The organism is Actinomadura macra NBRC 14102 (genome assembly GCF_001552215.1).
In the GTDB taxonomy this organism is placed as follows: Bacteria; Actinomycetota; Actinomycetes; order Streptosporangiales; family Streptosporangiaceae; genus Spirillospora; species Spirillospora macra.
In genome coordinates, this window is the sequence record NZ_BCQT01000018.1 from 344,788 (window position 1) to 447,182 (window position 102,395).

Genomic DNA, 102,395 nt, shown 5'->3' on the forward strand with positions numbered 1-102,395 from the left:
CTTCGACATCCTGCGGGACCGGCTGTCCAGGGACGTGCTGTTCAGGCTCGCCGCGGACCACTACCGCTGGTACAGCCGTAGCCATCACCTGGTCGTCGACGGTTTCGGCGGTGCGCTCTACCACCGCCGGATGGCCGCGCTGTACACCGCGGCGGTCCTCGGCGCCGAACCGTCCGCGGGCACCCGGCTCGGCGGGCTCACCGACCTCCTCCGGGCGGAGGCGGACTACCGGGCCTCCGACCAGTTCGAGCGGGACCGCGACTACTGGACCCGGCGCTTTGCGGACCTGCCGGAGGCCGTCAGCCTGGGCGGTCACGTGGCGAGTCCGCCGCACGCCCCGCCGTTCTGGCGGGAGACCGCCGGCCTGTCCGCCGACGCATTCGGCGCGTTGACCCGGGCGGCGCGCGCCGAGCGGACGACCTGGACCGTGCTCGTCATCGCCGCCGTGGGCGCCTACCTGCACCGGATGACCGGGGCCACCGACCTGGCCGTCGGGATCCCGGTGACCGCGCGGCGCGGCGACATGCTGGCCAGCCCTGGAATGGTCTCCAACGAACTGCCGCTACGCCTGTCGATCCGTCCGGAGACGACGAAGGGCGACCTACTCCGCCAGGTCTCGGCGAACCTGACGGATCTGCTGCGGCACCAGCGCTTCCCGTACGACGACCTGCGCCGCGAGCTGCGGCTGACGGGGGACGGCGGGCACCTGTTCGGAGTCTCGGTCAACATCATGCCGCTCGACGGCGGCCTGGAGTTCGCCGGTCACCGCGCGACGGTCCGCACCGTCCACAACGGGCCCGTCAGAGACCTCGCCCTCACGATCACGGCGGACGGCGCGTCCGCGGGGCTGGTCATCGACTTCGACGCGCCCTCCGGCGGGTACGATCCCGCGGACCTCGCGGGGCACCGCGCCCGCTTCCTCGACCTGCTCGACGGCCTCGCGGCGGCCGACCCGGAAGAGCGGATCGGCCGGTTCGCGATGGTGACCGCCGCGGACCGGGACGTGATCGTCGAGGAGTGGGGCCGAGGCGCCCGCCCGGCCGGTGACACGGCGCCGTCGATCCACGAGCAGTTCGCCCGCCAGGCCGTCCGGACGCCCGATGCCGTGGCGGTGATCTCCGGCGACCGGGAGCTGACGTATGCGGAACTGGACGCCCGCTCCGACGAACTCGCCCACCGCCTGCGCCGGCTCGGCGTGGGGCCGGAGGACGTCGTGGCCGTGCTCCAGGAGCGGACGGCCGATCTGGTCGTGACCCTGCTCGCGGTGCTGAAGGCGGGCGCCGCCTACCTGCCGCTGGAGCGCCGCTTCCCCGCGGCCCGGGTGCGGGGCATTATGCGCGACGCGGCGGTCGCCGTGCTGCTGACCGACCGGCCCTCGGGCGGCGAGGAGTTCGCGGACGTCGCCGTCGTGGTCGACGTTCAGGATGACGAGCCGACATACATCGACGGCCCCCTGGTGACCGCGAATGGCCGTGACGCCCTCGCGTATGTGATGTGGACGTCGGGGTCGAGTGGTGGACCGAAGGGCGTGGGGGTGTCGCATGGTGCGGTGTTGGAGTTGGTGGGGGATGGGTGTTGGTCTGGTGGGGATTTTGGTCGGGTGTTGTTGCATTCGGCGCAGGCGTTTGATGCGACGGTTTTTGAGTTGTGGGTGCCGTTGTTGAGTGGTGGTGCGGTGGTGGTGTGTCCGGGGGATGTGGATGTGGTCTCACTCAGGCGTCTGGTCGAGGAGTTCGGTGTGACGGCGGTGTGGTTGACGGCGGGTTTGTTTAATTTGGTGGCTGCGGAGGATCCGGGGTGTGTGGCGGGGTTGCGTCAGGTGTGGACGGGTGGGGATGTGGTGTCGTCGGTGGCGGTTCGTCGGGTGTTGGAGGCGTGTCCGGGTTTGGTGGTGGTGGATGGTTATGGTCCGACGGAGACGACGGTGTTCGCGTCCCGTCATGTGATGGCATCGGTGGCGGAGGTTGGGGATGTGGTGCCGATTGGTGTTCCGATGGATGGGGCGCATCTGTATGTGTTGGATTCGGGGTTGTGTGTTGTTCCGGCGGGTGTGGTGGGTGAGTTGTACATCGCTGGCGGTGGTGTGGCTCGTGGGTATGTGGGTCGTCCGGGTTTGTCGTCGGGGCGTTTTGTGGCTGATCCGTTCGGGGTTGCGGGGGCTCGGATGTATCGGACGGGTGATCTGGTGCGGTGGGATGCGGGGGGCCGGTTGGTGTTCGCTGGCCGCGCTGATGATCAGGTAAAGGTCCGCGGTTTTCGGATCGAGCCGGCCGAGATCGAGGCCGCGTTGGCTGTACATGGTTCGGTGGGGCAGGCCGCGGTGATCGTCCGTCAGGATCAGCCCGGAACCAAACGACTGGTCGCCTACATCGTCCCGGCCGACGGTACGGAGGGCATGGACGCGAACGTCCTACGCGAACACCTCGTCCCGCTCCTGCCCGACTACATGCTGCCCGTGGCATTCGTGCAGATCGAGGCACTGCCGACGACCGCGAACGGCAAGGTGGACCGGCGTGCCCTGCCCGCTCCGGAGTACACCGGCGCCGCGGACCACCGTGCACCGCGCGGCCCTCGCGAGACCGTGCTGTGCCGCCTGTTCGCCGACGTCCTCGGAACGGAGCGAGTCGGTGCCGATGACGGCTTCTTCGAGTTGGGCGGAGACTCCATCACCGCGATCCAACTCGTCGCCCGCGTGCGACGCAGCGGATGGGAGATCACTCCCCGCGACGTGTACGCCCACCGTACGGCCGCGGCGCTCGCCGAGGTCGCCCGGCAGGTCACCGACGCCGAGCCCGTCGAACCGCCGCCGCTGGACCTCGACGAGGACGAACTCGCGTACCTGGCCGCCTCCGCCATCGGCAGGGCTGAGGAGTACCTCCCGCTGTCGCCGTTGCAGGAAGGACTGCTGTTCCACGCCCTGTACGACGCCAACGGCGTCGACTTCTACAACGTGCAGGTCGCCTGCGAACTGACGGGACGGCTGGACGCGGAACTCCTGCGGACCTCATGCCGACGCCTGGCCGACCGGCACCCCGCCCTGCGCGCCGGGTTCGTGCAGCGGCGGTCGGGGCAGACCGTCCAGGCGATCAGCGGCAGCGCCGACGTGCCGTGGACCGAAGTGGATCTCGCCGACCTGGACGAGGCGGCCCGCGCCGTCCGGGCGGCGGAGGTGATGGCGGCCGAACGGACCCGCCGGTTCGCGATGGACCGGCCACCGCTGGTCCGCTTCGTCCTGATACGGCTGGCCGCGGACCGCCACGTACTGGCCTTCACGCACCATCACATCCTCTTGGACGGCTGGTCGCTCGTTCAGGTGCTCCAGGACCTGTTCGACCTGTACGCGCAGGCCACGGGTGGCGCGGAGCTCGCCGAGCCGGTGCCCTACCGCCGTTACCTCGCCTGGCTCGCGGCACGGGACGTCGCTCTCGCCGAGGCGGCCTGGCTCGACGCGCTCGCCGGCGTCGAGGAGCCCACCGTCCTCGGCGCGCCGGCGTCGGACCCCGTCGCCATGCCGGAACTTCTGGTGGCGGAGCTGACGGAGGAATCCACCGCCGCACTGGTCGCGTCGGCCCGCGCCATGGGAGTCACGGTGAACACCCTGGTCCAGGTCGCGTGGGCCTTCTTCCTCGCCATGCTGACCGGGCGGCGGGACGTGCTCTTCGGCACGACGGTGAGCGGGCGCCCACCGGAACTGCCCGGGATCGAGTCCATGGTCGGCCTGCTCATGAACACGGTGCCGATCCGCGTCCGCATGACCCAGGCCGAAACGCTCCGCGAACTGCTGACACGCGTCCAGGACGAGCAGATGGCGCTGTTGCCCCACCAGCACCTCGGACTGGCCGACATCCAGCGCGCGGCCGGTGTCGGCGAGCTGTTCGACACCACGATCGTTTACGAGAACGTCCCCGTAGGCGACGCCCTCGCCCGGACCACCGTCACCGACGACCTACAGGTCACGGTCGGCCGCTCCAAAGCCGTCGTGGCAGCCACCCACTACCCCCTCAGCCTGACGGTGTTCCCGGGCGAGCGGCTCCGGCTCGAACTGAACCATCGGGCGGGCCTGCTGACTCAGGCGACCGTCGAGATGATCCCGGCGAGACTCCGGCACCTGCTGGAGTCCTTCGCCGGGAATGAGGACATGCCCGTGTCCCGGTTCGGGACCGTCTCTGAGAACGAGCGCGACCTCTTGCTGCGGGACTGGGGACGCGGAGCACCGTGCACCGCGTCCGGGTCGTCGATACCGGAGCAGTTCGCCCGGCAGGCGGCCTCCTCACCGGACGCGGTGGCCGTCATATGCGAGGACACGTCACTGACGTTCGCCGAACTGGACTCCAGATCGGAGCGGCTGGCCGAGCAGCTGGTCGGGCTAGGCGTCCGGCCCGAGGACAGGGTCGCGATCCTCCAGTCCCGCTCGGCGGACGAGGTGGTCTCGCTCCTGGCCGTGCTCAAGGCCGGCGGCGCCTACATGCCCTTGGACGCACGGTTCCCAGAAGCGATGCTGCGCGAGGTGATGCGCGACACCGGAGCGCGGATCGTCCTGACCGACGCAACCTTCGCAGGCATCACCCTCGGACCGGACATCGCGGTGGTGCCGATCGGCGCCCTCGACCTCACCGGCCGGCCCGTCCCCTCCCGTCTCCCGACGGTGACAGGTGGCGATGCTCTCGCGTATGTGATGTGGACGTCGGGGTCGAGTGGTGGGCCGAAGGGTGTGGGGGTTTCGCATGGTGCGGTGTTGGAGTTGGTGGGGGATGGGTGTTGGTCTGGTGGGGATTTTGGTCGGGTGTTGTTGCATTCGGCGCAGGCGTTTGATGCGACGGTTTTTGAGTTGTGGGTGCCGTTGTTGAGTGGTGGTGCGGTGGTGGTGTGTCCGGGTGATGTCGATGTGGTTTTGCTGAGGCGGCTGGTGGAGGAGTTCGGTGTGACGGCGGTGTGGTTGACGGCGGGTTTGTTTAATTTGGTGGCTGCGGAGGATCCGGGGTGTGTGGCGGGGTTGCGTCAGGTGTGGACGGGTGGGGATGTGGTGTCGTCGGTGGCGGTTCGTCGGGTGTTGGAGGCGTGTCCGGGTTTGGTGGTGGTGGATGGTTATGGTCCGACGGAGACGACGGTGTTCGCCTCTCGTCATGTGATGGCATCGGTGGCAGAGGTTGCGGATGTGGTGCCGATTGGTGGCCCGATGAATGGGACGCATCTCTACGTATTGGATTCGGGGTTGTGTGTTGTTCCGCCGGGTGTGGTGGGTGAGTTGTACATCGCTGGCCGTGGTGTGGCTCGTGGGTATGTGGGTCGTCCGGGTTTGTCGTCGGGGCGTTTTGTGGCTGATCCGTTCGGGGTTGCGGGGGCTCGGATGTATCGGACGGGTGATCTGGTGCGGTGGGATGCGGGGGGCCGGTTGGTGTTCGCTGGCCGCGCTGATGATCAGGTAAAGGTCCGCGGTTTCCGGATCGAGCCGGCCGAGATCGAGGCCGCGTTGGCTGTACATGGTTCGGTGGGGCAGGCGGCGGTGATCGTTCGTCAGGATCAGCCGGGCACCAAACGACTGGTCGCCTACATCGTCCCGGCCCACGACGGCTTGGACGTCTCCGAGGTTCGCGACCACGTCGCCGCCGTCCTGCCGGACTTCATGGTCCCCTCGGCGTTCGTCCTGCTGGACGCGATTCCAGTGACCGCCAACGGAAAAGTGGACCGCAGCGCTCTCCCGGTGCCCGAAACGGCCCTCTCCGCGGAGTTCCGCGCGCCAAGAAGCGCGGCCGAAGAAATCTTCTGCCGCCTCTATGAGGAAACCCTGGCACGAGACCATGTCGGGATCGACGACGACTTCTTCGAAGCCGGCGGGGACTCCATCATCGCGATCCAGCTCGTCGCCCGCGCACGGGCGCAAGGTCTGGCGATCACACCACGCGACATCTTCGAACAACGCACCGTGTCGCGCCTGGCCGCCGAAGCCCAACCCGTCGCCCCCGATACCCCGCCGGAGCCGGCGCCGACACTGCTCACCCTGACCCCGGACGAACTCGACGACCTAGAACGCGCCCTGCGCCCCCACAACGAGAAGGCGTGACGATCACCGATCCCCATTCCATCGCGGCGGCCATACCGTCTCGTCGCTAGCCTCGCCCCGAAGCAGGGGTGACAACCCGGACACGTCGACGCCCCACCGGTCGCGATGATCGGCGGGGCGTCGACGTGTCAAGGGTCAGACCCCGGCTGTAAGCGCATGCAACTCCCGGACGGCTGGTCGGTCCCGCTGCTCGACCGGGACCGCACCCAGGACGTGCTTCGCCGTCTCGGTGATCATGTGACTCTTCTGGGCCGACGGTAGCGCGGCGAGGATCTCCGTCGCCTGCTGGGCGCCGCGGTCGATCCCACCGTTGACCACGGTGCACAGTGCCTCGTGAAGTCGGACGTTCACCGGGTACTGATAGCCACCACCAGCATTGGCCAGCATCCACTCACGTTCTTCGTCGGCCTTCTCCTCCCGTCCGGCGCCTGCATGAACCCAGCTCGCCGAGAAGTGCACTCGCCTCGCGCTCCACAGAGTCGGAAGGAGGCCCGGCTCGGTTCTGCCGCCGGGAAAGTCGGTGAGGACGTGCAGTGCTTCCTCGGCCTCGTTGTGCCTGCCTTGTAATGTGAGCGCCGTGGCTCGCGTCCCGGCAAGGTTGGCCTTCCAGTAGGCCGGCGTCATCCCGGGGAGCCGCTCGGCGGCGTCGGTCAGGTGTATAACGGTCGCCGGGTCGCGTTGCCCATAGAGCCCGAACTGTGCTTCGTCGCAGCGGATCATCAGGCGCAGATCCAGATCGCCCGTAGCGTCGGCGACCGTCTTGGCAGTCCGCCACCAATGGATGGCCCAGTGATCGCCGAGCCGGGAAAGTGCAGCGGCGAACAGCATGGAAAGCGCGGCCGCGATCCGATTCAGCTCCGTCCCTTCGCCGGGTACGGCGTTCTGTAGCTGACGCTGAACTGCGACCAGATCCACCATCAAACCGTCGCGGACCTGCGCAGGCGGGCGGGTCAGGAGTGCGTGCTGGTGGTCTGAGAGTGTCAGGTGCCAGCCATCGAGGTCACGGGGTTCGGTGTTGAAGGCGAGGGCGAGTAGCTGACGGACCGGTTCCCCTGTCACGCCGAACGCGTTAGCGCTGATCCCCAGCGCGGCGAGTTGCAGTAATACGCGACGCTCCATGTTGTCCTCCCACAGGAGTGGAGGTGCCTGGATGTCCACGCTAGCGCCCGGTATGACCGATGCGTTCTCGGTGCCGAACAGTTCCTCGCGGGGGATGCCGTAGACGATGGCGTAAGCCCTGGCCCACGCGACAGGAAACGTGTGCCCCTTTTCGTGTCGGGTGATCTGTGCGGCGAGGCTCTTGACCTTGTCGCCGGGGTGCTCGTTGATGTTGATCGCCTCGCGTAACCGGCGGGCGGCCTCGAAGGGACCCCACCCGCGCGCCTCACGCTCGGCCTGGAGACGAACCGCCCATGCCGGACGCTGCTGGTCGGTCATGACGCACCCTTCGTCGCGAAGACGGGGATATCGGTGAGGCAACACCCCATGGCTACAAGCCATTGTGGGCGTTCCGTGACGCACTGTGCAGGGGTTTCACTCAGTGATGCGGGGCCACGCGCCAACCGCTGAAAGTTCCCGGGTGGTCCGACGCAGCCACCATCGGCGCGTGGTCCCGCCCAGAGACAAGGCGACCCCGGACGCGGTGTTAGGAGCACCGGCCGAGGTCTAACCGGAAACGGAGTCCGGCTATGGAGAAGGGTAACGAACTACGCGGAACGGCCGCCGGTGACCGGTTCGATGGCACCGAACATCGGCACGCGTACCCGAAGCTCTACGACCTGATGACCACCTTGCAGGGGCGCGGCTTCGCCGTGGAACTGCGGGCAAGCCCGCTGGCCATCATCGTGACGCGCCCGGACGATCCCACGGGCGCGGTTCAGACGATCACGTGCAAGCCGCGCGTCATCGACCAGGAGCGGATGTGGTTCCTCGATGAGGCCAACGGGGAGCCGATCGCCGAGGCAGAGGACATTATCGGCGCCGCCGTCATCGTCAGCGGCAACCTGTTCCCGGCGCCATGAGCGCGGGAGACGCCGTGTCCTATCTCGGCTTGCTCGCACGGGCCCTGATCAGCGAGGGATGGACGGTGCATCCCCGCTACGACCGGGACCCGGCACTGTTGCACGTGCGGTGTCCCAGCCTTCCCATGGTCGGGGAGAGCGTCCTCGTCGAGGCGGGCGAGGGTGGGGTGCCCTGGTTCGTCGGCTCGACCGGTGACCGGCTCACCCCCTGCCATGACCTCCCCGGGGCGGTCGCGACGATCGGCGCGCGGCTCACACCGCACGCCCTGGCGGAGGCCATCGAACGACTGGCCTGCCCCGCACGGCGGGACGCACCCCCGCGCTTTCCCGTCCGGTGTCTCCAGACCCGGCAGACCCGGCTCAGGCGGCATGATGGCTGAACTCGACGTTCTCAAGGTCGAGCCGTTCGGGCCGTTGGACGCGCTGTATGCCGCCGTCCGACGATGCGCTCCGCAGGTGGCCGTAACGCGCGCTCGCGTCTCGGAGGAGTACGGCATCCCCAAGCTCGGGACGGTCGGTGTGCTGGAACTGCGGTTGCACGTGTCCTATCGGGGCCGTCAGGCGCGGCGGATCCGCTGGGATGGCGAGGCCGATGCCTATGTGTGGGCGTCCGGTCCGGACTACCGGGTGCAGTTGCCCGCCGATCCGGAGCAGGCCGCGATGTGGGTGGGCAGGGCACTTGGCGCGCCGGTGGCCCCGGCCCCTTCCGGGGGGTAGAGCGGGGGTGGCGCCGCTGGGACCGACCGCTGCGGACAGCCGCGCCACTCCTTCCAACGCCACGACCCCTGGGAGTCCCTTGCGCGGGGCGCCGGGGGTCGTGGCCCTACTGGTCCGGTTCTTCGACCCGCAGCCGGTACCGGGCGGACGTGCCGCGCGGAGCAGGCAGCACACGCGTCGGATCGGCTTCGCGCAGCGCACGAAACGAACACGCACTTCGTAGCCATGTGAACGGACCTTAGGTTGGCGATATAGGTCGTTTCACATCTCCAGAATCTCTCTGCGGGTGTCGGGTGCATCACCGAACCGCACGGGCTGCGCCTGTGGCCCGGTGCCGTGATCGGCTAACTCTGTGGAGCTGATGGTCAATTCGTAGTGGGCCCAGATCATCGCGGCGCCGACCAGCCGACGGGCCGTGGCGTGAATGAGGTAGACGTCCGGCGGGGCGGTGGCGATGAGCAGAGTGAGGGCGCCGCGCTCCAGGTTGACCGCGGTGGGGCTCGTCGGCCAGAGGGCCACGCGGATGTGCCGATCGTCGACCACGCGGAGGTCTTCGTCGGCCGGCCGGCAGGCTCGGGGGCGGCCGTCGGCATCACAGGTGATCATGGCGAGGGGGTGTCGGCGTCCCGGGGCGTTCATGATCGCTCTGACGGGAGCCGGGAGGACATCGGGAGAGGGGGTCATCGCATGCTCGCCTTCCTCGGGTGGAGCTGCCCGTGGGAACATGTGTTCGATACTATCGAACGGAGAGCGCGTTCGCATCACCGGGCTCCGAGGTCGTCGTAGCCTCGCGTGCCCTGTAGATCAACTGATCCAGGGCACGTTCATCAGGACGCAATTAGCCTGTGGGCATGGGGGAGTATCGCTTCCCGCATGGCCGTCGGGCCGATGCGGCTGTCGCTGCCATGGCGTTCGCCGTGGATCTGGCCGACCTGCTGGTTCGTGCGGTCGGCCCTGTGCCTTCGTACCGGATTCTTGTGGCGGCGGGCGCGCTGACCGTCGCGGCCGCGACGTTGATGGTGCGGCGGCGGCGGCCGATGGTGACGCTTGTCGTCGTGGTCGTCGCCGACGTGGTGCTGGGGTTGCTCGCCGGGCCGCAGAGCGGCTTCATCGGCACGGTGTCACTCGTCGCCCTCTACAACGCCGGGCGGTACCTGCCGGCCGCGCAGGGGTGGGTGGCCGGCGGCGCTGCGGTCCTGCTGCTGGCTGTTCCGGTCGCCGTTCGGGCGGGTGTGGAGGATCTGGGGCCGGACGCCCTCACGAACTTCCTGGTGGTCGTTGTGGGGCAGTTGGCGGGGGCACGGGAGGAGTTGACGCGTCGCCATCGTGCGCAGGCGGTCGAGGGGGCGGTGCATACCGAACGGCGCCGGATCGCACGTGAGCTGCACGATGTCGTGGCGCACCACATCAGCGTCATGAACGCGCTGGTCGGCGCCGCCCGCACGACGATGACACACGATCCGGGGAGTTCCCGGGAGGCGTTGGAGGCGGCGGAGCGGACGGCTCGGGAGGCGATGTTCGAGATGCGGCAGATGCTGGCGGTGCTGCGGGCCGAAGACGTCGGCATCGTCGACGTCGGCGAGTCGGCGACGGCCGAGGGGGTGGACGAGTTGGTGCGGCGGGCCGGGGAGACGGGGATGCGGGCCGGACTGGAGGTGTTCGGCGACTCGCGTCCGTTGCCGTCGGCGGTCGATCGTGCCATCTACCGCGTGACGCAAGAGGCCCTGACCAACGTTCGCAAGTACGCGGACGGGGCCACCACGACGGTTCACCTGCGATACGCGCCGGACGCGGTGAGCGTGGAAATCGTCGATGACGGTCCACCGCGGGGTTCGCCCGCCGCTGAGCCAGGGCCGTCCGATGGGGGATACGGGCTGGTGGGAATGGCCGAACGGGTGGCTCTCTGCGGCGGGACGATGCAGGCCGCGCCTCGTCCGGAGGGAGGGTTCCGCGTGGCGGCGCACATTCCGCTGCTGGTGCCGACGGCGAATCGTGGGTTCGGCCTCGATGCGGTAGACCACCTGCCATGATTCGGGTCCTGATCGCGGACGACCAAGCCCTGATACGGGTGGCGTTCCGGATGATCGTGGGTGCGCAGCCGGATATGGAGGTCGCCGGCGAGGCCGCCGACGGAGCGGTCGCGGTCGCGCTGGCTCGGCGGCTGCGGCCCGATGTGGTGCTCATGGACGTTCGGATGCCGGAGCTGGACGGTATCCAGGCGACCCGGCGGATCGTCGAGGTTCTGCCGCACGTCCGTGTGCTCGCCCTGAGCACCTTCGATCTGGACGAGCATGTCGTGGCCGCACTCCGAGCCGGCGCGTCGGGGTTTCTGCCGTTGGACGTCTCCCCTGAGGAACTCACCGAGGCGATCCGGATCGTCCATCGGGGGGACTCGGCGGTGGCACCGCGCCTGCTGACCTATCTGATCGGGACCTTCATCCAGACGTCACGGCCTCGGCATGCCATCGTGCCGCCCAGTCTCGCGGGCCTGAGCGCGCGTGAACTGGACATTCTCGTCCTCATTGCCCGCGGAATGTCCAATACCGGCATCGCCGGGACGCTGAGCATCGCCGAGTCCACGGTGAAGAACCACGTGACGAGTTTGTTCGGCAAGCTGAAAATCAGGGATCGCGCGCAGGCAGTCATTGCCGCCTACGAGGCGGGATTGGTCACGCCGGGCGCAGCCGCGGCCGAAGGCACAGGAACGGCACCGGCTGCTCTACCCGAGGACTAGGAGCCAGGTCCTACCCCGGCGCGTGGAGGTCGTCGGGCGGGGCGAGGCGATGCCGAAATCGCGAGGTTACGGTCTTTTTCATGGACATCGCGATGACTACGCCGGACCCGTCAATCAGCGCCGCGCCGCGCCGCATCGCCATCCTGGACGTGCTCCGCGGCTTCGCGCTCTTCGGCATCCTGATCGCCAATGTCATGGTCGTTTCGACGTTATTGACATTGGTGGGCGACGGTGATGATCTCCTGCTTTTCGACAGCGCGACCGACAGGGCCGTGCTGGCGGCGACGGATGTGCTGTTTCTGGGAAAGTTCTTTCTGCTCTTCTCCTTCCTCTTCGGTTACTCGTTCACGCTTCAGATCGAGGCGGCCGGTCGGGCCGGGGTCGCGGCCGTTCCGCGTCTGTTGCGCAGGTGCGGTGTGCTGTTCGCCATCGGCCTCGTCCATGCCTTTTTCCTGTGGTTCGGCGACATTCTCACCTTGTACGCGGTCTTGTGTTTGCTTCTGATCCTGCTGCGGAGGTTGCGACCGCTCACCGCCGCGGTCCTCGGCTGCGGGCTTCTCGTCGCGACCTCCCTGCTGGCCCTGGTGCCGAGCGACGGCAGCGGCCCGGACCTGGAGTTCCTCGACTTCGCCTGGGCCCATGAGGCCTACACCGGCAATCCGCTGGACACCCTCGGAGCACAGCTCACGCTTGCCCCGAAGTTCATGGGCGTCATCTGGACGGGGCAGGGGCCGCAGGCGTTCGGCATGTTCCTGCTCGGGCTGGCCGCGGGCAAGGTGCGTCTGCTGGAGAGCGGGCCGCGCCTGTCGCCGTGGCTCGTCCGCCTGCAGTGGATCGGCCTGCTGGCGGGTGGCTCGATGGCGATCTGGATGTTCGTCGGCACGGACGATGGTGAGCTGCCCGCCATCGGCGGCGCGCTCCAGACTCTCACCAACCCGCTGGTCACCTTCGCCTACGCCGTCACGATCGTGCGGCTCGCCGGCCGCGGCGGCACGTCTCGGCTGGCCGCCGCGCTGGCGCCCGCGGGACGGATGGCGGCGACGAACTACATCGCCCAGTCAGTGGTGTTCGCCGTCGTCTACACGGGCTACGGGTTCGCCCTCGTCGACCGCGTGCCGCCCCTCGGGGTCGTCGCCATCGCGGTGGTGACCTACATCCTCCAACTCGTCGCGAGTGCCTGGTGGCTGAAGCGGCACCCCTACGGACCCGTGGAGTGGGTCATGCGCGCCGTCACGAACGCGAAGATCCCGGTCTGGCGCTTGCCCCGTGATGGGTGAGCCGCGCTGGACGCACACCTTTGACGACTTTGGCTCGACTGTGAGGAGACGGCAGATGACCACCGACCGGACCGCCGCCGGCCTGGATCGACGCAAGTTCCTCGGTGGCTTCGGAGCACTCGGCGCGGCCCTGGCGCTGCCCGCCGGTGATGCGCTCGCCCTGACCAGCACCAGCGCGCCCGCGCCCGCGTCGCCCTCCGTAGGTCTGGCGGAGGCGTTCCGAGATCCCGGCCCGCGGCTCCGGCCTCGGTTCACCTGGTGGTGGCCCGGCCCGGCGGTGAAGGACGCCGAACTCCGCGCCGAGGTCAGGGAGATGGTGGAGGCAGGCTTCGGCGGGGCGCAGTTCTTCGAGGCCCCCGGCCTTGCCCACCCGCCGCACGACCGGCGGCCTCCCGAGCGGTTCCAGTGGGGCACCCCCCACTGGAACCGCCGAGTGGAGACGGCCCTGCGGGAGGCGCGGCACCACGACTTCCGCATCGACTTCCAGGTGAGCTCGGGCTGGCCGTGGAGCAGCCCTGCCGTGTCCGGCGAGCACGCCGCCCTTGCACAACAGCAACTCGTGTTCGGTCATCAGGAGGTGGCCGGACCGTCCAGGTTCAACGGTGTTCCGCCCCGTCCCGCTGACATGGACCGGCGAGACGCGCGGCTGGTCGCCGCCGTCGCCGCCCGGCTTCAGACCAAGGCGATCCTGGACCCGAAGCACATCACCGACCTGACACCGTTCCTGGACGGGCAGGGCAGGGTGCACTGGACGGTGCCCGAGGGGAGATGGGCCGTGTTCGGGTTCTGGCAAGTGCCCACCGGCCAGAAGTCGAACGACAGCACGAGCCCGAACGACCCGTTGGTCCTGGACCAGCTCAACGCCGAGGCCACCAGGGCGGCGACCGCCGACCTCGACCGGCGTCTCCTCGACCGCCTCGGGCCACTGGCCGCCGAGGTGGCCGATCGCTTCCACGAGGACTCGCTGGAGTTCCAGTTCACCGGCCTGCTGTGGACGGGCCGATTCCTAGAGGAGTTCCGCGCGCGCAGAGGCTATGACCTGACCGTCCACCTCCCGGCGCTGGCCGTGGTCAGCTGGCACTCCGACGATTTCGAAGCCAGCAGGCAGGTCTACGACTTCGCCGGCAGCGCCGGACAGCGCGTCCGGCACGACTACAACGAGACGCTGACGGAGCTGTGGATAGAGAACCATGTGCGCCCGGCGCGCACGTGGGCCCAAGGCCACGGCCTTGACTTCCAGGGGCGCGCGCACAACCTGAGCATGGACATCGTCGCGGTCAACAAGGCGTACGCGGCTCCGGACGCCGACCCGTTCGACGGCCCGATCGGCATCACGCGAATGATCACCTCGGGTGGCCGCCTGGCCGGGAACGAGATCGCCTCCCTGGAGATCGGGGACATCACCTACGGCGACTACATGATCACCCTTGAGGCGTTGAAGTACATGGCCGACAAGGGCTTCGTCGGCGGGGCGAACGAGCAGGTCTTCCACGGATTCCCCTACAGGTTCGCGAACGGCGCGGGCTGGCCGTCGTGGTGGCCGTGGTCTTCCGAGTACGACCTGGGTGGACGGGACTACGGGTTCGGTGAAGGCTTCACGCCGGCACTCCCACTGTGGCGGCACCTCCGGCCGTTCGCCGACTACCTCGCCAGGGCACAGACGGTGCTCCGGGCGGGCCGTCCGGTCACCGACATCGCCATCTACCGTGACATCCACGGATACGGCCGCGTCGAGGACCCGCGTACGGACGAGCGCGGCGATCCACTGCTGAACGCGGCCCTGGCCGCCTCCGGGTACAGCTTCGACATCGTCGATCCGGGCACCCTCGCCCAGGAGGAGACGGTGGTGCGGGACCAACGGCTGGTGGTCCAGGCACCGGGATACAGCGCGCTGGTCGTGGAGTTGGACGCGTCCAAGAATCAGGGTGTGGTCGACAACAGCGACGCCATGTCCGTGTCCGTGGCGCAGCGGCTGGTGTCGTTCGCGCGTGACGGCCTGCCGATCGTGTTCGTCGGCCGTTTCCCCGACCGGGGCGTGAGCCACCGCGACCCCGCGCGGGAGGACACGGCGGTGCGTGCGGCCGTGGCGGATCTCCGGCGCTCGCCACGGGTCCGGCTGGTGGACGGGGAGGCCGCCGTCCCGGCCGCGCTCGCGCAACTCGGTGTCCGGCCTGACCTGTCGTTCGACCGTCCACAGCAGGTGTACGGCGTGCACCGGCGGACCGCCACGGGCGACTACTGGTTCCTGTGCAACACCTCGGGCGCCTTGGACGAGAGCATCCGCCTTGTCGGCGGCACGACTGCGCGTTTCACGGCCTCGTTCGCGGTGGGGGACCGGGCTCCCGACCTCTGGGACCTGTGGACCGGCGAGATTCGCGGGTTGGGCTGCTTCCGGGTCGCCGACGGGCGGGTCGCGGTGCCGGTCGAGCTGGCCCCGGGGGAGACCGTGGTGATCGGCTTCGAGCGCCCGATCGGGTCACACGTCGAGCTCACCACGGCCGAGGCGGTCATCGTCCGCGGGGACGGTCTGCGCCTGCGCTCGACCCGGGCGGGTGCCGCGTCCGCCCGGCTGGCCGACGGGCGAACGGCGATGGTGGACTTCGGGCGGCTCCCGACGCCGCTGGAGCCGGCGGGCTGGACGTTGCGCGTGGAGGGCGCGGTCCCGAGCGGGAAGGACCGCCACGAGCTCCGGCTCGGACGGCTGGCGGACTGGCGGGCCATCCCCCGGCTGCGGGAGACGTCGGGAACGGGCACCTACCGGACGACGGTCAGGCTCGACGGAAGCTGGACCGGGGAGGGCCGTGGCGCCTACCTCGAACTCGGCCGGGTCGAGGGCGGCGTCCAGGTCCGGGTCAACGGGCGGCGCGTCCACCCGGCGAGCGTGGCCCCGCCCCGGATCGATGTCGGGCCCTTCCTGCGACCGGGCCGGAACACGATCGAGGTCGAGGTCACCACCACGCTCAGGAACCGGCTCACCGCGCTCGCCGAGCAAGGGAAGCCCGGCTACTCCCGCTTTCTGAAGCGTCCCGTCAAGACGCAGCCCTACGGGCTGATCGGTCCGGTGCGGCTCGTCCCCTACGCCGAGCGCGGTGTGGAGGCGTGAACCGCCGGCCAGGTCAGGTGCAGAGAGCCTGGTTGAGCAGGGCGTTCAGCGAACGGATGGTGATGAGGTCGGCCTCCCGATCGCCGCCCGAGCAGGTGAGGTTGATCGAGACGGCGACGCTGCGCTTTCCGACGGCCGTGACGCCGTCCGGGTCGTCTTCAGCGCCGGCTCAGAACTGTGCGCAGCGGGACGACGAACCGGTTCGGTTCCTCGGCGAAACCGGTGTGGTCGCCGGGGAACATCGTGGGCTCGATGCCCAGCGCCGCGGCGAGCGCCCTGGAGGTGCGGTCGCACTCCTGCCCGGTCGAGTCCTCGCCGATACCGATCACGAGGCGGATCGTGGTCGAGCGAAGAGCGTCCAGGTCGGGGCGCCAATGGGTGGTCGCGCGAAGTTCGTGGGCGAACCAGCGGCGTTCGTCGGCGACCTGCTGCGGATCGCGTTCGCCGCCGAACATGTGCTCCAGCGCGCCTTCGGGCACCTCGATGTCGGCATGCGCCATGAACTTGGTCCAGGCGCCGACGACGTCGCCGGACAGGTAGGTGGCGATGACGTCGTCGGTCTGCGCGTAGATCTGGTCGCGGTCGTCGAGCAGGTCGACCACCGGCGGCTCGTGAGCGATGACGGTGTGGACCAGGTCGGGACGGGTCTGGGCAAGAGCCAGCGCTGTCACGGCGCCGCCGCTGGACCCCAGGACCGCGGCCGGTCCCGCGTCCAGATGGGTCAGCAGCCGGGAGAGATCGTCGGCGCGTAGCTGGGGCGTCGAGTCCTGGCCGGGGTCGTCGAGGGTGCTGCGTTTGATTCCGCGGGGGTCGGTGGTGAGCACCGTATGGTCGTCGGCGAGCAGGTCGGCCAACGGTGCGAAGGAGTCGGCGTCCATGGGCGCGCCGACGAGCGCCACCAGCGGTCCCTGGCCGCGCAGCTCATAGTGCAGGCGTGCGCCGGGGACCCGGAGGGTCTGGACTGCCGCGGGGGTGGTTGAGGCGGAGGACATCGGTTTCTCCTCGAAGAGTGCTGTATCTCCTGTGAACTGAACTGAACTGTACAGGACAGTTGCTTCTGTACTCAAGAGTTCAGTTGTAGGTAGTGCATCACAGAGAAGGAGCCGGGCCGGCCGGTTGATCGACCAAACGGGCGAGCGGTTGCGTGCCCGTCGCCCCCGCCGACCTGGGGATTTCACGTCTGCGTCAGGCCAGGGACCTAGTTGGTGTCGAGTCGGCTAGGTCCTGCTGGAGGAAGAAGCCATGGAGCCTGCGATGCCCTACACCCCGGAGCCGTCGGATCCTGACGACCAGGGCTCGCCCACGCCGGAGCCGCGGGAGGAGCATCACCCCGGTGGTGGCCCGCCACGCGGCACTCCGCAGGGCGGCCGCGGCTTCGAACCCCAGCATGTGTTCATCAGCGTCATGCTGGCCGTCGTGGGTGCCTACACCACGACGAAGTCGATCACGGTGGTGGTGATCGCCGCGGTGATCGCCCTTCTGGTGACGGCGGTGATGAAACGGCGGTGAGGCAGGCGTAGCGCCGTGACGAGCCCGGTGCCGACCCCGACAGGTTCGGCGCCGGGCATCCTTGCGCCGGCCCGGGTACCCGACCCGCCAGACCTCCGACTCAAAGAATCTTCAGATCGGTTTTCACGTCCGGGCCCTCCCAACCCCCTAGTCCATGAGACCAGGGAAGGAGGGCTCCCATGAGCCCGACGGACGGGAGGGACGTACGTGCACAACGGCGAGGCCACTTCCCCGGCCACGTCCTCCGGTGTGAAGGCACGTCCGACCACACTTCCGGACTGGTTCGAGCAGTTCGGTCACGGGGAGCTACGAAGGTTGATCAAGGCAGCGATGGCAGCCGGCGCTTCCAGCCATGACGCGCAGGACGCTGTTTCCCAGGTCCTTGCCGACATGGTCGCCCGCGCCCGGCGAGGAGAAAGGATAGATCACCCCACAGCCTATGCGCGTCGCGCCGTGATCAACGCGGTCAAGTATCAGGCGCAGCGCGAGAGAAACCTGATTCAGAGATTGGTCAGCAACGGTTACTGCCTCCGCGAGGGCGCCGATGACGACACCCTGTCGCGCCTGGAGAACGCGCAGACGATCGAAGAAGCCCTGCGCCGGCTACCACCGGCTCAGCGTGAGGTTCTCGGATGGGTGATAAAGGGCCTGTCCCCGGTAGAGATCGCAGAGCGAACGAACAAGACACCTGATACGGTCCGGCAGAATTTAAGGCACGCGCGCAGAACGCTCCGCTCCCAATTGCAGAAAGTTCCTTCCAACCCGCCAAGCCCCTTGCCTGACCAGCCCAGCACCTCGGCTACAGACGACAGGGGGGAGGAGTCCCGGTGAATGATGACGTGAACGAGTACTGGAACGACGAGGTCGGCACTTCCCATCAACTGCACGACCCCGTCTCGGCAGATGACCCCGCGGCCGAGCTGGCACGGGAACTGGCCGGCTACATGGATGAGATCGATCGGGTCGTCGACGAGCAGATAAGCGACACGGATCTCGACGCGATGCTGGCGCAGATCATCCAGGCGGCCACCCCGTTCCCCGAGACATCGCCCCCGGAATCGTCCTCGACCGCGAAGACAAAGTCCACCGTTCCAAGAGACGACGCGTACACCGACTGCGCCGAAGGGGTTTATGTCGCCCTGTCCCAGCCGGCGGCCCCTTCGCCCGTCGACCTGACGAAGCGCGTGGGCGTCGGCCCACTCCAGGCTCACGAAATCGACTCGGCCGTCACCGAGGCGGTGGAGGAGTACGTGAGCCTTGCGCTGGCCGGAGCATCTGACAGGGTCGGCACGGTCCTCCAGGAGACCGAAAGGCTGTACAGGGACGCGCTCGGCAAGGCCGAGGAAATGCGGTCCGACTTCCAGCGACAGCTGACAGAAGCCGGCCGGGCCTGCGCGGCGGCTGAAGAGAGGGCTCGTCAGGCGGAGCAGGCCACGGATCGTCTCGGAGCGCTCATCACCTCCTTGAGCGAACAGGTCCGAACGTTGACGCATCAGGTTCAGGTGATGCGTGTCCAAGCGGAGTCCAGTGCCGCGGCCCGCCCATCACCCGAGGAACCCAGGGAATCGGTCTGGGGCGAATGGAATGCTCCATCGACGAGATCTCCCTATGTGCGACCGGTCGGCAATTCCCCGAAGAACCCGTCCGATGCCGCGCAGAGGTCGATAGGGATGATCTTCGACGGGACGTACACCTACGGCGAGGGAGCCCTGACGGGTCCGTCGCTTCCAGGTGCCGTCGGCCGGCACCGACGCGGCATCAACCGTTCGAGAGGCAGGCGCTCCTCCTCCTCGGCGGTGCAGGGGGAGCCGGTATTCGGGGAGCCCAGCGAAACCGACGTGTTCCTGGGAGAACGCCGGCATCGCAGGGCGAAGGGTGCCAGAACCAGGCTGCTCACCACCGGGCCGGTCGCAGGCGAGGTGGACTTCAACCGTTTCCCCCCGGGAAACTGCAGCATCCTCACCGCCGACATCGCCGATTTCTCCCGAAGGGGTACATCCGAGCAAGAAGGAGCACGTCGGGCGCTGTACCTGTGCCTGCGCAAGGCACTGGAAATGGCTCTGATCTCCTGGGATGCGTGCTACCACGAGGACCGAGGCGACGGCCTGCTGTTGGCTATCCCGCCTTCGATCCCGGGACGTCGTATCCTTGACCAGGTATTCCCGGGCCTCGGCAGCGAAGTACGCCGATACAACCTGACGGTTCGCGAACATTCCCGCATCCGGGTGCGCCTGGGTGGCCATCTCGGCCCCGAGTGGGACGCGATGAGCGACATACCAGACGAGGCGATCGCGCTGGTGAGCGTCCTCATGAAATCGGCCGAACCCAGCCAGGGCGCCGCCACCGGCTCGTCTCCCGTCAGCTTCATGGCCTCCGATCTCTTCTTCCATCACATCGTGCCCTGGGAACTCCAGGCGGAGTTCAAGCACATAGAACTCGGAACCGGTGACAATGGTCCACTCATCGGATGGAGGTATGCTCCGACATCGCAAGGCGAGAACGCCGTATCCCCCAGAGAAGTAGGTCCTGCCCGGCATTCACCGACCTCTCTCACGGCCGCCCAGATCCGGATACTCGACGCCATCGCCTCAGGTGTGCCCGTCCCCCAGGCCGCGGCACAGTTGGAACTCACCCCCGGCGGTCTTCGCCGGGAGGTGCGTTCGATCTGCGATCATCTCCAGGTGAGAACACCGATAGAGGCTGTCGTGTGGGCGGTACGCCGCAACCTCTTGGGAACGAACGCCGGCCTGGGGACCAGCGAATTGGAGAGGGATTTGCTCGATCAAACGCAAACCCGCTGCGACATCGCTTGACACCTTGTCCGGCTTCGTTCGTGCGGTTCCACCAGGTGAGTGCGGTCACCGAGTCGTGGGCTTCCTTGGTGTCACCGAGCGGAATGAGGCGACGCCGCTGCCGCGTAGCCTCGTGAGGGAGACTGACGGTGGGCGATTGGCGGATCGCTGGCTTCACGGAAGTCCGCGAACTGGGCTCGGGATCTCAGGGACGGGTCGTCCTGGCCCGCCGCGAGGACACCGGCACACCGGTGGCGATCAAATACCTGACTCGCCAGGCGGAAGACGAAAGGGCTCGCCTGCGTGATGAGGCGGTCATGCTGGGCCGGATCCGTGACCCCCATGTCGCCCGGCTCTACAGCCTGGTGGAAGGCGAGCACGGCACGGCGATCGTCATGGAGGCGGTCGAGGGCGTCTCGCTGAAGCGGATCCTGGCCGAGCACGGCGCGCTGGCCCCCGAGGCCGCGCTGACCGTGCTCAAAGGATCGTTGCTCGGGCTTGCCGCGGCGCATGCCGTCGGCGTGATCCATCGCGACTACAAACCCGCCAACATCGTCGTCCGGGCGGACGGGCTCAGCAAGCTGATCGACTTCGGGGTGGCGACGCCGGTGGGGCGGCGGTCCCGATCCGGCACGCCGTTCTACATGGCACCCGAACAGTGGCGGGGGGAGCCGGCCACCCCGGCCACCGACGTCTACGCCGCCGCCTGCGTGTTCTTCGAGTGCATCACCGGTCGCCGTCCCTACCCGGTGTCCGCCTCATCAGCGCTGATGGGGCAGCACCTCACCGCGCCCGTCCCGCTGGAGGGAGTGCCCGAGCCACTCCACCCCCTTCTCACGCGCGGAATGGCCAAGAACGCCGCCCACCGTCCGGCAGGTGCCCGAGACCTGGTCGCCGAGCTGGAGGAGGTCGCCGCCGCGGCCTACGGTGCGGATTGGGAGCGGCGCGGCGTCCACGCGCTGGCCGGCGGGGCCGTCGCGCTCGCCGCGGTCTTCCCGCTGGTCGCCTCCGGGCTCTCCGCCGGGACGGCCGCGGTGGGTGTGACGAGCGTTCTGGGGGCCAAAGCCACCGCGGTCGCTGTAGGCGCAGCCGTGGCCATCACCGCGGGTGGCGCCTACGTGGCCGCCAATCGCGATGAGGCACCCGGGAGCACCGGTGACGCGGTGACCTTCAAACTGACCTCCGCGACCTACAAGACCCGCCTGACGGAGGCGACGACGCAGTACGTCACCGTGGACGGGATTCGCGACTCCGCCAAGGAGACCAGGATCAACACGATCCTGAGGAACTCGGCCGACGGCCTGGTCCGCCGATGGTCGGACGAGAGCTCGAAGTACGGCCTGCATCCCAGCGGCCAGCGCTGGCTGGCCGCCGCGACCGCGACCCTCGGCGCGCGAGGGCCCAGCCTCCTGTCCGTTTACGACGAACTGACCAGCCCCCAGACGACCAGCGGCTACATCAGTGGCCTGGTCGTCGCCGTGGACCTGACCGAGGGACGGCGGCTCGGGCCCCGGGACCTCCTGCTGCCCTCCGCCTTCACCACGGCCGGGCTCCGCGCTCTGGCCAGGGAGATCACTCGGGGCGATCCCGACGGGAAGATCCCCGACGGCTCCATCTGCTTCGGGGCCCGGCCTCTCGCGGCCACGGACCTGACCCGCGAGTGGCTGGGCCTGCTGCCGACGGCCCGCGGCATGACCTTCGTCATCACCGAGATCTCCGGATTGGACTGCGACGGAACCGAGCGGGGAAGGCAGTTCACGGTGCCCTACGCACGCCTGCGATCGTTTGTGCGGCCCGACGTCATCGAACGCGCCACGACCACTCGTCCCTGACGTGGGCCGAGCGTGTTCAGCACAGGTCGGAGGGCACGACGTCCGGCGTATTCGGCGGGATCTGTTCCGTTGGTGCCGCATCGGCAGACGGCTGACAGCGCGCTGGGAGTGGTTTGTGAGCGGCGGGGTGGAGGGTGAGGACGTTCCCGTCGTCAATCACTAGGGGGTATGGGTTGATGCCCAGACGTGTTCTCTCGTCGGATCGTGCGGTGCGGCCACGGTGGACACGCACGGTCGTGGCCTCGGCGCTGGCGGTGGCCGCGGCGTTCCCGGTCGCCGCGGCGGCCGCACCGTCCGCGTCTCAGAGCGGTGCCGGCGAGCAGCGCGCTCAGCTGCGGCAGCTGGCGCGGACGCTGGTGGACGCCGGTGCACCCGGCGTGCTCGTGCGAGTGGACGACGGCCGCGGCCGGCCGGTCGAGATCGCCGAACAGGCCGCCTGGAGCCGACGTGATCACCTGCTCGGGGTGGGGGACGAGTTCCGGGTGGCGTCCAACACCAAGACCATGATGGCCACGCTCGTCCTGCAACTGGTCGCCGAGGGCAAGCTCGACCTGACCGACCCGGTGGAGAAATGGCTGCCGGGGAAGGTGCCCAACGGCGAGGCGATCACGCTGCGCATGCTGCTGAACCACACCAGCGGACTGTTCGACTACACCGAGGACCCCGTGCTTCGGCCGTCGCTCCTCGGCAGGAGTCAGCGACGGTGGACCTCGGCCGACCTGCTCGCCGTGGGGGTGAAGCACGATCCGCTGTTCGCGCCGGGCGCGAAATGGTCGTACAGCAACACCAACTACGCCGCGATCGGCGCCGTCGTGGAGCAGGTCACCGGGACGAGTCTGGACGTGGTGCTCCGGGATCGGATCGCCCGGCCGCTCGACCTCAGGCATACCTACTTCGCCACCGACTCCACCTGGCGCGGCCCTCACGCCCACGGCTACGAACCCGATGCCGCGCACCTGCCACCGGGCGTGCCGCCCGAGTTCCGGGATATCGCCGGTGTGCACCGCCATGGTCATGTGGACGTCTCCGACAACGACCCCGGATGGGGCGGGGCGGCCGGGGCGGTGGTATCCACCACGCGGGACTGGTCCCGGTTCTACACCGCGTTGATGTCCGGCAAGCTGCTGCCGCCCGCGCAACTCGCCCAGATGCGCACGACCGTGCCGGTGGATCCGCACCAGCCGGACGGGCCCGGCTACGGCCTGGGCATCCAGACCGGTCCCAGCGCGTGCGGCACTTTCTGGGGTCACGACGGCGGTATGCCCGGTTACCTCAGCGTCAACATCACCGACCGCACCGGCGGCCGCACGGCGACCATGCTCGTCTCGACGGAGTCCTGGGCCGAGTTCGGTGCCGACCCGAAGATGACCGAGGCTGCCCAGTCACTCCAGAAGGCTCTGATCTGCTCGATGTTCGGCAAACCCGTGCCGGCCGCGGCTCACGCGGGCTGACCGTCACGGCCGTCCCCGGGTGCGGTGATGATCGCGGACACCAGGTCTTCGGCCTCGGTCCGTGACATCGCCGCACCCGCGGCGTGCGCGGCCGCGAACGCCGCGCCGCCCAGGGCGGACGTGGCCCGCCGCGTGATCATCGGGACGTCGGTGTCCCCGAAGTCGTCCCACCCCCGCAGGACGGTGGCGGCCCCGAGCAGCCGTCCCGCCCGCTCCGGACGATCGCGGGACACCTCGATCGCCGCGACCACGACCGTGATCGCGGCCGCGACCGGTGTGTGCCAGGTCAGCGTCAGGTGCACCGCCGGGTGGTCGAGCCGGCGTACCGCCTCGTCCGGACGACCTTCCGCGACGTCCACCTGGGCGAGCACGGCCAGCAGCAGCGCGGCCAGATACGGGGGCGACCGGTAGGTCACCGCCTCGGCCAGGCCGGCGCGCGCGTGGTCACGGGCCGGCCCCGGCCGCCCGGCTCGCCATTCCAACCGCGCCAGGCCCAGGTACACCTGGGCCTGGGATTCCGCCGATCCGGTTCGCTTGACCTGGTCGAGGAGGTCCATCAGCTGCCGCCGTCCGGCGTCGGCGTCGCCGTCCTGAGCCCGGTGCAGCGCGGCGGCCACCTCGTTCTCCATCGAGTGCTCGGGCATGCCGAGTTCCCGGAAGTACTGGGTGGCCCGCTCGGCCAGCGCGGGCGCACCGGCCGGTTCGCCGGCCCGCCGCGTCGCCGCATGGAGGGTGCTCAGCGTGATCGCCAGGCCCCAGCGTTCCCCGACCTCCTCAAAGCCGGTCAGCGCGCGCGACAGCAGGCGCGTCGCCTCGGTGGCGTGTCCGGTGTTCATGGCCAGCACGCCTCGAACCAGCAGGACCAACGACCGGCTCCAAGGATCCGCCCGCTCGTCCGGGACACCGAGCATGTCCGGCGCGATTCGATCGCCCGAACCTATGGCGAGCACCAACCAGGCCATTTCCAGAATGGGGTGGGTGCCGGGGGCGGCGTTCTCCAGCGCCTTCCTGATCTGATCTAGCGTTGCCTGCGCTTCGTCCGGTCGGCTGATGGTCTCGGTCGTCGCGAGCGCATGCGCGACCGCCACCAGCGCGCGCGCCCGCGGCTCGGTCGAGCCGCGGGTCTGGAGCACCCGGCCGAGCAGGTCCAGCGACTCCGGCGGGTGGTCACGCAGGAACCAGAACCAGCACAGTGCGGTACCGAACCGGACCGCCAGGTCGCCGTGACCGGACTCGACCGCCCAGCGGATCGCCGCCGACAGGTTGTCCCGTTCCGTGGACAGGCGGACCAGCCAGCGGAGTTGTCCGGACGTGCGCAGGTACGGGTCAGCGGTCTCGGCCAGGTGGAGGAAGAACTCGGCGTGCCGTGCGCGGACGAGGTCGACCTCGCCTCGCCCGGCCAGTTGATCGAGCCCGTACTCCCGGACGGTCTCCAGCACGCGGTAGCGCGGCTCGATCGGGTCGGCAGGCTCCACCGGGTGCAACAGGGACTTGTCGACCAACGCCATGAGTAGTTCCCGGACGTCGCTCGACCGGCCGATCGCCTCCGCCGCGTCCTCGGTGAAGGAGCCGGGCACGACCGACAGCCGCTCCAGCAGCGTCCGCTCGTCGGTGTCGAGCAGATCCCAGCTCCAGCCCACCGCGGCGCTCAAGGTCCGGTGGCGGGGCAGGGCGGTGCGGCTGCCGCCGGTGAGCAGCCGGAACCGGTCGTCCAGGCGTGCCGCGACCACCTCGACCGGCAGGGCGCGCAACCGTGCCGCGGCCAGCTCGATAGCCAGCGGCAGCCCGTCCAGGCGGTGGCAGATCTCGATCGCCGCCGTCAGCGCGTCACCTTCCAGAGCGAAGCCCGGCCGCACCGCGGCAGCCCGGTCGTGGAACAGCCGGACCGCCGCGCAGTCGCGGGACCGCTCCGCCGGCGCCCCCGGCTCGGGCAGTTCCAGCGGGAGCACCGGGTGCAGCGTCTCGCCATCGATCCGCAACGGTTCCCGGCTGGTGGCGAGCACCCGCAGCCCCGGGCACCGGCCGAGCAGGGCACCGGCGAGCGTGGCGGCGGCCTCGATCACGTGTTCGCAATTGTCCAGCACCAGCACCAGGTCGTCGTCCGCGAGCGTCTCGGCCAGGTGGTCCAGGACTCCCGCCGGGGTGACGGGCACGCTCTCCTTGCGTGCCCGCACCAGGTCGAGCACCACGCGGGGCACGTCGTCCGCGCCGACCGGGGCCAGCGAGACGAACCACACCCCATCGGACGGCGAGAGCTGCCGGCCGATGGTGCTGGCCAGCCGGGTCTTGCCCGCTCCTCCGGGACCGACCAGGGTGACCAGCCGAACGCGGTCGAACAGCCCGACCACACGGCGGACTTCGTCGTCGCGTCCCACGAAGCTGGTGAGCGGAACCTCCAGATTGCCGTGTGATCGGCGGGTTCGGGGGAGCTCACCACGTAGCACCGCGAGGTGGGCCTGCTGGAGTTGCGGTCCGGGATCGCTGCCGAAGTCGTCCGCCAACAGAACGCGGATCCGCTGGTAGGCGGCCAGTGCCTCGGCGCCGCGGCCGTTCAGCGCCAGGGCTCGGATCAGCTGGGCGTGCAGCCGTTCGCGGAGCGGATGCGCGGCGGCCAGCGACTCCAGCTCGGCGACCAGATCGAGATCGGCGCCCAGCGCGAGTTCGGCCTCGACCCGGTCCTCCAGGGCGGCCAACCGGGCCCGGTCGAGTCGTTCGGCCTCGGCGGCGGCGAACGGCGCCTCGCGCACGTCCGCCAGAGCGGGCCCGCGCCACAGGTTCAGCGCCTCGCGCAAGGTGGCGGAGGCCTCGGCGGATCGGGACTGCTCGAGCATGCGCCGCCCCGCGCGGGCCAGCCGCTCGAACCGGACGGCGTCGACCGCTTCCGGCTCGACGGCCAGCCGGTACCCGTCGGGACCCGAGGTCAGCAGCCCGGGGTCGTTCAGGACGCGCCGCAACCGGGACACCAGGGAGTGCAGCGCGTGCAGATGCTCGTCCGGTGTCTCGCCCCACAGCGCCTCGACCAAGGTCCCCGGCTGGACGGCATGTCCGGCGTCCAGCGCGAGCCGGGCCAGCAACGCGCGCAGCCGTGCGCCCCCGACCCGTGCCGGGCCGGTGGCGGTGTCCAGGACCAAGGAACCGAGAATGCCGACGCGCACCGTATGCCCCCGTTACACGCCGACCATGACGCCGCTCCGTCCGATTCTATGAGCGAGTTCTCCGCACTAGCGCGGGGTCGAGCGTGTCGAGACCAGCTCTTGGGGCGTGTTCCGCATGAGGGTGTAGTTGCGGCCGATCTCGCTCGCCGCGAGCAGGACGAGCGGAAGGTATTCCTCTGTCATCTTCTGGTGCGTGACCTCTGCCGCGATGGCGCTCAGGTTCACCGCCGCGATCACCTCGCCGTCACCGTCCCGGATCGGCGCGGCGATCGAACACACTCCCGGGGACATCTCCTCATTGGTCGCGGCCCACCCTCGTGACCTGATCTCGCGCAGATCGTCCTCCAGGAGCTCGATCGGCTGCTCCCGAAACGCCGGAACCGAGGACGTGGACGGTGTCGCCAGGGCGTGCGCGAGGTCGTCCGGTGCCAGCGAGGAGAGCAGCATCTTCCCCAGTGCGGTGCTTCGGGCGGGGAATCGTGTTCCGACGGTGATGGTCGTGGCGACGACCTTCGGGACCGCGGCGCGTGCCACGTAGATGATGTCCGCTCCGTCGAGCTGCGCGACCGACGCCGCCTGGTTGGTGGCGATGACCAGCTCCCGGAGATGGGGCTGGGCGATCTCCCAGAGGCCGGCCGAGAGCGTGTAGGCGACGCCGAGTTCGAGGACGCGCGGGGTGAGCAGGAAACCGGCCGGCGTCGATCGTACGTACCCGAGTTGCTCAAGGGTCAGCAGGATCCTGCGCGCCGTCGCGCGGGCCAGTCCGGTCTCGCCCGCGACCTCCGTCAGCGACATCGCGCGCTGATGAGAGCCGAACGCCTTGATGACATCGAGGCCGCGGGCCAGCGCTTCCACGAAGTCGGGGCTGGTCTTGTCGCGCGACATAGGAACCTCTCCAGTACGTCTGAACACACCCGATGGCAACCGTATAGCGCACAACTGTACGGCAGAAGCAGATCGGGGTTGAGGTGCAGGTAGAACGCTCGAATCCCTTGACAGTGGTGACGGGAGCCACATAGCTTCGACCGCACTGCGCACAGAACGCCGCTGTGCGAACAAGAGATCAACGATGGGGAGTGGCGACGGCGACGGGCGCGCCGCCGCCGACGGCGGCTGCCCGCTGGCTCGACCTGCTTCGCGATGACGACCTCGTCCTTGGTGGAGACTCCTTCAGCGCGGTGACCCCGCGCCCCTGAGAGCCTCCTCCGATCTCATTCACCCCGAGTCCGGCATGTCCGGGTTTCACCTGCGACCGACCTCGCGGTCAGCGAGCCGACCGGGCCGACCGGGCCCCTCGGGCACAGCCTCGGCTGGCCGGATCAGTCGGCGAACCAGCGAACGAGAACCCGCGCACCGCGCAGGTCAGATTGAGGAGACACGACAGTGGCAGGCTCACACCGCATCCAGGCGATGGCGGCGATAGGCGTTCTCATGCTCGCGCTCGGCGCCTGTGGATCGTCGGGCACATCGTCGTCCGGAAGCACCGCGGACACCACGAGTACGGCGCTCAAGGCGCTGACCGGAACCGAGACCTATGGGCAGCCACCGACGAAGGCGCCGGCGGTGGCGGCCGGCAAGAAGGTCTGGATCGTCTCCTGTGGCCAGAGCGCCATCGGCTGCCAGACCGGGGCCGAAGGCGCGAAGCAGGCGGCCGAGGCGCTCGGCTGGACCGCCCAGATCTGTGACGGCAAGCTCAACGCGGGCGGCGCGTTCGCCGGCTGCGTCCGCCAGGGGACCGCGGCGAAGGTCGACGCGATCATCACCGAGGCGATCGACTGCGTGGCCGTCAAGGAGCCGCTGAGCGAGGCGAAGGCCGCCAAGATCACCACGATCAACTTCTGGGGCTTCGACTGCGATACCGGTCAGAGCGCCACCGGCGAGCGGATGTTCACCGCGTCGGTCGTTCCCTCCAAGAGCCACGCGACCAACGAGGCGTATCAGGAGGCGATCGGGGAGGCTCGTGCCGAGTGGATCAAAGCGCGCTCCGGCGGCAAGGCGACCGTGATCGAGCTGGACTTCGTGGGGACCAACATCGGTGCCGCCCTGCACAAGGGATTCCAGCGGGGAATGAAGGGGTGCGCGGACTGCACCGTCAAGACCGTCGAGGTGACGCACCAGACCTTCGGCAACGCCCGGCAGATCATTGAATCGGCGCTGCTCAAGAACCCGCAGGCGAACTGGGTCGCGGTGCCGCTGGACTCGCTCGTGCTCGCGGGCGCCGGCCAGGCCGTCGCCGGCTCGCCGCGCCGGGCGGACCTGAAGCTGATCGGCGGCGAGGGGCTGCCGCCGAACCTCAACCTGATCCGCCAGAACCAGGGCCAGAGCGCGGCCGTCGGGCAGCCGATCGACTGGTACGGCTGGGCCTCGATCGACACGCTCGTCCGGGCCTTCGCCAAGGAGGCCCCGGCGCCGGCGGGCATGGGCTTCCAGATCATCGACGACAAGAACCTGCCGGGCGCCGGCGCGTACCAGGCCCCGGTCGACTTCAGGTCGGCCTATCGACGGGCGTGGGGACTGTGACCTCCCCGGACACCGGTGCGGCCACCGGCGCCGGCTCGGCGCCGGTGGCCGCACCACCGGCATCGCTCGCGGTGGCGCGGGTGAACAAGTCGTACGGGCCGGCGTCGGTGCTGCGTGGAGTGTCCTTCGAGCTCACTCGGGGGCACATCCACGCGCTCGCCGGCGGCAACGGCTCGGGTAAGTCGACCCTGATCAAGGTCCTCGCCGGGATCGAACGGGCCGACAGCGGCGTGCTCAGCCGTCCTGGCCGCTCCGAGGTCGAGTTGTCCGGGTTCACTCCGGTCCAGGCCCGGGAGGCCGGGCTGCGGTTCGTGCACCAGGACCTCGGACTCCTGCCCGACATGACCGTCGCCGAGAACGTCGCCTTCGCCCGAGGCTTTCCGAAGCGCGGTGGTCGCCGGATCGCGTGGCGGAGGCTGCACGACAGCACGCGGGCACTGCTCGCGCGCTTCGAGGTCGACGTCGATCCCGGCGCGACCGTGCGCACCCTCCGTCCCGCGGATCGCGCGATGGTCGCGATCGCGCGTGCGCTGGCCGATGACGACCCGGACCAGGTTCTGGTCCTGGACGAACCGACGGCCAGCCTCCCCCACCACGAGGTCGACATCCTCCTGGACGGGCTGTCCCGGCGTGCGAAGCAGGGACAGACCATCCTGTATGTCAGCCACCGGCTCGACGAGGTGCTGTCGGTGGCCGACTCGGTGACCGTCCTCCGCGACGGTGTGGTCGCGGCCACCCGCGGCACCCAAGGGCTGGACCAGCTCCAACTCGCCGAACTCATGGCCGGCCGTTCCCTGGGGACGCTCTATGGCGACGAGCGTCACCCGAGCTCGGCGGCCGAGCCGGAGCCGTCCGTCCGTCCGGCTCCCGTGCTCGAAGCACGAGGGCTGTCGGCCGGCCGGATCAGCAACATCGACCTGGACGTACGAGCCGGGGAGATCGTCGGCCTTGCCGGTCTCCTCGGGTCCGGCCGGTCGACGCTGCTGAGGACGATCTTCGGCGCCGTTCGCCCGACGTCCGGGACGTTGAAGCTCGAGGGTGAGGCGGTGACGTCGCCGTCGATCAAGACGGCCATGCGCCGCGGAGTCGCGCTCGTGCCCGAGGACCGGCTCGCCGATGCCCTCTTCCACGAGTCATCGGTCGCGCAGAACATCACCATCGCCACGCTGGCGCGCTACGTGCGCTGGCTGCGGCTCTCCCGCTCACGCGAGCGGGCCGTGGCCGCAGACATGATCGGCGACCTACAGATCAAGACGACCGGCCCGGACCAGACGGTGGCCCGCCTTTCGGGCGGCAACCAGCAGAAGGCCGTCGTCGCCCGCTGGCTCCAGCGCGCCCCTCGCGTCCTGCTCCTCGACGAACCGACCCAGGGCGTCGACGTCATGACCCGCGCCGACATCTACGAGCGCGTGCGCACGGTCGCCGCGACCGGCACGTCCGTGATCGTCGCCTCGTCCGATGTCGAAGAGCTGGCTCACCTCTGCGACCGGGTGGTGGTCCTCAGGGCGGGACGCGTGACCGCGGAGCTCTCCGGAACGGAGATCTCCGTTCGCGACATCGTCAAATACTCATATGCGGACAAGGAGGCATCATGAGCGGCACCCGCTTGCGTGAATCGACGCGGGAATCGGCATCGGATCAGCCGGTCGTCGCAAGGACCAGGCGCCTCAGCGCGTTCGGGGAACGATACGGACTCGTCTTCCTGCTCGCCGGGGTCATCGTGTTCTTCAGCGTGCTGCCCGCGAGTTCGGCGGCCTTCACCACCACCGCCAACATCCAGTCGGTACTCGCGAGCATCGCCGTCGTCTCGGTGCTCGCCATCGCCACGGTCTTTCCGCTCGCATGCGGGCAGTTCGACTTCTCGATCGCGGCCACGTCGCTGGTGTCGTCGATCGTCTGTGCCGCGATGATGGCTAACCACCAGGCCCCTCTGGTACTCGCGGTCCTGTGCGGCGTGGGTGCCGGCGTGCTGATCGGTCTGGTCAACGCCGTGCTCGTCGCCCTTCTGCGGCTCAACGCCTTCATCATCACGATCGGCACGGCCACGCTTCTCCCAGGACTGGTGCAGTGGTACACGCACGGCGTCGACCTGGTCCGCGACATCCCGCAGCCGCTGCGCGACTTCGGGTCGCTCACGTTGCTCGGGCTTCCCCGGGTCATCTGGCTGGTGGCGCTCATGACCGCCGTCTGCTGGTTCGTCCTGGCCCACACCGCCTTCGGCCGGCGGCTCTATGCGGTCGGGAGCAACGCGTCCGCCGCCCGGCTGGTCGGCATCCCCGTCACCGCGCTGACCTTCTGCGCGCTCGGGATCTCGGGTGGCCTCGCCGGCGTCGCGGGCGTGATCCTCACCGCCCGGAACGGTGGCGGGCTCGTCAACAGTGGCGTCGACCTCCTCTTTCCGGCGCTCGCCGCCGTCTTCCTGGGCGCCACGGCGATCGATCCGGGCCGCTACAACGTGCTGGGCGCGGTCGTCGGCACCCTGTTCGTCGCCGTGTCGGTCAGCGGCCTGACGCTCGCCGGCGCCGCGGAGTGGGTCCCCGCCGTGTTCAACGGCGCGGCACTGATCGTCGCGGTCGCCGTCTCGACACTGTTGGCGCGTCGGCGCGGTAGCTCTCCCGGAGGCGCCGGCTAGATCGCCGGCCGGACGTACGGCGGCCGGCGCGGGAACCGGTCAGCTGACCGACCCCGTGCTCTCCCACGACCGAAGGGATCCCTTCAAGGCAATCCAGCCTGGTCAAGTTCGTTCTTGAGAGCGGACTTGGCCTTGTGCCGAGCGCGTAGGGAGGCCAACTCGCGCCGGAAGCCGCCGTGCTCGCCGTCCCGCTCGACCAGTAGCCGTGCCTCGGCGAGCAGTCGCGCGGCCCGCGAGTACCCCTGCTTCTGCTTGCTCGTGATCTCCCGCTCCGCCAGCTCGACGAAGAGCGGGATCACGTCGGCGGGGTGGGAGATCGCGCGTTCCTTCGCCGCCTCCAGCAGTGGCACTCGATGGCCTCGCTCCCAGGACCGCCTCGGCCTTGGCGAACCGTTCTTCGAGATCCTCGTAGGAAGGGACGCACGCGACCTTGATCGCGCGCCCCACACGGTGGCGTAGGCCCTGAGCGTCGAGAACGTCATGCATATCGGCGCCGGCGGTCACCTCCAGCCGGGCGCGCACCATGGGGTGGATCTTGGCTGCGCACAACAGCTCTTCGACCAGCCACCCATGGTCCTGGCCCGCGAGAAAGGCGCGCAGCCGGGCATCGGTGATCTTCTCCGGCGGCTCGGGCGGAATCAGCGTTCCCGGCTGCGCCGGCCAGGCGAGGGCGACCGCCACGCAGTGCTTGCAGAACCTGTCGTCGGCTCCCTGGGGGCAGGTGCAGCCGCCGCTGACTCCCGTGCCGGTCAGGTAGAGATCCACCTCGTAGGAATTCGAACCGACGACCTTGGCGGTCGCGGTGGTCTCCGTGACCGACAGATCCTCGACCCGGCCCTGATCGAAGTAGGACTTCCCCCGGTCGAAGGTTCGCGAACCGGACGACTGGCGAATCTCAGAAGAGTCGCAAACGGCCACCGCATCCCGACCTTGTGGTGAGGCCGGACCCGCTAGTCGCGGCCAGCCCGTCCACCAGGAGCTTCGGCGCGTCGATAAACGAAGGCCATATTGCGATGATGTTCGAAATGTTTACCGAGTCAGGGAGCCGTGGATTATTCCTGGGTGTCCGGAGCCGGACGGTCGGGATGAAAGATCGTTCTCGCTGATAGCGTCGAAAGCCGCTGATCTCATTTTGCGAGGACCAGGCGGGGGCATGGACGATCAGATCAGTCGGGCACGCCAGAAGTTGGCGGCCCTGCGAGCCGATGGCGACAGCGGTGAGGCACCGGTCAGGGGCATCCCGCTCAGGGCGGTCGCCACTTCCGAGGACGAGCGCATCCGGGTGACCGCTGTGAATCGGCGAGTCGAGAACATCGAGTTGGACGCCCGGTTGCTGCGCTTGGAGCCGGCCGAACTGGCCGACCGCCTCGCCGCCGTGGTGAATGCCGCGTTGAAGCAGGGGCGTGCTCTATCGGCAAGGGCCGAGGACGTCCCGTACGTGGACATGGAATCGATCCGGCAGGAGCTCGATGGCGTCCTGGACGACGGTCTGATCGGCATGCAGCGGATGACGAGTTCGCTCGGGGAGGCCGTCGCCCAGATCAATCGGCGTGCCACAATGCGCGGTTCTTTCGAGCCGCCGGATCTGGAGACTTTGTTCGAGCAGACCCGGGCTGTAGTGGCCTCCGCTCACCGAGGGCAGGCCGACGAACGGGCCGAAGCGTCCGCGGTGAACGGCCGCGTGCACGCCGTCGCGTCCTGGGACGGCCAGGTCGTGCGGCTCGTCCTCGATCAGGGCCTCGGTCTCGTCGATGTCGCGGACGGGGTGTGCGCGGCTGTGAACGAGGCGCTCGCCGAGGCCGAGAGCCGCGCCCGTCGAGCCGCCCAGCCTTCGGCCGAGTTCGCCGATGGAGTTCGCGCCGTCCAGGAGACCGGGGTGACACTACTCCGCGAATATGCGGCGTCCCTGCAAAGCCTGATGAACAGCGCACAGCCGAAGTAAGTCTGCGACACCTGGAGATCTCATGGCACCCGAACTCAGGGTCGACCACCAGCAGATGTTGAAGACCGGCCGCCGCCTCGACGAGGCGGCCCAAGGGGTGCGGTCCCACTGGGAACAGTTCCGAGGCGAGTTGGACTCGTTCGGTCAGCCGTGGGGCCAGGACGACATCGGCTCGCTCATCGGTGGCTGCTATCAAGCCATCTTCGAGGTCTTCCAGGAGTGCTTGGGAGACAACGCCGACGCGGTCGGTGAATACGCCACGGGCGTCCAGGAGATGGCGCACGGTTACCGCGAGGCGGAGGACGTTTCGCATATCGAGGTCAACCGCGTCAAGGACTTCCTCTGATGGGCCTCCAGCTGCCCGGTGAATTGGCATCGCTGCTGTCGATGCTCGGCTTCACGTGGCCGGAGGCCGACGAGACCAAGCTGCTCGACATGGGCCAGGCATGGCTTCGTTTCGCCGGAACTCTCGGTGGACCGGTCGGAGATGCCCATGGGTACGCCCAGCTCGTCTGGACGGCCGCCCAGGCCGAGGGAGTCACCGCCTTCCAGGAGGCGTGGTCGGGCGCCGAGGCGCCGCGTGCCAACCTGGAGGACGCGCGCACCGCGGCCCAGCTCATGGGCGCGGGCCTGATCGTCTGCGCGGCGATCGTCCTGTATCTCAAGATCAACACGATCGTCCAGCTCGTGATCCTGGCCGTGGAGATCGCCCAGGCCATCGCCACGGCCCCCGCGACGTTCGGGGCGTCTCTCGCCGAGATTCCGATCTTCAAGGAGATCACCGGCTTCATCGTCGACCAGCTCATCGACCTGGCACTGAACGCGATTCTCAACGACTAGGACACCGGGAGGTCGGCCGTGGGGGCCAAGCGGGGCGGCGGCAGGGGGACGGGCGAGGTCGGTGGTGTCATCGGCCGTGCGGCCGTGCGATTTCTCCGTCGCCCGCGCAGGCGCGGCGGTCCCTTTCCACGGGGTTCTCGCCGCAACAACCTCGGCGGTGCGGCGCCCAAGCCGCGGCACAGCCCCCGTGACATCCAGAACAGATGGGGCATCCGGCGCAAGGACCAGAAGAAGTTCCAGGAGTACGCCGAACGCAAGAAGCTCCAGATCGACGTCCGTCCGGTGAACCCCGAATCGCTGAAACATCTCCGGCATGGAAACGCGATTCCCAAGCCGCAGTTCGTCAAGTCGAAGACCATCAACAAATACGATGTGATGCTCAAGCAGGATCTCAAGGGCAAGGAAGGCCAGGTGGGGTACTTCAAGCCCGATCCGCCTCCCAAGACCAAGCCGGACGGGATGTCCGACAAGGACTGGGAGGGGCTCAACGACCGCTACCGGCAACGGCACGAGGAGTACTACGACCAGCAGGGCGCGATGGAAGAATACGGGCAGAAAGGAAAACTGGAGGTCGGCGACGATGGCGTGGTGCGCGGTACCGATCCCAAGGACGGGCAGCCCAAACCGTTCGCCGGAGACAACGATCTCTATGACATCCGTCATCATCCGAGCGGTGAGCAGCTGACACCCAACGAGTACAAACAGACGATCCGCGAGATGATGGACAACGACATGGGCGTCAACCATGGCGCGCACAAGTACTGGGTGCCGGAGAACGAGGTCAACCAGGGCATCCGCGACAGGATCGAATACAATCACTCACCGGCCAATCCGAACATGGAGCCTGTCGTGCGTTTCACCCCGAACCAGCCGGTGTCCGTGGTCGGCGGAGACGGAGTACCGATATGAGCGGTCCCCTGGACGCCGAAGGGCTGGCCATCCGAGCCGAGTTGCTCGACGTCGGCAACCACTGGAAGGAACAGATCGAGCGGCTCGCCGAGGACGACGCCGAGTCGGACGACCTGGACCGTGCGCTCGCCGAAGCCCGGGAGCACCGCAATGATCTGACGAACCGTTACAGCGAGTGGCTCCCGGAGATTCCTCTCACCCGCGACCCGCACACCGGAGCCGCGGTCGAGCTGCCGATGGACCCAGTCGACCTCGACGGTTGGTTCTGGAACTACGAGGCACCCGTCCGCCGTCATCCGGCCAAGCTCCCCCGAACCTGGCTCACCCTGACCGGCGCGATGCGGATCACCACGCCCGTGACGTACGCGCCGTTCTTGTGCAAGCCCGGCCCCGGTGCCCCGTACGTCGTCCCGCGCATCCTGGAATCCCCTGATGTCCGCGCTGTCATTTCGCAGACAATGGTCGGCCGCCACACCGGCTGGTCCATCGCCTACTTCGGCCCCCGGCCGGACGTGCGGTTGGAGAACATCTGGGGCACCAAGGAATACGACGTCTACGATGAGGCGGGGGAGTGGAAGGGCTGGTCGCAGAACGTTCCCTGGCCCGCGGATTGGGACTTCGACCTCGAACCCTGGCTTGCGTCCGGACGCCTGCTGTGGATTGCCCCCGACGATCCCACGCTTAGTCTCCGAGAAGGGCCGGCGTCCTGCCCGTATGTCGGCATCACGGGTCCGCACGACCTCGCCTACATCAGAAAGGGCACCCTCGCCTATCATTGAATAGGGTGACGGGATGATGTGCTGGTTCGCTGTCGTAGGGCGGTGAGCTTCGCCAGCTCGCGCCATTCGGCTATTGGCGCGGTGGTCGGCTGGGTGGTGAGAACCTGTAGGCAGACATGATCGGCACCGGCGTCGAAGTGGGCCTGTACACGCTCGGCGATGGCGTCGAGCGCTGTGCGTCCACCTCCCGCCACCAGCGCGTCGACGACGCGGTCGTCCGGGCTGCCGGACAGCTCGTCATCGGTATAGCCGAAACGCAGCATGTCCTTGACGTGCGCGCCGCCGAGCGCGAGGTATTTGCCGACATGGGCGCGTGCCAGGTCACGGGCCGCGCCGGGGTCGGGATCGAGGACGACCGCCTGCTCGACGGCCAGCAGCGCGTCAGGGCCGAGCCGGGCGCGGGCGTCTTCGGTGTGGGCGACCGGCACGAGGTAGGGAAGCGCGCCGCTGGTCCTTTCGGCGGCCAGGTTCAGCATCTTCGGTCCGAGTGCGCCGAGGACCCGGGGGTTGGAGACGGCCGGGGGAGGGCTCTGTAGAGGCACCGCGTCCATCGCGTCGAGGTAGGCGCCCATCGTCGAGACGGGACGTCCGGCGGAGGGGACGCGATGCCCCAGGTAGGTCAGCGGCCGGTCATCGACCCGATGTCCGCCGAGGCCGAGGACGAACCGGCCGGGATACGCCTCGGCGAGGGAGCGTTCCGCGGCGGCCATGGCGATGGGGTCGCGGAAGAAGATGTTGGCGATCCCGGTGCCGACCACGAGATCGTTCGTTGCGGCGAGGAGGATCCCCGCCTGCGTCAGCACGTTGCGTCCGAACTCCTCGCCGATCCATAGGGCGCCGAAGCCGAGCCCTTCGATCTCGGCCGCCAGTTCGCGTACCCGCGTGGCGGGTTGTGCGTCCAGGGCCAGGGTCCACAGGCCAAGGTGGCCAACTGCTGTCTCCATCCGTCCTCCTGTAGGATGAGAACCTCTCACTTAAGCAATAGTGAGAGGCTATCACCTTAAGGAGGGGGCCCTGTGCCGCGAGCCAGAGCGATGCGTGCCGATGCGCGCCATAACCGCGAGCAGCTCCTCCGGGTGGCGGACGCGACCTTCCGCGAACAGGGAGTGCAAGCCTCGCTGGCGGAGATCGCACGTACCTGCGGGATCGCCATCGGTACCGTCTATCGGCACTTCCCGACCCGCGAGGCCCTCCTCCAGGCGTTGATCCACGATCAGGTCACGAGCCTGCGGGAGAACGCGGAGCGGCTCGCCGACTCCGACGCGCCGCACGAGGCGCTCATCGAGTGGTTGCAGGAGTTCGGCCGGTGCGCGTCGGCCTACCGGGGCCTCGCGGAATCGATCCTGGCCGCGGCCGCGGTGGAGGAATCGGACCTGAACGCCGGCGTCGAAAGCATGCGCGCCGCCGCCGGTGTGCTCCTGGTCCGAGCGCAGAAGGCCGGCGCCATCCGGTCCGATGTCACCCCCGCCGAGGTGTTCGCCCTGGCCTGCGGGGCGGGCGCCGCGAGCCCTTACGCCACCGCCGATCCCGATCGTCTCCTGCGACTGGTGGTCGAGGGGCTCGCGCCACGGTGATGGGCCCGGGCGAAGGCGGAGCGCGCCTCAGGTGCGGCCGTCAGGGCCCGTTGTCGCGCGGGAGGAGGGCCGGAGCCGTAGCCGAGCTGCTCCTGTAGCCCCGCCCACCGACTCGTGGGGCATCGCCGGGTCGTGCTCGACGTAGTCCGCGGTGCACAGTTCGCCGTACTCGTGCACGCGGTCCCCGCCGCGGTCCTCCTCAAGGAAGCGGCGGGTCGTGGCCTTGTGGCCGGTGGGCTGGTCCAGCACCATGTCGCCTCCCCGGGGCGCGTTGGGCCGGTGTTCTCGCCTGCATGCCCGGCTGCCGGTCGGCGTAATCCCATGCTCTGGCACAGCGGTTGGCCTGCGACCGAGCAATCGATCCGTCGTCGGACCGTCGCCGGAACAGGCCGGTGGCCAGCGACGACGGGGTGATCGGGGATGATGTGATCTCTTGTGATCGATCGTTCGATCGGCTAGTCTGCCCGCAGTTGACCGACGTGGCGGCGAGCTTGGAGGCGGCGATGAAGTCCGGAGAGTCAGCGGCGCGGAACTGGAGCCCTTTCCTCAGCATGGTCGGAATGACCACGGCGGCAGGGGCGACGCCGGAGGACATCGCACGGTTCCACGGCTTCTACGACGAGGTGCACGTCAAGGAGGTGCTGGCGGCCAACCCCGGATTCGGGGTGCCGCTGCGCTACGAGCTCGATCATGAGCCCGACCCCGTGACGCCCCGGTGGCTCGCGCTCTATCCGATCGAGGAGGAACGGCAGGTCGACGGCTATCTGGAGCGGCAGCGCGACCCCGGCCTCAACGCCCGCACCTACACTGCGGGCCCCGAGGTCTGGAGCTCCGCGAGCTTCGTGTGGCGCGTGCTGTGGCGGAGGGTCACGGCCTCGGCGCCGCTGGCCGGCCCGGTCACCGGCCTGCTGGTCGCCGGGGTGGACCCGCCGTCCGATGCCACCGACACCGAGCTGGCCGAGTTCACCGACTTCTACGACACCGGCCATATCCCCGACATCCTCCAGCATGGCGGCTACCGCAGCTACGCCCGGTACGAGAGGGTCGCCGACCTCCCCAGCGCCTTCGGCGACTACCCGCGCTTCTGCTCGCTCTACACCACCGACGTCCCGCGCGACGAGGCCGACCCCGAGTCCGCCCTCGCGAAGGCGGGCCGGGCCGGGCTGCTGTCCCGCGGCCCCGAGGTGTGGCAGCGCCGCACCACACGGTGGCGGCTGTGGTTCACCCCTCTCTCCAGCGCCGGCTGACGAAACGGCGCTGCGACGACGAACACCGATCGGGGGCCATCCGCACTACCTGGAGGACCGTCATGAGTACCACCCCGCAACCCCCGATCCAACAGGTGCCGGAGAGCGAGACCCCGAGCGCCGCGCTCACGACGGGAACGCTCGTCGGAGCGACCCTCGCCGGCCTGGTGGGGCAGCTCGCCCTCGCCGTGCCCGGCGTCCTCAACGGCCTGTTCCAGGCCGATCTCGGCCCGTCCTCCTCCCAGCTGACCTGGATCTCGGCGGCATTCCTCGTACCGGTGACCCTGCTGGAGCTCACGTTCGGCGTACTGGGCGACCTGTTCGGTCGCAAGCGGCTGCTGATGATCGGTGCGGCCGTCACGGCGCTGGGCGAGTTCGTCTCCGTCCTCACGCCGGGCACGGGAACCTCCACCGGCGGCCGGGTCGCGGTCCTGTGGGTCGGGCAGGCGCTCGCGGGCATCGGTGCCGCGATGCTGTTCCCTACCGCCCTGGCCATGGTCGCCGCGGGCACGTTCACCGCCCGGGAACGAGCCCGCGGCCTCGCCATCTGGGGCGTCGCGGTGCCGCTCGGAGGCACCGTGGCGGTGCTGCTCGGCGGCGCCGTCAGCAAGCTGAAGTTCAACGGGAGCGAGACGGCGAGCTGGCGGTGGACGCTGCTGATCGTGCTGGGAGTGGCGCTGGTCAGCTTCGTCTTCACGGCGCTCTACACCACCGACTCGTCGGCTCCGGAAGGGCGCTCGCTCGACGCCCCCGGCCAGGTGACGATCGCGGTTGCCCTGTTCGCGCTGCTGTTCGCCGTGGTCCAGAGCCCGTCCGACGGATGGGGCGACCCGCTTATCCTGAGCGCGCTGGTCGTCTCCGTGGTGTTCTTCGTCCTGTTCGTCGTCGCCGAGACCCGGTCCACCGCGCCGCTGCTGCAACTGCGGCTGTTCCACGACCGCAACTTCGCGATCGTGTCGATCATCACGGTCGTCGCGATGTTCGCCCAGCTCGGCACCGGCTACGCCGTCAGCATCCGGATGGCGGTCATCCAGGGGCACTCACCGCTGGACGTCGCGATCGGCATGCTGCCGCTGACCGCGGGGGCGGTCGTCATGCTCCCCTTCAACGCGTGGATGCTGCGCCGCTACCCGGCCAAGTGGCTGCTGGTACTCGGCACCTTCCTGCTGGCCGTCGGCGCGTTCTGGGCGGCGACGATCTCGGCGACGCACACCTCGACCGCCAGCGTGGCCCTGCCGATGCTGGCGAGCGGCTTCGGTTTCGGGATATCGGTGACGGCGGCCACGGCCGTGGCGGTCAACTCCGTGCCCCCGCACCTCGCGGGCATGGCGAGCGGGACGACCAGCATGCTGCGCGACTTCGGGTTCACGCTCGGGCCGACCGTGCTCGCCGCGATCGCGCTCTCCCGCGCCGAATCCGCCATCCGCGAGAAGGTCGCCGCGAGCCCGGCCCTCCAGAGCGCGCTCGCGGCGTTCAACGCCTCCGCGGACAAGGTCCCGCCGGGACGGCAGGCCGCGGTCGAGGGCGCTATCGAGGGCGTGAACTCCGGGCCGCTGGGCGCGGTCTCGGTGCCCGCGACGGTGCCGGGCCCGAATGGATCCCCGGTCCCGTTCAATCCGCTGAAGGGCGTGGCGTTCGACTCGCTCGATCACTCCTACTCTCTGGCCTTCGTCATCTGCGGGGTCTGCGCGCTGGCGTCGACGCTGCTGGGCGCGGCCTTCCTCCCCCGGACCACACCGGATCCACGCTAACCGAACGTTCGATATAGAAGGGTGTCAAATGGAGTCCGCACTCGTGCCCCTCGTGGTGCCCCAGCTCGGGACCGCCATGGACGAGGTCGCCGTGTCCCGGTGGCTGGTCCAGGTCGGCGACGCCGTACGGCGCGGTGACCCCGTGGTCGAGATCGAGGCCGCCAAGGCCACCAGCGAGCTGGAGGCGCCGGTCGACGGTGTCGTCACGGCGATCCACGTCGCGGAGGACGCCGAGATCGAGGTCGGCCAGCTCCTCGCGGAATTCGAGGACCGGTCATGAGCGGCGAACCGGTGACCCGGCTGTACCGGACGATGGCCCTGATCCGAGGCTTTGAGACCACCGCCGCCCGCCTGCTGCGCGCCGGCGAGCTCAGCGGGAACCTGCACCTGTCGCTCGGGCAGGAGGCCGTGGCGGCGGGGGTGTGCGATGTGCTCGCCCCGGCCGACACCATCACCACGACGCACCGCGGCCACGGTCACTGCCTGGCCAAGGGCGGGGACCCGCGGCGGATGTTCGCCGAGCTCACCGGCCGGGTCACCGGCTACTGCAAGGGCCGGGCGGGCTCCATGCACATCGCGGACCCGGGGAGCGGCATCCTCGGCGCCACGGCGATCGTCGGCGGCGGACTGCCGATCGCCGTCGGCGCGGCATGGTCGGCACAGGTACGTGGCAGCGACGACGTGGCGGTCGCCTTCTTCGGCGACGGCGCGGTGGCCGAGGGCACGTTCCACGAGTCGCTGAACCTCGCCGCGCTGTGGCGGCTGCCCGTGGTCTTCGTCTGCGAGAACAACCAGTACGCGGAGCTGACGCCGACGGACCTGCACCTGGCCGCCGAGCCGTACCGGCTGGCGGAGCCGTACGGCATCCCCGGGGTGCGCGTCGACGGCAACGACGCGCTCGCGGTGCGCGCCGCCGCCGAGACGGCCGTCGAGCGTGCGCGGAGCGGCGCGGGGCCCACCCTGCTGGAGTGCGTCACCTACCGGACGAGCGGGCACTACGAGGGCGATCCGCAGCGGTACCGCGACCGCGCCGAGGTCGAGCAGTGGAAGCGGCGCGATCCGCTCGACCGGCTGCGCCCGGCGCTGCCGGAGGGGCTGGCCGCGGAGATCGACGCGGACACGCTGACATCGCTGGAGGCCGCGGCCGCCGCCGCGCTCCGCGACCCCGAGGCGACCCCCGGCGACCTGTTGGACGACGTCTACGGCGAGCCACAGGAGCCGGTCCCCGCCGTCACGGGGCCCGGCCGGACGATCAAGTACCGCGAGGCCGTCGCCGAGGCGCTCGGCGAGGAGATGGAGCGCGATCCCGCCGTCGTGGTCTTCGGCGAGGACGTCGCACGCGCCGGCGGCACCTTCCTGGCCACGAAGGGGTTGCTGGACCGCTTCGGCGAGTCCCGGGTGCGCGACACTCCGATCAGCGAGGGCGCACTGATCGGAGCGGCCGTCGGTGCCGCCATGACGGGCCTGCGCCCGGTCGTGGAGATCATGTTCGCGGACTTCCTCACCCTCGCCGCCGACCAGCTCGTCAACCACGCCGCCAAGATGCGCTCGGTCTCCGGGGGCGAGTTCTCCGTGCCGATGGTGGTGCGGGTGATCGGGGCGGCCGGCAAGGCCGCGGGGCCCCAGCACGGGCAGAGCCTGGAGGGCTGGCTCGCACACGTGCCCGGCCTGAAGGTCGTGACGGCCAGCAGCCCCGCCGACCTGAAGGGCCTGCTGAAGTCGGCGATCCGCGACCCCGATCCGGTGATCGTGCTGGAGAGCCTCGCGCTGTGGGGGGTCAAGGGAGAGGTTCCGGGTGGCGATCACCTGGTGCCCATCGGGCGCGCCGCGGTGACCCGTCCGGGCACCGACGTCGCGCTCGTGGCCTGGGGCGGCGCCCACGCCCGGGCCATGGAGGCCGCGCGGTTGCTCGACCTTGAGGGCATCGACGCCGAGGTCGTCGACCTGCGGAGCCTGATGCCGCTGGACCGCGAGACCGTCCTTGCCGCGCTGCGCCGCACCGGCCGGCTGGTGGTCGTGCACGACGCCGTCGCCCCCTACGGCCCGGGAGCGGAGATCGCGGCCCTGGCCGCCGAGTCGGGGTTCGCCTGGCTCAAGGCGCCCGTCCGCCGCGTCGCCCCGCCGTTCACGCACATTCCCCTGCCCGAACCGCTACAGCGGGCGTACTACCCCGGGGCCGACGAGATCGCCGCGGCGGCGCGCGAACTGCTGACGGCACCGGCGCAGGTGGCGGCCCACCGATGATCACAGCCACCGATCTGGCCGGCGTGATCGGCATCGTGCCCACGCCGGCCACCCCGGACGCCGAGCGCTGGGACGCCGAGCACACGGTCAACCTGCCCGAGACCGAGCGCATGGTCCGCACGGTGATCGGTGACGGCATCACGACGCTCATGACCACCGGCACCTTCGGCGAGTGCGCGACCCTCACGGCCGGGGAACTCCAGGAGTTCGTGGACTGTGTCGTGGCGGCGGCCGGCGACGGGGTCCCGGTGTTCGCCGGGATCACCACGCTCAACACCCGCGACACGATCCACCGCGGCCGCGCCCTCGTCCAGGCCGGGGCCACGGGCCTCTTCGTCGGCCGGCCGATGTGGCTGGCGATGGACGACGCGGCGATCGTCCGCTACTACCGGGACATCGCCGAGGCACTGCCCGGCGTCCCGCTGGTCGTCTACGACAACCCGCCCGCGTTCAAGGGCAAGATCTCGGCCGAGGCGTACGAGCGGCTCGCCGACATTCCCGAGGTCATCGCCGCCAAGCACACCGGCGGGCCGGCGCTGGAGCGCGACCTCGTGGCGGTCGCTGGACGCCTGTGCGTGCTCCCCAACGCCCCGGACTGGTATCCCGTCGCACGTGAACATCCCGATCTGGCGCGCGCCTGCTGGTCGGGGGCGGTGGCCTGCGCGCCGGCGGCGATGGCCGCGCTGGAGACGGCCGTCCTCGGCCGGGACTGGGACCGGGCCGAGGAGGTCTCGCGGCGTGTCGGCTGGGCGGAGGCGCCGATGTTCGCGGGCGGCGGGCTGGCCGAGTTCGTCAACTACAGCATCCAGCTCGGACACGTCCGCTTCCAGCACGCCGGGCTGGTGGACATCGGGCCCTGCAGACCGCCGTACCTGGAGGCCCCGGCGGGCTATGTCGCAGGCTCGGTCGAGTGCGGACGGCGCTGGGCCGCGTTGCAGCGCGAGTTCGGCTGATCCCGGTGCCGGTCGAGGAATTCCAGGACCGCTTCGTTGAACAGCCGCGGGAACTCCCAGAAGCCCACGTGCCCGGCCTCCGGCAGGACGACCAGCTCCGCCCGCGCGATGTGCCGGGCGAGCTCCCGCGCCTTCGGCGGTGGCTGGTAGGGATCGGCCCCTCCGGCGACCACCAGCGTGGGCACCGACAGCTCGGCCAGTGCCGCGACGGTGCCGGCGCTGGTGAGCGGCTGCGGGACGGCCGGGCGGGGGAGCGAGGTGAGCTCCGCATAGCGCCGGGTTCCGGCCGGATCGGCCGCCCGGTAGACCGGGCCGAGCTCCTGAACCGCGGCGGGCAGGTCGTCCCAGCCGGGCGGAAGGGTGCCCGCCCCGCGGATCCCCGCCAGACTGGAGGCCAGGGTCATCGTCGCGACCCTGGCGGGAAAGCGCAGCGCGTAGTCCACGGCGTACGCGCCGCCCAGCGCGGCGCCGACGAGGTGCAGCCGCTCCAGCCCGAGCTCGACGCGCAGCGCCTCCAGGTCGTCGGCGCCGGAAGGCGCCGTGGCAGCCGTGTTCTCCGTGTTCTCCGTGTGCTGTGTGTCAGCCACGGACCGCGGTGTCGTCTCGGACGGCCAGTGCCCGCGCCGGGAGTAGGAGACGGTCCGGTAGCCGCGCGCGGCGAACTTGGCGTGCTGGTGCGCCCAGACGGCCCCGTTCCCGGTATGCGGATGGAGAAGGACAACCGTGGGGCCGGGCCGCCGTGTGTCCCAGTAGGTCAGCCTGGCATCCGGCACGGGAAGGTCCGCGCGCACGCCGGAGAACACCGGCTCGGGTACGTGTGTGACCGTATCGCTGGTCGGGGGCATCGTCCGAGACTAGCATACCAAGCGAACGTTCGATCTATTTCGGGAGGTCATCGTGGAACGAGAGGTCGCTGTGGCGCAGGAGGACGAGATCGCGGCGGTGCTGCTGGGCCGGTCGCCGCGTACCGGGCCGACTCCCGGGGCCATCGACGGGCCTTACTGGTTCGACGTCGACCTCCTGCGCACCGACCTGCGGGAGGACCGGCCCGGCCTGGAGACCCGCCTCGTGCTGCGCGTGCTCGAAATACGCGACGGCGAGGCCGTCCCGGTCCACAACGCGGTGGTCGAGGTCTGGCACTGTGACGCCTTCGGCGTCTACTCCGGCTTCGAGGAGATCTCCCGCATGGAGATACCCATTCCGATGGGGGACGACGGGCTCCCGGTCGGACCAATGCCAGGCGGGGACGCCGGCCCGTCGGACGGTTCGTACAGCCACGGCGAACCGGAGTCCAAGCGTACGGACGACGCCACCTATCTGCGTGGTGCCCAACCCACCGACAGTGCGGGGATCGCCCGTTTCACCACGATCTACCCCGGCTGGTACGTGAGCCGCACGTCGCACGTCCACGTCAAGGTCTACCGGGAGCGCCGCAACGTGCTCACCGCCCAGCTCTACCTCGACGACGAGCTCAGCGACGAGATCCATACGACCGTGGCGCCCTATACCGAGCACGTCGTCCGGGACACCCGCAACGAGACCGACTTCCTCTTCACCCCGGAGTGCCGGCTGGTGGCCGAGCGTCATGGCGACCGGGTGATCGCGGCGATCGACCTCATCGTCGGCCCCTGAGGTCGTCCTCGGATGTTGACCAGCACGAATAACAGGTTCTACACTCAGATCGAACGATCGATCGGTTAGCTAGCCGAGGAGGACCATGGACTTCGCAGTTCCGGCGGAGCTTCGCGAGCTCGTCGACCGCACCCGGCGGTTCCGGCTCGAGGAGCTGGCACCGCTGGAGGCGGCTTTCCTGGAGGCGGGCACGCTCGACAACGCGAGCCGGCGCGACCTCCAGGAAAGCGCCAGGAAGCGCGGCCTGTGGGGCGTGGACGTCGCGCCGGAGTTCGGCGGGCTCGGCCACGGCCACCTCGGGCTGTGCCTGACGATCGAGGAGCTCTACCGCTCCCCGCTGCGGCTGGAGTTCGGCGGCAGCCCGGAGCCGTGCCTGTTCCTGGCCGACGACGACCAGCGCGAACGCTTTCTCCGCCCCGTCCTCGATGGCGCCAAGCAGAGCTGCTTCGCCTTCAGTGAACCGCAGGCGGGCTCGGACTTCGGCCACCTGGAGACGGTGATCGACGACCCGGGTGGCGACTTCGTCCGTGTCACCGGGCGCAAGATGTTCATCGGGCTCGCCGACGTCGCCGACTTCGTGATCCTGTTCGCGACCACCGACCCGGCGGCCGGCGCGCACGGGGTCACGTGCCTGCTGGTCGAGAGCGGGTCGCCCGGCTACGAGATCGTCCGTCCGATGCCGACCATGGGCGACGACTGGCTGCCGTTCGAGCTGGCCTTCCATGACTGCGCGGTGCCGATGAAAAACATCCTCGGCGGGTGGAACGCGGGTTTCGCGGTGGCCGCCGGGCAGCTCACGCACGGGCGGCTCAAGATCGCCGCGATCGCGCTCGGGATCGCCCAGCGGGCCCTCGACGAGGCGGTCGCGTGGGCGAAGGAGCGCACCACCTGGGGCAAGCCGATCGCCACCCGGCAGGGCGTGCAGTGGATGCTCGCCGACTCGCTGGTCGAGCTGGAGGCGGCCCGGCTGCTGGTCCACCGGGCGGCCTGGCTCGCCGACACCGGGCAGCCGATCCAGAACGAGGCGTTCATGGCCAAGCTGGCCGCGACCGAGATGGCCAACCGGGTCACCGACCGGTGCCTTCAGGTCCTCGGCGGCCGCGGCTACCTGCTCGACTCGCCCGTCCAGAGCCTCTACCGGCAGGCCAGGCTGTGGCGGATCGGGCATGGCACCTCCGAGATCCACCGCTGGATGATCGCGCGCAACATGCTCGGTCTCAGCGCCCGGGACGACTGATGCTGGACATGCTCGGCCACCGGACCCTCACCGACCTGCTTGCGGAGCGGGTGGCACGGTATCCGGACAAGCCATGGCTGATCTGCGAGAACGACGTCGGTGAGGTCACCCGGTACTCCTACGCGCGGTTCGCCGAGGAGACCCGCGCCGTGGCCGGAGGGCTGCGCGACCTCGGGATCGTCGCCGGCGACCGGGTCGCGCTGGCGCTCGGCAACTCGCCGGAGTTCGTCGTCGCCTACTTCGCGGTGATCAGGATCGGGGCCGTCGTGGTCCCGTGCAACGTCCGCGACCATCCCGCCGAGATCGCGTACGTGATCGAGCGGGCGGGTGCCCGGCTGCTGATCGGCAGCGACGCCATGCTCGAACGCCTCGCGGACGTCCTGCCCGGCACCGACCAGCTCCTGCGTGTCGGCCGCTGGGCCTGGGACGGGCTTCGCACGGCGAAACCCTGGGACGGACGAGCAGAGGCCGGTGACGAGGATCCGGTACAGATCCTCTTCACCTCCGGCACCACGTCCCGCCCGAAGGGCGTGCTGATCACCCACGCCAACTGCATCTTCGCCGGCGAGATGGTGGTCCGCTCCTACCTGCTCGACGACACCGACCGCCTGCTGACAGCGCTGCCGCTGTACCACCTCAACGCGCAGGCGCTGTCGATGCTGGCGGCGCTGACCGCCGGCGGGACGCTGATCGTGCTGGAGAGCTATCACGCGTCGGCGTTCTGGGCGCGGATCCGCGAGTACGACGCGACCCAGACGAGCCTGGTGGGAATGCTCGTGCGGACCTTGCTCGCCCAGCCGCCCGCCGCGACGGACCGGCGGCACCGGCTGCGCCGGGTCCCCTTCGCGCTCAACGTCACCGATGAGGAGCGCGCGGCGTTCGAGGAGCGCTTCGCGGTCGAGCTGATCAACGGCTACGGGCTCTCGGAGGCCGTGGCGGGGGTGTCGGTGTGCCCGGTCAGCGGGCCCAAGCGCTGGCCGTCCATCGGGCTCCCCGCGATGGAGCGCCGCGTCCGGCTGGTCCGCGACGACGGCGAGGAGGCGGGCCCCGGCGAGGTCGGGGAGATCGAGGTGCACGGTGTCCCCGGCCGCACGCTCATGCTGGGCTATTACCTCGATCCCGGGGCCACCGCGGCGGCGATGAGCGACGGATGGCTGCGCACCGGCGACTACGCGACGGCCGACGCCGCGGGCTATCTCTACTTCTTCGACCGGAAGAAGGACGTCATCAAGCGGGCGGGGGAGAGCATCTCGGCCAGCGAGGTGGAGGCGGTCCTCGCCGGGCATCCGCAGGTCGCGCGGGCCGCCGTCGTCGGCGTGCCCGATCCGATCCGCGACGAGGCGGTGATGGCGGTGCTCGAACCGGTGCCCGGCGCCGCGCCGGACGAGGCCGAACTGCTCGCCTACTGCCGGCAGCGGCTCGCCTCCTACAAGGTGCCCTCGATCGTCGAGTTCCGCGCGGAGTTGCCGCTGACCACGGTCGGCAAGATCGACAAGCGGCTGCTGCGCGCCGATGCCAGGAAGAGGCCATCGTGACCGACCTCACCGCGGCCTACGAGCGACTACGCGCCATGATCGGCACCTCCGGGCCGCCCACCAGCGGACGCGTGGACCGGCGTGACTTCGTACGGTTCGCGCTCGCAGCCGACGACCCGAATCCCATCCGTCAGGACATCGCGCCGCCGATCTTCGTGTCCTCCGTCCAGGAGTGGGGGACCGGAAAGCCGATGGCGGCGCTGCGCGCGGACGGCACCGGCAGCGAACGGACGGGCTGGCTGCCGCTCGACGGGCTTCGGCTCATGGGCGGCGGCCAGGATCTCGACCTGCACGAGCCGGTCCTCGACGGCACCGAGCTGACGATCTCCTGCACGCTGGAGGACGTCTCCCTCAAGCAGGGCCGTTCCGGCGCATTCCTGTTGTTGTCGCTGGTCACGACCTATCGCAAGCCGGACGGCACCGCCGTGGTGACGTGCCGGGAGACTCCGATCGCGAGGGCGGCGTGACACCGTGGACATCCCCCCTGAGCTCACCGAGATCGCGCCCGTCGAACGGGTGGCGACCCATCTCCAGGCATTCCTGTTCAGCGCGGCGACCTGGAACCCCCACCGCATCCACTACGACCGCGACTACGCCAGGAGTGAGGGCCACCCCGACATCCTGGTCCAGGCCCATCTGCACGCCTGCTTCCTGAGCCAGGCCCTGCTCAGCACCGTCGGCGACGAGGCCCGGCTGGTGCGCTTCGGCTGGCGGAACCGGGCCATCGCCTGCCCCGGCCAGCGGCTGCTGATCAGCGGCCGGGCCGTCGCGGCGGAGCCGGCCGACGCGGGCCTGCGCATCGACTACGAGCTGGAGGAACGTCACGAGTCCGGTGACGTCGCCGTGGTCGCCTGGGCCGGCGTCGTCGTCCCCTGGCCGTCGGACGAAGCCGATGAGAGGAGAACGTCATGAACGTCGCGCAGAAGCGCCGCGCCACGGTGCCCGAGCACGTCAGGAAGGCCATGGCCGCCGCGCACGTCGTACCGCTGTGGGAGAGCCCGACCGCCCACCAGACCGACCGGGCGGGCGAGCAGGCCCACCTGTGGCCGTGGCGCGAGCTCGCCCCGGTGCTCGCGGAGGTGGCGGCGATCGCCTCCCCCGAGGTCGTCGAGCGGCGGGTGCTGTCCCTGGTCAACCCGAAGTCCACCAGCCCCGAGGACGAGGCGACCACGGGCCTGGTCAGCGCCACGCTACAGATGTTGCTGCCGGGCGAGCGGGCACGTCCGCACCGCCACTCGATGAACGCGCTGCGCTTCGTCCTGGAGGCGTCGGGAGCGGCCACCATCGTCGACGGCAAGGTCTGCCCGATGGAGCGCGGCGACCTCATCATCACGCCGGCCTGGTGCTGGCACGAGCACGTCTCCGACGGGACGAGGCGGTCTCCTGTGGGAGGGCGACCCCCCACGCCCCCCGGAACGGCTCGGACGGTGTGGGTGGACGTCCTCGACGTCGCGCTGCACCTGGCGCTCGGTACCGACGAGTTCCAGCCCGGCCCGATCGTCGGGGCTCCCACGCACCCGGCCGACGCGGCGTACGCCGTCGCGAACGTCGCGCCCTGCCAGGAGGATCTCGCCGAGGCGGCCGCGCGGCCGCACTCCCCGGTCTTCCGCTACCCGCTGGGCGACGTCGTGCGGGCGCTGGAGCACGCGCCCGCGGCCCCCGACGGGTCGCGGCGGGTCCGGTACGTCAACCCGCTGACGGGCGGCCCGACGATGTCGATGCTGGACTGCACGATGCTCCAGGTCGACTCCGAGGAGCTCACGGTCCCGATCCAGTCGACCGCCAGCACCGTCTGCGTCCCGATCGAGGGCTCCGGGGAGTCGGTCATCGGCGGGCGCCGCATCTCCTGGACGGCCAACGACGTGTTCACGATCCCGTCCCGGTCGCCCGCCGCGCACCGCGCGACCGGCGGCCCGGCGCGCATCTTCCAGGTCAGCAACCGCGAGGTCTACGAGCGGCTGGGGCTGCTGAGCGAGTCGCAGGGCGAGCCCGCGAGCGGGTCACATGGCGAGCTCGGCGGGCGCTGAGGAGCGGCTCGTCGTGGTGGGGGCCGGCCAGGCCGGCGGCTGGGTCGCGGTGAGCCTGCGCGAGCACGGCTACCGCGGGACCATCACGCTGATCGGCGACGAGGCGTACCCACCCTACGAGCGGCCCCCGCTGTCCAAGGAGTTCCTGTCCGAGCCGGTGCCGGCGGAGCGGATGGCCATCAAGGCGGCGTCGTTCTACCAGGACGCCGGCATCGAGTTGCGGCTCGGCCAGCAGGTCACCCGGCTCGACCGGCATCGGCGCACCCTGTCGCTGCGCGGCGGCGGCGAGACCCGCTACGACCGGCTGGTCCTCACGACGGGTGCGCGGCCGCGCCGGCTGTCGGTGCCGGGCGGGGCCGCCGAGCGCGTGCTCTACCTGCGCGGCATCCCCGACGCCGAACGGTTGCGCGACGCCCTGGCGGACGGCCGGCGGCTGATCGTCGTCGGTGGCGGCCTGATCGGCATGGAGGTCGCGGCCGCGGCCGCCCGGCGGGGCCTGGAAGTGACCGTGCTGGAACAGGCCGCACGGCTCATGGAACGCGTCCTGCCGGCTCAGATCAGCGACCATCTCGCGCAGGTGCACACCGCCCACGGTGTCCACCTGCGGGTCGGGGCCGAGATCCGGCGAATCGAGACGGGCCCCCGCGACGTCCGCGTCCACCTCGGGGACGGAAGCGTCGCCACCGCCGACCACATCGTCGCGGGTATCGGGGCCGTGCCCAACGACGAACTGGCCGCGGCGGCCGGCATCGCGGTCGGGGACGGCGTCCTCGTGGACGAGTTCGGCGCCACCAGCGACCCCCACGTGTACGCCGCAGGCGACGTGGCCCGGTTCCACCATCCGCCACTCGGGCGCGGGATCCGTCTCGAGTCGTGGCACAACGCCCAGAACCAGGCGATCGCGGTCGGTCGCGGCATCGCCGGCGACCGGCGGCCCTACGACGAGGTGCCGTGGTTCTGGAGCGACCAGTACGACGTCAACGTGCAGATCGCCGGTGCGGCGCAGGGGTGGCCCGACCCGGTGTGCCGCCGGGACCCGCGGGGGCGCGGCTTCACCGTCCTGGCACTGCGCGATGGCGTGCCGGTCGCCGCGGCGACCGTGGACCAGCCCCGGGAGATGCGCGCCGCCCGGACGCTCCTCGCCCGCGGCCGGCCGATCGACCGCGCTGCCCTGGCCGACCCGGCGGTTCCCCTGGCGGCGCTGGTGAGGAGTGACCGTGACCGATGATCTGGGCCCCGTCGTCGCGCGCAGCGACCAGATCGCCGACGGCGAGATGCTCGACGTCCAGGTGGAGGGCCTCGACATAGCGATCTACCGCGTCGACGGCCGGCTCTACGCCACCACGAACGTCTGCACGCATGGCCGGGCGATGCTGACCGACGGCTGGCTTGAGGACGGCGTCATCGAGTGCCCCCTGCACGGCGGCCGGTTCGAGGTGCGTAGCGGATCCTGCCTCGGCCCGCCGGTCGACGAGCCGTTGACGACCTATCCGGTGACCGAGCACGACGGCGAGATCCGCGTGACGACGAGGACGGAGGCCCAACCATGATCGACACCCGGCATGAGGTGCAGGATCTCTACGCCCGCTACTGCGAGTGCATCTGCGACGACGCGCTGGAGGACTGGCCCGGGTTCTTCGTCGAGGAGTGCCTCTACCGCATCGTGCCCCGCATCAACAACGACCGTGGGCTCCCGGTGTCGCTGGTCCTGGCCGAGAGCAGGGGCGGCATCGTCGACCGGTTGACCGCGATCCGGAACACGATGGTGTTCGCCCCCCGGTACATCTCGCACACGGTGACCTCGGTCCGCGTCACCGGGCAGGAGGGCGACGATCTCATCACCCGCAGCATGCTCACCGTGCACCAGACGATGAGCGACCAGCCCACCGAGCTCCTGCTGACCGCGCGCACCTTCGACCGGCTCAGACACGACGACGGGACGCTGCGTTTCGCCGAGCGGGTCGTGGTCTGCGACACCGAGTCCCTGCCCAGCACGATCATCTACCCGCTCTAGGAGGCCCCCGATGCGCACCGAGCTGGACGAGCGGCCCTGGCCATCCGAGGACAACAGTCGGATTCCGAACTGGGTCTACTCCGACCCCGAGAACTACCGCCGCGAACTCGACCGGATCTTCTACGGCCCGTTCTGGAGCTTCGTGGGTCTGGCCTGCGAGATCCCCAAGCCGGGCGACTACATGCGCTCGGTCGTCGGCGAGAAGTCGGTGCTGGTCACCCGCGCGGCCGACGGCGAGATCGGCGTGGTGCTCAACATCTGCTCCCACCGCGGGCTGGAGGTGTGCCGCGACAAGTTCGGCAACGGCAAGGAGCTCATGTGCCCCTACCACCAATGGACGTACGACCTGCGCGGGAACCTGATCGGCGTCCCGTTCCGGCGCGGCGTGAAGGGCAAGGGCGGCTACCCGCGTGACTTCGACCCCGCGGCCCATGGCCTGCGCCGGCTCCGGGTCGAGACCGTCAACGGTGCCGTCTTCGCCACGTTCGACGAGAACGCGCCGGCGATGCGCGACTACCTCGGCGAGCAGATCTGGGGCCGCCTCACCCGGGTCTTCGACGGCCGCGAGCTTGAGGTGCTCGGCTACCACCGGCAGCGGGTGCGGGCCAACTGGAAGCTCTACCCGGAGAACATGAAGGACTCCTACCACGCCAGCCTGCTGCACGTGTTCCTGATCAGCTTCGGGCTCTACCGCATCGACCAGAAGGGCGAGCTGTTGCAGGACCCGCGAACGCGGGCGCACAACGTGGTCTCCTCGATCCGCAACGACCTGGACGACGTCGTCGGTACGGAGGAGATGCGCTCGCTCAAGCGCGACTTCCAGCTCAACGACATGCGCCCGCTGGCCGCGGTCAAGGAGTACGACGACGACATCACCATCCAGATCGTGACGATGTTCCCCGGCTTCACCGTCCAGCAGCAGAACAACCTGCTCCAGTGCCGCAACGTCATCGTCAAGGGGCCCGAGGAGTTCGAGCTGGTCTGGACCTTCTTCGGCTACGCCGACGACGACGCCGACCTCCGGCGGCGGCGGGTCCGGATGGCCAACCTCGTCGGCGCGGCCGGGCTCATCTCCATCGACGACACCGAAGTGTTCGAGTTCTCCCGCGCGGGAATGTCCGCCAACCCCGACCGGACCTGCGTGGTCGAGCTGGGCGGGCGCGGGATCGAGCCGCCGGTGGCCGGGGACATGGTGTCGGAGGGGCCGATCCGCGGCTTCTACGACCTCTACCGACGCATCATGTACGACACGCGGGAGTCATGACCGCCGGGCGCGGCTCCGGCCTGCCCGCGCCTTCCCCGGCGCTGGGGAGGCCGCGGGGTCGGCCTCGGCCAACCGCAGTGCCAGCTCGACGTACAGGTCGCCGACCTCGTCCGGGGTCATGCCGGCGCCCAGGTGGTACCAGGACGTGACCGACGAGCACATGCCGTGCACGGCCCGCGCCGTCTCTCGCGGGTGCGCGCACCGGAACTGGCGCGCCTCCACCCCGGCGAGCAGCGTCGAGCTGAAGATCGCCTGAACGCGCTCCACCTTGACCTGGACCTCGGCGCGGGGCACCGGCTCAAGACTGCGCAGCTCGGTGTTCACGATCGAGCTCTCGGGCTTCTCACAGTGCAGCACCACGTGGACGCGCACCGCCGCCGCGAACCGCTCCAGCGGATCGTCAACTCCGGCGACGGCCGCCTCCATCTGCCCGAGCAGGTAGTCGAACTCCGTCTTGAGCGTTCGTTCGAGTAGTTCGGCCTTGCTGCCAAAGTGGTGGAAGAGGGTGGCGATCCCGATATCGGCCTCACGGGCGATGTCGCGGATCGAGGTTCCCTCGTATCCCTTGCTATGGATCAGCTTGATGGCCGCCTGCTGGATGGTGTCCGCTGTGTCTCGACCCGTCCGGGTGGGCTCCATGTCTCATGTATACCAGCCGATCCGCGCGCTCTGACAATCTCTTGTGATCGAACGATCGATCGACTACGGTGAGTCCCATGCCCGTTGATCCGGAAGTCGTCGTCGCCATCGACATGCACACCCACGTACAGCGCCGGGCCGACGGCGCTCCTCTCGACGAGACCTCCCGGGCCTTCGCCGACGCCGCCGCGCGCTACTTCGGCGGACAGGTCGACGAGCCGACCGTGGCCGACCTCGCCGAGCACTACCGGGCCCGCGACATGGCGGCGGTCCTGTTCACCGTCGACTCGGGCGCGGGCAGCGGGCAGTCCGGCATCCCCAACGACGAGGTCATCGACGCGGCCGCCGAGCACCCTGATGTCCTGATCCCCTTCGCCTCGGTGGATCCCCACAAAGGCGTGCTGGGCGTACGCGAGGTGCGGTCGTGCATCGAGCGCGGCGTCCGCGGTTTCAAGTTCCACCCGAACACCCAGGCGTTCTGGCCCAACGATCACGTTCACTATCCGATGTACGAGGAGATCGCCGCCGCCGGACTGGTCGCCCTCTTCCATTCCGGGCAGACGGGGATCGGCGCCGGCATGCCGGGAGGCGGCGGCATCCGGCTGAAGTACTCCAACCCGATGCTCCTCGACGACGTCGCGGCCGACTTCCCGGACATGGACCTCGTCATCGCCCACCCGTCCTTCCCTTGGCAGGAGGAGGCGCTGGCGGTGGCGACCCACAAGCCGAACGTGTACATCGACCTGTCCGGCTGGTCACCGAAGTACTTCCCGGAGATCCTCGTCCGGTACGTCAACGGCCCGCTGAAGCACAAGGTGCTCTTCGGTTCCGACTACCCGATGATCACGCCGGATCGCTGGCTCGCAGACTTCGCCGCACTCGCGATCCGCGACGAGGTCCGGCCGCTGGTCCTCAAGGACAACGCGGCCCGGCTGCTGAAGCTCGGGAGGACCGCGTGAAGGGCTGGCCCCGGCTGCCGCTGCCGGAACGGATGTCGCCACCACAGGCCGCGATCCACGACTCGTCCATCGCCCGGTTCGGCGGTCCGTACGGGCCCCGGCTGCCGCTGGTCCTCGCACCCGAACTGCACGGGCCGTGGGTGGACATGGCCGGACGGCTGACCGCGGGCGAGCTGCCCGTACGGCTGCGCGAGCTCGCGATCCTCGTGACCGCCCGCTTCTGGGGCGCGGACTTCATCTGGTACGCCCACGAGGACCCGGCGCTCGCCGCGGGCCTGACAACCCGAACGCTCGATCTGATCCGGGAGGGGGCACCGGTCGACGGCACCGACGCCGAGCGCGCCGTCGCCGCGGTCGTCACGGAGTTGCTCAGCCGGCACCGGGTCGAGGATCACACCCACGCGCGGATCGTCGAGTTGATCGGCGCCCGATGCCTGGTGGAGCTGACGGTGCTGGTGAGCCACTACACCGGCGTCGCCTTTCTCCTGGCTGTGCACGCCGCGCCGCTGCCCGGCGACGCGGGCCGGCCGCTGTCCACACCGACCGAACAGGAGGGGCCATGAGGGAGTACTTCGCCCAGGCCAAGGACGTCCGGCTGTACGTACGGGAGGACGGCGAGCCCGGCGCTCCGCCGCTGGTCCTGTCCAACTCCCTGGGCACCGACATCTCCATGTGGGAGCCGCAGCTCCAGGCGTTCACCGAGACGCACCGGGTGATCCGCTACGACATGCGCGGGCACGGCCGCTCCGAGGCGTCGACCGGCGCCTACGACATCGAACTGCTGGCCCGCGACGCGCTCGCGGTCTTCGACGCGGCCGGCCTCACCGCCACCGACTACTGCGGGCTGTCGCTCGGCGGCATGGTCGGCCAGTGGCTCGCGATCAACGAACCCGGGCGGCTCGGCCGCGCCGTCCTCGCCAACGCGGGCATCTTCATCCCGCCGCAGGCGATCGCGCCGCGCCTTGAGGCGATCCGCGACGTCGGGCTGGCCGGCCTGGTCGAGCAGATCGTCCCGCGCTGGTTCACCCCCGCCTTCATCACAAGCCACCCCGGCGTGGTCGAGGACCTCAAGCGGGTCTTCCTCGCGAACTCCGAGGACGGCTACTACGGCTGCAGCGCGGCGCTCGGCACCCTCGACCACCGGCGGCTGATCGGCACGGTCACCGTGCCCGTCCTGGTCATCGGCGGCGACCACGATCCGGCCACGAAGCCCGAGCACAGCCGGGAGCTCGCCGAGAAGGTGCTCGGCGCGAAGCTGCTCATGCTGGACGCCGCGCACCTGTCCAACATCGAACAGCCCGAACTGTTCACCGCGGCCGTGCTCGACTTCCTGGGCCGCGAGGAGTAGCCCCCGGTGGACGCACGGACCTCGCGAGTGCATGTCAGCCTCGCCGTCAACGACTACGACCATGTCAGGGACCTGTGCACGGGCGCCGTCCCCGTCACCGGGGTGACGCTCACCGCGCTGAACCATCCGGTCGAGGAGATCTTCTTCCGTTTCGCCCGGCATCGGGAGTGGGAGGTCTCGGAGCTGTCGATGGCGAAGTACTGCGCCCTGCGCGGGTCCGGCGACGACTCGCTGACCGCCATCCCGATCTTCCCGTCGCGCCTGTTCCGCCACTCGGCGATCTTCATCCGTGCGGACGGGCCGGTGGACGACCCCGCCGCGCTGCGCGGCGGCCGCATCGGCATCCCCGAGTGGTCGCAGACCGCCACCGTCTACGCCAGGGAACTGCTGGAGTCCGACTACGGCGTACGCCCAGAGGACGTCACCTGGGTGCAGGCCGGCACCAACGAGCCCGGACGGGTCGAGGGCATCCCCCTCAAGCCGCCCGCGGGGATCCGGATCGAACCGAGACCCGACACGACCCTCAACGACCTGCTGGTCGCCGGTGACCTGGACGCCGTGATCGCCGCCCACCCGCCCCGGGACGGCACGCGGCTGCGCCGTCTGTTCGACGACCCCGAGGCGGTCGAGCGGGCCTACTTCGCGCGCACCGGCATCTTCCCGATCATGCATGTGATCGTGCTGCGCTCCGACCTGCACTCCCGGCACCCCTGGGTCGCGATGAACCTCATGACCGCCTTCGAGGAGGCCAAGCGGCGCAGCCTGGACAGGGCCTTGGAGATGAACGCCTCCCGCATTCCCGTGCCGTGGCAGGCGGCGCACACAGAAAGGGCGCGGCATCTGTTCGGCGACGACTTCTGGCCCTATGGCATCGACGCCAACCGGACCACCCTGGAGGCGTTCCTGGGCATGTGCCGGCGGCAGGGCATCACCCCGAACCCGCTGACGGCCGAGGACCTGTTCGCCCCCGAGGTCCACGATCACTACCGCATCTGAGGACGGCACGATGCCCCGCGACTGGAAGCTCCTCATCGGCGGCCGGCTGGTCGACGCCCTCTCCGGCGCCTGCTACGAGACCGAGAACCCCGCCACCGCCACCCCGCTGGCGGAGGTCCCCGACGCGGGCGCGCTGGATGTCCAGGCCGCCGTCGCCGCTGGCCACCGGGCGTACCCGGGCTGGGCGCGGGTGGCGCCGCGCGAACGCGCCCGGGCGCTGCGCCGGCTCGCGGCCATCGTGGCCGAGCACGGTGAGGACCTCGCCACCCTCGACGCGCTCGACTGCGGCCACCCGCGCACGGCGATGCTGGGCGACGTCGCCCTCGCCGTCGACGCCCTGGAGATGTACGCCGACTGGGCCCTGGGCCTGGGCGGGGACACCATCCCCTCGACCACCGAACGGCTGCATTTCACAGTCCGGCAGCCGTACGGAGTGGTCGCGCGCATCGTCCCCTACAACCATCCCGTGATGTTCGCCGCATCGAAGATCGCAGCACCGCTCCTCGCGGGCAACGCGGTCGTCCTCAAAGCCCCGCCGCAGGCTCCGCTGTCCGCTCTGCGCCTCGGCGAGCTGTTCGCGGGGGAGCTCCCTCCCGGCGTGCTGTCCACCCTCGCCGGGAGGGGCCCCGCGACAGGCGAGGCGCTCGTCCGCCATCCGGACGTCCACCGCATCGGGCTCATCGGCAGCGTGCGCACCGGCCAGGCCGTCCTCCGTGCGGCGGCCGAAACCGGGATCAAACACATCACCCTCGAACTCGGCGGCAAGAACGCCATGATCGTGTTCCCGGACGCCGACCTGGACGCGGCGGCCGAGGCCGCCGTCCGCGGCATGAACTTCCACTGGAGCGCCGGGCAGTCGTGCGGCTCCACCAGCCGGCTGCTCCTGCACGAGTCCATCGGCGCGGACTTCCTCGACCGCGTCCGCCGCCTGACCGAGGACATCCGCGTCGGTGACCCCCAGTCCGAGGACACCCAGATGGGCGCTCTGGTCTCCGCCGCCCACCTTGAGAGCGTCAACCGTCACATCCAGGCCGGCGTCGAGGCGGGAGCGGAGGTGCTCACCGGCGCGACCCGCCCGTCCGGCGAGTCGTTCGTCCGCGGGCACTGGCTGAGCCCCACCGTGCTGACCGGCGTACGCCCGGAACACGGCGTCGCGCGGGAAGAGATCTTCGGCCCGGTCCTGTCGGTCCTGCGCTACCGGGACGAGGACGAGGCGGTGCGGATCGCCAACGCGCTGCCCTACGGCCTCACCGGCAGCGTCTGGACCCGCGACGTCGGGCGCGCCCTGCGCGTCGCCCACCTTCTGGAGACCGGCTACGTCTGGATCAACGAGGTGTCCCGGCACTTCGCCGGAACGCCCTTCGGCGGCTGGAAGCACTCCGGCCTGGGCCGCGAGGAATCCATCGAAGACCTGCACTCCTACACACAGCTGAAGAGCATCCACGCACCCCTGCGATGAACCCCGTACCGACCCTTCGTCCAGCTGTTACGCCTTCTCCTCAACGAGCCGGCCACCGTTGTACGAGATACCGGGCTTGCGGCCCGGGATCTGTTGGTCCGAGAACGGCGGCATCGTCGAACCCGGCCGCCGGGAGTGCGTGCCGCTGTTGATGATGACCGGCCGGGTGAGCGGTCCCGTCCGGGGGCGACCGTGTCGCCGTCCGACCGTCAGGGCCACGCCACCGAGCCTGGCCTGGCCGACGCCCGACGGCCGTCGCCGACCGTCCTAGCGCCAGCGCTGGTTGGCGGCGCCGGGCAGGCAATTCCACAGCTGGATCGGGGTGCCGTTGCCGCCGATGTGGTTGAGGTCGGCGTCCAGGCAGCGGCGGCTTCTGACGTTGATGATCCGGAAGGTCCCGTCGGGGTTGTAATCGCGCAGGATCCACCGCTGGTGGCTGTAGGTGCTGTAGCAGTCCCAGAGCTGCACCCTGGTGCCGTTGTGGCCGATGTGGTTGAGGTCGGCGTCCAGGCAGCGTCCGCTCCTGACGCTCTTGATCGTGGATGTGCCATCACCGAAGGTGGTGAGAATCCACCGCTGGTTGGCGGCGCCAGGGATGCAGTCCCAGAGCTGGACCTTGGTGCCGTTGTGGCCGATCTGATTGAGGTCGGCGTCCAGGCAGCGGCCGTTGTAGGCCGACCTGGGGCCGACATCTCCGTCAAGTTGGCGGGTCGGGGCGACGTCATGGGCCGGCCGACTCGTCGTGCTCGGCCATGCCTCGGACGGCGTTGCGCCGACCAGGGCCGTCGTGAGAAGGGCGGCCGATCCGGCCAGGAGACATCGGTTGCCCCGCGAGTTTCCCGTCATGGTTTCCTCTTCCTCGCCGAAGGGACCTGTTCGTGACCTACCGCGTCATCAGCAGATGCGTAGTAACAGATTGCTTTTGACTGGGCACGCCGCGCTACGTTCGGGAGGAGAGACTTCACTACCGTTCCATCGCTGTCGCGGTGCTCTCAGGTGTCCGTGATGAGGTGGTCCCACGCGTCGACGGTTTCAGCGGGACCTCGATGAAGATCGATTTTCGTGGTGTGGGGCGACTCTGTGTCGATCGAGGTCGTCCGGAACCAGCCATGGGGTGATCTGCTGGGGGCCACCGAGGCATGGCGGAAGTTCTCCAGCGAAGTCGGCCGAATTCTCACCTTCTGATCTGCCGAGCGCCGCCGTGCCGGGCAGGCGTGCGGGCCGGTGCCGGAGTCAGCCGCCGGGCCGGGGTCAGCCGCCGGGGCCGGGGACGGCGGCGGCCACGGTTGCACGGACTTTGCTGGTCGTCAGGTAACCGCAGACCGCGTGGTTGTTGGGTGAGCGGTTGTCGACCCGTGCGTCGGCGAGTATCCGCGGGGCCGCCCGGAAGTCGTCGGCGAGGGTGGTGTCAAGGGTGACGACATCGAGCGGGTCGGCGAAATTGGCCCACAGTCCGACTTGGGACGGCACCCGTAAGGGCCTGGTGATCACGTCCTGGATCTCGGCATAGCCCAGCGGTGATCCGACGGTGACCAGCAGCGGCACGGCCAGATCGGCGAAGCGCCGCTCCCTCAGCACGTCGTAGGCGACCACGGTCCCCAGACTGTGGCTGACGATCACTACTGGACCGCTCGCCGCCTCAAGGACCTGGCGCAGCCGCGCCCGGATCGGCTCGTTGCTGGGAGTGAAGAAGTAGGCGTCGGCGTCGGGGATGAGCCGGCGTAACAGCTGCCGCAGCAGCAGACGGCGCAACGTCGCGGGCAACGGCATCAGCGCGGAGACCTCAAGGGCACCGTTCGGCGCGGCGCCCACCGGCGGGCGACCGGCGGCGCGTGCCGCCATGCTCAGCGACAGGTTGAGTGCCAGCTGCCGTCCGCGCGGGGTCAACCTCTCCAGCAGTTCGGTGTCCTGGGCGCCTTCGCCGGATTCCTCACTGGCCAGTACCTCATCCAGAGCCGCCGTGGTGTCGTTCATGGCCCTGCTGACCAGAGCGGCCAGCAGTTGCTCCTGGTTGCACGCGTCGGCGCTGATCTGGCCTGGCTGGGGGTGCAGCACATCGGCGTAATGGGCCATGCGCGTCCGCTCGCCCATGTCCGCGCCGAACAGATGCTGGTCCCAACTGCGCTTGAGATCCTCGCGGGGCGGTTTGTTGCCGGCGCCGTGGACATAGACGACGGCCGGGGTCCCCGAGGTGAGCTTCGCGGAGTCCATCGCGCCTCCCGGACGTAATGATCCGTACTGTCACTAGATCGTCACATTCCGCATGAGGATGGGCATCCTCCAATCGGCGTAGTCGAGACGCGACCATCTGTGCACGCGGCGGCCTCTGACCTCGATCAAGCCCTGCACGCGGTCAGACCCCAGCCAGCTTCTTCGGGTGGGTGCGCAGGTAGACCATCCAGGTCAGCGCGAAGCACAGCGCGTAGAAGGCGATGAACGCGACATAGGCGGCCTCGCCGGTCCTGTAGGCCATGAACGACTGGCGGAAGGCGACGTTGACCAGCACCCCGCCGAACGCGCCGACCGCACCGGCGATGCCGATCAGGGCGCCGGCCATGCGCCGCGCCTCGTGCTCGGCCGCCGCGGGATCGCCGCCGTTGGCGACGCCGAGCTCGGCCCTGGCCCGGAAGATGGCCGGGATCATCTTGTAGGTCGAGCCGTTGCCGACGCCGCTGAAGACGAACAGCAGGATGAACCCGGCCAGATACAGCGGCAGCGACCGCTGCCCGGAGGCGACCAGCACCAGGGAGGCCGCGACCGCCATCGCCACGAAGTTCCAGAACGTGACCTTGGCCCCGCCCAGCCGGTCGGCCATCCAGCCGCCGGCCGGGCGGATCAGCGAGCCGAGCAGTGGCCCGAGGAAGGTCAGGTACGCGGCCTTGATGGGGGTGTCGAAATCGGCCGTGAACTGCACCTGGAGCACCTGTCCGAAGGCGAAGCCGAAGCCGATGAACGAGCCGAAGGTGCCGATGTAGAGCACCGACATGATCCAGGTGTGCGGGTCGCGGCACACGTCCCGCATCGCCCGCCCGTCGTTGCGGGCCTGCGAGAGGTTGTCCATGTAGAGCGCCGAGCCGAGGGCGGCGAGCACGATCAGCGGGATGTAGATCCCGGCGACCAGCCCGGGGCTTGCGTCGCCGGCCGTGGCGAGCAACGCCAGGCCGACCAACTGGACCACGGCGACGCCGAGGTTGCCGCCGCCGGCGTTGAGGCCCAGCGCCCAGCCCTTGAGACGCTGCGGGTAGAAGGCGTTGATGTTGGCCATCGAGGACGCGAAGTTCCCGCCGCCGACCCCGGCCACCGCGGCCAGCAGGAGCAGGGTGGAGTACGAGACGCCCGGCTCGATGAGGAACGCGGCCAGCACCGAGGGCACCAGCAGCAGCGCCGCGCTGAAGATCGTCCAGTTGCGGCCGCCGAACCGGGCGACGGCGAAGGTGTAGGGCAGCCGCAGCACCGAGCCGATGAGCGCCGGTACCGCGGTCAGCACGAACTTGCCCGCCGGGTCGATCCCGTACGCGGGGCCGAGGAACAGCACCAGCACGGACCACAGCGTCCATACCGAGAAGCCGATGTGCTCGGAGAAGATCGAGAAGATCAGGTTGCGGCGGGCGACGCGGGCGCCGCCGCCGTGCCAGAACTCCGGCTCCTCGGGCCGCCAGTCATCGATCCAGCGGCCCTTGAGGCGGGCGAGCGAGGAACCGCGGCCCTTCTGTTCGACATCGGTGGTGACGGTCATGGGAAGACTCCTCGTGGTCGGCGAGACGCCACGAAAAGTAGGAGCCCGGGATTTCGCCGTTGTGCTTCTTGTAATGCGGCAGTGATAATTCCGCCGCACCGGGCACCGGTTCGCGATGTGAGGCCGGGCGTGAGTCGCTTTTAACACCCGGGTCACACGCGGGACCCGAACGCGAAACGGCGCTCGCACACGCTCGGGGACATGACCGATACCCGGACGCACTGCCCGTACTGTGCCCTGCAATGCGGGATGTCACTGGGCCGGGACGGCGCTCCCGCAGCGGGCCCGCTGCGGGTCACCCCCCGCGTGGACGTGCCGGCCAACCGAGGCGGGCTGTGCCAGAAGGGCTGGACCGCCGCCGAGATGCTCACCGTCCCGGACCGGCTGACCAGCCCGCTGATGCGCTCCAGGCGGGACGCGCCGCTGGAGCCCTGCACCTGGGACGAGGCGGTGGACCGCATCACCTCGGAGATCACCCGGTTGCAGGGCGCGCACGGCCTGGACGCGGTCGCGGTGTTCGGCGGCGGTGGGCTGACCAACGAGAAGGCCTACCAGCTGGGGAAGTTCGCCCGGATCGCGCTGCGCACCTCCCAGATCGACTACAACGGCCGGTTCTGCATGTCCTCGGCGGCCGCCGCCTCGGGCCGGGCCTTCGGGCTGGACCGCGGGCTGCCGGGGCCGGTCACCGACCTGGGCAGGGCCGACGCGATCCTGCTGACCGGGGGGAACGTCGCCGAGACGATGCCGCCCTTCATGCGGCACCTCACCGACGCCCAGCGCGGCGGCGGGGCGCTGATCGTCATCGACCCGCGCCGCACCGCCACGGCCCGGCAGGCCGATCTGTACCTCCAGCCCACGCCCGGCACCGACCTGGCCCTGGCGAACGGGATGCTGCACCTGGCCATCGAAGAGAGCCTGCTGGACGAGGAGTTCCTGGCCGCGCGCACCGGCGGGTTCGAGGCCGTCCGCACGGTCGTGAACGGCTACTGGCCCGACCGCGTGGAGCGGATCACCGGGGTGCCGGTGCCGTCCATGCGCGAGGCCGTCCGGCTGCTGGCCCGCGGCCGTCGCTCCTACGTCCTGACCGCCCGCGGCACCGAACAGCACGCCCGCGGCACCGACATGGTGACCGCGTTCATCAACCTGGCGCTCGCGCTGGGCCTGCCGGGACGTCCGGGATCGGGGTACGGGTGCCTGACCGGTCAGGGCAACGGTCAGGGCGGCCGCGAGCACGGCCAGAAGGCCGACCAGCTGCCCGGCTACCGCAAGATCGACGACCCGGAGGCGCGCGCCCATGTCGCCGCGGTCTGGGGCGTGCGCCCCGCGGACCTGCCGGGGCCGGGACGCTCGGCCTACGAACTGCTGTCGGCGCTCGGGACGGCCGAGGGGCCCAAGGCGATGCTGCTGTTCGGCTCCAACCCGGTGGTGTCGGCGCCGCGAGCGTCCGCCGTCGAGGAGCGGATCCGCGCTCTGGACTTCCTGGCCGTGGCCGACTTCGTTCCGTCGGAGTCCGCGGTCCTGGCCGACGTCGTGCTGCCGACCGCCCAGTGGGCCGAGGAGTCGGGCACGATGACCAATCTGGAGGGGAGGGTCCTGCGCCGCAACCGCGCGGTCACACCACCGGCGGACGTCCGCACCGACCTGGAGATTCTGGCCGTGCTGGCCGACCGGCTGCACGCGCCCGGGACCTGGAGCGGCGAGCCGTCCGAGGTCTTCGAGGAACTACGCGAAGCCAGCGCCGGTGGCCCGGCCGACTACTCGGGCATCACCTACGAACGCATCGAGAAGGAGGGCGGGGTCTTCTGGCCCTGCCCGTCCGAGGAGCATCCGGGCACGCCACGGCCGTTCCTGGAGCGGTTCGCCACGCCCGACGGGCGGGCCCGCCTCACACCGGTGGAGTACACCGGCCCGGCCGAGGACGTCGACCCCGAGTACCCGGTCTACCTGACCACGGGACGGGTGCTGGCGCAGTACCAGAGCGGCGCCCAGACCCGCCGCGTCAAGCCCCTGGTAGACGCGGCGCCCGAAGCGTTCGTGGAGCTGCATCCCGATCTTGCCGAGCGGCTGGACATCGCCGACGGCGACCGGGTGAGGGTCGTCAGCCGCCGGGGGAGCGCGACCGTGCGGGCCCGGCTGACCGAGGCGATCCGGTACGACACCGTCTTCATGCCGTTCCACTGGGCCGGTGAGGGAAGGGCCAACCTCCTCACCAACCCGGCGCTCGATCCGCTGTCGCGCATGCCCGAGTTCAAGGTCTGCGCCGTACGGCTGGAACCGGTGCTCTCCGCGTCCGTCCCCGTCATCGAAGGAGCCGTCGCGTGAACACGAGCGCACAGCCGAAAGGCATGGTCGTCGTCGGCAACGGCATGGCCGGATCTCGGTTCGTGACCGAGGTCCGCGCCCGCGATTCGCGGGTGCCGCTGACGGTGTACGGCGCCGAGCCGCGGCAGCCCTACAACCGGGTGCTGCTGTCGAACGTGCTGGCCGGCAGGTCCCGGCCGGACCAGATCGGCCTCGTCGACCCGGCCTGGTACGGGGACAACGCCGTCGACGCACGGCTCGGCGTGGAGGTCGTCAGGATCGACCGCGAGGCTGGCGTCGTGCACGGGTCCGACGGCGGCGCCGTCCCGTACGAGACGCTGGTGCTGGCGACCGGGAGCAACTCCTTCGTGCCGCCCTTCCCGGGGACGGAAGGCGGCCTGCCGGCGGGCGCGGTGGCGTTCCGGACGCTCGACGACTGCCGGGCGATCATCGAGGCGGCGCGGGGCGCGCACCGGGCGGTGGTGATCGGTGGCGGGCTGCTGGGCATCGAGGCCGCCCGCGGCCTGGCCGGGCGCGGGCTCGACGTGGTCGTGCTGCACCGGGCGGGGCACCTCATGGAGCGCCAGCTGGACCCCGCCGCGGGGAAGGTCCTGGCCCGAACACTGCGGCTCCTGGGCGTCCGGTCACGGCTGGGCGCCGACGTCACCGGCCTGCGGATCGACCGGGACGGCGCGGCGGGGCCGCGGGTCACAGGCGTGGAACTGGCCGCGTCCGCGGGCGGCGGCGGGCCCGAGGTCGTCGAGGCCGATCTGGTCGTGGTGGCGTGCGGGGTGCGTCCCGAAGTGGGGCTCGCGCGGGCGGCCGGACTGGAGGTCGACCGCGGCATCGTGGTGGACGAGACGCTGCGCTCGGTGACCGATCCGTCGGTGCGGGCGCTCGGGGAGTGCTCGCAGTACGGCGGGACGGTGTACGGGCTGGTGGCGCCGGCGTGGGAGCAGGCGGGCGTGCTGGCCGACCTGGTGACCGGCACGGACGCCGCGGCCCGCTTCACCGGGGCGCGGGAGATCACCCGGCTGAAGGCGGCCGGCGTGGACCTGGTGTCGATGGGGGAGACCCATCACGGCGACGACGATCCCGAGGTGGAGATCATCCAGTATGCCGACGCCGGGCGCGGGACGTACAAGAAGGTGTCGATCAGGGACGGCCGGGTGATCGGCGCGATCCTGCTCGGCGAGACCGGCACGGCCGGCACGCTGACCCGGCTGTACGACCGGGCGGCGCCGCTGCCGACCGACCGGCTGAGCCTGTTCTTCCCCGGCCTGGGCGGCGCGCAGCCGGTGGACTCACCGGTGCGGATTCCGGACGGGGCGACGATCTGCAACTGCAACAACGTGTCCAAGGGCGGGATTCGCGCGTGCTGGGAGGGCGGTGCGCGGACGGCCGACGAGGTGTGTGCGCGGACCCGGGCGGGGACGGGCTGCGGTGGCTGCCGGGACGCCGTCGAGGGGATCGTCTCGTGGCTGGCCGAGCGGGAGTCGGTCCCCGCGCGCTGAGTCCGCGTGTCCGGCGCAGCGCGTGGCGCGGCGTGAGCGCCTTTTAACACGCTGGTGACAAAGGGGACGCAACCGTGAAACGGCCGCTGCTGAGGATCGGGTTCATGAACGACGTAGGAGACGTCCCCAGGGGGCCCGCGCGGCTGGTCGTCGTCGGCCACGGGCCGACCGGGCACCGGCTGGTCGAGGCGCTGCGCGAGCGCGACACGGCCGGCGCCTGGCAGGTCACGGTGATCGGCGAGGAGACCCGTCCTGCCTACGACCGGGTGGCGCTCACCTCGTACCTGACCGAGGACGCCGACCTGGCCTGCGCGCCGCACGACGCCGCCGTCGAGCTGCTGACCGGCGATCCGGTCACCGAGATCGACCGGGCATCCCGGACGGTCCGGACCGCGGCCGGCCGGGAGGTCGGCTACGACGCGCTCGTGATCGCCACCGGCTCGGCGCCGTTCGTGCCGCCGGTGCCCGGCCACGACCTGCCGGGTGTGTTCGTCTACCGGACGATCGACGACCTGGAAGACATCCGCGCGCACTGCGCGGACCTCACCTCGCCGGGGCCCGCCGGAGTCGTCGTCGGCGGCGGGCTGCTCGGTCTGGAGGCGGCGCGGGCCATGCAGGGCCTGGGCGTCGATACCCACGTCGTCGAGGTCGCGCCGTGGCTGATGCCGCGCCAGCTCGACGAGGGCGGCGGTTCGATGCTGCGCCGCCACATCGAGGCGCTGGACATCGAGGTGCACGCCGGCACTCCGATGGCGGGTCTGGAGGCGGGCGCGGACGGCGTGGTCCACCGGATCGCGCTCAGCGACGGCACGTCCATCGACGCGGGCGTGGTCGTGTTCTCGGCCGGGATCCGGCCCCGCGACCACCTGGCCCGCGGATGCGGCCTGCCGGTGGGGGAGCGGGGCGGCATCGTCGTGGACGAGACCTGCCGGACCGAGGACCCCGCGATCTACGCGGTAGGCGAGTGCGCCCTGATCGGCGGCCAGGTGTACGGCCTGGTCGCTCCGTGCTTCAGCATGGCCGAGGTGGTCGCCGACCAGCTGCTTGCGCGGGCCGCCGGGGGCGCGGGCGGGGCTCGCTTCGAGGGCGCGGACACGTCCACCAAGCTCAAGCTGATGGGCGTGGACGTGGCGAGCTTCGGCGACCCGTTCGCCGGACCGGACCAGAACGCGCTGGACGTCACCTACACCGACCCCGTCGCCGGGATCTACAAGAAGCTGGTCGTCAGCGACGACGCCCGCATGCTGCTGGGCGGCGTCCTGGTCGGCGACGCCGAGTCCTACCCCACGCTGCGCGCCTACCTCGGCACCGAGTTGCCGGGTTCGCCCGAGCAGGTGCTGTTCGGCGGGACGCAGGCCGCGGCCGGCGACCTGCCGGGCGCGACCGTGATCTGTAGCTGCAACAACGTCACCGCCGCCACGATCCGGTGCACGATCCGCGACGAGGGCCTGACCGATCTGGGCGGCGTCAAGACATGCACGCGCGCCGGCACGACCTGCGGCAGCTGCGTGCCGCTGGCCAAGAAGATCCTGGACGCGGAGCTGACCGCGGCGGGCATCGAGGTCAGCAAAGCGCTGTGCGAGCACTTCGACCACAGCAGGGCCGAGCTGTTCGACATCGCGCGGGTGACCGGGATCAGCACGTTCACCGCACTGGTCGAACGGCACGGTCGGGGCCGGGGCTGTGACATCTGCAAGCCGGTGGTGGCCTCGATCCTGGCCAGCCTGGGCAACGGCCACATCCTGGCGGGCGAGCAGGCCGCGTTGCAGGACACCAACGACCACTTCCTGGCCAACCTGCAGAAGAACGGCACCTACTCGGTGGTGCCGCGGGTGCCCGGCGGTGAGATCACTCCCGAGCGGCTGATCGTGATCGGCGAGGTGGCCCGCGAGTTCGGCCTCTACACCAAGATCACCGGCGCGCAGCGGATCGACCTGTTCGGCGCCCGGGTCGAGCAGCTGCCGCGGATCTGGAAGCGGCTGGTGGAGGCCGGGTTCGAGTCCGGGCACGCCTACGGCAAGGCGTTGCGGACCGTGAAGTCGTGCGTCGGGTCGACCTGGTGCCGGTACGGCGTACAGGACTCGGTCGGTATGGCGATCAAGCTGGAGCTGCGGTACCGGGGGCTGCGCGCCCCGCACAAGCTCAAGTCGGCGGTGTCGGGCTGCGCCCGCGAGTGCGCCGAGGCGCAGAGCAAGGACTTCGGGATCATCGCGACCGAGCAGGGCTGGAACCTCTACGTCGCGGGCAACGGCGGGATGCGGCCCCGGCACGGTGACCTGTTCGCCACCGACCTGGACGACGAGACACTGGTCCGCTACATCGACCGCTTCCTGATGTTCTACATCCGCACCGCCGACCGGCTCCAGCGCACGGCGTCCTGGTTGGAGGGCCTGGAGGGCGGCCTCGACTACCTGCGCGCGGTCGTCGTCGAGGACTCGCTCGGCCTGTGCGCGGAACTGGACGCCGCGATGGACCGGCACGTGGGCTCCTACTCCGACGAGTGGCGCGACACCCTCGACGACCCCGAGAAGCTCGGCCGCTTCGTCTCTTTCGTCAACGCTCCCGACACCCCCGACCCGAGCATCGTGTTCGAACCCGAGCGCGAACAGATCAAGCCGGTGCTCATGGCCGGCCCGAGCCTGGAGGTGGCCGCCCGATGACCACGACCCGCGAGCCGGCTCACACCCGTGAGACCGCCGGCGCGGCGGTGCGCTGGCACGATGTCTGCTCCTACGGCGACCTGATGCCCGAGCGCGGTGCCTGCGCGATCGCGGACGGCGTCCAGGTGGCCCTCTTCCGGACCTACGAGGGCGCGCTGTTCGCCACGTCCAACCTGGACCCGTTCAGCGGTGCGTACGTGATCTCGCGGGGGATCCTCGGTACCCGAGGCGGTGCGCCCACCGTCGCCTCGCCCATGTTCAAGCAGGTCTTCGACCTGCGGACCGGAAGCTGCCTGGACGAGCCCGACGTGGCGCTGCCCACCTTCGCGATCCGGCGGAGTCCCGCCGCCGACCGAGTGGAGGTGGCGCTGCCGCATGAAGACCGAGAGTGAGCCCCTCGCCGGATTCGCCGTCGGAGTCACCGCCGCCCGCCGCCACGAGGAACTGGCCACGCTGCTGGAGCGCCGCGGCGCGCGGGTCGTCAACGCTCCCGCCATCCGGCTGGTCCCGCTGCTGGACGACGCCGGGCTGCTCAAGGCCACCGCCGAGTGCATCGACCGCTCTCTCGACCACGTGGTCGTCACCACCGGCATCGGGTTCCGGGCCTGGCTGGAGACCGCCGACGGGTGGGGGCTGCGCGACGGGCTGATCGGCAGGCTCGGCGGTGCGGGCATCCTGGCCCGCGGCCCGAAGGCGCGGGGCGCGATCCGCCAGGCCGGGTTGCAGGAGCGCTGGTCACCGGAGTCGGAGAGCTGCGCGGAGGTGCTGAAGTACCTGCTCGGCACGGAGTTGGCCGGCACCCGGGTGGCGCTCCAGCTGTACGGCGAGAGGCTCCCGGAGTTCAGCGGGGCGCTGCGCGCGGCCGGCGCCGAGGTGATCGAGATTCCGGTGTACCGGTGGTCGCGCGCCGAGGACTGCACGCCGCTGCGCAGGCTGGTCGGGCAGGCGGTGGCCGGGACGGTGGACGCGATCACGTTCACGTCCGCGCCCGCGGTGGTCGCGACGCTGGCGGTGGCGGCTGAGGACGGGCTGGAGGAACCGCTGCTGGAGGCTCTGCGCACGCACGTGGTCGCGGCCTGCGTGGGCCCGGTGACGGCGCAGCCGCTGGTCGAGCGAGGGGTGCCGACGGCACAGCCGGAACGGGCCCGGCTCGGGGCGCTGGTGCGCGCGCTGGTGTCGGACCTGCCGCGCCGCCGGTCGCGGCTGCTGGAGGTGCGCGGGGTCTCGCTGGAGCTGCGCGGGCACGCGGTCGTGCTGGACGGGCAACTGCGCCCGGTCGCGCCGGCGCCGATGGCGATCCTGCGGGCGCTCGCGCGGCGTCCCGGGCACGTGGTGTCGCGGGCCGAGCTGTGCGGGGTGCTTCCGAGCCGTCTCATGGTGGGCGTCGGCTCCTGGCCGCGGGACGGCCGGCCGCCGGCCGACGAGCACGCGGTGGAGATGGCGGTGGCCCGGCTGCGGCGCGGGCTCGGTCGCCCGGGGATCGTGGAGACGGTGGTCAAGCGCGGTTACCGGCTGGCCTGCGACCCGCGGGCCGTCATCCCCCGATGAAGCACTTTGTACTGGTTTCTGACATGAGAGGGGGGTAGAGGCGGAGGTGAAGGGGGTGCCATGCGGGGTTGGCGAGAACAGGTCGAGAAGCGGTTCGCCGAGGTGACGGCGCGGCCATTGCCGCTTCCCGGGGGAGGCGAGACCCGCCGCCGCTGGGCGGCATTGGCCGAGCTCGGTGAGGAGGACCTGTCGCTGGCGCGGCTGGCCGAGGGGCATTTCGACGCGCTGGCGATCTTGGCCGAGCTGGATCGGCCGGAACCGCCGCCCGGCAGCCTCTGGGCCGTGTGGGCGGCGAAACCGACAGCCCTGGATCTAGCGAACGGCCGTGTCCGCGGCGTCCGTCCGTACTGTTCGGGAGCCCGGGTCTGTACCCACGCCCTCGTCACCGTCGGCCCGGATCTCTACGCCGTCGAGGCGGGGGAGCCGCTGCCGGGGACCTGGCCCGCGACGGGAATGGCCGCCAGCGACAGCCTGGACGTGCGGTTCGACGATGTTCCGGCTGAGTACGTCGGACCCTATGTGGACCGTCCCGGCTTCCACCACGGCGGGGTGGGGGTCGCGGCCGTCTGGTACGGCGGGGCACGGTCGATCGCCCGCACACTGCTCGGCGCCGAATCCCCGCATGCCCTCGCTCATCTGGGCGCCGTCGACGTGGCCCTGCGGGCCGCGCGGGCCGCGCTGGACGAGGCCGCCGATGAGATCGACGCCGACCCTCTCGACCACGGGAAGGAGGCCGCGCTGCGCGCGCTGCGGGTCAGGGCACTGGTGGCGGAGACCGGTCACGAGGTCATGGACCGGGTAGGGCGGGCGCTGGGTGCAGGCCCCCTCTCCCACGATGAGGCACACGGTCGGCACGTCGCCGACCTGACGGTCTACCTGGGCCAGCACCATGCCGAACGAGACCTGGCCGCGCTGGGTGAGCAGGTAAAAGGGCAGGGCTGGTGAACCGGATCGATGCCCCGGGGACTCCCGCGCGGGCGTGGCGCGAGTGGCCGGGACTGCGCACCCTGCCGGAGCTGGACGTTTCGCGCTGGCGGAACGCGGCGATCGTCGCCGCGCATCCCGACGACGAGATCCTCGGTGTCGGTGGCCTGCTCGCCATGCTGGACGTCCCGGTCACGTTGATCGCGGTGACAGACGGCGAGGGATCCCACCCGGACCTGCCCGAAGAGCAGATCGCGGCCGTCCGGCGAGCGGAGACCGAAGCGGCGCTGGCCGAGGTCCGGGCCCGGCTCGGGAGGGGCGCTGACGTTCACCGGCTGGGGTTTCCGGACGGCGGAATCCGCGACGAACGGCTGACGCCCGTCCTGACGGAGCTGCTGGGCGGGTTCGACGCCTGCCTGGCCACGTGGGAGGCCGACGCGCATCGCGACCACGAGGCGGTGGGCCGGTCCGCGCTCGCCGCCGGAGCCACCGCCGGTGTCGAGGTCCTGCGTTTCCCGATCTGGGCGTGGCACTGGGCAATGCCGGGCGACCCGCGGCTGCCCTGGGACGATGCCGTGCGCGTGACGCTGACGGCCGACGCCGCCGCTTCCAAACGGGCGGCGATCGACTGTTTCACCAGCCAACTGGGCACCATCCTGCCCCCGGCCATCGTCGAGCACTTCAGGCGCGGCGAGGAGGTGCTGTTCCGGTGACGCTGGACGCCGCGTACTTCGACGGCATGTACGAGGCCTCCGCCGATCCGTGGGGCTTGGCGTCCCGATGGTACGAGCGGCGCAAGTACGACATCAGCTTCGCCATGCTGCCCAGACCCCGCTACGCGCGGGCGTTCGAGCCGGGCTGTTCCATCGGCGTGCTGACCGCGCTTCTGGCGCGGCGCTGTGACTCGCTTCTGGCCTGTGACATGTCCGCGGCGGCCGTCGAACAGGCCCGGGCCCGGGTGCCCGCGGCACGTGTCGAGCAGCGAGCGATGCCGCGGGACTGGCCGGACGGGCGGTTCGACCTGATCGTGCTCTCGGAGATGCTGTACTACTTCGACGACCACGATCTGGCCCGCGTGCTCGACCTGGCCGCCGGAGCCCTCACGCCCGGCGGGACTCTGCTGGCCGTCCACTGGCGGCACCCCGTCGCCGAGTACCCGCAGACCGGCAACGATGTTCACCTGGCCCTCGGGCGCACCCCGCTGAACCGCCTCGCCGCGCATGTCGAGACGGACTTCCTGTGCGAGGTGTTCGTGAGCGGCGAGCCGATCTCCGTCGCCGGCGCCGAGGGGCTCGTGTGAGGGCCGGGGTGGTGGTCCCGGCCCATGACGAGGAACGCCACCTGGGCAGATGCCTGAGCGCTCTGCGGACGACCGGAGCGCCCGTGGTGGTCGTCGCGGACGCCTGCGACGACCGGACCGCCGAGATCGCTCGCGGTTTCGGCGTCACCGTCCTTGAGATCACCGCACGGAACGTCGGTGTCGCCCGGGACGCGGGGGCGGCCCAGCTGATCCGTGCCGGAATCCAGTGGATCGCGACCACCGACGCCGACACCCTCGTGCCGCCGTGCTGGCTGCGGACCCAGCTCGGGCTCGCGGCGCGGGGATGGGACGCGATCGCGGGCTCGGTCACTGTCACCGACTGGAGCGAGCATCCCGCGTGGCTCTCGCGGCTGTACGCCCGCCGCTATCCCGGTCCCGGCCTGCACGGCGCCAACCTCGGCTTCACCGCCGAGGCGTACCGGGCGGCGGGCGGCTTTCCGCCGCTGCGCACCGGGGAGGACCGCGCACTGGTCGCCGCGATGGAGGCCGCGTCGCTCCGGGTGCTGCGGACCGCGGCGGTCAACGTCGTCACCTCCGCTCGCCGGCAGTTTCGGGCGCCGCGCGGGTTCGGCCATCTCCTGGCCTCGATGGCGCTGGAGGATCGGCGCCGTCCCGCCCCCGTGTTCGCCCCTTTCCCGGAGGGAAGAACGTGAGCGCACGTGCCGTGAAAGCGGCTGATCAGGGTTCGGGCTGCCCGGGTTCGGGCTGATCAGCCTGGGTAAGGGCCTGCCAGTCGACCCGGCGGAGCGGCGGAGGGCACGAGGGCGACATCGGAGGGCACCGTGCGAGTACGTTGGCGGCGGCGCGCGCGTGCGGCGCGCTGGCCGGCGGGAGTAGGCATCGCCGGGTGGCGGTGGTTCCGGCGTTCTCGCTCGATAGTGCGGCGCCGACTCCGTACTGACGCGGTCTCCAGCATCGAGGGGATTCCGTCACGTGGTGGCGGCCAGGTGCAGGATTCGCACCAGGGCGTCGGACCGATCTACCAGCGACGCTACACGGTCCGTGTCTCCGGCAGCCCCCTGACCGCGGCACAGCTGATGCAGCGACTGGGGGACGATCTGAACGCCGCCTCACCGGTCGAGGTCGCCGTCTTCGACAAGATCTCGGGTACGTCCCGGCCTCCTGAGATCGGGGACGAGTACGTCGTCCACATGCCGGGCCCCTGGAACTGCCCGGTCCGGGTGGTGGAGAAGACACCGGCGTCCTTCCGGTTCGCGACGCTGAGCGGACACATGGAGGCCGGGGAGATCGAGTTCCGGGCGACGGGCACAGGGGAGGACGGCCTTGTGTTCACGATCGAGTCCTGGGCGCGAAGCGGTGACTGGCTGGCGGAGATCCTCTATCAGCGGTTGGGTCTCGCGAAGGAAATGCAACTTCACATGTGGGCGCATTTCTGCCGCCGGGTCGCCGAGGTGTCGGGTGGGCACATGGTCGGCGACGTGGTGGTCCAGACCGAGCGGGCCGACGCCCCCGGGCCCGGCGGGCGGCGACTCATCGCCCGGGCGCTCACCTCGGTGTTCGTCCGGACCTTCGCTTTGGCGGCACGGCTGCGTGACCGGCCTCTGTGCCACCGGGGTCTGGTGTTCGACGCCACTCTGGTCCTGCACGGGACGTCCCGATACTGGGGGGTTCCGTTCCTGGATGATCGCGCGGAGCTGCGAGGCCACGTGCGGCTCTCCCGCGCGTTGGGTTTGCCGCCCGTGTTCCCGGACCTGCTGGGGCTCGCGCTGCGATGGCGGCAGCCGCGGGCCGGCGACACCGAGCCGGAGGCCACCGCGGAGCTGCTCCTGGCCACGACCGGGCATACCCGGCTGGGCCGCCATCTGCTCCGGCCCGCGGCCAGATGGAGCCCGGCGTTCTACGGTTCCCTGCTGGCCTACCGGGCCGGTGATCGTCGGATCCTGCTGGGCGCCGTCGCGCGGCGAACCCAGATCGTTCCGGCTGGTCTCCCGGCGCTCGCGCGCGCCCTGGCCGAGCGGCCGCTGCTGTTCGATCTGGTGGCGGCCACCGAGTTCGGTGCATGGCAGCCATTCGGCGAACTGCGGCTGCAAGGGCCGGCGCGGAGCGACGACAGTGCACCGATGCGTTTCGATCCCGCGCGCCATCCCATCCGGGGACTGAGCCCCGTCGGGCTGTTCCAGCAGGTGCGCGGCCCCACCTACGCCGCCGTGCGCCGCGCCGGGGCCGCCCGCTCTGAGCGGCGTCGTCAGCAGGGGAAGGCATCCCCATGAGAAGGAGCGCACGCGTCCAGCGACGAATGCGACGACTTCACGCCGACCTGCGCCGGCTTCCCCTCAACTTCGATCCACACCACCACGACGTGGGCCGCACGGAGTGCGGCTGGCATGTCGACGACTACCGGCAGCCGCTGCCGCCGGAGCCGCCCGGTCCGCCGGTCCCCGGAGGGAGCTGGGAGACCGCCCGGCACCTCGTCCGGAACTACCGCTACGCCGATCCCGGCATCATCCGGGAGATCTGCCGTGCGGGCCCTCCCGAGCCGGGCCGGAGCATGTTGCTGGAGGGCCGGTTCTACGGGCTGCATTTCTACCTCGGCCTGCGTGTCGGCGACGTCGTCGACGATGTCATCGAGCAGGACGGACGCCAGGCGCGGGTGTGGGGCTGGAACTACCGGACGCTGGAGGGCCACCTCGAACGCGGCCAGATGGACCAGGAGGTTCGCAAATGGCTCGACACCGGCGAGGTGGAGTTCCACATCCACGCCTACTCGCAGCGGGCGCCCATCTCGAACCCCATCGTGCGCCTCGGCTTCATCCTCTTCGGCCGGGTCACGCAGGTCAGGTTCTACAAACGCGCCTGCCGGCGCATGGAAGCGCTGACGGCGTCCACGCTCGCCGCGCGCCGGCAGGTCCCCGAGGAAGAACTCGGCTGAGCGGCCGTGGCCGTCGCGTCAGCCGTAGCGGGCCAGCTCGTTGAAGAAGTCCGGCACGGTGTGCAGGCCGTCGGAGGCGGCGACGTGGTCGTAGACGTGGCGGGCGACGGTCAGGTCCAGGACGCCCAGCCCGAACGGGGAGAAGATGACCGGCTCGCCGGCAGGTGGGGTGGTCTTGCCGGTGAGGACGTCGTAGAGGGTGGTGACGAAGTCACGGTGGCCCACGTGCTGTTCGGCCAGGTGCGTGGACGTGTTCGCCTTCAGGCAGTGCTCGATGTCGTCCACGATGTTGCAGGACGACAGGATGATCTCGGGGGAGAGGTCGCGCAGGGAGATGTGCAGGACGAGGGGGTTGTGCGCGAACCAGGCGGGGTCGGTGACGTGGGGACCGGCGGCGACGGTGGCGAAGACGATCAGGTCGCTGGAGCGGACGAGGGCCTCGGCCGTGTCGTGGACGGTGATGACGCCCTTCTCGGTGCGTTGCAGGTACCCCTGGAAACCCTCGGCGTGCGCGGCGGAGAGGTCGTGGACGCCGAGGGTGTCGAAGGTGAAGCCGTTGGCGGCCAGGTAGGTATGGATGTAGCGGGCGATGAGGCCGGCGCCGATGAAGCCGACGCGGCGGGGGCGGGCGCCGCGGCGGTCGGCGAGCACCGCGGCGGCGAGGGCCGCGGACGCGGCGGTGCGGGCGGCGGAGATGATGGAGCTTTCCAGGCACGCGAACGGGTAGCCCGTCCGGGCATCGTTCAGGATCAGCACGGCGGAGGCGCGGGGGATGCCGTTCGCGACGTTGCCGGGAAAGCTGGAGATCCACTTGATGCCGTGCACACCGGCGTCGCCCTTGACGGAAGCGGGCAGCGCGATGATCCGGTCGGACGGACGGTCGGGGAAGCGCAGGAAGTAGGAATCGGGGTTGACCGTGCGGCCCTCGCCGTGCAGCCGGTAGGCCGCCTCGACCAGCTCGATGACCTGCTTCTCACGTCCGGCGACCGCCGCGTGAACCTGGGCGCCGGAGATCACGGCGAATGTCGGGACCTGTGTCATGGAGACTCCGTGTCGGCTAGATGACCGGGGGGCGGGGGGCGGCGGGACGGCGGCGCCGCCTCCGCCGTCGTGGCGGCCGCCATCGGCTCGACCGGGCCCGTGACCCGATGCCCCGCATTCGAGGTGGAGCCGGCGGTCGATGACGTTCCGTAAGTCGAGGTAAAGGTCGTCGACATGGGTATCTGCGGCCGGTGACTATCGGCGTGCTTTTGCCTTCACCTGATGACGCATTTCCTCATCTTCCCCCAAGTTCGCCGCAGGTCTGATGTCAGAGCCATGGCGAGGCATCACCGTAACCATGCACATCTTCGCGCCGCAACCCCGGACTTGTCGGCGGGTACTCCCGAGAGGGTCGTGATCTGCGGTGTTGTCGAGTGAATTGCCGCTGGAGGAGTGCCGGTCGACCGGGTCGTCGAGCGGGGTGACCGGGCGAGCTCGACGGACGCGGTGGTGGCTGCGCTCGGTGGTGGCGGTCCAGGTCGTCGAGCCGGCCCGACGTCCGGTGCCGCCGACGCGGTGATCAGCGTCTTCGCCGCGCGCCCCCGAGGTCCCCATTTCGGCGACATAGGTGCCATCGCTCCCGTATAGGAAAGATATAGCGCCCAATTGCACGCTCTGCGGGACTGACCTGAACCGGTACGTTGAATCGCGGAGGCCACATGTCCGGCTCGAATGTCACGGCGGTCCTGGATGGCGAGCAAAAGGGCCAGATCAAGGAGATCGTGTGCGAGATCCTTGAGATCGACCCCACCGAGCTCACCGACGCAAGCCTTTTCAAGGAGGATCACGGCGCCGACTCGTTGCGCGCCATCGAAATTCTCGCCGCGCTCGAGCGCACGTTCCACGTGACGATCGACCAGGCGGCGATGGATCGGATGGTGAACCTCGACGGAATCTACGCCGTCGTGGTCGACGCCGAGCGGGAGTGAGCCGGGCCATGGCCGGTCTGGAGGCGTCCCGGCGGGTGGTGGTCACCGGGCTCGGACTGGTGACCAGCATCGGCATCGGGGTCGCGGACTTCGCCGCCGGGCTGCGGGCCGGGCGGAGCGGCGCCAAGCCGATCACCGCGTTCGACACCGCCGGGTTCGCGCACGCCAACGGGTGCGAGATCGACGACTTCCGGCCCGCGGACTGGATCACCGAGACCGGGCTCGACGAGCTCGGCCGGGCGGCCCGGTTCTCAGTCGCCGCGGCGCGGATGGCCGTCGCGGACGCCGGTCTCGGCCTGGCGGAACTGCGGGGCCGGCGGGCCCTTGTGTCGATGGGGACCACCGACGGCGAGTCCCGCGACCTGGACCATCTGGTGGAGAGCGAGCTCGACCAGGAGCCCGGCGCCTACGACCCGGTGATCGCCCGCCGGGTCGGGGCGGTCCGGCTGTCCTCCTCGATCGTCGCCGAGCTCGGGCTCACCGATGTCGAGGCCGCCACCCTTCCCACGGCCTGCGCGGCGGGCAACTTCGCGGTGGGCAGCGGGTTCGACGCGATCTGCTGCGGGGACGCCGAGATCGCCCTGGTCGGCGGGGCGGACGCGGTCTGCCGCAAGACCTTCACCGGCTTCTACCGGCTCGGCACCATCGCCCCCGAGGTCTGCCGCCCGTTCGACAAGGACCGCAAGGGCATCCTCACCGGCGAGGGCGCCGGCGTCCTGGTCCTGGAAAGCCTGGACTCCGCGCTCGCCCGGGGCGCGCGGATCTACGCCGAGGTGCTCGGCTACGGGCTGTCGTGCGACGCCCGCCATCCGGTCGCCCCGGACCGGGACGGGATCACCCGCGGCATCACGATGGCCCATCGCAACGCCGGGATCGAGCCCGGCGACGTCGACTTCATCTCGGCGCACGGGACCGGGACGAAGGCCAACGACGTCACCGAGACCGGCGCGATCAGGCAGGTGTTCGGCGACCGGCCACCGCCCACCATCTCCATCAAGGCGATGATCGGGCACACGATGGGCGGGGCCAGCGCGATCGCCGCGGCGGCGTGCGCGCTGGCGCTGCGCGAGGGCTTCATCCCGCCCACCATCAACCATGTCGAGACCGACCCCGAGTGCGGCGTCGACTGCGTCCCCAACCGGGCGCGCCCGGCGGACCTGCGGGTCGTCCAGAACAACGCGCTGGCGTTCGGCGGGAACAACGCGGTCCTCATCCTCGGACGCGCGCCCGAGTCCGCACCTGTGTCCGGGGTGGCCTGATGAGCTGGATCGTCACGGGCATGGGGGCCGTCGCCGCCCCCGGCGACGACGTGGCCGGGTTCTTCGACGCGCTGTGCGCCGGCCGCAGCGCGCACGCCCCGCTGCGCGGCTTCGATCCGACCCGGTACCGGGCCCGCAACGCCTACGAGATCGACGACCGCCCGGACTCCGGCGACGTGCCGCTGCGCGCGAGCCGGTGGCTGGAGCGGGCGGTGGCCGCCGCCCTGCGGGACGCCGGCATGGACGAGTCGCTCGGCGACGTCCCGGTGCTGGTGGGCACCACCCTGCGGGAACTGCGCTCGGTCGAGCTGAGCTGGCGCGACGGTATCCCGTTCGATCCCGCTGACCTGCACTTCGGTGCCGCGCTCGGCCGCCGGTTCGGCGCGACCCGTACCTACACCGTGGCGAACGCCTGCTCGGCGTCGCTCTACGCGCTCGGCCTCGGTACCGACATGCTGGAGCTGGGCGAGTGCGACACGGTCGTGGTGGCCGGGGTCGACACGATCACCGAGAGCACCTACGGGCTGCTGGACCGCTGTTACCCCGAGGCGCCGGACCGGATCCGCCCGTTCGACCGGGACCGCCGCGGGATGCTCCAGGGCGAGGGCGCGGTCGCCGTCGTGCTGCGCCGCGCCGACGACCCCGGCCCGGCCGGGCGGTGGCACGCCACCGTGCGCGGCGTGGCGATCAACTGCGACGCCGCGCACCCGTCCGCGCCGGACGCCGGGAACATCGGCGTCGCGATCCGCGAGGCGCACGAGCGGTCCGGGGTGCGGCCGGAGGACATCGATCTGGTCATGCTGCACGGAACCGGCACGCCGCTGAACGATGAGGCCGAGGCGACCGCCGTGGCCGAGGTCTTCGGACCGGCCGCGACCGCCCCGTACCTGACGGCCATCAAGTGCATGACCGGGCACACGGCCGGGGCGTCCGGGCTGCACAGCCTGGTCGCCGGGGTGGAGGCGATGCGGACCGGCACCGTCCCGCCCATCGTGCATCTGGACGACCCGATCGACGAGGTGGCGGGCCTCCGCCTGGTCCGGGGCGCCGCCGCGCATGCCGAGGGGCTGTCGGTCGCCCAGGTCAACTCGTTCGGGTTCGGCGGCCTCAACGCCGTCGCGGTCGTGGAGAAGGCGGTCTAACCATGGAAGTCGTGGTCACCGGTCTCGGGCTCGCGCTGCGCGGCGTCGACGACGCCCGCCGGCTCCTCGCGCCGGACCCGCCCGCGCCGGACGGCGACGATCCCGTCGCCCGGCTCACCGGGCGCGGGCTGCGCTACCGCGACCGCGCGACGCGGCTCGCGATGTGCGCCGCGCGGGACGCGCTGGCCGCCGCCGGGCTGGTCCGCGACGGTTCCCTGACCGTGCCCGCGCACCGGGCCGGCGTGGTCGCCAGCACCAACTACGGCAACATCGACACCGTCTGCGACGCGGTCACGACCATCGCCAAGGAGACCTACACGGGCACCAGCCCCATGGCGCTCCCGGCGACCGCGAGCAACGTCGTGGCCTCCTGGGTCGCGATCACGCATGGCCTGCGCGGCGCGAACCTGACGCTGTGCAACGGGGAGACCTCGGGGCTGGACGCCGTGCACTGGGCCCGGCAGCTGATCGCCGCACGCCGGGTCGGCTGGGTGCTGGTCGTGGGGGTCGAGCCGGTCAACCCGCCCGTCCGCCACCTGGCCACCGGCGGGACCGGCGCCGATGTCCGCCTGCTCGACGGCGCGGCGGCTCTGGTCATGGAGACGGCGGAGTCCGCCCGCGAACGCGGAGCGCCCGGGCTCGCCGAGATCGGGCCGTACGCCCGGAAGGGCACCTGGACGGAGGCGGTCACCACCGTGCGCGAGTCCGGCGCCGAGCCGGTCGGCCTGTGGTGCACGCCCGGGGGCGTTGTCCCGCCGCACGCCCTGGAGCCCGCCCGGGTCTGCGATCTCACGGCGATGCTGGGCGAGTGCTCGGGCGCCCTTGGCGTGCTCCAGGCGGCCGCTGCGACCGCCTGGCTGAACGACGGCGAGACATCCGCGGCCGACGCGCTGGCCACGGCCGGAACGGGCCGCGACGGCGGCACGGACGCCGCCGCCGCGCTGATCCTGCGAGCCGCGCGGTGAACGGCGGCCTGCTCCTGCTGCACGGGCTGGCGGGCGGCCGGCTCGCCTGGGCGCCGCTGCGGGCCCGGCTGCCGGAGGACCTGCCGGTGTGGTCGCCCGAGCTGCCCTGGTCGGCCGGCGAGGGGCCGCGCTGGGATCACCGGGCCGACCCGGTCCGCATTCTCGCCGACGCGATGACGGCCTCCGCCTCCGGCGGCGTGCCGGACGTCGTCGTCGCGCACTCCTACGCCGCCAACGTCCTGCTCACGCTCCTCGCGGACCGAACGCGTCCGCGGCCCTCGGCCGTGGTCCTGGTGGCGCCCTTCTACCGGGCGTCCGAACAGGACTTCACCTGGCCGGAGATGACCCGCTACATGGACGGGTTCCTCCCGCTCATCGACGAGGGTCTGCGGCTCGGCTCGGCCGGCCGGCTGTCCGGCGAGGTGCGGGAGAGCATGGCGACGCGGGTACGCGACCGGCTCGGCCCGTACGGCTGGATCCGCTTCTTCGACGCCTACCTGCGCACGCCGTTCCTCGACACCGCCGCCCTCGACCTGCCGGTGCTGATCGTCGGCGGCGAGCAGGACCCGGCGGCCCGGCCGCAGGACGCGCGGGCGCTCGCGGCCGCCCTGCCGGACTGCCGCCTTGAGCTGCTGCCCTCCTGCGGGCACAACGCCATGATCGAGCACCCCGACCGCTTCGCCGTCATCGTGCGCGAGTTCCTGGCCCGCTTCGTCCCGAGAATCCGCAAGCAACCGGAGCCGATATGACCATCACCGACGCGACCCGCCCGGCCAGCCCCCTCGCGCAGCCGACCGACCTGGAGATCCGCCCCCGGTACGAGGGGTCCAACATCTGCACCTGGATCGGGTTCAAGTACGTCAACTACCTGGTCGAGGAGGCCGTCCTCGAGCACCTGCGCCGGCGCGGGGCGCCGGCGGGCGAGCTGTACGAGCGCTACGGCCTGTGTGTGGACATCGCCGACATCGACACCCGCATCCTGCACGCCTTCCACATCGACGACCTCGCGGTCGGCGAGGTCGCCCCGCTGGAGAGCGCTCCCGGCGACGAACTGGCGTTCGCGGTGCGGCTGAACCGGCAGGCCGATCCCGGCAACATCGCGGTCTCCGCCAAGGTCCGCGTGGTCCTGCGGCGCGACCCGCACGGCAGCGCCGCCGAGGACGTGCCCGCGCACCTGGCACCCTTCACCGTGCCCTACGCCGGGCTGCCCGCGCCCTACGAGACCGCCGCCGTTCCGGTCGGGCCCGGCGGCCCGGCCGAGACCCTCGGCGGCGGCAACTCCTTCGTGTGGACGTGGCGGATGCCCTACTTCTACTGCCATTTCACCGAGCGCGTGCAGATGTCGGGCTACCTGCGGCTCATGGAGGAGGTCGTCGACCTGTTCCTCGCCGACCGCGGCGTGTCGATCAAGCGGCTGCTCGACGAGCAGAACTGGATCCCGGTCGTCCCGCACTCGCGCATCACCCTGCTGGACGAGGCGCGCATGGAGGAGGACCTCTACACCGTCTTCACCGTGGAGAACGTCTTCAAGCGGTTCACCTACACGGCGCGGATGGACTGCTACGTGCTGCGCGACGGTGTCCTCGTGCCCACCGCCACCGGACACATCACGCACGGCTACGCGGTGATCGAGAACCGCCGTGACTGGAGCCTGGTCTCCTTTGACGACCGCCTGGCCGGCGCCCTGGAGGGCACCGGCGGGCAGGGGCACGGCACGGGGCGGGGGTGACCCGATGACGGGGGATCCCGCAGGCGAACCGGTGGTGACCGGCATCGGCGCCGTCACCTGCTTCGGCTACGGGGCCGCGACGCTGTGGGAGGCGATGAGCGCCGCCACGGCACGCAGGCCCGACCGGCCCGCCGACCCGCTGGCGCACATGGCGCTGCCGCTGATCCACCTGGTGCCGGACGGCGGGGGCGAGGCCGACCGGGCCGCCCGGTTCGCGCTGGCCGCCGCCGACGAGGCGGTCCGCGACGCGGGCCTGGCCGAAGTGCCGGGCGCCGCCGTGGTGGTCGGCAGCTGCATGGGCGAGGTGGCGGCGAGCGAACGCGGGCGCGCCGCGACCGGGGCCGCGTGGGACCCCGCCTTCCGGCTCGCGGCGGAGGTGGGCGACCGGCTCGGCGCCATCGGGCCGAACCTGAGCGTCGCCAACGCCTGCGCCGCGGGCACGTTCGCGGTGAGCGCGGCCGCCGACCTGATCCGGGCGGGCGAGGCCGACCTGGTGATCGCGGGCGGCGCGGACGGCTACTCCCGCATCGCGCTCGGCTGCTTCAACCGCCTGGGGGCGGTGGACCCGGTCCGCTGCCGCCCGTTCGACCGGCACCGCGGCGGGACGATCTTCGGTGAGGGGGCCGGGATGCTCGTGCTGGAGTCCCGGGCGCGCGCCGAGGCCCGGGGCGCGACCGTGCTCGCGCGGATCGGCGGCGCGGGCTGGAGTTGCGACGCGCACCATCCGACGGCGCCCGAGCCCGGCGGGGCACAGGTCGCGCGGGCTGCGCGAGAAGCGCTGGGGGACGGCGGCGCGCCGGACTGCGTCATCCCGCACGGCACCGGGACGCGGCTGAACGACGTCCTGGAGGCGGGCGCCCTACGGGAGGTGATCGGTCCGATCCTGGACCGTGTCCCGCTCTACAGCCTCAAGGCGCTCATCGGGCATACCGGCGGAGCGTCCGCGGCGATCGCGGCATGCGCCGCCGTGCTGATGCTGCGCGGCGGGACGATTCCGCCGAACGTGCCGCTGGACGAGCAGGACCCCGAGTGCCCGGTGTGGCTGCCGCAGTCCGGCCCCGAGGAACTCGCCGGGCCCGGCCGCCGGGTCCTCGTGAACGGCTACGGCTTCGGCGGCAACAACTGCTCGGTCGTTCTGGAGGCGGCATGACCCCTTCCATGGATGCCGTCGTGACCGGGATCGGCGTGGTCGTCCCGGCGGCGAGCGACGACCCCGGGACCTGGTTCGACGTCCGGACCCGGCTCGGCGGCCGCGGGTACAAGTACCTGCCGAGCGCGGCCCAGTACCTCGTGGCGGCCGCCCGGGACGCGCTCGCCGAGGCGGACGTTCCGGAGGACCGCCGGGGCGCCGTGCTGGCCACCAACAACGGCCTGGCCGCGACGCTGGACGAGATGGACCGTACGGTCGCCGGCCCGGGCGCCGACGACCTGAGCCCGGCGCGCGCCCCGTTCTTCGCGATCAACGTGCTGGGGAACCGGCTGTCGGCCGACCACGGCATGAAGGGGTTCGCCCTCACCGTCACCTCCCCCCGCGTGGCCGGGCTGGAGGCCGTGCAGTCGGGGCTGCGGGCCATGGCCGCCGGACGGTGCGAGACGCTGCTGGTGGCGGCGACCGAGGACGGTCTGCCGGACCGCGCGCCCGAGCAGGGCGCCGTCGCCCTGGCGTTCGAGCCCCGCGCGGCGGCCGCGGCGCGCGGCGTCCGCCCGTACGGCACGTGCCGGGTCCGGACGATGTTCGCCCCGCCCCGCCTGCTCGGCGACGACGGCGGACGGGACCGGATCTTCGCGGCGATCCACGCGGCGGCCAAGGACCTGGGCAACGGCGCGGACCTTCCGACGGAGGTCGTCGACGACGGTTCGCCCGTCGCCGACCTGGCGTACCGCGCGCTGGTCGAGGCCGCCGGGAACGCGGCCGGGGTACGGCGGACGCCGGCCGGACACGGCTGCCTCACCCCGATGACACGCCTGGCCGAAGCGCTGACCGGCGCGTCCGGGGACCGAATCATCGTGGCCGCCGCGGGCGAGGGGAACCTCGCGCTCGCGCGCGTGGAGAGGAGCCGATCGTGCTGATACCGATCAAGGGCGCCTGGTGTCTGGTGCTCGGCGCGTCCAGCGGCATCGGCAAGGCCATCGCCGAGGGCCTGGCACGCGAGGGCGTCAACGTCATCGGCGTCCATTTCGACACCGGTGCGCGCGCCGAGAAGGTCGCGGTCCTTGTCGAGGAGCTGCGCGGCCACGGTGTGCAGGCGCACTTCTTCAACGTCAACGCCGCCGCGGAGCAGACCCGCGCCGACATGACGGCCCGCGTGGCCGAGCTGACCGGGGGGACCGGCCTGCACATCCTGGTCCACTCGCTGGCGTTCGGCTCCCTGGTGCCGTTCCTGCCGAGGGACGGTGACCCCAAGGGGATCGGCAAGCGGCAACTGGCCATGACCCTCGATGTCATGGCGCACAGCCTCGTCTACTGGGTGCAGGACCTCGTCGCCGCGGACCTGCTGCCGCCCGGGTCCAAGGTCTACGCGATGACCAGCTCGGGCACCACGCAGATGTTGCCGAGCTATGGAGCCGTGAGCGCGGCCAAGGCGGCGCTGGAGTCGCATGTGCGTCAGCTCGCCCTGGAACTGGCGCCCCGGCGGGTGGCGGTCAACGCGTTGCGCGCCGGGACGACCATCACGCCCGCGCTGGAGCGCATTCCCGAACACGCCGAGTTCGTGGACGAGGCCGCCCTGTCCAACCCGCACGGACGGCTCACCACACCGGAGGACGTGGCCGAGGCGGTGGTGCTGCTGTCGCGCACCGACTCCTCGTGGATCACCGCCAACACCATCGGGATCGACGGCGGGGAACTGTACGCGCCCGGCACGGTGTGGGGCGCCCGCGCGGCCGCCCGGCCCGCCGCCGGATCCCCGGACGACAGTGAGGAGGGCACGCGATGAGTGCCGAAACGTTGGTGATATCCGGGTGGTCGGCGATCTCGGCCTTCGGGCTGGGCGCGGACGCCTTCGCCGGGGCACTGCGGGCCGGACGCTCCGGCGTGCGGCCGCTCGCCGAGGCCGGGACGGGGCTCGGCGGCGGGCTCGGGCCGTTCGAGTGCGGGGGAGCGGTCCCGGGTTTCGAGATCGCGGAGGTGCTGGGCAAGAAGGGCACCCGCTCCATGGACCGCGTCACCGCCTTGACGGTCGCCGCGACCGGGCTTCTGCTGGAGTCGGCGGGCCCCGGGCTGACCGAGGATCCCGACCACGTCGGGCTGGTGCTCGGCACCGGCTCGGGCAGCGTGCAGAGCATCATGGACTTCACCCGTGACGGCCTGACCGGCGACAAGCCCTACCACGTGGATCCCGCGCTGTTCCCCAACACGGTGATGAACCGGATGGCCGGACAGAGCGCCATCTGGCACGGGCTGCGCGGTCCCAACGCCACGGTCGCCGCCGGCGCGCTGACCGGGCTGTCGGCGCTCAACTACACCGCCCGGCTCCAGCGCTGCGGCCATGCCGGGACGATGCTGTGCGGCGCGGCCGAGGAGCTCACTCCGCGGCGGGCCTGGCTGGAGTGGCGGGCGACCGGCGGCGACGCCGCGGCACCGGGCGAGGGCTGCGCGATGTTCCTGCTGGAGCGCGCCGCCGACGCCGCCCGCGGCGGCCGCGCGCCGCTCGCCACCGTGCTCGGCTTCGGCTTCGCCGCCGCGGGCCCGGGACTGTCCCCGCGGGAGGCGCTGGTCCGGTGCGTCCGCGGGGCACTGGACCGCGCCGGCCGCGACGCCGCCGACGTCCGCCTGGTCGCGCCGTCCGCCACGGAGGGCCCGGAAGGCAAGGAGGAGCGGGCCGCGCTGGACGAGGTGATCGGCGACGCGGTCCCCGCCGTGCACTGCCGCGAGGCGCTCGGCGATACCGGTGCCGCGTCCGCCGCCTTCCAGGTCGCGGCGGTGCTCGCCACCGCGGCGAACCGTTCCGGGGTCGCCCTGGTGACCTCGCTCGACCGTGCCGAGGGCACGGTCGGCTGCGCGCTGTTCGACCTGCCCGCCGCCGACGGCGGCGACCGAGAGAAGGGAGCGTGACATGGCAGACCGGCTCGACAAGGAGGGACTGCGGGTCCTGATCGCCGAGGTGCTGGACCTCCCGGTGGCCGAGATCACCGACGAGGCGCACTTCCTGGACGACCTCGAAGTGGACTCGCTGATGGCACTGGAGATCATGGTCCGGCTGGAGAAGGCGTACGGGCTCCGGCTGGAAGAGAGCGAGCTCGAGTCCATCACGACCCTCGCCGCCACCTACGACCTGCTGGACAACCGGCTGAGGGCGGTGTCGTGACACCGATCACGCAGTGCCAGCCGCGCGGCCGCTCCGCCACCGCCGGACGGACGGAGGCGGTCGCGTCGTTCCCGGTCGACGCCGGCGACCCGGTGTTCCCGGGCCACTACCCGGGCTACCCGGTGCTGCCGGGCGTGTACCTGATCGAGTACGCCGACCGCGCCGTGCGCGCCCTGCCGGACCTGTCCGCGGGCGGGCCGCCGGTGCGGCTGGCGGCGGTGGAGCGCTGCCGTTTCCTCGCTCCGGTCTATCCCGGCGACGTGGTGACCTTCGATCTGGCCACCGAGGACACCGACACGGGTCTGCGGTGCACGGCCAAGGTGACCACCGGCCGCGGCCCCGTCGCCGACCTCACCCTGTCGTACCGGCGGGAGGCGGGCGGATGATCGGCGTCGAGGAGATCAAGCGGATCATCCCGCACCGCCATCCGATCCTGCTGGTGGACCGGGTGCTGTCGGTCGAACCCGGCGCCCGGCTCACCGCGCTCAAGGCGGTGACCGCGGCGGAGCCGTGCTACGCCGGCGTCCCGGACGAGGCGGACCACGGCTATCCCCCGTCCCTGCTGATCGAGTCGTGGGCGCAGGCGGCGGTGCTGCTGTCGGTCTGGGAGCAGCCCAACCCCGACGTCCTCGCCGGCAAGGTCGAGCTGGCCGGGGCGATCAACGACATCCGCTTCGAGCGGCCCGTCCACCCGGGCGACGTGCTGCGGCACGAGGTGCGGATGGTCAGGGCGGTCGCGGACACCGCCATCCTCGCGGGCGCGACCACGGTGGACGGCGACGCGGTGATGTCCGTCGGTCACTTCGTGGTCGCGCTGCGTCCCATCGAGGTGCTCGGGCCGGCGCCCGAGCCGGTCGCGTGAAGGAGGAGGCCGTGACGGACACGGAACGTCCCGTCGCACTGGTCACCGGCGGCTCCCGGGGGATCGGCCGCGCCGTCGTCCACCGGCTCGCCGAGGCGGGGCACGACGTCGCTTTCTGCTACCAGAGCAGCCGGGAGGCGGCCGAACTGGTCGCCAAGGAGGCGCGCGAGCGGGGCGCGCGGGTGCTGACCCGCCAGGTCGACGTCACCGACCGCGCCGCGGTCAAGGCGTTCACCGGCGCCGTCGAGGAGGACCTCGGCCCGGTCGCCGCGCTGGTCGGCGTCGCCGGGATCGTCTCCGACCGGCCGCTGGTGCTGATGCGCGACGACGACTGGGACTCGGTGCTGCGGACCAACCTCGACGGCACCTACAACGTGTGCCGCGCGGCGGTCTTCCCGATGCTGAAACGCAAGGCGGGTGCCGTCGTCACCGTCTCCTCGGTCGCGGGCGTGGCCGGGAACGCGGGGCAGACGAACTACTCGGCGTCCAAGGCGGGCATCATCGGGTTCACCAAGGCGCTGGCCAAGGAGGTAGGCCCGCACGGGCTGCGGGCCAACGTGGTGGCCCCCGGCTTCATCGAGACCGACATGACCGCCGGGCTCCGGGACAAGGTCGCCGGGCAGGTGCTGGAACGGATCTCGCTGGGCAGGTTCGGACGGGCCGGGGAGGTCGCGGATCTCGTCGCGTTCCTGGTGTCGGACCGCGCCTCGTACGTCACGGGACAGGTGTTCCGGGTCGACGGCGGGATGGCGTTGTGAGCCGCCGGAATCGTCCGCCGCGCTTCTACTTCAACCTGCGCAGCCCCTACTCCTGGCTGGCCTACCGCGACCTGCTCGACCAGTACCCGGACGTGGCCGCGCAGGTGGAGTGGGCACCCTTCTGGGAGCCGGACGAGACGAGCCTGAAGCTGCTCGCCGAAGCGGGTGGGGAGTTCCCCTTCACGCCGATGTCCAAGGCCAAGCACCTCTACATCCTGCAGGACGTCCGGCGCCTCGCCGCGGGCCGCGGGCTCGCGATCGCCTGGCCGGTGGACCGGGAGCCGTGGTGGGAGGTGCCGCACCTGGCCTACCTGGTCGCCCACCGGCACGGCCGGGGTTCTGAGTTCATCGCGCTGGCCTATCGGGCGCGCTGGGAGGAGGGACGCGACATCTGCGATCCCGCGACCGTCGCAGGGATCGGCACCGAACTCGGGCTGGACGCGGCCGAGCCGGCCAAGGCGGTCGACGACCCGCGGGTCCGCGCGGAGGGCGCGCGGGCGTTGATGGAGGTCTACAGGGACGGTGTCTTCGGGGTGCCGTACTTCGTGAACGGGTTCGAGAGGTTCTGGGGCGTGGACCGGCTGGCCGCGTTCGCCGCGTCCGTACGTCCCGGAACGGCGGGCGACGGAGCCGCGCTCGCGGAGGGCGGGACCGCGCTCGCGGAGGGAGGTGCCGTCTCGACCCTCGTCGACGACGGCCACGCCGGGGGCTGCGGCTGAGCGGCCGCCCGCCCGGCGGAGCACGTAGGGCACATAGGCCGCGTATAGCCCAGGTATAGGGGCGGCCGTGACGATCCGATCATCGAATCACTTATCGAATCGCTCATCGAAACGAGCCAGAGGACGTGGGGAGGTCCGGGTCCGGCATGTCTGATCTGACTGATCTCATGACCGTGGTCTCGCGCCATGCAGGCCGGACCCCGGGCGTCACCGCCGTCCGGTTCTTCCGCGGCGCCGGCGAGCGCCGGACCGAGGAGATCCTCTCCTACGGCGAGCTCGACCGCTCGGCGCGGGCGACCGCCGTCGTGCTCCGGGACCGGTGCCGTCCCGGAGACCGGGTGCTGCTGCCCTTCGCGCCGGGTCCGGGCTTCGCCGAGGCGTTCCTCGGCTGCCAGTACGCGGGGCTCGTCCCGGTGCCCGCGCCCGCGCCCGCGCGGTCCAAGCACCAGATCGACCGGACCGGATCCGTCGCGGCCGACGCCCGTCCGTCCCTGGTCCTCACCGAGGCGGCGGCACAGGCGAACGTGCGCGCCCGGCTCGCCGACCACGGCCTCGACCGGCTCGACACGGTCGCGATCGAGACCACCCGGACGGCGGACCCGGGCGGCGCGGACACCCCGCCCCACGACCCGGGCGACCTGGCATTCCTCCAGTACACGTCCGGCTCGACCAGCGCGCCCAAGGGTGTGATGGTCACGCACGCCAACCTCGCCCACAACCTCGACCTCATGCGGCGCAGCCACGGCTGGGACCAGGACACCGGCTTCTGTAGCTGGCTGCCCCTCTACCACGACATGGGGCTCATCGCGATGCTGCTCATGCCGCTCTACCTCGGGGGCACCGCGGCGCTCATGTCGGCGACCGACTTCCTCAAGCGTCCGCGGACCTGGCTCCAGCTGATGGACCACACCGGCGCCCAAGTCAGCTGTGCACCCGATTTCGCCTACGACCTCTGCGCGCGCCGCGTCACCGAGGAGGAGGCGGCGGGGCTGGACCTGTCCCGCTGGCGCCAGGCGTGCAACGGAGCCGAACCGATCGCCGCGGAGACGCTGCGGCGGTTCAGCGAGCGCTTCGCCGCGGCGGGGTTCGCGCCCGAGGCGTTCCTGCCCGGCTACGGACTGGCCGAGGCGACCCTCTACGTCTCGGGGGCGCCCACGACGGCCGCCCCCGTCGTCACCCGGGTCGACGCCGAGGCGCTGCACCGGGACGCGTTCGTCCCGGCCACCGACGGCTCGGCGACCCTGGTCAGCAGCGGCCATGTCCGTGATCTGGACGTCCGGGTCGTCGATCCGGCGACGGCGCGGGCGCTGCCCGACGGACGGGTCGGCGAGGTCTGGGTTCGCGGCGAGAGCGTGGCACTGGGCTACTGGATGCGGCCCGAAGAGACCGCGCGGACCTTCGGCGCCGTCACCGCCCGCGGCGAGCACGGCTTCCTGCGCACCGGCGACCTGGGCGTCCGGCAAGGCGCGGAGCTGTACATCACCGGCCGTCTCAAGGAGATGCTCATCGTGCACGGCCGCAACCTTTACCCGCACGACATCGAACGGGAGGCCGAGACCCTCGACGAGGCGTTCACCGGCCTGCCGAGCTGCGTGTTCGCGGTGCCCGCGCCGCACGAGGAGATCGTCGTCGTGCAGGAGGTCAGGGTCCGCGGACGGGACGCGGCGGAGCTGCCCGCGCTGGCGCGCAGGGCCAGGACGGCGCTGTCCACCCGGCTCGGCGTCAGCGTCGCGGGCTTCGTCCTCGTCCGGGTGGGCCAGGTGAGCCGGACGACCAGCGGGAAGATCCAGCGGCTCCGCGTCCGGGAGCGGTTCGTGGACGGCGAGCTGCGCACCGTCCACGAGGACCTGGACGCCGCGGTCCGCGACCGGTACCGCGTACCCGAGCCCGTGAGGAACCCGGCATGAAGTATCAGCCCTACGCGCTGACCGAGCGCCTGGAGGAGCGCTTCGGCGACCCCGGCGACGCGGTCCGCACCTTCTCCCTCGCCCGCTGCGCCGAGCTGGACCGGCGGGAGGAGTTCCCCGCCGACATCTGCCGTGCACTGGACGAGGCGGGGGTCGCCGGCTACTACGTGCCCGCCCGCTTCGGCGGCGCCGTCCACACGTTCGAGGACACGCTCCAGGTCGTCCGGCTGATGGCGCGCCGCGACCTCACCGTCGCGATCGGGCACGGCAAGACGTTCCTCGGCGGCGTCTCGGCCTGGGTCGGCGCCGAACCGGACCAGGCCCGGCGGATCGCCGCCGAAGTGCTCGGCGGCAGCGTCGTCTCCTGGGGGCTCACCGAGGAAGCGCACGGCAGCGACCTGCTGGCGGGCGAGGTCACCGCGGCTCCGGTGGCGGGGGGCTACCGGGTCGCCGGCGAGAAATGGCTGATCAACAACGCCACCCGCGCCGATCTCGTGTGCCTGCTCGCCCGGACCGACCCCGACGGCGGGCCGCGCGGTTTCAGCCTGCTGCTGATGGACAAGCACCGCCTCGGCCCGGACGCCTACCGGTGCCTGCCGAAGGTCCGCACGCACGGGGTGCGCGGCGCCGACATCAGCGGCATCGGCTTCGACGGCGCGATGGTGGAGGCCGGGGACCTGCTCGGCGCGCCCGGCAGCGGTGTCGAGACCGTCCTGAAAGGACTTCAGCTCACCCGGACGCTGGTCGCCGGGCTGTCCCTCGGCGCCGCCGATCGGGCGCTGCGGCTGTGCACCGGCTTCGCGCTCGGACACGAGCTGTACGGCCGGCGCCTCGTGGACCTCCCGCACGCGGCGCGCACCCTCACCGAGTCCTACACCGACCTGCTGACCGCGGAGGTGCTGAGCCTGGTGGCGACGCGTGCGATCCACGCACTCCCCGGCGAGCTCAGCGTTCTGTCGGCAGTGGTGAAGTACCACGTGCCGACGAGCGTCGACGCGCTGATCGCGAGCCTCGGGCAGACGATGGGCGCGCGGGCCTTCCTCGCGACCGAGAACGACCACGGCCTGTTCCAGAAGGTCGAACGTGACCATCGCATCGTCGGCATCTTCGACGGCAACACGCTGGTCAACCTCAACGTCGTGATCAACCACTTCCCGGTGCTGGCGCGCATGTTCGCCCGGGAGCGCGCGGACGAGCCCGCCGTGGCCGCCGCGGCGGGCGTGGGGGAGGCGCCTCCGGAGTTCGCTCCGGACCGGCTCGAACTGGTCTCCCGCACCGGCTGCTCGCTGCTTCAGGGCCTGCCCGCCGCGGTGGCCGCGCTGCCCACCGGCACGCCCCCCGCGGTGGCCGCCCTGGCGCGGCGGCTCCGCGACATCGCCGCCGACGTGCACGAGCGGATGGCCGGTCACCGGCCGACCGCCCGGAGCGTCCCCGGTGAGTCCTTCGATCTCGCCCGCGAGTACACCTTGTGCGTCACCGGTGCGGCCTGCCTGTGGTTCTGGCTGCACAACCGCGAGCGGGCCGGCGCCGAGGAGCCCACGGCCGAGCTCTGGGCCGACGCGCTCTGGCTGGAGGCAAGCCTGACCCGCCTGCTGGGCAGGCTGCGTCCCGGCGCGCCCACCGAGCACGGTGCCACCGATCACGGTGCCGGTGATCACGGTGCCGGTGAGCCCGGCGGCGCGGTCTACGACCGGCTGTTGCCCGCCCTTCTGGCCCAGTACCGCGCGGGACTGCTGTTCTCCCCGCTGCTCTGCCGACTGCCCGAGGAGCGGCCATGACACACGCCACCGCCACCCCCGCCCACCAGGCCGGCTTCGCCGGTCCGACCGATCTGGAGGCCTGCCTCGGCGATCCGCTGGACCCGGCGAACCCGCTCGGTCACGCGGCGGTCGTGGCCGCCGACGAGCGGGGCGAGATCCTCGCCGCGGGGGAGGACGCGCTCGACGCCTACGGCCTGAACGCCGAGTTCGTGCCGCGCTCGCTCGGCGGCCGGTTCGAGCAGGCGGACCGGCTGGCCGAGACCGTCCGCGCCGTGTTCCGCCGCGACGTCACGCTCGGGCTGGGGTACGGCATCACCAACTTCGTCGCCGCCGCTCCCGTCTGGACCTCGGGGAACGCGGAGCAGCAGGCATGGCTCGCGAGCCTGCTGCTGCGCAACCGCCGGGCGGCGGCGGCCTACACCGAACTTCCGCACGGCAACGACTTCATCCGCAACGAACTGACCGCGCGCCCGTCCGCCCACGGGTTCGTGGTGGACGGGCGCAAGGAGCTCGTCAACAACGTCGGCCGCGCCGACGCGATCGTGTTGTTCGCCCGTACCGACGACGGACCGGGCAGCCGGAGCCACTCGCACCTGCTGGTCGACATGACCGCGCTGCCCGCGGACCGCCGCAGCCAGCTGCCGCGCTTCCCGACCGTGGGCGTGCGCGGCTGCCTGCTCGGCGGCATCGAGTTCGCCGGCTGCCCGGTGCCCGGCGACCGTCTGCTCGGCGAGCGCGGCGGGGCCATGGAGACCGTGCTCAAGGCGTTCCAGGTCACCCGTGCGGTGCTGCCCGGAGTGGTCATCGGCGCGCTGGACACGCAGCTGCGCACGGCCGTTCACTTCGCCCGCCGCCGCGTCCTGTACGGCGGGACGGTGGCCGACCTGCCGAACGCCCGGTCGACCCTGGTGGGCGCCTTCCTCGACCTGTTGATCTGCGACGCCCTGGCGACGGTGGGAGCCCGCGCGCTGCACCTGCTTCCCGCGGAGACCAGCGTGCTGACCGCTGCCGTGAAGTACCTGGTGCCCAAGATCCTGCGGGAGGCGTCCTACGAGCTGTCGGTGCTGGTGGGCGCTCGCTCCTACTTGCGCGACGGGCCTTACGCGATCTTCGAGAAGACGATGCGCGACCTGCCGCTGGTGACCTTCGCGCACGCCAACGCGGCGGTCTGCCAGGCGACGATCATCCCGCAGCTGCCCCGGCTGGCGGCCCGGAGCTGGCTGCGCGCCGAGCCGCCGCCGGACGCGCTGTTCGACACCCGCGTCGCGCTGCCGCCGCTGGCCTTCGACCGGCTCGCGATCAACGCGCGGGGCGCCGACGGGCTGTCGGCGATGCTCGCGGTGGCCGCCGGCGACGCCGATCCGCGCGTCGCCGAACCCGGCGCCCGCCTCCTCGCCGAACTGGACCGGCTGCGGCGGGCATGCCAGGCCCTGCCGGCGCGCGACCGGACCGCCCTCGCGGGCCGCGCGGCCTTCGACCTCTGCGAGCGCTACATCGTGCTGCTCGCGGCCGCCGCGTGCGTCGGCGTGCGGCGGCACGGTACCGGCTTCCTCGCCGGGCCCGACTGGATCGTCGGTGCGCTCGCCCGGCTGGAGGCACGCCTCGGCCGCCGCGAACGGCTCCCCGAGGACACCGAGTCGCGCCTGACCGCCGAGTTGTTCGGCCGTTCGGACGCTCATCTGACCTTCGATATGTACGCCCGGCGTCTCGCCGGCTGACCAGAATTCATCCCCGGCCAAAGGAGCAGCGACAATGCCGGATGCGAGCACGGTTCCGTCGGAGCAGACCATCCGCGATTGGCTGATCGAGCGGGTCGCCTTCTACGCCGAACGCGCCCCCGACGCGGTCGACCCCAACATTCAGATCGTGGAGCTGGGCCTGGACTCGGTCTACGCGCTGAACCTGTGCGGGGACATCGAGGACGAGTTCGGCCTTGAGGTCGAGCCCACGCTGGGCTGGGACCACCCCACGGTGAACGCCATCACCACTTTCTTGATCGGGGAACTGGGGCAGCGCTGATGGAGGGAATCCAGCGCAGGCTCTCGGCCGGTCAGGAGGCCATGTGGTTCGTCCACCGGATGGCCCCCGACAGCGCCGCCTACAACATCACGCTCGCCTTCCGGGTCCGCACTCGCGCGTCGGCTCCGCTGGACGTGCCGGCCCTGCGCCGCGCGGTGACCGCGCTCGCGGGGCGCCACGAGGTGCTGCGCTCGACCTTCGCCGAGGAGGAGGCGGGCCCGGTCCGTCTGGTCGGCCCGGCGGACCTGGTCGCCCTGGACGTCCGGGAGGTCGCCGGTGCGGACGAGGCGCGGCTGCACGATCTGGTCGGCGCGGTCGGCGCCGAGCCGTTCCGGCTGACCACGCAGGCGCCACTGCGGGTGGTGCTGCTGCGCCGCGCCCCCGACGACGCGGTGCTGGTCGTCGTCGCGCACCACATCGTGTCCGACCGCACCTCCCAATGGCTGATCATGCGTGACCTGCTGGACGCCTACTGCGGGCTGGCCGCGTCCGGACGCCCGGCGTGGCGGCCGCTGAAGGCGTCGTTCGACGACCATGTGGTGGCCGAGCGGCAGATGCTGGCCTCGCCGCGCCGGGCGGAACTGGAGGAGCGCTGGTCGCGGCTCTGTGCCGGGGTGCCGGCGGCCGAGCTGCCCGCCGACCGGCCGCGCCCGGCGCGGCAGACCTTCGGCGGCGCCACCCACCGGGTGACCTTCCCCGCCGACCTCGACCGGCGGCTGCGCGAGAACGCCGAGCGGGCGGGCGTCACCCCCTTCGTCCAGCTCCTGGGGATCTTCCAGGCGCTGCTCCACCGGTACGGCGGGCAACCGGAGTTCCTGATCGGCTGCCCGGTCGCCACCCGCTTCGGTGGCGGGATGCGGGACGTCGTCGGATATCTCGTCAACACGGTCGCGCTGCGCGCCGCGTTCACACCCGACACCACCTTCGCGCAGGCGGTGGAGTCGGCGCAGCGGCAGATGCGCGACGCCGTCGGGGTGGCGCGCTATCCCTTCCCGCTGGTGCCCGGCGCGCTGGACCTGCCGCGGGAGCAGGACCGTCCGCCGGTCTTCCAGATCGCGGCCACGATGGTGGCCACCAGCCGGCTGGAGCCGCTGCTGGACCTGCTGGCCGACGACGCGGCCGCGGAGCTGGAGTACGGCGGGCTGCGCCTGTCGATTATGGACGTCGCGCACATGGAGGGTCAGCTCGATCTGAACGTCGAGCTCCGGCGGAGCCGAAATTCCCTCACCGCCGTACTGCGCTACAACACCGATCTGTTCGATCTATCGACCATCGAGCGCCTTGGCGACCATTTTCTGCTGCTGGCGCGTGCCGCCGTGGAAGAGCCCGGTGCGCGCATCGGCGCCGTCTCCCTGATGACCGCGGATGAACTGCGCGGGCTGCTCCGGCTGGGGCAGGGCGCCGCCGCACTGTGAGACGACGCATGTCAGGGGGAGCGGCCACCGGCCGCAACTGACCACCGAAGAAACGGGGACCGAGCATGGCAACGACGCACATCGAAAGGCTGGCGACGACCGAAGCCGAGCGGGACGAGCTACAACGGCTCGCGGACCGGCTGACGCGGACCGATCCACGGCAGGTGGACGAGCGGCCGTGGATCGAGGCGGCGAGGGCGCTGTCCTGCGCGGCGCCGCGGCGGCTGCGCGAGCGGTTGCGCGCGTTCCGTAACGATCCGGGCCCCGACGGGCTGCTGCTGATCTCCGGGCTTCCGGTGGACGCGGCCGCCCTGCCGCCCACCCCCAGCGTCCCGGATTCGGTGGAGCGGTCCGCGACCGTGGCCGCCGCCGTGCAGGCGCTGATCACCCTGCAACTCGGGGAGATCATCGCGTTCCGGAACGAGAAGCGCGGCGCGCTGGTGCAGAACGTGGTGCCGGTGCCCGGCCGGGAGGGCTCGCAGAGCAACGCGGGCGCCGAGGTGCTGGAGATGCACATCGAGAACGCCTTCCACCCGCACCGGCCGGACTTCGTCGCGCTGCTGTGCCTGCGCAACGACCACGAGGGCAAGGCCGGCCTGCGGGTCGGCTCCATCCGCCGCGCGGCCGCGCTGCTGACCGACGACGACCGGAAGGTGCTGTCGGAGGAACGGTTCGTGACCGAGCCGCCGCCCTCGTTCGGCGACATGGCCGGGGCGGCCGTCCCGCACGCCGTGCTGACCGGCGCCTGGGACGACCCGGATGTGCGGGTGGACTTCCTCAGCACCCACCCCCAGGACGACGGCGCACGCGCGGCGATGAGGGCGCTGCAGATGGCGTTCACCGAGGTCACCAGGACGCTCGTGCTGCGGACGGGGGAGATGGCCCTGGTCGACAACCGGCTGACGATCCACGGGCGCACCGCCTTCACGCCCCGCTACGACGGCAACGACCGCTGGCTGTACCGCACCTTCGTCCACCTCGACCACCGGCGCTCCCGCGCCCTGCGCGCCGAGAACGGCAATGTGCTGGCCTGAGTCATATATAGCTCCGGTATAGCGGTACTTCGCACTATAGAAAAACATGACGGGCGAATCGGGTGTTCGAGTCTTCGGAATTACCGGCGGAAAGGGAAGTCGTGGACGACATGACGGCCGCGGGAGTGCTTTCGACGATCGGTGACACACCGCTCGTCGAACTGGCGAAGCTGCTGCCCGACTTTCCCGGACGGGTCTTCGCCAAACTCGAGCGGTTCAATCCGGGCGGCAGCATCAAGGATCGGTCGGCGCTCAGCCTGCTGCTGGGCGGGCTCCGCTCCGGCGAGCTGGTGCCGGGCCGGTCGGTGGTCGTGGAGTCCAGTTCGGGCAACCTGGCCATCGGCCTCGCCCAGATCTGCCGGTACCTCGGGCTGCGTTTCATCTGCGTGGTGGACGCCAAGACCACCACGCAGAACCTGGCGATCCTGCGGGCCTACCAGGTCGAGGTCGAGGTGGTCTCCGAGCCGGACCCGGAATCCGGCGAGTACCTCCCCGTCCGCGTGCGGCGGGTCCGCGAGATCGTCGAGAACACGCCGCACGCGTTCTGGCCGGACCAGTACTCCAATCCGCTGAACCCCCTGGCGCACGAACGCACCATGGGCGAGATCGCAGCCGCGCTGGACGGACGGGTCGACTACCTGTTCTGCGCCACGAGCACCTTCGGGACGTTGCGCGGCTGCGCCGCCTACATCCGGGCGCACGGGATGGACACGACCGTCGTCGGGGTGGACGCCGTCGGCAGCGTGCTGTTCGGCGGTGCCCCCGCGTCCCGGCTCATCCCCGGCCACGGGGCCTCGATCATGCCCGCCCTCGCCGCACCGGAGCTCGCCGACCGGGTCGTGCACGTGGCGGACCTGGAGTGCGTCGCGGCCTGCCGGCGGCTCATCGGCCGGGAGGCCATCCTCGCCGGCGGCTCGTCCGGGGCGACCGTCGCCGCGCTGACCAGGCTCGCCCCCGAGGTGGAGCCGGGCGCCAACTGCGTCCTGGTCTTCCCCGACGGCGGCGACCGCTACCTCGGCACCGTCTACTCCGACGACTGGGTGCGCGCCCACTTCGGCGAGGTGTTCCACCTCTGGAAGGACCCCGTGGACGGGCCGCCGCGACGGCGGACCGCGACCCACCACAGCTGATCGCAAGGAAGGACTGGAGCTCAAGTGGCTGACAAGCAGCAGGACGACGTGCTCTACCGCGTGGTGCGCAACGACGAGGAGCAGTACTCGGTGTGGTGGGCCGACCGGCCGCTGCCCGAGGGCTGGCATGCCGAAGGCACGGAGGGCACCCGCGAGGAGTGCCTGGCGCACATCGCCGAGATCTGGACGGACCTGCGCCCGCTGAGCCTCCGCCGCCGCATGGCCGGGCAGAGCGCGGGCTGACCATGACCGAGCGCCTCCTTCCCGACATGGTCGCCCGGCGGGCCGAGCGGTCGCCGGAGGCGGTCGCGGTCGTCGCCGGTCGCGAGCGCCTTGCCTACGCCGAGCTCGACCGCCGCGCCAACCGGCTCGCCCATCTGCTGCGCGCCCGCGGCGCCGGACCGGGTTCCCTGGTCGGCGTCCGCATGCACCGCGGCCCCGACCTGGCCGCCGCGCTGCTCGGAGTCTGGCGGGCGGGCGCCGCCTACGTCCCGCTCGACCCCGGACATCCCGCCGAACGGCTGCGCTGGATGCTCGCCGAGACCGGCGACCCGCTCGTGGTGACGCAGCGGGCGCTCGCCCCCGATCTGGCCGGAACCGACGCCGAGGCCGTGTACGCCGACGCCGAACCGATGCTCGCCGAGCTACCCGGAACCCTGCCGGAGGGCGGACCGGGCCCGGCGGACGCCGCGTACGTCGTGTTCACCTCGGGCTCGACCGGCGTCCCCAAGGGCGTCGTGATCACCCATGAGGGGATCGCCAACCGGGTGCTCTGGACGGTGCACGCCCATGGCCTGGACGAGCGGGACCGGGTGCTGCAGAAGACGTCGCTGAGCTTCGACGCCGCCTGCTGGGAATTCTTCGCACCGCTGGTGAGCGGCGGAACCGTCGTCATGGCGCCCGTGGGCGCCGAGCGCGACCCGGCGGCCATGGTCGGCGCGATCGCGCGGGACCGGGTCACCGTGCTGCAGGTCGTCCCGTCCGTGCTGCGGCTGCTCGTCCGTGAGCCGGGCTGGGAAGGGTGCGGCTCGCTGCGGCTGCTGTTCTCCGCGGGGGAAGCCCTGCACGCCGAGCTGTGCCAGGAGTTCCGCCGGCTCGTCCCGGACGTGGAGATCTGGAACACCTACGGCCCGACCGAGTGCTCGATCGACGTGACCGCGCACCGCTTCGACCCCGCGCAGTCGTCCGGGCCGGTGCCCATCGGCCGGCCGATCGACGGCATCCGCGTCCTGGTGCTGGACTCCCACGGCTCGCTCGTGCCGCCGGGACTGCCCGGTGAGCTGTTCGCGGGCGGCCCCGGACTCGCCCGGGGCTATCTGGGCCGGTCCGGCCTGACCGCCGGCCGCTTCGTGCCCGACCCGTACGGGCCGCCGGGATCCCGCCTCTACCAGACCGGCGACCGGGTGCGGTGGCGGACCGACGGGACGCTGGAGTACCTCGGCCGCCTCGACCACCAGGTCAAGATCAACGGAGTCCGGATCGAGCCCGGCGAGGTCGAGTCCGCGCTGCTCGCCCATCCGGGAGTGCGGGGCGCGGTCGTGGCCACGGCGCCCGCCCCCGACGGCACCGACCGCCTGGTCGGCTACGTCGTCGGCCCGGACGGCACGTCCGTGGACATGCTGCGCGGGCACCTGCGCGACCGCCTGCCCGAGCCGTTCGTCCCCTCGGTGTTCGTCCGCCTCGACACCTTCCCGCTGACCGCGAACGGCAAGGTTGACCGCACCGCGCTGCCGGTCCCCGACCTGGTCGAGAACCCCGGCCGCCCGCCCTACGTCGCCCCCCGCGACCCCGTCGAGGAACTGATCGCGCAGACCTGGTCCGAGCTGCTCAAGGTCGACCGGGTCGGGGTGCACGACGACTTCTTCCAGCTCGGCGGCACCTCGCTGATCCTCACGCGGCTCGCCGGCCGGCTGCGGACCGCGCTCGGCGGCCGGGACCGGCTGCGCGGCCTGTTCGGCGCCCCGACCGTCTCCGAGCAGGCACGCCTGCTCTCCGGGGCCGGGGAGGAACTGCCGCCGGTACGGGCCGTGCCGCGTCCCGCGGCGGGCACGCTGCCCGTCTCGTTCGGGCAGCGCCGGCTGTGGTTCCTGGACCGGATGCGGCCGGGCAGCCCGGAGTGGCTCGCGCCGGTCTTCATCCGGCTCGACGCCGGCACCGATCCCGGCGTCGTCCGCCGCGCCCTGGTGGACCTCGCCGGCCGGCACGAGATCCTGCGGACCCGCTACACCGAGGAGGCGGGCGAGCCGCGGCAGATCGTCGACGCCGAGGTCGAGCCCGACCTGACCGTGCTCGACACCGACCGCGCCGGCCTGGCCAAGATCTTCCAGACCGAGTTCGAACGGGGCATCGACCTGGAGACGGGCCCGGTCTGGCGCGCGGTCCTGGCGCGGCTCGACGATGATCCGCCGCTGCTTCTGCTGACGATCCACCACATCGCCTGCGACGGCTGGTCGGCGGCGCTGCTGGAACGCGATGTGCGGGAGCTGTGCGCCACCCCCGCGACGGGCGGTACCGCGACCGTGCCGCGGCCGCCGGTCCAGTACGCCGACTTCGCCGCCTGGCAGCGCGAATGGCTGACGCCGGAACGGCTCGAACGCGCGCTGGCCTTCTGGCGGACGGCGCTCGCCGGCCTCCCGCAACTGCGGTTGCCGACCGACCGGCCGCGCCCCGCCGAACGCGACGCCCGCGGCGCCGTCGTGCCCTTCACCGTCCCGGCACCGCTCGCCGGCGCCCTCGACGCGCTCGGCCGGTCCGCCGGGACCACCCCGTTCATGACGCTGCTGTCGGCATTCTCCATCCTGATGGGGCGTTACGCGGGCCAGCACGACGTCACGATCGGCACCCCGGTCGCCGGGCGGAGCCAGCCCGAGATCCAGGAGGTGGCGGGGTTCTTCCTCAACTCCCTGGTACTGCGCTGCGACCTGGCGGGCGGCCCGTCCTTCCACGAGGTCCTCGCCCGCACGCGCGCCACGTGCCTGGACGCCTTCGCCCATCAGGAACTGCCGTTCGAGCACCTGGTCGACGAGTTGCAGCCCGAACGCGACCTGTCCCGCACACCGCTGTACCAGGTCGCCTTCGACCTGCACGACGAGCGGCTGACCAGCGGCGGCGCCGACCTGACCGACCTGGACACCTACCAGGAGAGCTGGCACGTCGCCAAGACCGACCTGACCCTCTTCATGCGGCGCCGCCCCGACGGCTCTCTGGTGGGCGCCTTCGAGTACGCCACCGCCCTGTTCGACGCCACCACGGTCGAGCAGCTCGGCCGCCATTTCGTGCGCCTGCTGGACGCACTCACCACAGACCCCGACGTCCAGGTGGACGACGTGGACTTCCTCGCCGCCGACGAACGTGAGTTGGTGGTGTCGGGGT

At 71.0% G+C, this 102,395-nt stretch carries 91 protein-coding genes (1 of these 91 running past the window's edge); 77 read left to right on the forward strand and 14 right to left on the reverse strand.

The window, feature by feature from the left end; all coding sequences use genetic code 11:
* Positions 1-6,061: the 3' portion of a non-ribosomal peptide synthetase gene (locus AMA02S_RS29175; protein ID WP_084265717.1), read on the forward strand. The gene continues 338 nt to the left of window position 1, outside the view; the window shows 6,061 of its 6,399 coding nt (coding positions 339-6,399); its start codon lies beyond the left edge, outside the window; it ends in the stop codon at positions 6,059-6,061.
* A 135-nt stretch (positions 6,062-6,196) separates the two neighbouring features.
* On the opposite strand, the gene AMA02S_RS29180 is transcribed toward AMA02S_RS29175, so the two are convergent.
* The gene (locus tag AMA02S_RS29180; protein WP_067464256.1) at positions 6,197-7,498 is read right to left on the reverse strand and encodes a hypothetical protein; all 1,302 of its coding nucleotides are present in this window, start codon (positions 7,496-7,498) and stop codon (positions 6,197-6,199) included.
* Positions 7,499-7,749: 251 nt separating this feature from the next.
* Between AMA02S_RS29180 and AMA02S_RS29185 the strand changes: the two genes are divergently transcribed.
* The 3 genes from AMA02S_RS29185 to AMA02S_RS29195 are packed head-to-tail and all read left to right on the forward strand — an operon-like array spanning position 7,750 to position 8,799.
* Entirely contained in the window at positions 7,750-8,082 is a 333-nt protein-coding gene (locus tag AMA02S_RS29185) for a hypothetical protein (protein ID WP_067464259.1), read from the forward strand.
* Positions 8,079-8,462 carry a hypothetical protein gene (locus tag AMA02S_RS29190; RefSeq protein WP_157430890.1) on the forward strand — a complete coding sequence of 128 codons (384 nt, stop codon included), beginning with the start codon at positions 8,079-8,081 and terminating at the stop codon, positions 8,460-8,462. The genes AMA02S_RS29185 and AMA02S_RS29190 overlap by 4 nt, the downstream gene beginning before the upstream one ends.
* Positions 8,452-8,799 carry a hypothetical protein gene (locus AMA02S_RS29195; protein WP_067464270.1) on the forward strand — a complete coding sequence of 116 codons (348 nt, stop codon included), beginning with the start codon at positions 8,452-8,454 and terminating at the stop codon, positions 8,797-8,799. Before AMA02S_RS29190 ends, AMA02S_RS29195 begins: the two co-directional genes overlap by 11 nt.
* A gap of 261 nt (positions 8,800-9,060) precedes the next feature.
* On the opposite strand, the gene AMA02S_RS29200 is transcribed toward AMA02S_RS29195, so the two are convergent.
* Positions 9,061-9,405 carry a hypothetical protein gene (locus AMA02S_RS29200; RefSeq protein ID WP_067464274.1) on the reverse strand — a complete coding sequence of 115 codons (345 nt, stop codon included), beginning with the start codon at positions 9,403-9,405 and terminating at the stop codon, positions 9,061-9,063.
* A gap of 245 nt (positions 9,406-9,650) precedes the next feature.
* Between AMA02S_RS29200 and AMA02S_RS29205 the strand changes: the two genes are divergently transcribed.
* The 4 genes from AMA02S_RS29205 (at position 9,651) to AMA02S_RS29220 (ending at position 15,913) form a co-directional block, all read left to right on the forward strand.
* A complete protein-coding gene (locus AMA02S_RS29205; RefSeq protein ID WP_157430891.1) occupies positions 9,651-10,829 on the forward strand; it encodes a sensor histidine kinase in 1,179 nt (392 codons plus the stop codon).
* The gene (locus tag AMA02S_RS29210) at positions 10,826-11,533 is read left to right on the forward strand and encodes a response regulator (RefSeq protein WP_067464281.1); all 708 of its coding nucleotides are present in this window, start codon (positions 10,826-10,828) and stop codon (positions 11,531-11,533) included. Before AMA02S_RS29205 ends, AMA02S_RS29210 begins: the two co-directional genes overlap by 4 nt.
* 80 nt (positions 11,534-11,613) lie before the next feature.
* On the forward strand, positions 11,614-12,810 hold the full coding sequence (locus tag AMA02S_RS29215) for a DUF418 domain-containing protein (RefSeq protein WP_067464289.1): 1,197 nt from the start codon (positions 11,614-11,616) through the stop codon (positions 12,808-12,810).
* Positions 12,811-12,865: 55 nt separating this feature from the next.
* Complete coding sequence (locus AMA02S_RS29220; protein WP_067464292.1) at positions 12,866-15,913, forward strand: glycosyl hydrolase; 3,048 nt, start codon at positions 12,866-12,868, stop codon at positions 15,911-15,913.
* A gap of 158 nt (positions 15,914-16,071) precedes the next feature.
* Here AMA02S_RS29220 and AMA02S_RS29225 read toward each other — a convergent pair whose 3' ends face one another.
* Complete coding sequence (locus tag AMA02S_RS29225) at positions 16,072-16,905, reverse strand: alpha/beta fold hydrolase (RefSeq protein WP_067464295.1); 834 nt, start codon at positions 16,903-16,905, stop codon at positions 16,072-16,074.
* A gap of 250 nt (positions 16,906-17,155) precedes the next feature.
* On the opposite strand from AMA02S_RS29225, the gene AMA02S_RS29230 reads away from it, so the two are divergent.
* The 5 genes from AMA02S_RS29230 (at position 17,156) to AMA02S_RS29245 (ending at position 23,497) form a co-directional block, all read left to right on the forward strand.
* Positions 17,156-17,422 carry a hypothetical protein gene (locus tag AMA02S_RS29230; RefSeq protein ID WP_067464299.1) on the forward strand — a complete coding sequence of 89 codons (267 nt, stop codon included), beginning with the start codon at positions 17,156-17,158 and terminating at the stop codon, positions 17,420-17,422.
* A 207-nt stretch (positions 17,423-17,629) separates the two neighbouring features.
* A complete protein-coding gene (locus AMA02S_RS40755; RefSeq protein WP_157430893.1) occupies positions 17,630-18,253 on the forward strand; it encodes an RNA polymerase sigma factor in 624 nt (207 codons plus the stop codon).
* Positions 18,250-20,235 carry a helix-turn-helix transcriptional regulator gene (locus tag AMA02S_RS43290; RefSeq protein ID WP_067464302.1) on the forward strand — a complete coding sequence of 662 codons (1,986 nt, stop codon included), beginning with the start codon at positions 18,250-18,252 and terminating at the stop codon, positions 20,233-20,235. The genes AMA02S_RS40755 and AMA02S_RS43290 overlap by 4 nt, the downstream gene beginning before the upstream one ends.
* Positions 20,236-20,363: 128 nt before the next feature.
* The gene (locus tag AMA02S_RS29240) at positions 20,364-22,046 is read left to right on the forward strand and encodes a serine/threonine-protein kinase (protein ID WP_067464305.1); all 1,683 of its coding nucleotides are present in this window, start codon (positions 20,364-20,366) and stop codon (positions 22,044-22,046) included.
* 209 nt (positions 22,047-22,255) lie between these two features.
* Positions 22,256-23,497, forward strand: coding sequence for a serine hydrolase domain-containing protein (locus tag AMA02S_RS29245; protein ID WP_245667886.1), 1,242 nt, complete (start codon positions 22,256-22,258; stop codon positions 23,495-23,497).
* Here the strand turns inward: AMA02S_RS29245 and AMA02S_RS29250 are convergent.
* Both AMA02S_RS29250 and AMA02S_RS29255 read right to left on the reverse strand, forming a co-directional pair.
* Positions 23,485-26,628, reverse strand: coding sequence for an AfsR/SARP family transcriptional regulator (locus AMA02S_RS29250; RefSeq protein ID WP_169806912.1), 3,144 nt, complete (start codon positions 26,626-26,628; stop codon positions 23,485-23,487). The two genes, AMA02S_RS29245 and AMA02S_RS29250, sit on opposite strands and share 13 nt — an antisense overlap.
* A gap of 90 nt (positions 26,629-26,718) precedes the next feature.
* Positions 26,719-27,537: an IclR family transcriptional regulator domain-containing protein gene (locus AMA02S_RS29255; protein ID WP_067464313.1), complete on the reverse strand. Its 819-nt coding sequence runs from the start codon at positions 27,535-27,537 to the stop codon at positions 26,719-26,721.
* Between the two features lie 498 nt (positions 27,538-28,035).
* Here AMA02S_RS29255 and AMA02S_RS29260 point away from each other — a divergent pair, with 498 nt between their 5' ends.
* From AMA02S_RS29260 to AMA02S_RS29270, 3 genes are read left to right on the forward strand one after another with little or no spacing between them, the layout of a single operon-like run.
* Positions 28,036-29,172 (forward strand): sugar ABC transporter substrate-binding protein, encoded by a 1,137-nt coding sequence (locus AMA02S_RS29260; protein WP_084265720.1) that lies wholly within the window; start codon positions 28,036-28,038, stop codon positions 29,170-29,172.
* The gene (locus AMA02S_RS29265) at positions 29,169-30,767 is read left to right on the forward strand and encodes a sugar ABC transporter ATP-binding protein (RefSeq protein ID WP_218005152.1); all 1,599 of its coding nucleotides are present in this window, start codon (positions 29,169-29,171) and stop codon (positions 30,765-30,767) included. The genes AMA02S_RS29260 and AMA02S_RS29265 overlap by 4 nt, the downstream gene beginning before the upstream one ends.
* On the forward strand, positions 30,764-31,804 hold the full coding sequence (locus AMA02S_RS29270; RefSeq protein ID WP_067464316.1) for an ABC transporter permease: 1,041 nt from the start codon (positions 30,764-30,766) through the stop codon (positions 31,802-31,804). Before AMA02S_RS29265 ends, AMA02S_RS29270 begins: the two co-directional genes overlap by 4 nt.
* 83 nt (positions 31,805-31,887) lie before the next feature.
* Here AMA02S_RS29270 and AMA02S_RS29275 read toward each other — a convergent pair whose 3' ends face one another.
* Positions 31,888-32,154: a hypothetical protein gene (locus tag AMA02S_RS29275; protein WP_067464319.1), complete on the reverse strand. Its 267-nt coding sequence runs from the start codon at positions 32,152-32,154 to the stop codon at positions 31,888-31,890.
* 803 nt (positions 32,155-32,957) lie between these two features.
* Here AMA02S_RS29275 and AMA02S_RS29280 point away from each other — a divergent pair.
* The 5 genes from AMA02S_RS29280 to AMA02S_RS29300 are packed head-to-tail and all read left to right on the forward strand — an operon-like array spanning position 32,958 to position 36,274.
* The gene (locus AMA02S_RS29280; protein ID WP_067464322.1) at positions 32,958-33,746 is read left to right on the forward strand and encodes a YbaB/EbfC family nucleoid-associated protein; all 789 of its coding nucleotides are present in this window, start codon (positions 32,958-32,960) and stop codon (positions 33,744-33,746) included.
* A gap of 22 nt (positions 33,747-33,768) precedes the next feature.
* Positions 33,769-34,092: a hypothetical protein gene (locus AMA02S_RS29285; RefSeq protein WP_067464325.1), complete on the forward strand. Its 324-nt coding sequence runs from the start codon at positions 33,769-33,771 to the stop codon at positions 34,090-34,092.
* Positions 34,092-34,586 (forward strand): WXG100-like domain-containing protein, encoded by a 495-nt coding sequence (locus AMA02S_RS29290; RefSeq protein WP_067464328.1) that lies wholly within the window; start codon positions 34,092-34,094, stop codon positions 34,584-34,586. Before AMA02S_RS29285 ends, AMA02S_RS29290 begins: the two co-directional genes overlap by 1 nt.
* An 18-nt stretch (positions 34,587-34,604) precedes the next feature.
* Positions 34,605-35,495, forward strand: a complete 891-nt coding sequence (locus AMA02S_RS29295) for a hypothetical protein (RefSeq protein WP_067464331.1) — start codon at positions 34,605-34,607, stop codon at positions 35,493-35,495.
* Complete coding sequence (locus AMA02S_RS29300) at positions 35,492-36,274, forward strand: hypothetical protein (protein ID WP_067464334.1); 783 nt, start codon at positions 35,492-35,494, stop codon at positions 36,272-36,274. The genes AMA02S_RS29295 and AMA02S_RS29300 overlap by 4 nt, the downstream gene beginning before the upstream one ends.
* Here the strand turns inward: AMA02S_RS29300 and AMA02S_RS29305 are convergent.
* A complete protein-coding gene (locus tag AMA02S_RS29305; protein WP_067464337.1) occupies positions 36,268-37,218 on the reverse strand; it encodes a TIGR03620 family F420-dependent LLM class oxidoreductase in 951 nt (316 codons plus the stop codon). The genes AMA02S_RS29300 and AMA02S_RS29305 overlap by 7 nt on opposite strands.
* 72 nt (positions 37,219-37,290) lie before the next feature.
* On the opposite strand from AMA02S_RS29305, the gene AMA02S_RS29310 reads away from it, so the two are divergent.
* On the forward strand, positions 37,291-37,848 hold the full coding sequence (locus tag AMA02S_RS29310) for a TetR/AcrR family transcriptional regulator (RefSeq protein WP_157430895.1): 558 nt from the start codon (positions 37,291-37,293) through the stop codon (positions 37,846-37,848).
* Positions 37,849-37,875: 27 nt separating this feature from the next.
* Here the strand turns inward: AMA02S_RS29310 and AMA02S_RS29315 are convergent, their stop codons facing one another.
* Positions 37,876-38,100, reverse strand: coding sequence for a hypothetical protein (locus AMA02S_RS29315; RefSeq protein ID WP_067464342.1), 225 nt, complete (start codon positions 38,098-38,100; stop codon positions 37,876-37,878).
* 308 nt (positions 38,101-38,408) lie between these two features.
* On the opposite strand from AMA02S_RS29315, the gene AMA02S_RS29320 reads away from it, so the two are divergent.
* The 5 genes from AMA02S_RS29320 to AMA02S_RS29340 all read left to right on the forward strand — a co-directional run bounded on the left by AMA02S_RS29320 (position 38,409) and on the right by AMA02S_RS29340 (position 44,043).
* Positions 38,409-39,095: a hypothetical protein gene (locus tag AMA02S_RS29320; protein ID WP_157430896.1), complete on the forward strand. Its 687-nt coding sequence runs from the start codon at positions 38,409-38,411 to the stop codon at positions 39,093-39,095.
* A gap of 62 nt (positions 39,096-39,157) precedes the next feature.
* Positions 39,158-40,846: an MFS transporter gene (locus AMA02S_RS29325; RefSeq protein WP_084265721.1), complete on the forward strand. Its 1,689-nt coding sequence runs from the start codon at positions 39,158-39,160 to the stop codon at positions 40,844-40,846.
* Positions 40,847-40,874: 28 nt separating this feature from the next.
* Positions 40,875-41,126 carry a lipoyl domain-containing protein gene (locus AMA02S_RS29330; protein WP_067464348.1) on the forward strand — a complete coding sequence of 84 codons (252 nt, stop codon included), beginning with the start codon at positions 40,875-40,877 and terminating at the stop codon, positions 41,124-41,126.
* Positions 41,123-43,090 (forward strand): alpha-ketoacid dehydrogenase subunit alpha/beta, encoded by a 1,968-nt coding sequence (locus tag AMA02S_RS29335; protein ID WP_067464351.1) that lies wholly within the window; start codon positions 41,123-41,125, stop codon positions 43,088-43,090. The genes AMA02S_RS29330 and AMA02S_RS29335 overlap by 4 nt, the downstream gene beginning before the upstream one ends.
* Positions 43,087-44,043 (forward strand): dihydrodipicolinate synthase family protein, encoded by a 957-nt coding sequence (locus AMA02S_RS29340; RefSeq protein WP_067464354.1) that lies wholly within the window; start codon positions 43,087-43,089, stop codon positions 44,041-44,043. Before AMA02S_RS29335 ends, AMA02S_RS29340 begins: the two co-directional genes overlap by 4 nt.
* Here AMA02S_RS29340 and AMA02S_RS29345 read toward each other — a convergent pair.
* Positions 43,980-44,888, reverse strand: coding sequence for an alpha/beta fold hydrolase (locus AMA02S_RS29345; protein WP_067464357.1), 909 nt, complete (start codon positions 44,886-44,888; stop codon positions 43,980-43,982). The two genes, AMA02S_RS29340 and AMA02S_RS29345, sit on opposite strands and share 64 nt — an antisense overlap.
* Before the next feature lie 52 nt (positions 44,889-44,940).
* Between AMA02S_RS29345 and AMA02S_RS29350 the strand changes: the two genes are divergently transcribed.
* The 10 genes from AMA02S_RS29350 (at position 44,941) to AMA02S_RS29395 (ending at position 53,752) form a co-directional block, all read left to right on the forward strand.
* Positions 44,941-45,675: a peptidase associated/transthyretin-like domain-containing protein gene (locus AMA02S_RS29350; RefSeq protein ID WP_157430897.1), complete on the forward strand. Its 735-nt coding sequence runs from the start codon at positions 44,941-44,943 to the stop codon at positions 45,673-45,675.
* 85 nt (positions 45,676-45,760) lie between these two features.
* Positions 45,761-46,912 (forward strand): acyl-CoA dehydrogenase family protein, encoded by a 1,152-nt coding sequence (locus AMA02S_RS29355; protein ID WP_067464363.1) that lies wholly within the window; start codon positions 45,761-45,763, stop codon positions 46,910-46,912.
* Complete coding sequence (locus tag AMA02S_RS29360) at positions 46,912-48,447, forward strand: AMP-binding protein (protein ID WP_067464366.1); 1,536 nt, start codon at positions 46,912-46,914, stop codon at positions 48,445-48,447. The genes AMA02S_RS29355 and AMA02S_RS29360 overlap by 1 nt, the downstream gene beginning before the upstream one ends.
* On the forward strand, positions 48,444-48,914 hold the full coding sequence (locus AMA02S_RS29365; RefSeq protein ID WP_067464369.1) for an FAS1-like dehydratase domain-containing protein: 471 nt from the start codon (positions 48,444-48,446) through the stop codon (positions 48,912-48,914). Before AMA02S_RS29360 ends, AMA02S_RS29365 begins: the two co-directional genes overlap by 4 nt.
* Before the next feature lie 4 nt (positions 48,915-48,918).
* Positions 48,919-49,359 carry a hotdog family protein gene (locus tag AMA02S_RS29370; RefSeq protein WP_067464372.1) on the forward strand — a complete coding sequence of 147 codons (441 nt, stop codon included), beginning with the start codon at positions 48,919-48,921 and terminating at the stop codon, positions 49,357-49,359.
* Entirely contained in the window at positions 49,356-50,474 is a 1,119-nt protein-coding gene (locus AMA02S_RS29375; RefSeq protein WP_067464375.1) for a cupin domain-containing protein, read from the forward strand. The genes AMA02S_RS29370 and AMA02S_RS29375 overlap by 4 nt, the downstream gene beginning before the upstream one ends.
* Positions 50,452-51,702, forward strand: a complete 1,251-nt coding sequence (locus AMA02S_RS29380) for an NAD(P)/FAD-dependent oxidoreductase (protein WP_067464378.1) — start codon at positions 50,452-50,454, stop codon at positions 51,700-51,702. The genes AMA02S_RS29375 and AMA02S_RS29380 overlap by 23 nt, the downstream gene beginning before the upstream one ends.
* Positions 51,692-52,024: a non-heme iron oxygenase ferredoxin subunit gene (locus tag AMA02S_RS29385; protein WP_218005153.1), complete on the forward strand. Its 333-nt coding sequence runs from the start codon at positions 51,692-51,694 to the stop codon at positions 52,022-52,024. Before AMA02S_RS29380 ends, AMA02S_RS29385 begins: the two co-directional genes overlap by 11 nt.
* On the forward strand, positions 52,021-52,488 hold the full coding sequence (locus AMA02S_RS29390; protein ID WP_067464381.1) for an aromatic-ring-hydroxylating dioxygenase subunit beta: 468 nt from the start codon (positions 52,021-52,023) through the stop codon (positions 52,486-52,488). Before AMA02S_RS29385 ends, AMA02S_RS29390 begins: the two co-directional genes overlap by 4 nt.
* A 10-nt stretch (positions 52,489-52,498) precedes the next feature.
* Positions 52,499-53,752: an aromatic ring-hydroxylating oxygenase subunit alpha gene (locus tag AMA02S_RS29395; protein WP_067464384.1), complete on the forward strand. Its 1,254-nt coding sequence runs from the start codon at positions 52,499-52,501 to the stop codon at positions 53,750-53,752.
* Here the strand turns inward: AMA02S_RS29395 and AMA02S_RS29400 are convergent.
* Entirely contained in the window at positions 53,747-54,391 is a 645-nt protein-coding gene (locus AMA02S_RS29400) for a TetR-type transcription factor C-terminal domain-containing protein (protein WP_067464387.1), read from the reverse strand. The two genes, AMA02S_RS29395 and AMA02S_RS29400, sit on opposite strands and share 6 nt — an antisense overlap.
* A 77-nt stretch (positions 54,392-54,468) precedes the next feature.
* Here AMA02S_RS29400 and AMA02S_RS29405 point away from each other — a divergent pair, with 77 nt between their 5' ends.
* From AMA02S_RS29405 to AMA02S_RS29425, 5 genes are read left to right on the forward strand one after another with little or no spacing between them, the layout of a single operon-like run.
* Positions 54,469-55,350, forward strand: coding sequence for an amidohydrolase family protein (locus AMA02S_RS29405; protein ID WP_067464390.1), 882 nt, complete (start codon positions 54,469-54,471; stop codon positions 55,348-55,350).
* A complete protein-coding gene (locus AMA02S_RS29410; protein ID WP_067464393.1) occupies positions 55,347-55,913 on the forward strand; it encodes a carboxymuconolactone decarboxylase family protein in 567 nt (188 codons plus the stop codon). Before AMA02S_RS29405 ends, AMA02S_RS29410 begins: the two co-directional genes overlap by 4 nt.
* Entirely contained in the window at positions 55,910-56,698 is a 789-nt protein-coding gene (locus AMA02S_RS29415; RefSeq protein ID WP_067464395.1) for an alpha/beta fold hydrolase, read from the forward strand. Before AMA02S_RS29410 ends, AMA02S_RS29415 begins: the two co-directional genes overlap by 4 nt.
* Before the next feature lie 6 nt (positions 56,699-56,704).
* Positions 56,705-57,694 (forward strand): substrate-binding domain-containing protein, encoded by a 990-nt coding sequence (locus tag AMA02S_RS29420; protein WP_067464398.1) that lies wholly within the window; start codon positions 56,705-56,707, stop codon positions 57,692-57,694.
* 10 nt (positions 57,695-57,704) lie between these two features.
* Positions 57,705-59,153, forward strand: coding sequence for an aldehyde dehydrogenase family protein (locus AMA02S_RS29425; RefSeq protein ID WP_084265723.1), 1,449 nt, complete (start codon positions 57,705-57,707; stop codon positions 59,151-59,153).
* A gap of 267 nt (positions 59,154-59,420) precedes the next feature.
* Here AMA02S_RS29425 and AMA02S_RS29435 read toward each other — a convergent pair whose 3' ends face one another.
* The 3 genes from AMA02S_RS29435 to AMA02S_RS29445 form a co-directional block, all read right to left on the reverse strand.
* Positions 59,421-59,999: an RICIN domain-containing protein gene (locus tag AMA02S_RS29435; RefSeq protein WP_067464404.1), complete on the reverse strand. Its 579-nt coding sequence runs from the start codon at positions 59,997-59,999 to the stop codon at positions 59,421-59,423.
* 405 nt (positions 60,000-60,404) lie between these two features.
* Entirely contained in the window at positions 60,405-61,364 is a 960-nt protein-coding gene (locus AMA02S_RS29440; protein ID WP_067464407.1) for an alpha/beta hydrolase family protein, read from the reverse strand.
* A 142-nt stretch (positions 61,365-61,506) separates the two neighbouring features.
* On the reverse strand, positions 61,507-62,889 hold the full coding sequence (locus AMA02S_RS29445; protein WP_084265724.1) for a nitrate/nitrite transporter: 1,383 nt from the start codon (positions 62,887-62,889) through the stop codon (positions 61,507-61,509).
* A gap of 201 nt (positions 62,890-63,090) precedes the next feature.
* Here AMA02S_RS29445 and AMA02S_RS29450 point away from each other — a divergent pair, with 201 nt between their 5' ends.
* The 11 genes from AMA02S_RS29450 to AMA02S_RS29500 all read left to right on the forward strand — a co-directional run bounded on the left by AMA02S_RS29450 (position 63,091) and on the right by AMA02S_RS29500 (position 76,047).
* The gene (locus tag AMA02S_RS29450) at positions 63,091-65,211 is read left to right on the forward strand and encodes a molybdopterin oxidoreductase family protein (RefSeq protein WP_067464410.1); all 2,121 of its coding nucleotides are present in this window, start codon (positions 63,091-63,093) and stop codon (positions 65,209-65,211) included.
* Entirely contained in the window at positions 65,208-66,704 is a 1,497-nt protein-coding gene (locus AMA02S_RS29455) for an FAD-dependent oxidoreductase (RefSeq protein WP_245667887.1), read from the forward strand. The genes AMA02S_RS29450 and AMA02S_RS29455 overlap by 4 nt, the downstream gene beginning before the upstream one ends.
* Positions 66,705-66,808: 104 nt before the next feature.
* A complete protein-coding gene (gene nirB / locus AMA02S_RS29460) occupies positions 66,809-69,364 on the forward strand; it encodes a nitrite reductase large subunit NirB (RefSeq protein ID WP_067464623.1) in 2,556 nt (851 codons plus the stop codon).
* Positions 69,361-69,756: a nitrite reductase small subunit NirD gene (gene nirD / locus AMA02S_RS29465; protein WP_174550995.1), complete on the forward strand. Its 396-nt coding sequence runs from the start codon at positions 69,361-69,363 to the stop codon at positions 69,754-69,756. The genes nirB and nirD overlap by 4 nt, the downstream gene beginning before the upstream one ends.
* Positions 69,740-70,912: a uroporphyrinogen-III synthase gene (locus AMA02S_RS29470; RefSeq protein WP_067464416.1), complete on the forward strand. Its 1,173-nt coding sequence runs from the start codon at positions 69,740-69,742 to the stop codon at positions 70,910-70,912. Before nirD ends, AMA02S_RS29470 begins: the two co-directional genes overlap by 17 nt.
* Before the next feature lie 60 nt (positions 70,913-70,972).
* Positions 70,973-71,857 carry an acyl-CoA dehydrogenase gene (locus AMA02S_RS29475; RefSeq protein WP_067464419.1) on the forward strand — a complete coding sequence of 295 codons (885 nt, stop codon included), beginning with the start codon at positions 70,973-70,975 and terminating at the stop codon, positions 71,855-71,857.
* Entirely contained in the window at positions 71,854-72,549 is a 696-nt protein-coding gene (locus AMA02S_RS29480; protein WP_169806913.1) for a PIG-L deacetylase family protein, read from the forward strand. The genes AMA02S_RS29475 and AMA02S_RS29480 overlap by 4 nt, the downstream gene beginning before the upstream one ends.
* On the forward strand, positions 72,546-73,136 hold the full coding sequence (locus AMA02S_RS29485; RefSeq protein ID WP_218005154.1) for a class I SAM-dependent methyltransferase: 591 nt from the start codon (positions 72,546-72,548) through the stop codon (positions 73,134-73,136). Before AMA02S_RS29480 ends, AMA02S_RS29485 begins: the two co-directional genes overlap by 4 nt.
* Complete coding sequence (locus AMA02S_RS29490) at positions 73,133-73,810, forward strand: glycosyltransferase family 2 protein (RefSeq protein WP_067464425.1); 678 nt, start codon at positions 73,133-73,135, stop codon at positions 73,808-73,810. Before AMA02S_RS29485 ends, AMA02S_RS29490 begins: the two co-directional genes overlap by 4 nt.
* Before the next feature lie 294 nt (positions 73,811-74,104).
* The gene (locus AMA02S_RS29495) at positions 74,105-75,388 is read left to right on the forward strand and encodes a DUF1990 family protein (RefSeq protein WP_067464428.1); all 1,284 of its coding nucleotides are present in this window, start codon (positions 74,105-74,107) and stop codon (positions 75,386-75,388) included.
* Between the two features lie 26 nt (positions 75,389-75,414).
* Entirely contained in the window at positions 75,415-76,047 is a 633-nt protein-coding gene (locus tag AMA02S_RS29500) for a DUF1990 family protein (RefSeq protein WP_067464431.1), read from the forward strand.
* A gap of 18 nt (positions 76,048-76,065) precedes the next feature.
* Here the strand turns inward: AMA02S_RS29500 and sbnB are convergent, their stop codons facing one another.
* Positions 76,066-77,088 carry a 2,3-diaminopropionate biosynthesis protein SbnB gene (gene sbnB, locus AMA02S_RS29505; protein WP_067464434.1) on the reverse strand — a complete coding sequence of 341 codons (1,023 nt, stop codon included), beginning with the start codon at positions 77,086-77,088 and terminating at the stop codon, positions 76,066-76,068.
* 659 nt (positions 77,089-77,747) lie between these two features.
* Between sbnB and AMA02S_RS29510 the strand changes: the two genes are divergently transcribed.
* The 24 genes from AMA02S_RS29510 to AMA02S_RS29625 all read left to right on the forward strand — a co-directional run.
* Positions 77,748-78,017 carry an acyl carrier protein gene (locus tag AMA02S_RS29510; RefSeq protein ID WP_067464437.1) on the forward strand — a complete coding sequence of 90 codons (270 nt, stop codon included), beginning with the start codon at positions 77,748-77,750 and terminating at the stop codon, positions 78,015-78,017.
* A gap of 8 nt (positions 78,018-78,025) precedes the next feature.
* On the forward strand, positions 78,026-79,276 hold the full coding sequence (locus tag AMA02S_RS29515; protein ID WP_067464440.1) for a beta-ketoacyl-[acyl-carrier-protein] synthase family protein: 1,251 nt from the start codon (positions 78,026-78,028) through the stop codon (positions 79,274-79,276).
* On the forward strand, positions 79,276-80,418 hold the full coding sequence (locus tag AMA02S_RS29520; RefSeq protein WP_067464443.1) for a beta-ketoacyl-[acyl-carrier-protein] synthase family protein: 1,143 nt from the start codon (positions 79,276-79,278) through the stop codon (positions 80,416-80,418). Before AMA02S_RS29515 ends, AMA02S_RS29520 begins: the two co-directional genes overlap by 1 nt.
* 2 nt (positions 80,419-80,420) lie before the next feature.
* A complete protein-coding gene (locus AMA02S_RS29525; RefSeq protein ID WP_067464446.1) occupies positions 80,421-81,383 on the forward strand; it encodes a beta-ketoacyl synthase N-terminal-like domain-containing protein in 963 nt (320 codons plus the stop codon).
* Positions 81,380-82,132 carry an alpha/beta fold hydrolase gene (locus AMA02S_RS29530; RefSeq protein ID WP_067464449.1) on the forward strand — a complete coding sequence of 251 codons (753 nt, stop codon included), beginning with the start codon at positions 81,380-81,382 and terminating at the stop codon, positions 82,130-82,132. Before AMA02S_RS29525 ends, AMA02S_RS29530 begins: the two co-directional genes overlap by 4 nt.
* On the forward strand, positions 82,129-83,112 hold the full coding sequence (locus tag AMA02S_RS29535; protein ID WP_067464451.1) for a thioesterase family protein: 984 nt from the start codon (positions 82,129-82,131) through the stop codon (positions 83,110-83,112). The genes AMA02S_RS29530 and AMA02S_RS29535 overlap by 4 nt, the downstream gene beginning before the upstream one ends.
* A 4-nt stretch (positions 83,113-83,116) precedes the next feature.
* On the forward strand, positions 83,117-84,262 hold the full coding sequence (locus tag AMA02S_RS29540; RefSeq protein WP_067464635.1) for a beta-ketoacyl-[acyl-carrier-protein] synthase family protein: 1,146 nt from the start codon (positions 83,117-83,119) through the stop codon (positions 84,260-84,262).
* A complete protein-coding gene (locus AMA02S_RS29545; RefSeq protein ID WP_157430899.1) occupies positions 84,259-85,182 on the forward strand; it encodes a beta-ketoacyl synthase N-terminal-like domain-containing protein in 924 nt (307 codons plus the stop codon). The genes AMA02S_RS29540 and AMA02S_RS29545 overlap by 4 nt, the downstream gene beginning before the upstream one ends.
* Complete coding sequence (locus AMA02S_RS29550) at positions 85,176-86,048, forward strand: SDR family oxidoreductase (protein WP_084265726.1); 873 nt, start codon at positions 85,176-85,178, stop codon at positions 86,046-86,048. The genes AMA02S_RS29545 and AMA02S_RS29550 overlap by 7 nt, the downstream gene beginning before the upstream one ends.
* Positions 86,045-87,166, forward strand: a complete 1,122-nt coding sequence (locus tag AMA02S_RS29555) for a beta-ketoacyl synthase N-terminal-like domain-containing protein (RefSeq protein WP_174550996.1) — start codon at positions 86,045-86,047, stop codon at positions 87,164-87,166. The genes AMA02S_RS29550 and AMA02S_RS29555 overlap by 4 nt, the downstream gene beginning before the upstream one ends.
* A gap of 1 nt (position 87,167) precedes the next feature.
* The gene (locus AMA02S_RS29560) at positions 87,168-87,419 is read left to right on the forward strand and encodes an acyl carrier protein (RefSeq protein WP_067464457.1); all 252 of its coding nucleotides are present in this window, start codon (positions 87,168-87,170) and stop codon (positions 87,417-87,419) included.
* Complete coding sequence (locus tag AMA02S_RS29565; RefSeq protein ID WP_067464460.1) at positions 87,416-87,805, forward strand: 3-hydroxyacyl-ACP dehydratase FabZ family protein; 390 nt, start codon at positions 87,416-87,418, stop codon at positions 87,803-87,805. The genes AMA02S_RS29560 and AMA02S_RS29565 overlap by 4 nt, the downstream gene beginning before the upstream one ends.
* Positions 87,802-88,281 (forward strand): 3-hydroxyacyl-ACP dehydratase FabZ family protein, encoded by a 480-nt coding sequence (locus AMA02S_RS29570; RefSeq protein WP_067464463.1) that lies wholly within the window; start codon positions 87,802-87,804, stop codon positions 88,279-88,281. The genes AMA02S_RS29565 and AMA02S_RS29570 overlap by 4 nt, the downstream gene beginning before the upstream one ends.
* A gap of 11 nt (positions 88,282-88,292) precedes the next feature.
* A complete protein-coding gene (gene fabG / locus AMA02S_RS29575) occupies positions 88,293-89,039 on the forward strand; it encodes a 3-oxoacyl-[acyl-carrier-protein] reductase (protein ID WP_067464639.1) in 747 nt (248 codons plus the stop codon).
* The gene (locus AMA02S_RS29580) at positions 89,036-89,758 is read left to right on the forward strand and encodes a 2-hydroxychromene-2-carboxylate isomerase (protein ID WP_067464466.1); all 723 of its coding nucleotides are present in this window, start codon (positions 89,036-89,038) and stop codon (positions 89,756-89,758) included. Before fabG ends, AMA02S_RS29580 begins: the two co-directional genes overlap by 4 nt.
* 146 nt (positions 89,759-89,904) lie before the next feature.
* Complete coding sequence (locus AMA02S_RS29585) at positions 89,905-91,665, forward strand: fatty acyl-AMP ligase (protein WP_084265727.1); 1,761 nt, start codon at positions 89,905-89,907, stop codon at positions 91,663-91,665.
* Positions 91,662-93,443 carry an acyl-CoA dehydrogenase family protein gene (locus AMA02S_RS29590; protein ID WP_067464472.1) on the forward strand — a complete coding sequence of 594 codons (1,782 nt, stop codon included), beginning with the start codon at positions 91,662-91,664 and terminating at the stop codon, positions 93,441-93,443. The genes AMA02S_RS29585 and AMA02S_RS29590 overlap by 4 nt, the downstream gene beginning before the upstream one ends.
* Entirely contained in the window at positions 93,440-95,143 is a 1,704-nt protein-coding gene (locus AMA02S_RS29595; protein WP_067464475.1) for an acyl-CoA dehydrogenase family protein, read from the forward strand. The genes AMA02S_RS29590 and AMA02S_RS29595 overlap by 4 nt, the downstream gene beginning before the upstream one ends.
* Positions 95,144-95,177: 34 nt before the next feature.
* A complete protein-coding gene (locus AMA02S_RS29600) occupies positions 95,178-95,444 on the forward strand; it encodes an acyl carrier protein (RefSeq protein ID WP_067464478.1) in 267 nt (88 codons plus the stop codon).
* Positions 95,444-96,859 carry a condensation domain-containing protein gene (locus AMA02S_RS29605; RefSeq protein WP_067464481.1) on the forward strand — a complete coding sequence of 472 codons (1,416 nt, stop codon included), beginning with the start codon at positions 95,444-95,446 and terminating at the stop codon, positions 96,857-96,859. Before AMA02S_RS29600 ends, AMA02S_RS29605 begins: the two co-directional genes overlap by 1 nt.
* A gap of 65 nt (positions 96,860-96,924) precedes the next feature.
* Positions 96,925-97,893 (forward strand): TauD/TfdA family dioxygenase, encoded by a 969-nt coding sequence (locus AMA02S_RS29610; RefSeq protein ID WP_067464483.1) that lies wholly within the window; start codon positions 96,925-96,927, stop codon positions 97,891-97,893.
* A gap of 110 nt (positions 97,894-98,003) precedes the next feature.
* Entirely contained in the window at positions 98,004-99,023 is a 1,020-nt protein-coding gene (gene sbnA / locus AMA02S_RS29615; protein ID WP_067464641.1) for a 2,3-diaminopropionate biosynthesis protein SbnA, read from the forward strand.
* Between the two features lie 24 nt (positions 99,024-99,047).
* Positions 99,048-99,266 carry an MbtH family protein gene (locus tag AMA02S_RS29620; RefSeq protein ID WP_067464486.1) on the forward strand — a complete coding sequence of 73 codons (219 nt, stop codon included), beginning with the start codon at positions 99,048-99,050 and terminating at the stop codon, positions 99,264-99,266.
* 2 nt (positions 99,267-99,268) lie between these two features.
* A partial coding sequence (locus AMA02S_RS29625) for a non-ribosomal peptide synthetase (RefSeq protein ID WP_157430900.1) occupies positions 99,269-102,395 on the forward strand: 3,127 nt, incomplete at its 3' end.

What these genes read in the sequence shown, in the direction of transcription:
- AMA02S_RS29180 (WP_067464256.1), bottom strand. Translation starts at nt 7,498, where the DNA reads ATGACCGACCAGCAGCGTCCGGCATGGGCGGTTCGTCTCCAGGCCGAG.
- AMA02S_RS29185 (WP_067464259.1), top strand. Translation starts at nt 7,750, where the DNA reads ATGGAGAAGGGTAACGAACTACGCGGAACGGCCGCCGGTGACCGGTTC.
- AMA02S_RS29190 (WP_157430890.1), top strand. Translation starts at nt 8,079, where the DNA reads ATGAGCGCGGGAGACGCCGTGTCCTATCTCGGCTTGCTCGCACGGGCC.
- AMA02S_RS29195 (WP_067464270.1), top strand. Translation starts at nt 8,452, where the DNA reads ATGATGGCTGAACTCGACGTTCTCAAGGTCGAGCCGTTCGGGCCGTTG.
- AMA02S_RS29200 (WP_067464274.1), bottom strand. Translation starts at nt 9,405, where the DNA reads ATGATCACCTGTGATGCCGACGGCCGCCCCCGAGCCTGCCGGCCGGCC.
- AMA02S_RS29205 (WP_157430891.1), top strand. Translation starts at nt 9,651, where the DNA reads ATGGGGGAGTATCGCTTCCCGCATGGCCGTCGGGCCGATGCGGCTGTC.
- AMA02S_RS29210 (WP_067464281.1), top strand. Translation starts at nt 10,826, where the DNA reads ATGATTCGGGTCCTGATCGCGGACGACCAAGCCCTGATACGGGTGGCG.
- AMA02S_RS29215 (WP_067464289.1), top strand. Translation starts at nt 11,614, where the DNA reads ATGGACATCGCGATGACTACGCCGGACCCGTCAATCAGCGCCGCGCCG.
- AMA02S_RS29220 (WP_067464292.1), top strand. Translation starts at nt 12,866, where the DNA reads ATGACCACCGACCGGACCGCCGCCGGCCTGGATCGACGCAAGTTCCTC.
- AMA02S_RS29225 (WP_067464295.1), bottom strand. Translation starts at nt 16,905, where the DNA reads ATGTCCTCCGCCTCAACCACCCCCGCGGCAGTCCAGACCCTCCGGGTC.
- AMA02S_RS29230 (WP_067464299.1), top strand. Translation starts at nt 17,156, where the DNA reads ATGGAGCCTGCGATGCCCTACACCCCGGAGCCGTCGGATCCTGACGAC.
- AMA02S_RS29255 (WP_067464313.1), bottom strand. Translation starts at nt 27,537, where the DNA reads ATGTCGCGCGACAAGACCAGCCCCGACTTCGTGGAAGCGCTGGCCCGC.
- AMA02S_RS29270 (WP_067464316.1), top strand. Translation starts at nt 30,764, where the DNA reads ATGAGCGGCACCCGCTTGCGTGAATCGACGCGGGAATCGGCATCGGAT.
- AMA02S_RS29280 (WP_067464322.1), top strand. Translation starts at nt 32,958, where the DNA reads ATGGACGATCAGATCAGTCGGGCACGCCAGAAGTTGGCGGCCCTGCGA.
- AMA02S_RS29285 (WP_067464325.1), top strand. Translation starts at nt 33,769, where the DNA reads ATGGCACCCGAACTCAGGGTCGACCACCAGCAGATGTTGAAGACCGGC.
- AMA02S_RS29290 (WP_067464328.1), top strand. Translation starts at nt 34,092, where the DNA reads ATGGGCCTCCAGCTGCCCGGTGAATTGGCATCGCTGCTGTCGATGCTC.
- AMA02S_RS29300 (WP_067464334.1), top strand. Translation starts at nt 35,492, where the DNA reads ATGAGCGGTCCCCTGGACGCCGAAGGGCTGGCCATCCGAGCCGAGTTG.
- AMA02S_RS29305 (WP_067464337.1), bottom strand. Translation starts at nt 37,218, where the DNA reads ATGGAGACAGCAGTTGGCCACCTTGGCCTGTGGACCCTGGCCCTGGAC.
- AMA02S_RS29315 (WP_067464342.1), bottom strand. Translation starts at nt 38,100, where the DNA reads ATGGTGCTGGACCAGCCCACCGGCCACAAGGCCACGACCCGCCGCTTC.
- AMA02S_RS29320 (WP_157430896.1), top strand. Translation starts at nt 38,409, where the DNA reads ATGACCACGGCGGCAGGGGCGACGCCGGAGGACATCGCACGGTTCCAC.
- AMA02S_RS29325 (WP_084265721.1), top strand. Translation starts at nt 39,158, where the DNA reads ATGAGTACCACCCCGCAACCCCCGATCCAACAGGTGCCGGAGAGCGAG.
- AMA02S_RS29330 (WP_067464348.1), top strand. Translation starts at nt 40,875, where the DNA reads ATGGAGTCCGCACTCGTGCCCCTCGTGGTGCCCCAGCTCGGGACCGCC.
- AMA02S_RS29335 (WP_067464351.1), top strand. Translation starts at nt 41,123, where the DNA reads ATGAGCGGCGAACCGGTGACCCGGCTGTACCGGACGATGGCCCTGATC.
- AMA02S_RS29340 (WP_067464354.1), top strand. Translation starts at nt 43,087, where the DNA reads ATGATCACAGCCACCGATCTGGCCGGCGTGATCGGCATCGTGCCCACG.
- AMA02S_RS29345 (WP_067464357.1), bottom strand. Translation starts at nt 44,888, where the DNA reads ATGCCCCCGACCAGCGATACGGTCACACACGTACCCGAGCCGGTGTTC.
- AMA02S_RS29355 (WP_067464363.1), top strand. Translation starts at nt 45,761, where the DNA reads ATGGACTTCGCAGTTCCGGCGGAGCTTCGCGAGCTCGTCGACCGCACC.
- AMA02S_RS29360 (WP_067464366.1), top strand. Translation starts at nt 46,912, where the DNA reads ATGCTGGACATGCTCGGCCACCGGACCCTCACCGACCTGCTTGCGGAG.
- AMA02S_RS29375 (WP_067464375.1), top strand. Translation starts at nt 49,356, where the DNA reads ATGAACGTCGCGCAGAAGCGCCGCGCCACGGTGCCCGAGCACGTCAGG.
- AMA02S_RS29380 (WP_067464378.1), top strand. Translation starts at nt 50,452, where the DNA reads ATGGCGAGCTCGGCGGGCGCTGAGGAGCGGCTCGTCGTGGTGGGGGCC.
- AMA02S_RS29390 (WP_067464381.1), top strand. Translation starts at nt 52,021, where the DNA reads ATGATCGACACCCGGCATGAGGTGCAGGATCTCTACGCCCGCTACTGC.
- AMA02S_RS29395 (WP_067464384.1), top strand. Translation starts at nt 52,499, where the DNA reads ATGCGCACCGAGCTGGACGAGCGGCCCTGGCCATCCGAGGACAACAGT.
- AMA02S_RS29400 (WP_067464387.1), bottom strand. Translation starts at nt 54,391, where the DNA reads ATGGAGCCCACCCGGACGGGTCGAGACACAGCGGACACCATCCAGCAG.
- AMA02S_RS29405 (WP_067464390.1), top strand. Translation starts at nt 54,469, where the DNA reads ATGCCCGTTGATCCGGAAGTCGTCGTCGCCATCGACATGCACACCCAC.
- AMA02S_RS29415 (WP_067464395.1), top strand. Translation starts at nt 55,910, where the DNA reads ATGAGGGAGTACTTCGCCCAGGCCAAGGACGTCCGGCTGTACGTACGG.
- AMA02S_RS29425 (WP_084265723.1), top strand. Translation starts at nt 57,705, where the DNA reads ATGCCCCGCGACTGGAAGCTCCTCATCGGCGGCCGGCTGGTCGACGCC.
- AMA02S_RS29435 (WP_067464404.1), bottom strand. Translation starts at nt 59,999, where the DNA reads ATGACGGGAAACTCGCGGGGCAACCGATGTCTCCTGGCCGGATCGGCC.
- AMA02S_RS29440 (WP_067464407.1), bottom strand. Translation starts at nt 61,364, where the DNA reads ATGGACTCCGCGAAGCTCACCTCGGGGACCCCGGCCGTCGTCTATGTC.
- AMA02S_RS29445 (WP_084265724.1), bottom strand. Translation starts at nt 62,889, where the DNA reads ATGACCGTCACCACCGATGTCGAACAGAAGGGCCGCGGTTCCTCGCTC.
- AMA02S_RS29450 (WP_067464410.1), top strand. Translation starts at nt 63,091, where the DNA reads ATGACCGATACCCGGACGCACTGCCCGTACTGTGCCCTGCAATGCGGG.
- nirB (WP_067464623.1), top strand. Translation starts at nt 66,809, where the DNA reads ATGAACGACGTAGGAGACGTCCCCAGGGGGCCCGCGCGGCTGGTCGTC.
- nirD (WP_174550995.1), top strand. Translation starts at nt 69,361, where the DNA reads ATGACCACGACCCGCGAGCCGGCTCACACCCGTGAGACCGCCGGCGCG.
- AMA02S_RS29470 (WP_067464416.1), top strand. Translation starts at nt 69,740, where the DNA reads ATGAAGACCGAGAGTGAGCCCCTCGCCGGATTCGCCGTCGGAGTCACC.
- AMA02S_RS29475 (WP_067464419.1), top strand. Translation starts at nt 70,973, where the DNA reads ATGCGGGGTTGGCGAGAACAGGTCGAGAAGCGGTTCGCCGAGGTGACG.
- AMA02S_RS29500 (WP_067464431.1), top strand. Translation starts at nt 75,415, where the DNA reads ATGCGACGACTTCACGCCGACCTGCGCCGGCTTCCCCTCAACTTCGAT.
- sbnB (WP_067464434.1), bottom strand. Translation starts at nt 77,088, where the DNA reads ATGACACAGGTCCCGACATTCGCCGTGATCTCCGGCGCCCAGGTTCAC.
- AMA02S_RS29510 (WP_067464437.1), top strand. Translation starts at nt 77,748, where the DNA reads ATGTCCGGCTCGAATGTCACGGCGGTCCTGGATGGCGAGCAAAAGGGC.
- AMA02S_RS29515 (WP_067464440.1), top strand. Translation starts at nt 78,026, where the DNA reads ATGGCCGGTCTGGAGGCGTCCCGGCGGGTGGTGGTCACCGGGCTCGGA.
- AMA02S_RS29520 (WP_067464443.1), top strand. Translation starts at nt 79,276, where the DNA reads ATGAGCTGGATCGTCACGGGCATGGGGGCCGTCGCCGCCCCCGGCGAC.
- AMA02S_RS29525 (WP_067464446.1), top strand. Translation starts at nt 80,421, where the DNA reads ATGGAAGTCGTGGTCACCGGTCTCGGGCTCGCGCTGCGCGGCGTCGAC.
- AMA02S_RS29535 (WP_067464451.1), top strand. Translation starts at nt 82,129, where the DNA reads ATGACCATCACCGACGCGACCCGCCCGGCCAGCCCCCTCGCGCAGCCG.
- AMA02S_RS29540 (WP_067464635.1), top strand. Translation starts at nt 83,117, where the DNA reads ATGACGGGGGATCCCGCAGGCGAACCGGTGGTGACCGGCATCGGCGCC.
- AMA02S_RS29545 (WP_157430899.1), top strand. Translation starts at nt 84,259, where the DNA reads ATGACCCCTTCCATGGATGCCGTCGTGACCGGGATCGGCGTGGTCGTC.
- AMA02S_RS29555 (WP_174550996.1), top strand. Translation starts at nt 86,045, where the DNA reads ATGAGTGCCGAAACGTTGGTGATATCCGGGTGGTCGGCGATCTCGGCC.
- AMA02S_RS29560 (WP_067464457.1), top strand. Translation starts at nt 87,168, where the DNA reads ATGGCAGACCGGCTCGACAAGGAGGGACTGCGGGTCCTGATCGCCGAG.
- AMA02S_RS29570 (WP_067464463.1), top strand. Translation starts at nt 87,802, where the DNA reads ATGATCGGCGTCGAGGAGATCAAGCGGATCATCCCGCACCGCCATCCG.
- AMA02S_RS29585 (WP_084265727.1), top strand. Translation starts at nt 89,905, where the DNA reads ATGTCTGATCTGACTGATCTCATGACCGTGGTCTCGCGCCATGCAGGC.
- AMA02S_RS29590 (WP_067464472.1), top strand. Translation starts at nt 91,662, where the DNA reads ATGAAGTATCAGCCCTACGCGCTGACCGAGCGCCTGGAGGAGCGCTTC.
- AMA02S_RS29595 (WP_067464475.1), top strand. Translation starts at nt 93,440, where the DNA reads ATGACACACGCCACCGCCACCCCCGCCCACCAGGCCGGCTTCGCCGGT.
- AMA02S_RS29600 (WP_067464478.1), top strand. Translation starts at nt 95,178, where the DNA reads ATGCCGGATGCGAGCACGGTTCCGTCGGAGCAGACCATCCGCGATTGG.
- AMA02S_RS29605 (WP_067464481.1), top strand. Translation starts at nt 95,444, where the DNA reads ATGGAGGGAATCCAGCGCAGGCTCTCGGCCGGTCAGGAGGCCATGTGG.
- AMA02S_RS29610 (WP_067464483.1), top strand. Translation starts at nt 96,925, where the DNA reads ATGGCAACGACGCACATCGAAAGGCTGGCGACGACCGAAGCCGAGCGG.
- sbnA (WP_067464641.1), top strand. Translation starts at nt 98,004, where the DNA reads ATGACGGCCGCGGGAGTGCTTTCGACGATCGGTGACACACCGCTCGTC.